Source organism: Mesorhizobium sp. WSM4819 (assembly GCF_055811215.1).
Genome location: NZ_JBVVQO010000021.1, coordinates 1 through 110485 on the forward strand (window position 1 = coordinate 1; position 110485 = coordinate 110485).

The 110485-nt window shown below is 63.0% G+C and carries 114 protein-coding genes, 1 tRNA gene, 1 pseudogene and 1 riboswitch (1 of these 117 cut by a window edge); of the genes and pseudogenes, 57 read left to right on the forward strand and 59 right to left on the reverse strand.

Translation table 11 applies throughout. From position 1 onward, the window contains the following. Positions 1-240: 240 nt before the first annotated feature. From AC0L18_RS19350 to AC0L18_RS19365, 4 genes are all read right to left on the reverse strand, one after another. Positions 241-423 carry a hypothetical protein gene (locus AC0L18_RS19350; protein WP_473493769.1) on the reverse strand — a complete coding sequence of 61 codons (183 nt, stop codon included), beginning with the start codon at positions 421-423 and terminating at the stop codon, positions 241-243. A 159-nt stretch (positions 424-582) separates the two neighbouring features. After that, entirely contained in the window at positions 583-1647 is a 1065-nt protein-coding gene (locus AC0L18_RS19355; protein ID WP_473493770.1) for a sensor histidine kinase, read from the reverse strand. A gap of 150 nt (positions 1648-1797) precedes the next feature. Further along, a complete protein-coding gene (locus tag AC0L18_RS19360) occupies positions 1798-1965 on the reverse strand; it encodes a DUF1328 domain-containing protein (protein WP_023797107.1) in 168 nt (55 codons plus the stop codon). 230 nt (positions 1966-2195) lie between these two features. Continuing rightward, on the reverse strand, positions 2196-2990 hold the full coding sequence (locus AC0L18_RS19365) for a response regulator (protein ID WP_287290208.1): 795 nt from the start codon (positions 2988-2990) through the stop codon (positions 2196-2198). Between the two features lie 236 nt (positions 2991-3226). On the opposite strand from AC0L18_RS19365, the gene AC0L18_RS19370 reads away from it, so the two are divergent. Continuing rightward, complete coding sequence (locus AC0L18_RS19370; RefSeq protein WP_287066581.1) at positions 3227-3430, forward strand: NepR family anti-sigma factor; 204 nt, start codon at positions 3227-3229, stop codon at positions 3428-3430. A gap of 3 nt (positions 3431-3433) precedes the next feature. Beyond that, complete coding sequence (locus AC0L18_RS19375; RefSeq protein ID WP_473493771.1) at positions 3434-3985, forward strand: RNA polymerase sigma factor; 552 nt, start codon at positions 3434-3436, stop codon at positions 3983-3985. Positions 3986-4057: 72 nt separating this feature from the next. Here AC0L18_RS19375 and AC0L18_RS19380 read toward each other — a convergent pair whose 3' ends face one another. Further along, a complete protein-coding gene (locus AC0L18_RS19380; RefSeq protein ID WP_473493772.1) occupies positions 4058-4438 on the reverse strand; it encodes a response regulator in 381 nt (126 codons plus the stop codon). Between the two features lie 440 nt (positions 4439-4878). Between AC0L18_RS19380 and AC0L18_RS19385 the strand changes: the two genes are divergently transcribed. Both AC0L18_RS19385 and AC0L18_RS19390 read left to right on the forward strand, forming a co-directional pair. Beyond that, positions 4879-5205: an ElaB/YgaM/YqjD family protein gene (locus AC0L18_RS19385; protein ID WP_128181824.1), complete on the forward strand. Its 327-nt coding sequence runs from the start codon at positions 4879-4881 to the stop codon at positions 5203-5205. Positions 5206-5216: 11 nt separating this feature from the next. Further along, complete coding sequence (locus AC0L18_RS19390) at positions 5217-5681, forward strand: hypothetical protein (protein WP_473493773.1); 465 nt, start codon at positions 5217-5219, stop codon at positions 5679-5681. 108 nt (positions 5682-5789) lie between these two features. On the opposite strand, the gene AC0L18_RS19395 is transcribed toward AC0L18_RS19390, so the two are convergent. Continuing rightward, the gene (locus AC0L18_RS19395; protein ID WP_473493774.1) at positions 5790-7307 is read right to left on the reverse strand and encodes an HWE histidine kinase domain-containing protein; all 1518 of its coding nucleotides are present in this window, start codon (positions 7305-7307) and stop codon (positions 5790-5792) included. Between the two features lie 196 nt (positions 7308-7503). Between AC0L18_RS19395 and AC0L18_RS19400 the strand changes: the two genes are divergently transcribed. Continuing rightward, positions 7504-7704, forward strand: a complete 201-nt coding sequence (locus tag AC0L18_RS19400) for a hypothetical protein (RefSeq protein ID WP_023797117.1) — start codon at positions 7504-7506, stop codon at positions 7702-7704. A gap of 29 nt (positions 7705-7733) precedes the next feature. Here AC0L18_RS19400 and AC0L18_RS19405 read toward each other — a convergent pair whose 3' ends face one another. Beyond that, positions 7734-8654: a diacylglycerol/lipid kinase family protein gene (locus AC0L18_RS19405; protein WP_473493775.1), complete on the reverse strand. Its 921-nt coding sequence runs from the start codon at positions 8652-8654 to the stop codon at positions 7734-7736. A 292-nt stretch (positions 8655-8946) separates the two neighbouring features. Here AC0L18_RS19405 and AC0L18_RS19410 point away from each other — a divergent pair, with 292 nt between their 5' ends. Then, on the forward strand, positions 8947-10410 hold the full coding sequence (locus AC0L18_RS19410; RefSeq protein WP_473493776.1) for a PRC-barrel domain-containing protein: 1464 nt from the start codon (positions 8947-8949) through the stop codon (positions 10408-10410). Positions 10411-10459: 49 nt separating this feature from the next. Here AC0L18_RS19410 and AC0L18_RS19415 read toward each other — a convergent pair whose 3' ends face one another. Next, the gene (locus AC0L18_RS19415) at positions 10460-12040 is read right to left on the reverse strand and encodes an alkaline phosphatase family protein (RefSeq protein WP_473493777.1); all 1581 of its coding nucleotides are present in this window, start codon (positions 12038-12040) and stop codon (positions 10460-10462) included. A gap of 232 nt (positions 12041-12272) precedes the next feature. Here AC0L18_RS19415 and AC0L18_RS19420 point away from each other — a divergent pair, with 232 nt between their 5' ends. The 6 genes from AC0L18_RS19420 to AC0L18_RS19445 all read left to right on the forward strand — a co-directional run bounded on the left by AC0L18_RS19420 (position 12273) and on the right by AC0L18_RS19445 (position 17701). Next, a complete protein-coding gene (locus AC0L18_RS19420; protein ID WP_473493778.1) occupies positions 12273-13205 on the forward strand; it encodes a VOC family protein in 933 nt (310 codons plus the stop codon). 112 nt (positions 13206-13317) lie between these two features. Then, positions 13318-13941, forward strand: coding sequence for an alpha/beta hydrolase (locus AC0L18_RS19425; RefSeq protein ID WP_473493779.1), 624 nt, complete (start codon positions 13318-13320; stop codon positions 13939-13941). 3 nt (positions 13942-13944) lie between these two features. Further along, positions 13945-14244, forward strand: a complete 300-nt coding sequence (locus tag AC0L18_RS19430) for a GNAT family N-acetyltransferase (protein ID WP_473493780.1) — start codon at positions 13945-13947, stop codon at positions 14242-14244. A 307-nt stretch (positions 14245-14551) separates the two neighbouring features. Then, positions 14552-15610, forward strand: a complete 1059-nt coding sequence (locus tag AC0L18_RS19435; RefSeq protein WP_473493781.1) for a dipeptidase — start codon at positions 14552-14554, stop codon at positions 15608-15610. Between the two features lie 132 nt (positions 15611-15742). After that, on the forward strand, positions 15743-17029 hold the full coding sequence (locus AC0L18_RS19440; RefSeq protein ID WP_473493782.1) for a flavin monoamine oxidase family protein: 1287 nt from the start codon (positions 15743-15745) through the stop codon (positions 17027-17029). Between the two features lie 261 nt (positions 17030-17290). After that, positions 17291-17701 carry a hypothetical protein gene (locus tag AC0L18_RS19445; protein WP_287218458.1) on the forward strand — a complete coding sequence of 137 codons (411 nt, stop codon included), beginning with the start codon at positions 17291-17293 and terminating at the stop codon, positions 17699-17701. 132 nt (positions 17702-17833) lie between these two features. On the opposite strand, the gene AC0L18_RS19450 is transcribed toward AC0L18_RS19445, so the two are convergent. Then, on the reverse strand, positions 17834-19918 hold the full coding sequence (locus tag AC0L18_RS19450) for a GAF domain-containing sensor histidine kinase (RefSeq protein ID WP_473493783.1): 2085 nt from the start codon (positions 19916-19918) through the stop codon (positions 17834-17836). A gap of 66 nt (positions 19919-19984) precedes the next feature. Further along, entirely contained in the window at positions 19985-20764 is a 780-nt protein-coding gene (locus tag AC0L18_RS19455; RefSeq protein ID WP_063830524.1) for a response regulator, read from the reverse strand. 47 nt (positions 20765-20811) lie between these two features. Between AC0L18_RS19455 and AC0L18_RS19460 the strand changes: the two genes are divergently transcribed. Beyond that, on the forward strand, positions 20812-21498 hold the full coding sequence (locus AC0L18_RS19460; RefSeq protein ID WP_473493784.1) for a winged helix-turn-helix domain-containing protein: 687 nt from the start codon (positions 20812-20814) through the stop codon (positions 21496-21498). 54 nt (positions 21499-21552) lie between these two features. Here AC0L18_RS19460 and AC0L18_RS19465 read toward each other — a convergent pair whose 3' ends face one another. Next, positions 21553-21720, reverse strand: coding sequence for a hypothetical protein (locus tag AC0L18_RS19465; protein WP_023797130.1), 168 nt, complete (start codon positions 21718-21720; stop codon positions 21553-21555). Between AC0L18_RS19465 and AC0L18_RS19470 the strand changes: the two genes are divergently transcribed. Together AC0L18_RS19470 and AC0L18_RS19475 are read left to right on the forward strand one after the other, a co-directional pair. Then, positions 21713-22126, forward strand: coding sequence for a hypothetical protein (locus AC0L18_RS19470; RefSeq protein ID WP_167366407.1), 414 nt, complete (start codon positions 21713-21715; stop codon positions 22124-22126). The genes AC0L18_RS19465 and AC0L18_RS19470 overlap by 8 nt on opposite strands. Before the next feature lie 240 nt (positions 22127-22366). Then, the gene (locus AC0L18_RS19475) at positions 22367-22840 is read left to right on the forward strand and encodes a L,D-transpeptidase (protein WP_473493851.1); all 474 of its coding nucleotides are present in this window, start codon (positions 22367-22369) and stop codon (positions 22838-22840) included. Between the two features lie 87 nt (positions 22841-22927). Here AC0L18_RS19475 and AC0L18_RS19480 read toward each other — a convergent pair whose 3' ends face one another. Together AC0L18_RS19480 and AC0L18_RS19485 are read right to left on the reverse strand one after the other, a co-directional pair. Continuing rightward, entirely contained in the window at positions 22928-26011 is a 3084-nt protein-coding gene (locus AC0L18_RS19480) for an efflux RND transporter permease subunit (RefSeq protein ID WP_473493785.1), read from the reverse strand. Next, positions 26008-27273: an efflux RND transporter periplasmic adaptor subunit gene (locus AC0L18_RS19485; RefSeq protein ID WP_473493786.1), complete on the reverse strand. Its 1266-nt coding sequence runs from the start codon at positions 27271-27273 to the stop codon at positions 26008-26010. The genes AC0L18_RS19480 and AC0L18_RS19485 overlap by 4 nt, the downstream gene beginning before the upstream one ends. Before the next feature lie 151 nt (positions 27274-27424). Between AC0L18_RS19485 and AC0L18_RS19490 the strand changes: the two genes are divergently transcribed. Then, positions 27425-27961, forward strand: coding sequence for a TetR/AcrR family transcriptional regulator (locus AC0L18_RS19490; RefSeq protein WP_473493787.1), 537 nt, complete (start codon positions 27425-27427; stop codon positions 27959-27961). 193 nt (positions 27962-28154) lie between these two features. Next, a complete protein-coding gene (locus AC0L18_RS19495) occupies positions 28155-28370 on the forward strand; it encodes a hypothetical protein (protein ID WP_329608797.1) in 216 nt (71 codons plus the stop codon). On the opposite strand, the gene AC0L18_RS19500 is transcribed toward AC0L18_RS19495, so the two are convergent. The 4 genes from AC0L18_RS19500 to AC0L18_RS19515 all read right to left on the reverse strand — a co-directional run bounded on the left by AC0L18_RS19500 (position 28345) and on the right by AC0L18_RS19515 (position 32293). Next, positions 28345-29466 carry a Gfo/Idh/MocA family protein gene (locus AC0L18_RS19500; RefSeq protein WP_473493788.1) on the reverse strand — a complete coding sequence of 374 codons (1122 nt, stop codon included), beginning with the start codon at positions 29464-29466 and terminating at the stop codon, positions 28345-28347. The genes AC0L18_RS19495 and AC0L18_RS19500 overlap by 26 nt on opposite strands. A 78-nt stretch (positions 29467-29544) precedes the next feature. Next, on the reverse strand, positions 29545-30309 hold the full coding sequence (locus AC0L18_RS19505) for an ATP-binding cassette domain-containing protein (protein WP_473493789.1): 765 nt from the start codon (positions 30307-30309) through the stop codon (positions 29545-29547). Beyond that, positions 30306-31307: an ABC transporter permease gene (locus AC0L18_RS19510; RefSeq protein WP_473493790.1), complete on the reverse strand. Its 1002-nt coding sequence runs from the start codon at positions 31305-31307 to the stop codon at positions 30306-30308. Before AC0L18_RS19510 ends, AC0L18_RS19505 begins: the two co-directional genes overlap by 4 nt. Next, entirely contained in the window at positions 31304-32293 is a 990-nt protein-coding gene (locus AC0L18_RS19515) for a sugar ABC transporter substrate-binding protein (RefSeq protein WP_473493791.1), read from the reverse strand. Before AC0L18_RS19515 ends, AC0L18_RS19510 begins: the two co-directional genes overlap by 4 nt. Before the next feature lie 96 nt (positions 32294-32389). Here AC0L18_RS19515 and AC0L18_RS19520 point away from each other — a divergent pair, with 96 nt between their 5' ends. Beyond that, positions 32390-32596 (forward strand): hypothetical protein, encoded by a 207-nt coding sequence (locus AC0L18_RS19520; RefSeq protein WP_473493792.1) that lies wholly within the window; start codon positions 32390-32392, stop codon positions 32594-32596. A 130-nt stretch (positions 32597-32726) separates the two neighbouring features. Here the strand turns inward: AC0L18_RS19520 and AC0L18_RS19525 are convergent, their stop codons facing one another. The 12 genes from AC0L18_RS19525 to AC0L18_RS19580 form a co-directional block, all read right to left on the reverse strand. Further along, on the reverse strand, positions 32727-33764 hold the full coding sequence (locus tag AC0L18_RS19525) for an ROK family protein (RefSeq protein WP_473493793.1): 1038 nt from the start codon (positions 33762-33764) through the stop codon (positions 32727-32729). Beyond that, positions 33764-34486, reverse strand: a complete 723-nt coding sequence (locus AC0L18_RS19530) for a ribulose-phosphate 3-epimerase (protein WP_473493794.1) — start codon at positions 34484-34486, stop codon at positions 33764-33766. Before AC0L18_RS19530 ends, AC0L18_RS19525 begins: the two co-directional genes overlap by 1 nt. Beyond that, positions 34483-35316: an alpha/beta hydrolase gene (locus AC0L18_RS19535; protein ID WP_473493795.1), complete on the reverse strand. Its 834-nt coding sequence runs from the start codon at positions 35314-35316 to the stop codon at positions 34483-34485. The genes AC0L18_RS19530 and AC0L18_RS19535 overlap by 4 nt, the downstream gene beginning before the upstream one ends. Continuing rightward, positions 35316-36134 (reverse strand): sugar phosphate isomerase/epimerase family protein, encoded by an 819-nt coding sequence (locus AC0L18_RS19540; protein WP_473493796.1) that lies wholly within the window; start codon positions 36132-36134, stop codon positions 35316-35318. Before AC0L18_RS19540 ends, AC0L18_RS19535 begins: the two co-directional genes overlap by 1 nt. Continuing rightward, a complete protein-coding gene (locus AC0L18_RS19545) occupies positions 36134-37210 on the reverse strand; it encodes a Gfo/Idh/MocA family protein (RefSeq protein ID WP_473493797.1) in 1077 nt (358 codons plus the stop codon). The genes AC0L18_RS19540 and AC0L18_RS19545 overlap by 1 nt, the downstream gene beginning before the upstream one ends. 10 nt (positions 37211-37220) lie before the next feature. Continuing rightward, positions 37221-38036: a sugar phosphate isomerase/epimerase family protein gene (locus AC0L18_RS19550; RefSeq protein WP_473493798.1), complete on the reverse strand. Its 816-nt coding sequence runs from the start codon at positions 38034-38036 to the stop codon at positions 37221-37223. Between the two features lie 192 nt (positions 38037-38228). Continuing rightward, positions 38229-39071: a carbohydrate ABC transporter permease gene (locus tag AC0L18_RS19555; RefSeq protein ID WP_023797144.1), complete on the reverse strand. Its 843-nt coding sequence runs from the start codon at positions 39069-39071 to the stop codon at positions 38229-38231. Positions 39072-39076: 5 nt separating this feature from the next. Next, positions 39077-39973: a carbohydrate ABC transporter permease gene (locus tag AC0L18_RS19560; RefSeq protein ID WP_473493799.1), complete on the reverse strand. Its 897-nt coding sequence runs from the start codon at positions 39971-39973 to the stop codon at positions 39077-39079. A gap of 142 nt (positions 39974-40115) precedes the next feature. Beyond that, positions 40116-41363 (reverse strand): ABC transporter substrate-binding protein, encoded by a 1248-nt coding sequence (locus tag AC0L18_RS19565; RefSeq protein WP_123150270.1) that lies wholly within the window; start codon positions 41361-41363, stop codon positions 40116-40118. Between the two features lie 114 nt (positions 41364-41477). Continuing rightward, positions 41478-42623 (reverse strand): ABC transporter ATP-binding protein, encoded by a 1146-nt coding sequence (locus AC0L18_RS19570; RefSeq protein WP_473493800.1) that lies wholly within the window; start codon positions 42621-42623, stop codon positions 41478-41480. A gap of 90 nt (positions 42624-42713) precedes the next feature. Next, positions 42714-43664 (reverse strand): PfkB family carbohydrate kinase, encoded by a 951-nt coding sequence (locus AC0L18_RS19575; protein WP_473493801.1) that lies wholly within the window; start codon positions 43662-43664, stop codon positions 42714-42716. 3 nt (positions 43665-43667) lie between these two features. Further along, positions 43668-44468 carry an aldolase gene (locus AC0L18_RS19580; RefSeq protein WP_473493802.1) on the reverse strand — a complete coding sequence of 267 codons (801 nt, stop codon included), beginning with the start codon at positions 44466-44468 and terminating at the stop codon, positions 43668-43670. 162 nt (positions 44469-44630) lie between these two features. On the opposite strand from AC0L18_RS19580, the gene AC0L18_RS19585 reads away from it, so the two are divergent. The 3 genes from AC0L18_RS19585 to AC0L18_RS19595 all read left to right on the forward strand — a co-directional run bounded on the left by AC0L18_RS19585 (position 44631) and on the right by AC0L18_RS19595 (position 47798). Next, the gene (locus AC0L18_RS19585) at positions 44631-45392 is read left to right on the forward strand and encodes a DeoR/GlpR family DNA-binding transcription regulator (protein WP_473493803.1); all 762 of its coding nucleotides are present in this window, start codon (positions 44631-44633) and stop codon (positions 45390-45392) included. Positions 45393-45655: 263 nt separating this feature from the next. Continuing rightward, positions 45656-46804, forward strand: a complete 1149-nt coding sequence (locus AC0L18_RS19590) for a Gfo/Idh/MocA family protein (RefSeq protein WP_473493804.1) — start codon at positions 45656-45658, stop codon at positions 46802-46804. A gap of 16 nt (positions 46805-46820) precedes the next feature. Continuing rightward, positions 46821-47798, forward strand: coding sequence for an alpha/beta hydrolase (locus AC0L18_RS19595; protein ID WP_473493805.1), 978 nt, complete (start codon positions 46821-46823; stop codon positions 47796-47798). On the opposite strand, the gene AC0L18_RS19600 is transcribed toward AC0L18_RS19595, so the two are convergent. After that, a complete protein-coding gene (locus tag AC0L18_RS19600) occupies positions 47786-48808 on the reverse strand; it encodes a LacI family DNA-binding transcriptional regulator (RefSeq protein ID WP_473493806.1) in 1023 nt (340 codons plus the stop codon). The two genes, AC0L18_RS19595 and AC0L18_RS19600, sit on opposite strands and share 13 nt — an antisense overlap. 129 nt (positions 48809-48937) lie before the next feature. Between AC0L18_RS19600 and AC0L18_RS19605 the strand changes: the two genes are divergently transcribed. From AC0L18_RS19605 to AC0L18_RS19640, 8 genes are all read left to right on the forward strand, one after another. Then, the gene (locus AC0L18_RS19605; RefSeq protein ID WP_473493807.1) at positions 48938-49882 is read left to right on the forward strand and encodes a sugar kinase; all 945 of its coding nucleotides are present in this window, start codon (positions 48938-48940) and stop codon (positions 49880-49882) included. Further along, complete coding sequence (locus AC0L18_RS19610; protein WP_473493808.1) at positions 49879-51165, forward strand: D-tagatose-bisphosphate aldolase, class II, non-catalytic subunit; 1287 nt, start codon at positions 49879-49881, stop codon at positions 51163-51165. Before AC0L18_RS19605 ends, AC0L18_RS19610 begins: the two co-directional genes overlap by 4 nt. Before the next feature lie 149 nt (positions 51166-51314). Then, the gene (locus AC0L18_RS19615) at positions 51315-52199 is read left to right on the forward strand and encodes a dihydrodipicolinate synthase family protein (protein WP_128168759.1); all 885 of its coding nucleotides are present in this window, start codon (positions 51315-51317) and stop codon (positions 52197-52199) included. A gap of 23 nt (positions 52200-52222) precedes the next feature. After that, positions 52223-52882, forward strand: a complete 660-nt coding sequence (locus AC0L18_RS19620) for a GntR family transcriptional regulator (RefSeq protein WP_091593158.1) — start codon at positions 52223-52225, stop codon at positions 52880-52882. Positions 52883-52945: 63 nt separating this feature from the next. Further along, positions 52946-54283: an ABC transporter substrate-binding protein gene (locus AC0L18_RS19625; protein WP_473493809.1), complete on the forward strand. Its 1338-nt coding sequence runs from the start codon at positions 52946-52948 to the stop codon at positions 54281-54283. After that, the gene (locus AC0L18_RS19630; protein WP_473493810.1) at positions 54283-55221 is read left to right on the forward strand and encodes a carbohydrate ABC transporter permease; all 939 of its coding nucleotides are present in this window, start codon (positions 54283-54285) and stop codon (positions 55219-55221) included. The genes AC0L18_RS19625 and AC0L18_RS19630 overlap by 1 nt, the downstream gene beginning before the upstream one ends. Continuing rightward, positions 55222-56043, forward strand: a complete 822-nt coding sequence (locus AC0L18_RS19635) for a carbohydrate ABC transporter permease (protein WP_473493811.1) — start codon at positions 55222-55224, stop codon at positions 56041-56043. Between the two features lie 44 nt (positions 56044-56087). Further along, positions 56088-57146 (forward strand): ABC transporter ATP-binding protein, encoded by a 1059-nt coding sequence (locus AC0L18_RS19640; protein ID WP_287235656.1) that lies wholly within the window; start codon positions 56088-56090, stop codon positions 57144-57146. A 148-nt stretch (positions 57147-57294) separates the two neighbouring features. On the opposite strand, the gene AC0L18_RS19645 is transcribed toward AC0L18_RS19640, so the two are convergent. The 5 genes from AC0L18_RS19645 to AC0L18_RS19665 all read right to left on the reverse strand — a co-directional run bounded on the left by AC0L18_RS19645 (position 57295) and on the right by AC0L18_RS19665 (position 62124). After that, entirely contained in the window at positions 57295-58389 is a 1095-nt protein-coding gene (locus AC0L18_RS19645; protein ID WP_473493812.1) for a helix-turn-helix transcriptional regulator, read from the reverse strand. A gap of 115 nt (positions 58390-58504) precedes the next feature. Then, positions 58505-60250 carry an alpha/beta hydrolase gene (locus AC0L18_RS19650; RefSeq protein ID WP_473493813.1) on the reverse strand — a complete coding sequence of 582 codons (1746 nt, stop codon included), beginning with the start codon at positions 60248-60250 and terminating at the stop codon, positions 58505-58507. 319 nt (positions 60251-60569) lie between these two features. Next, complete coding sequence (locus AC0L18_RS19655; RefSeq protein ID WP_236368751.1) at positions 60570-61301, reverse strand: hypothetical protein; 732 nt, start codon at positions 61299-61301, stop codon at positions 60570-60572. A 2-nt stretch (positions 61302-61303) separates the two neighbouring features. After that, positions 61304-61879, reverse strand: a complete 576-nt coding sequence (locus AC0L18_RS19660) for a hypothetical protein (RefSeq protein ID WP_236368749.1) — start codon at positions 61877-61879, stop codon at positions 61304-61306. Between the two features lie 168 nt (positions 61880-62047). Next, positions 62048-62124, reverse strand: a tRNA-Arg gene (locus tag AC0L18_RS19665). A gap of 160 nt (positions 62125-62284) precedes the next feature. On the opposite strand from AC0L18_RS19665, the gene AC0L18_RS19670 reads away from it, so the two are divergent. Next, on the forward strand, positions 62285-62584 hold the full coding sequence (locus tag AC0L18_RS19670; protein WP_287071797.1) for a hypothetical protein: 300 nt from the start codon (positions 62285-62287) through the stop codon (positions 62582-62584). Between the two features lie 72 nt (positions 62585-62656). Continuing rightward, entirely contained in the window at positions 62657-62803 is a 147-nt protein-coding gene (locus tag AC0L18_RS19675) for a glycine zipper domain-containing protein (protein ID WP_473493814.1), read from the forward strand. A gap of 102 nt (positions 62804-62905) precedes the next feature. Here the strand turns inward: AC0L18_RS19675 and AC0L18_RS19680 are convergent, their stop codons facing one another. Further along, complete coding sequence (locus AC0L18_RS19680; RefSeq protein WP_128176127.1) at positions 62906-64069, reverse strand: M20 aminoacylase family protein; 1164 nt, start codon at positions 64067-64069, stop codon at positions 62906-62908. A gap of 311 nt (positions 64070-64380) precedes the next feature. Between AC0L18_RS19680 and AC0L18_RS19685 the strand changes: the two genes are divergently transcribed. Both AC0L18_RS19685 and AC0L18_RS19690 read left to right on the forward strand, forming a co-directional pair. Beyond that, complete coding sequence (locus AC0L18_RS19685) at positions 64381-65568, forward strand: D-alanyl-D-alanine carboxypeptidase family protein (RefSeq protein ID WP_287218403.1); 1188 nt, start codon at positions 64381-64383, stop codon at positions 65566-65568. A 4-nt stretch (positions 65569-65572) separates the two neighbouring features. After that, positions 65573-66685, forward strand: a complete 1113-nt coding sequence (locus tag AC0L18_RS19690) for a CobW family GTP-binding protein (protein WP_473493815.1) — start codon at positions 65573-65575, stop codon at positions 66683-66685. 218 nt (positions 66686-66903) lie between these two features. Here the strand turns inward: AC0L18_RS19690 and AC0L18_RS19695 are convergent, their stop codons facing one another. From AC0L18_RS19695 to AC0L18_RS19715, 5 genes are all read right to left on the reverse strand, one after another. Continuing rightward, on the reverse strand, positions 66904-67185 hold the full coding sequence (locus tag AC0L18_RS19695) for a sulfurtransferase TusA family protein (protein WP_473493816.1): 282 nt from the start codon (positions 67183-67185) through the stop codon (positions 66904-66906). A gap of 5 nt (positions 67186-67190) precedes the next feature. Next, positions 67191-68519: a L,D-transpeptidase family protein gene (locus AC0L18_RS19700; RefSeq protein WP_473493817.1), complete on the reverse strand. Its 1329-nt coding sequence runs from the start codon at positions 68517-68519 to the stop codon at positions 67191-67193. Between the two features lie 279 nt (positions 68520-68798). Beyond that, complete coding sequence (locus AC0L18_RS19705; RefSeq protein WP_473493818.1) at positions 68799-69749, reverse strand: acetyl-CoA carboxylase carboxyltransferase subunit alpha; 951 nt, start codon at positions 69747-69749, stop codon at positions 68799-68801. 99 nt (positions 69750-69848) lie between these two features. Then, positions 69849-70766: a site-specific tyrosine recombinase XerD gene (locus AC0L18_RS19710; RefSeq protein ID WP_287121986.1), complete on the reverse strand. Its 918-nt coding sequence runs from the start codon at positions 70764-70766 to the stop codon at positions 69849-69851. A gap of 5 nt (positions 70767-70771) precedes the next feature. Further along, entirely contained in the window at positions 70772-70924 is a 153-nt protein-coding gene (locus tag AC0L18_RS19715; protein WP_091593135.1) for a histidine kinase, read from the reverse strand. Positions 70925-71198: 274 nt separating this feature from the next. Between AC0L18_RS19715 and AC0L18_RS19720 the strand changes: the two genes are divergently transcribed. From AC0L18_RS19720 to AC0L18_RS19735, 4 genes are all read left to right on the forward strand, one after another. After that, on the forward strand, positions 71199-71804 hold the full coding sequence (locus AC0L18_RS19720) for a shikimate kinase (protein WP_287071812.1): 606 nt from the start codon (positions 71199-71201) through the stop codon (positions 71802-71804). Further along, a complete protein-coding gene (gene aroB, locus AC0L18_RS19725) occupies positions 71801-72985 on the forward strand; it encodes a 3-dehydroquinate synthase (RefSeq protein ID WP_473493819.1) in 1185 nt (394 codons plus the stop codon). The genes AC0L18_RS19720 and aroB overlap by 4 nt, the downstream gene beginning before the upstream one ends. Continuing rightward, positions 72982-73875, forward strand: coding sequence for an HlyC/CorC family transporter (locus tag AC0L18_RS19730; RefSeq protein ID WP_473493820.1), 894 nt, complete (start codon positions 72982-72984; stop codon positions 73873-73875). The genes aroB and AC0L18_RS19730 overlap by 4 nt, the downstream gene beginning before the upstream one ends. 85 nt (positions 73876-73960) lie before the next feature. Continuing rightward, complete coding sequence (locus AC0L18_RS19735; RefSeq protein ID WP_473493821.1) at positions 73961-74764, forward strand: alpha/beta hydrolase; 804 nt, start codon at positions 73961-73963, stop codon at positions 74762-74764. Positions 74765-74893: 129 nt separating this feature from the next. Here AC0L18_RS19735 and AC0L18_RS19740 read toward each other — a convergent pair whose 3' ends face one another. After that, positions 74894-75196, reverse strand: coding sequence for a BolA family protein (locus AC0L18_RS19740; RefSeq protein ID WP_091593128.1), 303 nt, complete (start codon positions 75194-75196; stop codon positions 74894-74896). A 193-nt stretch (positions 75197-75389) separates the two neighbouring features. Between AC0L18_RS19740 and AC0L18_RS19745 the strand changes: the two genes are divergently transcribed. The 4 genes from AC0L18_RS19745 (at position 75390) to AC0L18_RS19760 (ending at position 80097) form a co-directional block, all read left to right on the forward strand. Next, complete coding sequence (locus tag AC0L18_RS19745; RefSeq protein ID WP_036262308.1) at positions 75390-76019, forward strand: J domain-containing protein; 630 nt, start codon at positions 75390-75392, stop codon at positions 76017-76019. 117 nt (positions 76020-76136) lie between these two features. Then, entirely contained in the window at positions 76137-77123 is a 987-nt protein-coding gene (gene cobS, locus AC0L18_RS19750) for a cobaltochelatase subunit CobS (protein WP_473493822.1), read from the forward strand. A gap of 47 nt (positions 77124-77170) precedes the next feature. Continuing rightward, positions 77171-79069, forward strand: coding sequence for a cobaltochelatase subunit CobT (cobT, locus tag AC0L18_RS19755; RefSeq protein ID WP_473493823.1), 1899 nt, complete (start codon positions 77171-77173; stop codon positions 79067-79069). Then, positions 79066-80097 (forward strand): esterase-like activity of phytase family protein, encoded by a 1032-nt coding sequence (locus AC0L18_RS19760; protein WP_473493824.1) that lies wholly within the window; start codon positions 79066-79068, stop codon positions 80095-80097. The genes cobT and AC0L18_RS19760 overlap by 4 nt, the downstream gene beginning before the upstream one ends. A 32-nt stretch (positions 80098-80129) precedes the next feature. On the opposite strand, the pseudogene AC0L18_RS19765 reads toward AC0L18_RS19760, so the two are convergent. The 3 genes and pseudogenes from AC0L18_RS19765 to rpmB form a co-directional block, all read right to left on the reverse strand. After that, a pseudogene (locus tag AC0L18_RS19765) lies at positions 80130-80808 on the reverse strand (polyamine aminopropyltransferase). A 62-nt stretch (positions 80809-80870) separates the two neighbouring features. Further along, positions 80871-81551, reverse strand: coding sequence for a queuosine precursor transporter (locus tag AC0L18_RS19770; protein ID WP_473493825.1), 681 nt, complete (start codon positions 81549-81551; stop codon positions 80871-80873). A gap of 137 nt (positions 81552-81688) precedes the next feature. Next, positions 81689-81985 carry a 50S ribosomal protein L28 gene (gene rpmB, locus AC0L18_RS19775; protein ID WP_473493826.1) on the reverse strand — a complete coding sequence of 99 codons (297 nt, stop codon included), beginning with the start codon at positions 81983-81985 and terminating at the stop codon, positions 81689-81691. A 254-nt stretch (positions 81986-82239) separates the two neighbouring features. On the opposite strand from rpmB, the gene AC0L18_RS19780 reads away from it, so the two are divergent. Genes AC0L18_RS19780 through AC0L18_RS19790 form a run of 3 tightly spaced genes read left to right on the forward strand, consistent with a single transcriptional unit; the run spans position 82240 to position 84612 of the window. Further along, complete coding sequence (locus AC0L18_RS19780; RefSeq protein ID WP_473493827.1) at positions 82240-83028, forward strand: DUF3108 domain-containing protein; 789 nt, start codon at positions 82240-82242, stop codon at positions 83026-83028. Positions 83029-83056: 28 nt separating this feature from the next. Next, a complete protein-coding gene (gene yddG / locus AC0L18_RS19785; RefSeq protein WP_091593118.1) occupies positions 83057-83944 on the forward strand; it encodes an aromatic amino acid exporter YddG in 888 nt (295 codons plus the stop codon). Further along, positions 83944-84612 (forward strand): lysoplasmalogenase family protein, encoded by a 669-nt coding sequence (locus AC0L18_RS19790; protein ID WP_473493828.1) that lies wholly within the window; start codon positions 83944-83946, stop codon positions 84610-84612. The genes yddG and AC0L18_RS19790 overlap by 1 nt, the downstream gene beginning before the upstream one ends. Here the strand turns inward: AC0L18_RS19790 and AC0L18_RS19795 are convergent. From AC0L18_RS19795 to AC0L18_RS19805, 3 genes are read right to left on the reverse strand one after another with little or no spacing between them, the layout of a single operon-like run. Beyond that, entirely contained in the window at positions 84587-85027 is a 441-nt protein-coding gene (locus AC0L18_RS19795) for a cupin domain-containing protein (protein ID WP_091593114.1), read from the reverse strand. The two genes, AC0L18_RS19790 and AC0L18_RS19795, sit on opposite strands and share 26 nt — an antisense overlap. Before the next feature lie 40 nt (positions 85028-85067). After that, positions 85068-85835, reverse strand: a complete 768-nt coding sequence (gene gloB / locus AC0L18_RS19800) for a hydroxyacylglutathione hydrolase (RefSeq protein WP_473493829.1) — start codon at positions 85833-85835, stop codon at positions 85068-85070. Positions 85836-85857: 22 nt separating this feature from the next. Continuing rightward, on the reverse strand, positions 85858-86157 hold the full coding sequence (locus tag AC0L18_RS19805) for a hypothetical protein (protein WP_473493830.1): 300 nt from the start codon (positions 86155-86157) through the stop codon (positions 85858-85860). Here AC0L18_RS19805 and AC0L18_RS19810 point away from each other — a divergent pair. From AC0L18_RS19810 to AC0L18_RS19820, 3 genes are all read left to right on the forward strand, one after another. After that, positions 86156-86932, forward strand: coding sequence for a class I SAM-dependent methyltransferase (locus AC0L18_RS19810; RefSeq protein ID WP_091593108.1), 777 nt, complete (start codon positions 86156-86158; stop codon positions 86930-86932). The genes AC0L18_RS19805 and AC0L18_RS19810 overlap by 2 nt on opposite strands. A 115-nt stretch (positions 86933-87047) precedes the next feature. Further along, a complete protein-coding gene (locus AC0L18_RS19815; protein WP_473493831.1) occupies positions 87048-88874 on the forward strand; it encodes an ABC transporter ATP-binding protein/permease in 1827 nt (608 codons plus the stop codon). A gap of 194 nt (positions 88875-89068) precedes the next feature. Continuing rightward, a complete protein-coding gene (locus AC0L18_RS19820) occupies positions 89069-89839 on the forward strand; it encodes a DUF1194 domain-containing protein (protein ID WP_245277581.1) in 771 nt (256 codons plus the stop codon). 71 nt (positions 89840-89910) lie between these two features. On the opposite strand, the gene metW is transcribed toward AC0L18_RS19820, so the two are convergent. Both metW and metX read right to left on the reverse strand, forming a co-directional pair. Further along, a complete protein-coding gene (gene metW / locus AC0L18_RS19825; protein ID WP_023797197.1) occupies positions 89911-90525 on the reverse strand; it encodes a methionine biosynthesis protein MetW in 615 nt (204 codons plus the stop codon). Positions 90526-90754: 229 nt separating this feature from the next. Next, on the reverse strand, positions 90755-91924 hold the full coding sequence (gene metX, locus AC0L18_RS19830; protein WP_473493832.1) for a homoserine O-acetyltransferase MetX: 1170 nt from the start codon (positions 91922-91924) through the stop codon (positions 90755-90757). Between the two features lie 120 nt (positions 91925-92044). Further along, a riboswitch (SAM riboswitch) is annotated at positions 92045-92122 on the reverse strand. A 225-nt stretch (positions 92123-92347) separates the two neighbouring features. Between metX and hisC the strand changes: the two genes are divergently transcribed. Together hisC and AC0L18_RS19840 are read left to right on the forward strand one after the other, a co-directional pair. After that, positions 92348-93457, forward strand: coding sequence for a histidinol-phosphate transaminase (hisC, locus tag AC0L18_RS19835; RefSeq protein WP_473493833.1), 1110 nt, complete (start codon positions 92348-92350; stop codon positions 93455-93457). A 6-nt stretch (positions 93458-93463) separates the two neighbouring features. Continuing rightward, the gene (locus AC0L18_RS19840) at positions 93464-94399 is read left to right on the forward strand and encodes a prephenate/arogenate dehydrogenase family protein (protein WP_419694883.1); all 936 of its coding nucleotides are present in this window, start codon (positions 93464-93466) and stop codon (positions 94397-94399) included. Between the two features lie 91 nt (positions 94400-94490). On the opposite strand, the gene AC0L18_RS19845 is transcribed toward AC0L18_RS19840, so the two are convergent. Together AC0L18_RS19845 and AC0L18_RS19850 are read right to left on the reverse strand one after the other, a co-directional pair. Beyond that, on the reverse strand, positions 94491-95414 hold the full coding sequence (locus tag AC0L18_RS19845) for a PfkB family carbohydrate kinase (protein WP_473493834.1): 924 nt from the start codon (positions 95412-95414) through the stop codon (positions 94491-94493). Positions 95415-95467: 53 nt separating this feature from the next. Then, positions 95468-96466 (reverse strand): DUF2125 domain-containing protein, encoded by a 999-nt coding sequence (locus AC0L18_RS19850; protein WP_473493835.1) that lies wholly within the window; start codon positions 96464-96466, stop codon positions 95468-95470. 120 nt (positions 96467-96586) lie between these two features. Between AC0L18_RS19850 and AC0L18_RS19855 the strand changes: the two genes are divergently transcribed. The 3 genes from AC0L18_RS19855 to AC0L18_RS19865 all read left to right on the forward strand — a co-directional run bounded on the left by AC0L18_RS19855 (position 96587) and on the right by AC0L18_RS19865 (position 98980). Next, complete coding sequence (locus AC0L18_RS19855; RefSeq protein ID WP_473493852.1) at positions 96587-97153, forward strand: gamma-glutamylcyclotransferase; 567 nt, start codon at positions 96587-96589, stop codon at positions 97151-97153. A 115-nt stretch (positions 97154-97268) separates the two neighbouring features. Then, entirely contained in the window at positions 97269-98216 is a 948-nt protein-coding gene (locus tag AC0L18_RS19860) for an aldo/keto reductase (RefSeq protein ID WP_473493836.1), read from the forward strand. A gap of 146 nt (positions 98217-98362) precedes the next feature. Next, positions 98363-98980 (forward strand): LysE family translocator, encoded by a 618-nt coding sequence (locus AC0L18_RS19865; RefSeq protein WP_473493837.1) that lies wholly within the window; start codon positions 98363-98365, stop codon positions 98978-98980. Between the two features lie 26 nt (positions 98981-99006). On the opposite strand, the gene AC0L18_RS19870 is transcribed toward AC0L18_RS19865, so the two are convergent. Both AC0L18_RS19870 and AC0L18_RS19875 read right to left on the reverse strand, forming a co-directional pair. Continuing rightward, entirely contained in the window at positions 99007-99801 is a 795-nt protein-coding gene (locus AC0L18_RS19870) for a lysophospholipid acyltransferase family protein (RefSeq protein ID WP_473493838.1), read from the reverse strand. A 79-nt stretch (positions 99802-99880) separates the two neighbouring features. Next, positions 99881-100792 carry a LysR family transcriptional regulator gene (locus AC0L18_RS19875; RefSeq protein WP_473493839.1) on the reverse strand — a complete coding sequence of 304 codons (912 nt, stop codon included), beginning with the start codon at positions 100790-100792 and terminating at the stop codon, positions 99881-99883. A 116-nt stretch (positions 100793-100908) separates the two neighbouring features. On the opposite strand from AC0L18_RS19875, the gene AC0L18_RS19880 reads away from it, so the two are divergent. After that, a complete protein-coding gene (locus AC0L18_RS19880) occupies positions 100909-101541 on the forward strand; it encodes a pyridoxamine 5'-phosphate oxidase family protein (RefSeq protein WP_473493840.1) in 633 nt (210 codons plus the stop codon). 24 nt (positions 101542-101565) lie between these two features. Here the strand turns inward: AC0L18_RS19880 and AC0L18_RS19885 are convergent, their stop codons facing one another. The 3 genes from AC0L18_RS19885 to ftsE form a co-directional block, all read right to left on the reverse strand. Further along, complete coding sequence (locus tag AC0L18_RS19885) at positions 101566-102285, reverse strand: YdcF family protein (RefSeq protein ID WP_473493841.1); 720 nt, start codon at positions 102283-102285, stop codon at positions 101566-101568. A gap of 81 nt (positions 102286-102366) precedes the next feature. Next, positions 102367-103353, reverse strand: a complete 987-nt coding sequence (locus tag AC0L18_RS19890) for a cell division protein FtsX (RefSeq protein WP_473493842.1) — start codon at positions 103351-103353, stop codon at positions 102367-102369. After that, a complete protein-coding gene (gene ftsE, locus AC0L18_RS19895) occupies positions 103346-104005 on the reverse strand; it encodes a cell division ATP-binding protein FtsE (RefSeq protein ID WP_023797212.1) in 660 nt (219 codons plus the stop codon). Before ftsE ends, AC0L18_RS19890 begins: the two co-directional genes overlap by 8 nt. Before the next feature lie 194 nt (positions 104006-104199). Between ftsE and AC0L18_RS19900 the strand changes: the two genes are divergently transcribed. From AC0L18_RS19900 to AC0L18_RS19910, 3 genes are all read left to right on the forward strand, one after another. Further along, positions 104200-104847, forward strand: a complete 648-nt coding sequence (locus AC0L18_RS19900; protein WP_473493843.1) for a hypothetical protein — start codon at positions 104200-104202, stop codon at positions 104845-104847. A gap of 27 nt (positions 104848-104874) precedes the next feature. Beyond that, positions 104875-105417: a hypoxanthine phosphoribosyltransferase gene (hpt, locus tag AC0L18_RS19905; protein ID WP_023797214.1), complete on the forward strand. Its 543-nt coding sequence runs from the start codon at positions 104875-104877 to the stop codon at positions 105415-105417. Positions 105418-105478: 61 nt separating this feature from the next. Then, entirely contained in the window at positions 105479-105850 is a 372-nt protein-coding gene (locus tag AC0L18_RS19910; protein WP_027153386.1) for a response regulator, read from the forward strand. A 12-nt stretch (positions 105851-105862) separates the two neighbouring features. Here AC0L18_RS19910 and AC0L18_RS19915 read toward each other — a convergent pair whose 3' ends face one another. Continuing rightward, a complete protein-coding gene (locus AC0L18_RS19915; protein WP_473493844.1) occupies positions 105863-106813 on the reverse strand; it encodes a DMT family transporter in 951 nt (316 codons plus the stop codon). Positions 106814-107125: 312 nt separating this feature from the next. Here AC0L18_RS19915 and AC0L18_RS19920 point away from each other — a divergent pair, with 312 nt between their 5' ends. After that, complete coding sequence (locus AC0L18_RS19920) at positions 107126-107983, forward strand: LysR substrate-binding domain-containing protein (RefSeq protein ID WP_473493845.1); 858 nt, start codon at positions 107126-107128, stop codon at positions 107981-107983. Positions 107984-107995: 12 nt separating this feature from the next. Here the strand turns inward: AC0L18_RS19920 and AC0L18_RS19925 are convergent, their stop codons facing one another. After that, positions 107996-110485, reverse strand: partial view of a TIGR02302 family protein gene (locus AC0L18_RS19925; protein ID WP_473493846.1) — the 3' portion only. 159 nt of this gene lie beyond the right edge of the window; 2490 of the gene's 2649 nt are visible here — the last part of the coding sequence; its start codon lies beyond the right edge, outside the window — the gene reads right to left on this strand; its stop codon occupies positions 107996-107998.

Sequence of the window (110485 nt, forward strand, 5' to 3'; positions counted from 1 at the left end):
GCTCTACGATGGACCCCCACCCCTAACCCCTCCCCACAAGGGGGAGGGAGACTTCCGTTGGCGCTGACCTCGGCAAAATTGGCTGCCTCTCGGTGCCAAGGGGAAGGCGCGGCGGCGTTCCCTCCCCCTTGTGGGGAGGGTTAGGGTGGGGGTACTCTTCGCAAGAATCCGGTGGGGGTCCATCTTCGCAAGAATCCAAATGCGATTGCCCTGGTTCAAGCCCGCGGGCATGCGAATGCATCAGACCAACTGGAACGCGGCGGCCAGGACGGCCACTGCAGCCAGCCCGATTGCGGCGAGGCCGGGGATCGGCAGGGAAGCACGGGGCGTCCGCATTGCGGATGCTTCGGGATCCTGAAACCCGCTCATCGAAACGCGTGCGGCCTGTTCCAGCCTGTTGATGTCGGCAACCGTCAAAGCCATTTCTCCCGTACTGCGCAGCAAACTGCGATCGAAAACGTCATGCGGAGTGGTGCCTGAGAAAAACAGCATCGAACCTTATGGTGAACAGATGGTTAAAGCCGGCGCGGCCTGTTGACCCCAACCCCTCGGCCAGTTCTCTTGGGCTCGGCTGTTGTCCGTTCAATCCGTCTCGAAATTGCTGCGAGGAACGACGAGATGGTATTCGAGACGATCCCCGCTGATCTCAAGTTTCGCCGTGCCGTTCAACGACGCAGGCACGACGCGCTCGAGCGCGACGCTGCCAAAGCGCTTCTCGCTGGGCTGATTGTCATTGGCTCCGATGGCCTCGGCCCATGTCAGCGACAGCGCGGTCTCGCCAGCGGAAGCGGCCGTCAGATCGGCCGTCACCTCGACGAAGCCGTCGGCTCGCGACAGAGCGCCGTAGCTGACAGAATTGACGGCAAGCTCGTGCATGGCCAAGCCGATATGCAGGGCGGCATTGGGATTGAGGTATGGGTTTGCACCGCGAAAACGCAGGCTGCGCACAGGGTCGGCGCCATAGCGACCGACCTGGCCGGACACCAGTTCGCGCAGTGCCGCTCCCCGCCAGTTGGACGAGGTCACCAGGTCCTGGGATGAGGCAAGCGACTGCAGCCGGCCGCGAAAGCGCGTCAGGAAATCACTGAGCGTGTCCGAATAACGGCTGGTCTGGGTGGCGATGCTCTGGATGATGGCCAAAAGGTTCTTCGACCGGTGGCTGACCTCGCGCAGCAGCGTCTTCAGGGTTTGCTCGCGACGTTTCTGCTCGGTCGTTTCGACCATTGTGGTGACGACGCCCTGCACGGCGCCGCCGTCGTCATGATCCGCGTCTATCCATATTTGGAACCAGCGGACGCCATCGTCGGCGGGAATGCCGAGCTCAAGATGTTCCGGATTGCCGGATGCGACGACCTTGCGTTTGGCTGCGCCGATGCGCTCCGCCTGCGCAAGCGGCAGGATGCCGTTGCCGTCGCCAGTGTCGGAAACCTCCGTGTCGGAAACAACTGGGTCGGAAATCCAGGGCGGGCGCATGTTGCGGGCCCAGACGGTTTTCATCTCGCGATCCTGATAGAGGACCGAAATGCCGGCATTGTGCAGCGCATGGAGAAGGGCCCGGCCAAGCTGCATTCCACTCTCAGCGGACTGCAGGGCGATGATCTCATCGCTCCGTCCGCTGTCTCTCATGTCTCCGGCTCTGGATTGCATCGTTCACTTCACCCGCCCAATGCAGGCTGAACGGCTGACGGAAAATTGGGTTCCAAAAAGAAGTCCGCCGAGCGACGTCCGGCTAAGGACACCGCCCGGCGGTAGCTGGACACCGCTTGAGGGGTGCGGCGCCCAGTGTTCGATCGCAGTTCACGACGCGCGTTTGAACAAGCCCGCAATAAGCGAAATGATGAGGAAAGCGAGAAAGATGAAAAACAATATCTGCGCGATACCAGCCGAGGTGCCGGCGATTCCGCCGAAGCCAAGAGCGCCTGCAATGATCGCAACGACGAGAAATACGAGGGCCCAGTAAAGCATGGTCCATCTCCTTCAAATAGTATGCCAAAAACGTCTTTCGCTGCCGTTTGTTCCAGCATTTCCCGAAAAAGACGAGCCCCGGAAAGCTTTCCCGCTCGAATTGGATCGTCATGCGCAGGTGAGTTGCAAGTGGCGTGTGCCGGCCGCAAGCGGCCAGCGTCATTCATCTGTGGAAAACGGGCGATCAGTGAAACTGTGGAAAGGGCCGCTCAGGGCCGGGCTGCCCGGCCCTATGCAGCGGCTTTCGCCTGCCGGTCGAAGAAGAGCGCCTGGCTGATCAGGGCCTTGACCATCTCCGGATTGAACGGCTTGGTGACGAGGAAGGCCGGCTCCGGCCGCTCGCCGGTCAGGAGGCGTTCGGGAAAAGCGGTGATGAAGATCACCGGCACCGGGGTGGTCGACAGGATCTCGTTGACCGCTTCGATGCCCGAGCTGCCGTCGGCAAGCTGGATGTCGGCCAGCACCATCTTCGGCCGCGTCTTGGCGAACATCGCCACCGCCTCGGCATGGGTACGAGCCGTTCCGACAACGCGATGCCCCAGGCTCTCGACCATTTGCTCGATGTCCATGGCGATCAGCGGCTCGTCCTCGATGATCAGCACGTCGGTTGCCACCTGGCGGGAAATCTCGTTGCTGGCCTCGGCAAGAAGCTCGGAGAACTCCTGATCGTCAACGTCGAGGATCTCCGCCGCCTCGTCTTCGCTGAAACCTTCGACGGCAACCAGCAGGAAGGCCTGGCGGGGGCGGGGTGAGATCGCGTTCAGATTGGCGGCGGCGCGCTGTTCCCACGCCGACTGCGGGTGTTCCTGCGGAACGCGGATGGCGACCGAGGTGAACAGCCTGGCGAAGACCTTATAGAGCGCGATGCGGTCATTCGACGCGTTCGGAAAGATGTCGACGTCAGCGATGATGGCCTCGAGCATCGCGGCGACCAGCGCGTCGCCACTCTCCTGCGATCCGGAGACGGCCCGCGAAAAGCGGCGCAGGAACGGCAGGTGTGGAGCGATGGTTGCGGACAGGCTCATGATGGACGTCTCCCTCTGACGTAATTGGATAGATTGCAGGCCACGGTGATGACAAGCCCCGAGAATAAACCCTGAAAACATAAACGCCGGCTTGCCGAAAAAGTTCCGAGGGCTTGGAACTAATGTAAGCCGAAGGCGTTTGAGATCGGGACGGGCAACCAGACGAGGGGGCCGCCTGCTTTGCGTCGTGTATTGAAGGGCGGCAGGGTACTGGGAACAAAGGGCGAAATGACGACATGAGGAAAGACAACACGGCTGGCGCTGCAACGAACAGGCGCCGGGCTGCTTCCGGCGACCCGCTCGGGCCAAACTCGGAAATCGGCCGCAAACTCAAACAATACTACGACGAGCTGGTCTCCGACAACGTGCCGGATCGCTTCGCCCAATTGCTCAGACAGTTGGAACAGGCCCAACCTGCACCTGCACGGAAAAAGGATTGAGGCATGGTGGCCGTGTCCCAGAGCTTCAAGACGGATCTGCTCGCCTCGATTCCGAGCCTGCGGGCCTTTGCCGTGTCGTTGACGCAAAACGCCGACAAGGCCGACGATCTGGTGCAGGAAACGCTGGTGAAGGCGTGGGACAAACATGAGAGCTTCGAGCCGGGCACCAATCTCAAGGCATGGCTGTTCACCATCCTGCGCAACGAATTCTATTCGCAGATGCGCAAGCGCGGCCGCGAGGTGCAGGACAGCGACGGCATCATGACCGCCAGGCTAGCCGTCCATCCGGCCCAGCACGGCCAACTCGACCTCAAGGACTTTCGGAGCGCGCTCGAGCAATTGCCTGAGGACCAGCGCGAAGCCATCATCCTCATCGGCGCGTCGGGCTTTTCCTACGAGGAAGCCGCCGAAATTTGCGGCTGTGCGGTCGGAACGATCAAGAGCCGCGTCAGCCGCGCCCGCACGCGGCTGCAGGAAATCCTGAAGATTTCCGGCGATGACGAGTTTGGTCCGGATGCGATTTCGGCTCAGGTGACGGGGTCGAACGCCGCCTGAATACGCACCACCGGTAATGTGGGACCCTGTAATTAATGTCGGGCCCGGTAATCGGGCTCCAGTTGGCGGACATCAAACAACAGGGCCGCGCCCGCACGCCGCCGCCACTGCCTGCACGAGATCGTCTCCCGAATAGGGCTTGGTGACCAATCTGACATCCGGAAAGGACACCCTGATTTCGTCCATGTCGGAATAGCCCGAGGCGAAGACGAAAGGCACGCCCGATTCGCGCAGCCGCGAAGCGAAATCGAGTGTCGAAGCGCCGCCCAGCATGAGATCGACGATGGCAGCGTCGAATTGCGAGGCAACGCCCTGCCGATCGATCTCAGCCAGATCGCGGGCGATGACCACATCGCCGGCGCCAAAGTCGCGGCAAAGCTGCTCGACATCCATGGCGATCAGGAATTCATCCTCCAGAACAAGAATCCGCAATCCGTCCAGCAATGGGGGCACGTGGCAATGTCTCCGTGGGGCGCAGGGAACAGGGAGCGCAAGGGATAGAGAGTCATGATCTCTATTTGGGTTCCTGTCATTTAAAGTTATTTCGCATCCTGTCATTTAAAAAAGACATGCCGCCGCAGATGGCGGAACCTCGACGCCTGCAAGGCGTTCGCTATCGCCTTCCGGAAGCGGGCCCGCTTCGAAGAGGGAATGAAATGTCTGGCCAGAACGGCCGTTCCTTGTCCGCCCGCCGGTATTCGGGTGAGAACTGCCCAGAACTCGCCCGCTGGGAAGGGTTGAGCGAAGGTCGCCGACCGCTGATCTGAGCGGCTGCCGGAGACGTGCCGGGCTGGACTCGGCTGCGCAAAAACCCTTTCATGGCAGTTGTTCCGATTTCGGAACCTTGGGGTGGGTCGGACGTTTCGACCCGAGCAAACGCAAGGAGTCAAGCAATGGCGACTGCCGCAGGAAAGTCCCCGAACGAAAGCCGGCCGAATTCGGACCTTGAAGACGACATCAGGCAGCTGAAAGTCGACATTCAGAAACTCACCGAACAGCTGGCCGAGACCGGCCAACATGGTTACGGGACTGCCCGTCGCGTTGCTGCGGAAGGCGTCGAGCAATTGCGCGCCCAAGGTGAAGCAGCCTTTGAAAATATGCGCAGCAACGCCAAGGATATCGAAGCGCAAGTGGTGGCGAGCGTGCGCGAAAAGCCGGTGACGTCGCTGGCAATCGCGGCAGGCGTCGGCTTTCTGTTTGCACTTCTCGCGCGCCGCTAGTCTCAGCCCAGATGCGAATGCTGGCATCGTTACTCTCGGGCCTCGCCTCGGGTGAAGCCGTTGCCGCCGTGCGCCGCGCGCGCACGGCGGCGATCGTCTATGCGCTCGCAGCACTTGCAGCGCTGTGCGGCATCGGTTTCCTCGTCGGAGCGGCCTATGTCTGGGTGGCGGGTCGCCATGGGCCGATGGCAGCCTGCCTTGGTTTCGGGGTCGGCTTCCTGGTGATCGCAGGGCTCCTCCTGCTCATCCATCAGCTGTCGGCCGGCGCGCGCGCCCGACGCCGGGCGCGGAGGCGCAATGCCGATATGAAGGCGGTCGGCATCACGGCCGCGCTCGCCGTGCTGCCGGCGCTACTCAAGGGGAAAGGCGGCTTGGGCACGATACTCGCCCCGGCGATTGCACTCGCCGCCTACGCAATTTACCGCGAGAACACAAAGCCCGATGCCGACGATCCGGATGCCGGCGAAGCGAAATAGCTCGAAGTGATTCTTCTTCGGGTTGGCATCGTGTTGGCAATGATCCGAAAAACCAGGTTCCACTTTTCCCTGACATGGACCTTTGGTTCGAGATCCATGGTCGAGCCGTCACTTCGGCAGATCCTCCAGCGGCATCGATATTTCGGCGAACACGCCTTCCGGCCGAAATTCGTGGGTCACTTCACTGGAGATGACCTTGGCCAGGCTGCGGCGGATCAGGATCGAGCCAAAGCCGTGGCGTTCGGGGGAGGCAACTTCAGGCCCGCCGCTTTCGCGCCAGGTCAGCACCAGGCGCCGGGCGCCTTTCCGAACCTGTGCCTTCCAGTCGAGATCGACCTTGCCCGACGCCGCCGACAGCGCTCCGTGCTGCAGCGCGTTGCTGGCCAGTTCATGCAGGATCAGGCCAAGCCCGACTGCCTGGTCGGGCGAAAGCAGCAGATCGGCGCCTGAGATCGTCATGCGCGGCTGATCGGCGGTGTCGAACGGCTTGACCTCGATCTGCACGAGTTCGCGGATGCCAATGCCGCGCCACTCGCGGTCGGACAGCAGGCTGTGGGCGGCGCCCAGCGCCTGAAGCCTGGCGCTGAAGGCGTCGAGGAAATGCCTCGGCTGGCGGGCATGGCGAACTGTCTGCGTCGCCAGCGCCTGGACGGTGGCCAGCGTGTTCTTGACGCGATGGTTCAGCTCGCGCAGCAACAGCCGCTGCCGCTCATCGCCGAGCTTGCGTTCGGTGATGTCGTAGTTGACGCCGAAGATCAGCGTCGGCTTGCCGTCGCCGTCACGCTCGATGACCCGGCCGCGCGTAGCGAGCCAGCGCGGCGGGCTGAAGCCCTTGACGCGGTATTCGCCAAAATAATCGTCGCCGCCGCTCAGCACGTCGCGAAAGCGCGTCTCGGTCTGGTAGGCGTCACGCGGGTCGATGGCGGCGAGGATATCGCGTGCTCTCAGCCGGGTCGAGCGCGGCAGGTCGAACAGCTCGGACAATCGGGCATCGCATTCGATCATATCGCTATGGATATCCCATGCCCAGCTCGCGAGCGATGCGGCATCGAGCGCAATGCCGCGCCGCTTTTCCTCGCGCGCCAGTGCCGCAGCGGCGCCGGCGGCGTTGCGGGTGGCGTCCTTCAATGCGAACAGGCTGGCAGCGAGGCTGGCGAGCGCCGTCAATTGTTCGAGCTGGGCGGCAGACGGCGACCCGCGGGGCCTCCGGTCGAGCACGCAGAGCGTGCCGATCCGGGCACCGGCCACCACAATCGCCGCACCCGCATAGAAACGGAAATGATGCTCGCCAGTGACCAGCGGGCTGGCGTTGAAGCGTGAATCCATGGTCGCATCCATCACCACCATCGGCTGGTCGCCGGCAGCAATGGTGTGGGCGCAGAAGGATGTATCGGTCGCGGCCTCGGTCTCGTCCAGGCCGACACAGGACTTGAACCACTGCCGCTCGACATAGACGACCGTCACCAGCGCGACAGGTGTTTGCATCACGGCGGCGGCGAGCCCACTGATAGTGTCGAAGTCAGGATCGGCCGCCGTGTCGATTGCATCGAGATCATGGAGCACGGCAAGCCGATCCTGCGCCGTTACCACGCTAAGGACATCGACCGGCAGATTCGGCTTTGTCACTACCCTGCTATCCACAAGTCCCCCAGATGCATCGGCTTGCAACCATCCGCGCTGGGCCCAGTTGCCGGGCCCTGAGACCGGAACCTTCGCCCTGAGGAACCGTTACCCAACCACATTTTGCCAGCCGCGCCGCCAGCGCCAACCGACATGCCAGCGCCAAACGAAATGCCAGCGCCAACCGAAATGGAGGCCGATCATGCCCAAGATCGTTCCTGAAGACAAAGCCCGGCAGGGACGCTGGGGGTGGCACACCTTCCGTATCTTGATCGCTGCGCTGCTTTTGGCGTTTATCGCCTGGGGCATCGCCGAGATCTACGGCAACATGATAGACCGGACGCCGACAACCGAACAGGGCGAGCTTCCCAGGAACGAGCAGGGCGAGATTCCCAGAGGCTGAAGCCTTCCGATCGACTGTGGCGGGATGCATCACGCTGCCCTCGCCTCGACGGCGCGCGCCGGGACGAGAACGTTCAGCGCACCAGGATGAATTTCGATCGTCGTTTCGCGGTCAAGCCTGACCAGTTCGCCATCCATGACCGCGCGAAATTTCTTCGCAGCCGAGTGGAGTTTCAAAACGGCCCGGTCAGCCTGGTGGATCTCCACATGCTCGCTGTCGCGCCATTTGCCGCGCGCCATGTCGAAGAGGACCCTGACCAGTTCGCCACGCCGCCGCGCCACCGTGACATAGATGCCAAGCACGCCGCCGGCGGGATTGTCAGCATAGGGCAGATGACCCTCACCGAACAGATTGTTGGTGATGCCGATGCCGGTGGTGCGCGTCACGATCTCGGCCTCGCCGATGGTCAGCGTCACCTTCATCGCCGAAGGGTTGTTGATCGCCGCCCAGGCAGCCTTTGCCGAGGCCCGCATCTTTCCCAACCGCGAGCCATACTCCATGGCCTGGCGAAGCTGGACCATCCTGGCGTGCATGCCGATCGAGAATTGATGCACGAATGGCTTGCCGTTGGCGGTTGCCATATCGACTGCAATCACCTCACCGTCGGCAAAGGATTTCACGGCCGCGTCAAGGATTTGTGGAATGCCGAGCCCGCGCGCGAACAGGTTCATCGTGCCAGCCGGTAAAATGGCAAGCGCTTTCTTGCTGCCCATCAACCGAGCCGCCGCGGCCGAAATGGTGCCGTCGCCGCCACCGGCCAGCACAATGTCGACACTATGCCTGGAAGCGATGCGGTCCAGCGTTGCGACAATGTCCCTGCCGGCAACAATTTCGATATCGATGCGGTGGCCTGCTGCCTCCAATGTCTGGCGCATCCGGTCGGTGAAGGCGGAGAGATCAATCGTTCGCAGGGTGCCGCCCTCCTGGTTCAGCACCGCCGCAAATCGCATTCCCCCGCTCCGATTTTTCTTGGCTACCATTGGATAATCATCGGCCGTAACAGACCGAGCCATGGGCGGAAACGGGGCGGTTGAAAAAAAGTTCCGCAGCTCTAACGAAAATACAGGAGCCAATCTCACCCGGCCAAACGCATAATTGAGCCCGATTCGGGTGGTTTTTTCACAACGCTCGCCCTGGTGTCGGAACAACGGCGCGGTCACGACGTTGTGAATGTGTAACGCCGCGACCAATCTCCACCGGCGGCTTGTGGCGTGAAGAAATAACGCACGAGGAGAGATTACGATGATCCGCACCCTTTTATCCACCACCGCACTGGCAGCGTTGATTGCGACCGGTGCGTATGCGCAGGAAGCCACCACACCGGCGCCCACGCAGGACCCGGCGGTCCAGGAGACCGCTCCGGCGGCTCCCGTTGCGCGCGCCGAGGGCAGCCTGATGACCAACATCATTGGTGAATCCGTCTATAACGGCACCGGCGACGATGCCGAGAATATCGGTGAGGTCAGTGATGTCGTCTTCGATGAAAACGGTCAGGCGAAATCGGTCGTCATCGGCGTCGGCGGCTTTCTTGGCGTCGGTGCCAAGAATGTCGCTTTCGACTACAACAAGCTGCAATGGGCCGAACGGAATGGCGACCGCTGGCTGATCGCCGAAACCACAAAAGATGATTTGACGGCTCAGCCGGACTTCGATCGCAAGCCCTATGATCCGGCTCCTGCGGCCACCGATACCACGGCTACGGCTCCCGCTCCATCGACCTCGACGGATACAACGGCGCAGAATGCTCCGGCGGCTCCAGCCGATAGCGCCGCAGCTCCGGCCGAACCTGTGAAGAGTGCCGACGGCAACCTTGCCACCAACATCATCGGCGAAACCGTCTATAACGGCACTGGCGACGACGCTCAAAACATCGGCGACGTGAACGACATCGTTCTGGCCAAGGATGGCAAGGCCGAGTCGCTGATCATTGGCGTCGGCGGCTTCCTCGAGGTTGGCGAAAAGAATGTCGCCTATCAGTTCGACAAGGCCAAGTGGGCGGAGAGGGACGGCGACCGCTGGCTGGTCGCTGAGACCACGAAGGAAGACCTGGAGGCGCTGCCGGAGTTCGACCGCGAGCCCTATGATCCCGCCGCGGCGACAACCGCATCGACTGACGCGGCGACGCCGGCGCCAGTGACCACCACCCCTGCTGTCACTGCGGCTCCAGCCCCGGCGGAGAAGACTGCGGAAGCTCCGGCGGCAACGCCTGAACCCGCTGCTCCGGCTCCAATGGACAAGACAGCCGAGGCTCCGGCGACGACGCCGGACCCGGCTGCTCCGGCACCGGCGGACAAGACAGCCGAGGCTCCGGCTGCAGCAACGCCTGACGCAACCCCGGACCAGACGAAGACCGCGGCGATCGACAAGTCGGCGCTGACCGAAATGCCGATCAACGAAATCCGCTCCGAGGATTTGGTTGGAACCACCGTCTATGGCGCCAATGATGTCAACGTCGGTGAGATTGGTGACGTCGTGCTGACCGGCGATAAGAAGGTCGACGCCGTCATCATCGACGTCGGCGGTTTCCTCGGGGTTGGCGAGAAGGAAGTGGCGATCGGCATGGACAACCTTAAATTCATGACCGACAAGGATGGCAATCGCTATCTCTACACGAACTTCACCAAGGAGCAGCTTGAGGCGCAGGCCCCCTATGACAAGGCCACATATGCGCAAAACCGCGACACCCAGCGCATGATGATGCGCTAGCTTGCGCCAACGATGAAAGAGGCCCGCGGCGGCAACGGCGCGGGCCTTTTCATGATGGGAAAGGTGGCAGGCCTGCGACGTGGCCGACCACGCCATCCTCGGTCAGTTCGGCAAGCGCCAGCGACTGATCGAGATGTTCGGCCCGCCAGGCAAGCAGCCTTTCGGCGAGCTCCAGGCGGACCGGCAGATAGGTCGGGTCGGCAGCGACATTGGTCAGTTCGTTCCGATCCTTCTCCAGGTCGAACAGCAGCGGCGGCAGGCCGCCGCCGAAATGTACATATTTGAATTGTTTCGTGCGGATGACCGCCAGATTGCATTGGCGCGGAGCGATGCCGAAATGGCGCTCGGCATCACCGTCGGCAACCGAGCGGAAGTCGAACTCCCAATGCGCGGCCCCGCGCCAATTGGCCGGCTCCCGGGCATCCAGGAACGGCTTCAGCGATTGTCCGTCGAGATGCGGCGGGGGTTCCTCGGCAAGCAGATCGAGCAATGTCGGCGCTATGTCGACCGCCTCGGTGAAGCGGTCGACGCCGGCGCCGGCTGCCTTGCGGCGACGCGGGTCGCGGATGATCAGCGGAATATGAAAACTGCCGTCGAAGAAGCCGCCCTTGCCCAGCATGAAATGGTCGCCCATCATCTCGGCATGGTCAGAGGTCAGCACGACGATGGTGTCGTCCCAGGCAGCCGCCGCCTTGACCGCCTCCCAGATGCGGCCAAGCTGCGCGTCGACTTCCGAGATCATGCCGTAATATAGCGCGCGGATGCGGCCAAAATTGTCGTCGCCCCAGTCGCGCACCTTGCCCTTGGCGCCGGGGCGGAAATTTGCCCGCTGCTGCTGGTCAAGTTCATAGGCGAGGTAGGGGTGGCTCTGCGCCTCGGCCTGCCAGCACGCAGCGTGGTGGAAGGCTGTTCCGTCGGCTGGGTTATACATGCTGTTGTAAGGCTCCGGCACGATGAAGGGCGGATGCGGGCTGAGGAAGGAAAGATGCGCGAACCACGGTGTACCGCGCTCCTGTTCGCCGAGCCAGCGGACGAATTCGCCGGTCAGGAAGGCGGCTGGGGTCTCGTCCTTCGAGTAGACGGGCGGTGAGGTGGTCACTGCGCCGTCCGTCGTGGCACCAACGATTTCGTCCGCTGGGCGATGGATATCGGGAAAACCGGCGCTGCTATCGATGCCGCGCGCCTTGAGCCATGACAGCCACGGTTTCTGGTGCTCCGGCAGGAGTTGGCGCACGGTGAAGCCGGGCAGCACGCCTTCATAGCTTTTCAGCCGCGGGTCGCCTGGCGTCAGCGTGCGCGGATCGGGCGACACGTCGGTATAGCCGAACAGCGTCGGATCATAGCCGAGACTGCGTGCCGAGAGCGCGATGTTGCCATGGCGGGCGTCGAGCGGCGTGCCGTTGCGGCAGACGCGGTTGTTCATCTGGTAAAGGCCGGTGTAGAGGCAGGCGCGTGCCGGCGAGCAGGGCGCCGCCCCGCCAAAGTGCTGTCGAAACAGCACACCCTCGGCGGCGAGCGCATCGGCATTCGGCGTTCGCACCACCTTGTGGCCTGCCGCCGACAGGCAGTCGCCGCGCCACTGGTCGCAGGTGATCAGGAGAACATTCGGGCGTCTGTCTTTTCTGACCAATTCTGGTGTCCTTCATTGAAAACCTGTCGCGAATACCTGCCGGTCACGGGAGCCGAATTTTTGTGGCGACACAAGCCTCAGATGTTCGCAAAATGGTGAACAAAAGTCGCTTTATTGTTCACTTATAGAGCACAGTCTATTCTGTGTTTGCGGCCTTTGCCGCCGGCTGGCGGCTCCTCATATTGGCGTGGACCGCGGCATGGGCCGCACAGGACAAGGAAGGAGCAGGAAAATGCTCGACCAGATCAAGGGTCTGCATCACGTCACCTCGATGGCCAGGGATGCGCGCCAGAACAACGAGTTCTTCACAAAAAAGCTCGGCCTGCGCCGGGTCAAGAAAACCGTCAATTTCGACGCGCCGGATGTCTACCATCTCTACTATGCCGACGAGCTCGGCACGCCCGGTTCGGTGATGACCTATTTTCCGTTCCCCAATATCGGCAAGGGCCGCCACGGCGTCGGCGAGGTCGGCACTACGGTCTATTCGGTGCCCGAAGGCACGCTTGACTATTGGGAAAAGCGTTTTGCCGATGAGGGCGTCGCCGGGCTGTCGCGCGAAGAGAGCTTCGGCGACAAGCGCCTTGGCTTCGCCGGTCCCGATGGCGACGGGTTTGCGCTGGTCGAGAACAAGGCCGATACCCGTGCGCCATGGGCGAAGGGCGATGTTCCGTCCGACGAGGCGATCCGCGGCTTTCACTCGGTGTCGCTCAGGCTGAAGGATGGCGGCGCCACGGAAGAGCTGCTGAATTTCATGGGCTATGAGGAAGTCGACACGTCCGGCACTGTAAAAAGGCTGGCGCTGAAGGACGGCAACGGCGCCAACATCGTCGATATCGAATCGCTGCCGGGCACCGCTTTTGCCGATCTCGGCGCCGGCTCGGTCCACCACGTCGCCTTCGCTGTCGAAAACCGCGCCAAGCAGCTCGAAGTGCGCAAGGCGCTGATGGACACCGGCTACCAGGTGACGCCGGTGATCGACCGCGACTATTTCTGGGCGATCTATTTCCGCACACCGGGCGGCGTGCTGTTCGAAGTCGCCACCAACGAGCCGGGCTTCGACCGCGACGAGGACGTCGCCCATCTCGGCGAGGCGCTGAAGCTGCCGTCGCAGCACCAGCATCTGAGGCCCTATCTCGAGCAACATCTGCAAAAGCTGGAAGACTAAAAGCGCATCGCGTTTGACCAGGTTGGGCGACGCGCTTTTAGTTTGGTTTTGTGCATGTCGTCATCGCAAAACCGCTGCGCACTTTCGCGCGACATGCATTAAGGACAAGGCCATGAGCAAGGACGCTTACACCTACAAGACACTGCCGGGTTCGCCTGATGGATCGCTGCTCTTCGTCTTCCACGGCACCGGGGCCGACGAGAACCAGCTTCTGTCGCTCGGGCGTGATCTCGCGCCGCAGGCGACTATCGTTTCGCCGCGCGGCGATGTCTCGGAAGACGGTGCTGCGCGCTTCTTTCGCCGCACCGGCGAGGGCGTCTACGACATGGACGACCTGGCGCGGGCGACGGACAAGATGATTGGCTTCGTCAAGGCGCATATCGAGGCGGCAAAGCCCGCGTCGGTGCTTGGCCTCGGCTATTCCAACGGCGCCAACATCCTGGCCTCGGTGATGTTCGCGGCGCCCTCTCTGTTCGATGCGGCGGTGCTGATGCATCCCCTGATTCCATTCGAACCGGAGGTGAAGGGCAGCCTGGCCGGCCGCCGCATCCTGGTCACAGCAGGCAGGCGCGATCCGATCTGTCCGCCCAACCTGACGTCGCGGCTAGAAGCCCATTTGCGCGCCGATGGCGCCGATGTCACAGTGGAGTGGCACGACGGCGGCCATGAGGTGCAGTCGAACGAGATCGAGGCGGCGCGGCGGTTCCTGTCCGCTACGCCGGCAGAAGGAGCGTAAGCAATGCCTAACCAATTGCCGGAGGTCGAACTGGAGGATCGCGGTTCCAAGGGCCGTTATCTCCTGCGCGGGCCTGACGGCGCCGAGGCGGAGATGACTTTTACCAAGGTCGGCGAGCACCAGATAATCATCGACCACACCGAAGTGCCGGATGCGTTTCGCGGCCAGGGCGCGGGACTCAGGCTCGTTACCCGCGCCGTCGAGGACGCGCGCGCGGCGGGCAAGAAGATCATTCCGCTCTGCCCGTTCGCCAACGCCCAGTTCCGACGTTACCAGGAATGGGCCGACGTGCTGAAGCAATAGCGCCGGTCCTGGCGCCAGTGGCTCCCCCTTCTCCCCTTGTGGGAGAAGGTGGCCGAGCGAAGCTCGGTCGGATGAGGGGTGCTCCAGCTTGGCACCGACAGCACTCCGTACAACACCCCTCAACCGTCTCGGCGCTGCGCGCCGATCCACCTTCTCCCACAAGGGGAGAAGGCAAGAACGCGCCCAAAGCCCTTCGCCTTCAATTCGGCGTCTCCTACCCGATCGTTCGAGCGCTCGTCTTGCCTAGTGGGTATTGCCCTGCCTAAGTATTGCCCGCCCGACCAATCGAACCGAAATGATCCCCCTGATGACCGAAACCGATCTTGTTCCCGTCTTCGACGGCCACAACGACACGCTGCTCAGGCTCTACCAGTCGAAAGACGCGGATGTCGAAAGGCTGTTCATCGAGGGAACATCGGGTGGCCACATCGACCTGCCGCGTGCGAAACAGGGCGGCTTTGCCGGCGGCATGTTCGCAATCTTTCCGCCGCCGGTCGAGAAATCCAAGCGCAGTGCGGTTCCTCCCGCGCCAAGCGATATCGAGCCCTTGCCGCCCGAAATTCCGCGCGCCGACGCGCTTGCTTCCACCATCGCCATGGCCTCGATCCTGTTCAGGCTGGAACGAGCGTCGGCGCTCACCATCTGCCGCAGCGCCGGCGATGTGCGAAACGCGATGGCGCAAGGGTCGATCGCAGCGGTGTTCCATATCGAAGGCGTCGAGGCGATCGACCCCGAACTGACCATGCTCGATGTGCTGCATGCGGCCGGCTTGCGCTCGCTAGGCATCGTCTGGAGCCGCCCGAACGCTTTCGGCCACGGCGTGCCGTTCCGTTTCCCGTCGACGCCCGACACCGGACCTGGCCTGACCGATGCCGGCAAGGCGCTGGTCAAGGCCTGCAACCAACTAGGCATCATGGTGGATCTTTCGCACCTCAACGAGAAGGGGTTTCGCGACGTCGCCGAGATCAGCGACGCACCACTGGTCGCGACCCATTCCAATGTCCATGCGATCTGCGGCCATTCGCGTAACCTCACCGAATGGCAGCTCGGCGCGATCCGCGACTCGGGCGGCATGGTCGGGCTGAATTTCGCGACCGGGTTTTTGCGCGAAGACGGCAGGATGAATGCCGATACCAGTCTCGACGTCATGGTGCGCCATGTCGATTCACTGCTGCAGGCTTTGGGCGAAGACGGCGTCGGGCTCGGGTCCGACTTCGACGGCGCCATGATCCCGGCTGTGATCGGCGACGTCACCGGCCTGCCGAAGCTGCTCGACGCGTTCGCCGCGCGCGGCTTCGGTCGCGCGCTGATCGAGAAGATCGCCTACCGCAACTGGATAAGCATGCTGGAAAAGACCATTGGCTAAAGCGGGTCGCCCGGCGGAGCAGCCAGCGACCTGCGATTCGATCGAGCGGGGTTTGATGATTTCGACAGGACCGTTGTCTGCGAAGCTCAAGCCGCGGATGATTGCGGACTTCGAGACCTTCAGGGCCGGCTCTTGAAGCGCCAGACCGTACGAACCGATGTCGCCATCGTCGGCGCCGGCTTTACCGGCCTGTCAGCCGCGCATGAATTGAGCAAGGCCGGCATCGATCTTGCGCTGCTCGAGGCGCGCGGCCGCGTCGGCGGGCGGGTCGAGTCCCAGTGGAACGGGCTTGGCGAGCGGATCGACAGCGGCGGTCAGTTCCTGTGCGAGGACATGCCGGAACTGATGGCCTTGGTGCGAACGCGCGGCAAGACGTTGGTCGAGACCTATGCCAAGGGCGAGTTCGTTGTCCAGCCGCTGACCGGCGCAAAGCAAATCGAGCGAATCTACCACGCCTCGATGTCGATCCGCGACCGCATGAACGCGATCGCACCGGGCGATCCGGCCATCGCCGGCTTGACCGTCGCCGCATGGCTCGATCGCCAGAACGATCCCGGCGAGGCCAAGGCGGCTTTCCGCTCGATGATCGAGGGCCTGTGGTGCCAAGCGCTCGAAAAACTGCCGCTTTGGCACCTCATCGACAATGACCGCCGTATCACCAATGAGGTGTCGGAGCTGCAGTATTTCGTGCACGAAACCATGCAGTCCCTGGCGGATGATCTGGCTGGCGACCTCGGCGACCGCCTGCGATTGAACACGCCGGTCAGAACGATCGAGCGCAGACCGGGAGGCGTTCGTCTCGCGTCGACGACGGGCTCGATCACGGCTCGAATAGCGCTGATCGCCATGCCGCCGATGATGGCTTCGAAGCTGGACTTCGCACCGCCGCTGCCGGCTGCCTTGCAAAAGGCTCTCGGCGTCTGGCAAGGCGGCGCGGTGATCAAAATACAAATGCGCTATGCCACCGCGTTTTGGCGCGCCAAGGGCCTGAGCGGCATGGTGATGTGGCGCGATCCGCCGGCACTTTTTGCCTGTGACGCCAGCAAGGACGACGGCCACCCTGCATTGGTCGTCTTCGTCGGCGGGCCGCTTGCCCTCCGCTGGCGGGAACTGGGAGATGCCGCGTTGCGCACCGAGGTTATGGCGCGGCTGAGGCAGGCGCTCGGCACGGACGCGGACGGCTTCATCGACTTCAGCTGTCGCGACTGGACCGATGATCGCTGGAGCGGCGGCGGCTACGCCGATCTTATCATCGATACAAGTGCCACCGAGGCCGAACGAACTATCCTGGCCGGCGCGACGCCGGTGTATTTTGCATCTTCGGAATTGTCGCCGTCGTTTCCGGGCTATGTCGAAGGCGCAATCGTGGCTGGGCGCATTGCGGCACAGAAAATCCTCAGGGAATTTAATCTGCAGTAATCACCAGCGCCTCATGGTCGCAGGCGAGGGCGTCTCAAGGTGGCGACCGGACGTCGCCGGGCCAGAGCGGCGCGATTTGATCCCGTGAACATTCGACTGCACGAAAACAGTTCGGCAACGACGCCCTCGCCCCTGCATGGCCGCCCGCCGAATTCCCGTTTCAAAGCTGTTACACGGTCAGTTTGCGTGCGTCGTTCGTCCGTTACAAGGTGCGACTAAGTTCGTTTCAACAAAGAAAGAAGATCGACGAAGGGAAGCGCGATGTATACGAAAATCCGGACTGCCTGCAATGACCGCCGTCTGCAAGCGCTGAAGGGCAAGGAACGGCGGCCGAAGCTGGCGCTGCGCCAGCGCGCCAACGACCATCCGATGGCGCTGTTCGTGGTGCTGGGCGCCGCCGCGTTCGCCGGCATGGCCTTCGCGCCAACGGTCGGTCCCGCCTTTGCTTCACTGAACCCGCCGGCAAACATCGTCAAGGGCGCGCCGACCACGACCAAGACCGCGCGGCTGCCGATGCCGGAGATCGATTTTGTCTGCAAGGGGCAGGCCTGGGGCGCCGAGAGTGCGGACTGCCTGCGCGTCATTGCCGAGCAATCCGGCATTCACAAGGCCCGCGCGGTTCGCGTGATCGCCAATGCCGCGCCGCTGACCGATACCCCGAACGTTTTTTGATGCCCGAGCGACCCTCCAGCGCTCCAGGCAGGCTCCCGCCGCATCCTCGGCCGGGAGTCTTTTTTCCGTGGAACTTAGCCCTTTGTTGAGCATCGGAATTTTTCAAAAGCCGATTTCCACCGGTCCGAAGTTCTAGCTGCCCAATGCGGCCTGCTCGGCGATGGCCGACAGCACGCCGCGCACGTCCAGCGTGCTGAACGGCTTTTCCAGGATCTGCGGCCGCTGCGGCGCCGGCAATGCCTCGATTTCGGCTTTCGCGCCGATCAGGTCGCCGGTGACCAGAACGAAGCGCCGCGCCAGATCAGGCTTTTCGGCGAGCAGTTCGCGATAGATCGATATGCCGCTGGTGCCGGGCATGCGCAGATCGGAAAAGACGATGTCCGGTGGCATATGGCCCGACAAGGTCGCGGCGGCCGACACCCAGGCCGGCACGATCCGCGACTTGATGCCCATCAACTCCAGAATGTCGGACAGCGAGGCGGCGACATCCGGCTCGTCGTCGATGATCAGGGCATGGCGCAATCCGCTCGAGCGCGACGGGCTTTCGCCGGCGGCGGCCGCGCCGCCGGCGAGCGCCGGCAACTGGACGACGAAACGGGCGCCTCTCGGCAGAACTTCCTCGAACCAGACATTGCCATTGTGCCGTTCGATGATCGATTTCGAGATCGACAGGCCGATGCCGGTGCCGACGCCGACCGGCTTGGTGGTGAAATACGATTCGAAGATGCGAGAGCGTATCGCTTCCGGCACGCCCGGCCCGTTGTCCTCGACCGAGAAACAGGGATTGCCACGATCGCTGCGAAACGTGCGAACCTTGATCAGCCGGTCGCCGCCGATGCCGGCCAGAGCGTGCTGGCTGTTGATGAGGAAGTTGGCGGCCACTTGCGTCACATGGTCGGCGTCGGCCATGGCCAGCAGCGGGCCGCTGGCGAAATCGGTATCGATAATGATGCCGGTCGACCTGGCACCGTAGGCGGTCACTTCGAGTGCCGCGCGGACCACCTGGTTGAGGTCGGTCTCGGCCTGCGACGCCGGATGCAGGCGGACCATCGAGAGGAAGCTCTTGACGATGCGGCCGCAGCGCTCTGCGGCGGCGCGCACCTTTTCGGCGCGCACCTTGGTCTGCGGGTCTGAAGCGAACTCGTGCAACAAAGTCGATTGGGCGACGACCACGGCAAGCGGGTTGTTGAGCTCGTGTGACACGCCGGCAAGCAGCGAGCCCATCGCCGCCATCTTCTCGTTCTGGTGCAGCTTTTCGCGCTGGCGGCCGATCTCCTCCTCGGCACGCAATTTGTCGCGAAGGTCGCGGATCGAGCCGAAGATCAGGCGGCGGTCGGCGACCCGCATCTCGGTTGCCGTCAATTCGATCGGAAAGACCTCGCCGGCAGCATTCTGGGTGACGGTCTCGATCCGCTGCCCGACCATCGGCGCGCCGCGGCCCGACATGTATTCGGCGCCCGACACATAGCCCTTGCGATAATATTCCGGAACGACGGTGTCGAGCAGGTCCTTGCCGAGGATGTCGCTGCGCTGGTAGCCGAACATCTTTTCGGCGGCCGGATTGAACTCGATGATCGAACCGGTCTCGTCGATGACGATGATCGCGTCGAGCGAGGCCTGCAGCATGGTGCGGCGGATGACTTCGCTGGCGTGGGCATCGGAAAGCGATCGTTCGATGGCGTTGCCGATGGCCAGCGCCACGATGTGCAGCGTTGCCTCTTCCTCGTTGGTCCATTCGCGCTCGTTCACGCAGTCGTTGACCGCCAGCGTGCCCCACAGATGGCCATGCGCAAAGACCGACACCGACAGGAACGACTTGATGTGCTGCTTTTCGAAGTCGGTTCTCAGAAAGCCTTCGAGGTCGCGCGTGTGTCCCGCGAAGATCTTGCCTTGCCGCTCGTCCTCCGCCAACCGTTCCAGCAGTGGGTCCGAATTGACAACCGACTGCATGATCACCGTCGGCGATGCCAGCTCGCCACCATATCGGGGGTCGATCCAGTAGGCCGCCACCGATTGGGCAAAGCCTTGGCCGGGCAGTTCGCGCAGCCGAAACAGGATGCCGCGCTGGCAATCCATGGCCCCGCACAGCGTTTCAAGGATGCTGCCCATCTCGCGCTGCCAGTCGCCAGCTTCGTGAAGCCGGCGAACGATGTGAACAGCGGCCATCGCCGCGCCCTGCCTGACGCCGTGCCTATCGCCGCGTGCTTCAGCCGTCATGGTCAGCCGTCATGGGGTCAGCCGTCATTTCACAGTCGTGCCACCGAGAGTGGTTGGTCGCGCCGCTCAGTTGCCTTCGCCGGTCGGCAGCGAGAAGATATAGCCTTCGCCGCGGACTGTGCGCAGGAATTTCGGATTGGCCGGGTCCGCCTCGATCTTCTTCCTCAGCCGCATGATGCGGATGTCGACTGCACGTGAGGATTCAGGATCTTCCGCGAAGCCGATAGCCTCGGAGATCGCCGCACGCGTCAGCAAGCGGTTGGCACGCGTCAGGAAGACCTCCAGCACGTCGAACTCGCTCTTGGCCAGGTCGATGACCGTCCCATTGGTGCCGGTGACGAACCGACCGTCGAGATCGGCATGGAAAGGTCCGAAGCTCATGGAACGGCGGTTGGCAGTTGTTTCGGCCTTGGCGGCCTGCGGCTCGGCCGGCTGCGGCACGCGGCGCAGCACGCTGCGGACCCGAGCCAGCACCTCGCGCAATTCGTAAGGCTTGACGATATAGTCGTCGGCGCCGAGTTCCAGCCCGACGATGCGGTCGAGCGCGGTGCCGGCGGCAGTGGCATAGATGATGCCGATCGGCGTTTTCGAGCGCATCCAGCGGCCAAGCGACAGGCCGTCCTCGCCCGGCATGGCGATGTCGAGGATGGCCAGGTGAAACGACTGCGTTTCCAGCAAGGTTCGCGCAGCGCTGGCACTCTCGGCCGTAGCGACATCGTAGCCGCTGGCGTCGAGATACTCGGCGACCGCGTCCCTCAGATCCGGCTCGTCCTCGACGACGACAATTCGTGCCCGCACGATGCTCTCGCTCCCACTTTCAGCGGAAAGTAGATTGGGTATAAACATCATGTCCAGCACTCATCTTGGGTTGCCGGGTTGCAGGGTGGAAAAAAATGGCTGCACGATCCATCATCGCGCTTGTTTCCGTCGCCGAAGTGGTCGCAACCGATCTGGCCGACCATCTCGAACGGCGCGGTCATGACGTGCGCGCAGTGCGGCAGCCGTGGGAGGCCGAATCCTTGCTTTCCGGAAACGGCATCGATGTCGTTGTCGTCGGCGACAGCCTCACCCAGGCGGAAGGGCGTGATCTGCTCAAGCGCCATGGCGGCGAGGGCGGGCCGGATTTCATCCTGATCTGCCGGCCGGCCGATCTGGTCGACAAGGTTCTGGCGCTCGAGCTCGGCGCCGCTGACGTCGTCGAGAGCCCGCTCAACGTCAGGGAACTCGCCGCCCGTATCGGCGGCTTGCTGGCACGGCGCGGCCGGAACGCCGGGGAATTGGTCGTGCTGGAGAACGCGACGGTCGACCTCCGGTCGGCCATGGTCATGCATCGCTCCGGCACGGAAGAACAGTTGTCGCCGGGTCAGGTGGCGCTGCTCAGATTGTTCCTGGCCAGTCCGCGCAAGGTCTTGACGCGCGACGATATCATTGCCGCCGCGCCCGCCGAAAATGCCGATGCCTTCGATCGCTCGATCGATTCGCGCATTGTGCGACTGCGCCGCAAGCTCGACACCGAAACCATCACCACCATACGGGGTGCGGGCTACCGGTTCGATCCGCCGACGCAGTTCGCCGACTGAGGCCCAGCCCCTCACCAGCGAGCCCCTCACCGTACTGTCCACAGGCCCAGGCGCTCAGCGCACCACGAGAAGCGACGGACCTGACGGCATTTCGCTGGCCGCGACGAATTCGCTGGCATGGGCACGATCCCTGAGAAGCACGGTGGCGAGGCCGGCAAAGCCGAGCAGGCCCTGTGCGTAGAGCAGTGCGGAAAGCACCGAAGCTGCAAATTTCGTGTTCATCGTTTTCGTCCCCCAAATTTGGTTTCACGTTCGCTTCAGGGAAAACCCCGAAGTGCCCGCGCCGCCATCGGAGCCCCCCGTTGCGGCGCGGGCCTTCGGGCCTCTCGGCTGCAAGTTGCCGGAGGTGCCGCGCATCTTCTTCAGCCCAAAACCGACCCGCCAGAGGGCCTTGAGCCGGTTATGCGCAGGCTGGACACGATCCAGACCGTGGCGAAAACAGTGCGGCATGCAAATCAACGCTGCTTCTATGCTTATCCTGAACCAGGAGATCACGTTCGATTGCATGTTCATCTTGGTTTGTGCCGGCTGTTTTCGTTGGGTCAACTTTGCCGGTGGCCTGTATCAACATCATGCCGCTCGAGTCCGCGCTTTGTTGCCGATTGGTTTCGAGCTTTCTTTCATGTGAGGGAAGACCGCGCTTCTGCCAGGAGATGGCAGTAGCTTTTCCGGTCCGAGCTCGACCAGGCAAACCGTCCTGTCCTTGCTTTCACCCCTGCAAATGCCTCGGATGGGCCTCCGGGCGTTAACCAGAGGAAACAGTTTCGAAACAGAAACGTCGGCCGTGCGAAATCAATTCGAAACGTGACCCAACGACAAGCCAGTCATCGAATTGGAGCCGGCCATGCCCGGCAGACAGGGGGATATCATGTACACTGCCATTTCCGCCAAGCTCATCAACATCGCCGCCATAGTCACCGCGGGCACGGTTCTTCTGTTCGGCGCCGGCAACGGCGTTGCCGATGCTGCCAATCGGGCCGCCAATCAGATCGTGGCGCGGATTTCGCTTTCGCAGCAGACGATGGAAGTCCTCGTAGACGGCCGGCCGACCTTCGCGTGGAAAGTCTCGACCGGCGGTAGGGGGCATCTCACCCCGACCGGGTCGTTCAAGCCGACCCGCATGCACCAGATGTGGTATTCGAGGAAATATGACAACGCGCCGATGCCGCATTCGGTCTTCTTCAAAGGTGGCTACGCCGTGCATGCGACCAATTTCGTCAGGCGCCTCGGCCAGCCGGCCTCGCATGGCTGCGTGCGGCTGCATCCGGACAACGCCGCCGACTTCTACCAGCTTGTCGAGATGTTCGGTCCGACCAACACCAGGATCGTCATCGTCAAATGACAAGCAAGACGATCCGCCTTTATAAATACGTTGCGGTCGGACATCACTGCCCAAGAAAAAGGCCGGAATTTCCGGCCTTTTTCTCAATCAATCGACAGGCACCGGCATCAGCCTCGGGTCCGGCTTCTCGGCGTGATGCGGCAGGTCCTTGCTGGCGATGAAGGTGTAGAACATCGGCACCACGAACAGGGTGAACATGGTTCCCACCAGAATGCCGGTGAAGATCACCAGGCCCATCGAATAGCGCGCTGCGGCGCCTGCGCCGCTGGAGACGATCAGCGGCACCACGCCGAGCGCCATCGCCGCCGTCGTCATCAGGATCGGTCTTAGCCGCACCCTGGCCGAGGCGACGATCGCATCGCGCCGCCGCATCCCGTGGAGCTCGCGCTGCTGGTTGGCGAATTCGACCAGAAGAATGCCGTGCTTGGTGATCAGGCCGATCAGCGTGATCAGCCCGACCTGCGTGTAGATGTTGAGCGTACCCAGCCCCAGATTGAGCGGCACGATTGCGCCGAAGATCGACAGCGGCACCGACATCATGATGATCAACGGATCGCGGAAGCTTTCGAACTGCGCCGCCAGCACCAGATAGATCACAAGAACAGCTGCCGCGAAGGCGATGATGATCGTGTAGCCCTGTTCCTTCTCCTGCCGCGACTGGCCGGTATAGTCGATGAAGAACGTGTCGGGCAGGCTTTCCCTGGCGATGTCCTCGATGGTCTTCAGCCCGTCGCCGGTGGTGATGGTGGGCAATGGCAGAGCGGAAATCGTGGCGGAGTTCAATTGGTTGAACTGCTCGATCACGGCCGGCGAGGCGTTGGTCGAGATCTTCACCACCGCCGAGAGCGGCACCATCTCGCCCGACGCGCTGCGGACGAAATACTCGGCCAGCTTTTCAGGGTTGTCGCGGAAGTTCTGCGGCACCTGAGGGATGATGTCGTAGCTGTTGGATTCGCGGTCGAACTGCGCCACTTCGGCGCCACCGACCAAAAGGGTCAGCGTCCGGCCGATGTCGGCGATCGGCAGGTTGAGGGCCGCGGCGCGGTCGCGGTCGATCGTCACCGTCACTTGCGGCGCATCGAAGGACATCGAATTCTGCACGGCGAGGAAGCGACCGGAGGCCTGCGCCTTGTTCTTGATGTCCTCGGCCGCCTCGAACACCTGGGAGGCATCGCCGGTCGAGCGCACCACCATGGTGACCGGCAGGCCGCCGCCGGAGCCGGGCAGCGTCGGCGGTGCGAAGACGAAAGCCTCGACGCCCGCCACCTTGGCGAGGCGGGCGGTGATGTCTTCCTGAAGTTCCTTCGAGCTGCGCGCGCGCTCGGCCCAGTCCTTGAAAGCGAAACCGACGAAGGCGCTGTTCGTCGGGCCCCCGAAGGCGACGGCGGAGAACCGCGCCCTGGTTTCGGGGATGTCATTCACCAGCCCGAGAATCTGGTTCACATAGGTTTCGGTGTAGTCCGACGTGGCGTAGCGCGGCGCGTTCACAAGAGACAGCAGGAAGCCCTGGTCTTCTTCGGGCGCCAGTTCGCTCGCGGTCTTGGTGAACATGAAGCCGGTCGTGGCGACCAGTGCGATGACGACCATCAGCGTCACTGGGCGGTATTTCAACGAGCCGCTGACCAGCCGCTCATAGACGTTTTCGACGCGCCTGAACGTGTTGTCGACAATGCGCTGGAAGCGGCTGTGCGAGCCGGCCCTCAGGATGCGTGCCGACATCATTGGGGTGACGGTGAGGGCGACGACACCCGAAAGCACCACCGAGCCGGCAAGCGTCACCGCGAATTCGCGAAACAGGGCGCCGGTCAGGCCGCCGGTGAAGGCCAGCGGCGCGAACACGGCGGCCAGCGTTATCGTCATGGCGATGACGGCGGACGAGATCTCCCGCATGCCGTTGAAGGCCGCCTGCATCGGCGACAAACCGTCTTCCTCCATGTGGCGGTGAATGTTTTCCACCACCACGATGGCATCGTCGACGACGAGGCCGATCGCCAGCACCATGGCCAGCAACGACAAAAGATTGATCGAATAGCCGAGCGTAAACAGCAGGAAACAGACGCCGATCAGCGACAGGGGAATAGTCACGATCGGCATCAGCACCGAGCGGAACGAGCCAAGAAAAAGCAGGATGACGACGATGACGATGACGACCGCCTCGCCGATGGTCTTGAACACCTCCTCGATCGATGCGCTGATCTGCTCGGTCGAATCGTAGACGATCTCGATCGTCATGCCTTGCGGCAGCGTCTCCTGGATCGTCGGCACGATGTCGTGGATCGCCCCCGCCGTCGTCAGCGGATTGGCGGCCGGCGTCGGGAAAATGGCGAGAAAGATGCCGGGCTTGCCGTTGAAAGTGACCCTGGTGTCGGTATTCGCCGCGGCGAGCTCGACGCGCGCCACGTCGCGCAATCGCACCACATTGCCGCCTGTCGAACGAAGCGGAAGAGCGGCGAAAGCCTCCGGCGTCTGCAGCGTCGAGCGGACGGTGATCGAGGAGGCGACATATTCGTTTTCGGTATTGCCGGGTGCGGAGAGGAAATTCGATGCGTTGATCGCGGTCAGCACTTCCGACGCCGTCACGCCGCGCGCCGCCAGTTTGATCGGGTCTATCCAGACGCGCATCGAATATTCGGCGGCCCCGAAGATCTGCACGTCGGCGACGCCCTCGACCGTCGACATGCGCGGTCGCACGACGCGCTCGATATATTCGGTGAGCTGTTCCGGCGTCATGTTCGGATTCTGCATCGAGATATACATCATCGCGAACTGCTCGCCGGTGCCCTTGACGATCACCGGGTCTTCGGACTCGTCCGGCAGGTCGCCGCGCACGCTTTGTACCTTCGACAAGACTTCGTTCAGCGCGACGTCGGGGTTGGACCCGAGTTTCATCTGCACCGTCACGGTGCTTGAGGACGGCCGGCTCGCCGACGTGACGTAATCGATGTTTTCGGTCGAGGCGACGGCACGGGCGATCGGCGCGGAAATGAACCCCTGGATCAGGTCGGCGCTGGCGCCGGGATAGGCTGTGGTGATCGTGATGGCCGTTTCTTCGACCTCCGGATACTGCCGGATCGAGAGGCTGAAGATGCCCTGGAAACCCAGAAGCAGGATCATCAAGGCGAGCACGGTCGAAAGGACCGGACGGCGAATGAAGATGTCGGAGAAGCTCATTTCTGGGCTGCCTGCTGGTTTACCGGCTTGGTCGGATCGATGGTGTTGTCGACGGCAACGGACATGCCGTTGGAAAGGCGGTTCTGGCCGGCGGTAACGACTTCGTCGCCGGGGGCGATGCCTTCCAGAATCTCAACCAGGCCGGCATTACGGCGGCCTGGCTTGACGAACACCTGGGCAAGCACGAGCTGCGGCTTCTGTTCTTCCGCCGTCGGTTCGGCCGGCGCAGCAGCCGATTGTTCCTCGGGTTTTGCCGCGGGCGCTTCAGTCGCGGGCTTCGCACTATCCGTGGTCGGCTTTTCTTCCGCGTTGGCCGCGGCGGCAGGGGCGGCGCCATTGGCTGCGGCTGGCTTCACTGGACGCACCACAAAGACGAAGTCACCGTAGAGGCTGGAGGTCAGCGCGGTCTGCGGCACCGTCAGCACGTTGTTTTCCTCGGGCAGTTCGACGCGCACCTGCACGAACTGGCCAGGGGTCAGCTTGCCTTCGGGGTTGGCGACCTCGGCCCTGACCGTCACCAGCCGGCTGGTCGGATCGATCTTCGGGTCGATACCGCGGATGGTGCCGGCGAACGGCAGCTCGCCGTCACCGATGCCCAGCCGCACCGTCTGGCCGATCTTCAGCAGCGGAAGCTGCTGTTCGGGAACCGAGAAATCGGCCCGCATCGTCTCCAGATCCTGCAGGGTCGCTACGGAAGTGCCGGGTGAGAGATACTGGCCGAGGTCGATCCTGGGGATACCGACGGTGCCGCCGAAGGGCGCTGTCAGCAGCTTCTGCTTGAGCACCGCCTGCAGCCTGTTGACCCGCGAAGCGGAAGCCAATGCGGCTGCCCGCGCCGTATCGAGCGTCGATTCCGAGCCGACATCGCGTTTCTGCAATTCAAGGGCGCGTGTCAACGCCGTCTGGTCGAGCGCTGCTTGCGCCTTCGTCGCATCGAGATCGGCGCGTTCGGCGGCATCGTCGAGCTGAAGGAGACTCGCGTTGGCTTCAACTTTCTGATTGGCGTGAAACAGGATGTCCTTGACGATGCCGGCGGTTTCGACGGTCAGGTCGACGCCGCGCACCGCGCTGACAGTGCCGATCGCCTCGACGCCCGGCGTCCACCCCGTCGGCTTGACGATCATCGTCGACACGGTCGCCGCCGGCGGCTTCATCGTGGCGAAGAATTCCTGCATTGCATTGTCGCGGAACAGGTTGAAGCCGACGATGCCACCGCAGACCACCACGAGCAGAATGAAGGCGATGATAAAACGCTTGATCACGAACAGTCCCCTTGGCCATGGCCCGGCACAACAGTCGGATGACCCAAACACATAGCTGTGACTGGTCCCGATATCAAATGACGGCGACCTTACTGTACCGTCTGGACGGTCTTGTCAATTCCGCGTAGGCTAATGTATGGGGGAGCGATTGATGAAAGCCCGCAGAGCAAATTCGCGTGATAAAATTCTCGCTGCCGCCGCCGATGTGGCACGCGAGACAGGGCCCGGCAGCCTGTCGCTGGACGCCGTCGCCAGCCGGGCCGGGGTGTCGAAAGGCGGCTTGCTGTACAATTTCCCGACCAAGGCGAAGCTGATGCAGGCGCTGGTTGAGGATTATCTTCGCGCCTTCGAGCAGGCGCTTGACGCCGCCCGCACTGCCGGCGTCGCGGGCGAGAGCCCGCTTGCGACCTACATCAAGCTTTCGGCCGAACATGCCGCGGAATCGAAACCGTCGGCGTCCTGGATATTTTCGGCGATCGCCGAGGATCCCGATTTCCTGACGCCGATAAAAGCGTTCAGGCGGCAGGTTTTCGAACGGCTCAAGGGAGAATCGCCGGACCTCAAGGCGCTGCTGGTCTGCTACCTCGCCATCGAAGGACTTCGCAGCATGAATCTCTTCGATTCGGATGTTCTTTCGGTCGACGAACGCCGGTTGCTGATATCGTCCTTGCTGGAGATTGCGGGATAGATTGCCGCGCAACGCCGCAGGATAAAGCTATTGTGACAGGTCATATGGTTGGGCTGGTCTGCCAGGGTGAGGGAACTTTTGTCCGGCTGGCGATTTTGGATGTATGGTGAGAAGCCGAACGGCCGGAAGGGGATTGGTGATGACAACAAAACGCTTTGCGATCCGCGCTCTCGTTTTCGCAATGGGCTGCAGCATGTCCGCCGCGGCCTTGGCTGGAGATCGCGATGATCGGCCTCACCCTGAGCGCTACGTTCCCGCCGAAGGCAACATCATCGACATTCTGTTCGGCGGCCCGCGCTACTATGATCGGCAGTTGTTCACGACAGCCGCAGGGCCCTGCTCCTATCATCGGGTCGGGCCCGACGCGAATGCCTTGAACAAGATCAACGATCACCATTGCGGGAAGTAGGCGGCAGGCTGCGGCGGTCGCCAGTCTTCTTCATCTGTTCGATAATCTCGGCCATCAGCGCCAGGTCGCGGCGGGAGTCCGCTAGGTCGGTCAGCGGCTTCGTCCTGGCGGTGATGTGGCGGTGGAAGGTTTCCAGTTCGTTGGAGAAGGCGTCGCCATACAGCGGCCCGAATGTCCGCGTCACCGGGCCGGCTGCCCCGGCTTCCGTCACTTCGAGTCGCGTCGGCAGGCTGCGGATGTAGGGGGTGTCGTAAATGATGCGGACCCGTTTGGTGTTCGAGCGCACCTCGATCATCGCGTCGAACAGGCCGAGATCGTCGACCACTGCGTCGTAGCAGCAGGCGAAATGGCCGTAGTCGAAGGTCACGCTGGTGTTGGCCCCGCCATTGGTGCGGTGCGCCGCCAGCACACGGGCCGGTTCGCCGAGGAGCCCGCGCATCGCCGAAATATGGTGCGAGCTCAGCGCCGTCAGGCCGCGATAGGCGCGTACGAGATCGGCGGGCGCATCGCTGCCCACCACTTCGCGAATCAGCGCCTCGCGCTCCCCGGCGCCGCGTGCCAAAAGGGCCGGATCTATGTCGGTGGGATAGAGGACGTTCTGGCTCTTCTTCAGGAAATGCCGGCCCTCGGAGATCAGGTCGAAGATGCGGACATGGGTTATGTCGGCGAAGTCAGGCAGTTCCTCCATCGCTGCAAGATAGGCCGGAGCGTAGCGGCGCATGTAGCCGACGAAGATCGTCTTGGCGTAGTTTGGCGTCAGTGCCAGAAGCTCGTCGATCTCGCGCACCGTCAGGCAGGCGGGCTTTTCCAAGAGGACATGCTTGTTCGCCTGGACGGCGGCTCGGACGAAACGGCTGTGGGTCTCGTCTGACGAGAGGATGAAAACCGCGTCGATATCCGGCGAGTCGATTAGCGCCTCTGCCGTTTCGAAGGCTTTGGCGGTCGGGTATTCGGATGTGCACAGCGCCATCAGGCTCGGCGACACATCATAGATGCCTGATACCAGCCAGCTGTCGCGCTGATCGCTCAGCACCGGCAGATGGATTGATTGCGCGACCTCTCCAAGTCCCACTAGCCCGACACGGATCACCGCCACGGCACACTCCCTTCGCAAACCAATTGTTTCAGCCAACAGCTCGTTATGGCTACAGGTGCGGCTCGACCCGGCCGTCCGTCATGCAGCGCCGGTGACGAGCGCGACGAGTTCGTTGCCGGTGGTCTCGGATGAACGGACGGTCGCCACCATCCGTCCCGCTCGCATCACCCAGATCTGGTCGGACAGGCGCCGCACCTGATCGAAATTGTGGCTGACCAGGATGACGCTGACGGCCTGTTCGCGCAGCCGCCGGATCAGGGCTTCGACATTGGCCGTCTCCTGCACGCCGAGCGCTGCGGTTGGTTCGTCCATCACCACCAGCTTGGCGCCGGAACCTGCGGCGCGGCAGATCGAGATCGCCTGTCGCTGTCCGCCCGACAGGCGCCGCACGCGCTGGCTGACCGAAGGCATGTTGATCGACAGGCGTGACAGCATGGCGCGCGCCTGCTGCTTCATCGCCTTGCGGTCGAGCAGCGCGAAGGGGCCGATCCGGCGCACGATCTCACGGTTGAGGAACAGGTTCTGGGCGACGGTCAATTCATCGATCAGCGCGAGGTTCTGGTGCACCGTCTCGATGCCGGCCTTGCGCGCCTCGTCGGGATTGGCGAAGGGGTGCAGCCGGCCGTCGAAGAAAATGTCTCCAGCGTCCGGCACATGCACGCCGACCAGGCAGCGTATCAGCGTCGACTTGCCGGCGCCATTGTCGCCGATCACCGCGGTGACCTCGCCACGGCGGGCCTGGAAGGCGACATCGGTGAAGGCGCGGATGCCGCCGAAATGCTTGCTCAGTCCTTCGCAGGCGAGGATCGCGTCGGCCGACGGGGAGTGATTGACGGCGCTCATTTCTGATACCGCATGATCAGTGCCGCCAGCACCACGATGGCGCCAACGGCCAAGGGCTGGTAGAAGGCCGAAACGCTGAGCAGCGTCAGCCCGTTGACGAGAGCGGTTAGCATCAGCGCTCCGATCGCCGGGCCGAGAATGCTGGCGCGTCCACCAAACAGGCTGACACCTCCCAAGACGACTGCCGCCACCGAATTGAGCAGAAGGCTGGTATTGATCTGCGGTTCGGCCGAGCCGATGCGCGCCACCAGAAGCAGTGCGGCGATGCCGGCGCAGAAGCCTGAAATCGTATAAGCGACGATCTTGACCCGGTTGGTGTGGATGCCGAGCGCGCTGGCGCTTTCGACCTGGCCGCCGGTCGCCAGCAGATGCACGCCGAAGCGGGTGTGGAAGAGCGCGATATGCGCCACCAGAACGGCTGATATCGCCACCCAGACGGGATAGCCGAACGGTCCAAGGGAGCCCGAGGCCAGCCGCAGCAGGAAGGTCGAGCCGACCATTATCGGCTCGCCGCCCGACAGGATCAGGCCGAGCCCGGTGACGCCCGAAAGCGTGCCGAGCGTTACCACGAAGTCGGGTATTCGACCGGCTGTGATGAGCGCGCCGTTCAGGAAACCGACCGCGCTGGTGGCGGCTACGGCGAGCACGCAGGCGAGAAAGATGCCATAGCCCGCGGCATCGACGAGCCCGAGGATGATGGCGCCCAGCATGACGGCTGCCGCCAAGGAGAGATCGATGCCGGCGGTCGCGACGACGAAGGTCTGGCCGATCGACAGCACGACCAGGATCGCCGCGGCCAGCAGCAGGGCCTGCAAGTTGGCGATGCTGAGGAAGACCGGCTGACTAATGCCGAAGACGATGACGAGGCCGACAAGACCGACGACCGATGCCCAGTCGGCCCAGAAGGAAGGATCCAGGAGGAGAGCCGACAGGGAGGGGCGGCTCTCCTCCGCCGCGCCCGCAGTATGCACGGGCGCGTTTTGTTCAGGAATGCTCACTTCAACATCTCGCGGAAGGGATCGGGATAGTCGTCGCCTGGACGCGGGAAGTTCTTCAGCGAGGCTTCGGCATTGTCCTTGTTGATCAATAGAACCGGCGCCGGCACGTTGGCGGGCAGTTCCTTGCCCATGGCCGCTGCCTTGCAGGCTTCCACGCCCATGGCACCGACGACATAGGGATATTGCGCGACGGTCGCGGCGAGTTCGCCGGCCGCCACCGATTTCAACGCGTCGACGATGCCGTCGAGGCCGATCACCTTGACGTCCTTGCCCGAGGTCTGGACGGCGCGCTGAACGCCGAGCGCCATGATGTCGTTGGCGGCGAAGAAGCCGGCGAGATCGGGATGCGCGGCCAGGATGTCGGTGGCCGCGGTAAGCGCCTTCTCGCGATCCCAGTCGGCGCTGACCATCACCACGACTTCGAGCTTGCCTTCGACAGCCTGCTTGAAGCCCTTGATGCGGGCGTTGCTGCCGACATCGCCGACAATGCCGGCCACCAGCGCGACCTTGGAGCCTGCAGGAACCAGCTTCAGCATCTCCTCGCCCGCCAGAACGCCGGCGGCAACGTTGTCTGTGCCGATGTAGGTTGAGATGGTGAAGCCGGCGGCCTTGGCCTGCTCGGCGTCGATGGTGCTGTCGATGTTGACGATCGGCTTGTTCTTCTGGGCGACAGGGACAAGTGCCTGGACGAGGTTGCTGACGCTGATCGGATTGACCAGATAGCAGTCGAAATCCTGCATGGCCATGGCGGTCAATCGATCGGCCTGCCCGGTAGCGTCGCCCATATTTGCGGCTGCCTGGATAGTGACGGCCACGCCGTCGGCCTTGGCCTGCTCTTCGATGCCTTGGTGCATGTACTGGAAGAAGGGATTGTCGAGACCCTTGACGATCGCCGCGACGCGGGCCGCGTCCTCGGCATGGACCGGCACTGAAATCACGATTGCAAACAGGCCTGCGCCAAGCGTCAGGCAATTGAACATACGCATGCTCTTCCTCCTCCTAATTTGTTGGTGGTGTCGCAATCGACCCGTTGCCCGGCGAACGGAACGGCTGTGCCGGCTAAGGCCAGCCCGGCGCTTGCGATGACGGGCGACCGACCGACCGGCGATCGCCGCACGGCGGTTTCCGAGCGCCCGGTCATGGCCATTTTCGTGTCTGGCATTTCTCCTCCCGGAGCGCTGACCGATGCCTTGTCAGCATTTCCGCATGTTTTAGAAAAAATTAACATGCGTCAACATTTAAAATGGTATGCAGAGGTTTTTGATGTGCTGCGGTGCAGCAGAAATTGACGCTGCGGGGGCGAAGCAGCTTGATGCCGGCGTCGTCAGTTGTGTGGCTTCAGCCTATGAATCCACCGCGAACGCCGAATGCAGCGGCACCAGCGCCGGGCCACAGGTGACCGGCGCCAGCAGCTTGAGCTCAGCGATGCATTGCCTCCCTGCCGGCGACACGTTCGGTCCGGCCGCCTTTGCTGTCCTTGTCCTGCGCCATCGCCAACGGCGCGCCCGGTTCGCCTTCCCACAGGATCAGGCTGGCCGCGCCGATCAGTCCTGCGCGGTCGCCAAGCTGCGCCGGCACGATCGGCACATCCCTGTAGGCCGGCATCGCCCGCTGCTCGACGGTTGCCCTGATGGTCGGAGCCAACAGGTCGAAACCGTTGGCGAGGCCGCCGCCCATGACGATCAGATCCGGCGAATAGAGGTGAAGCAGATTGGTGAAGCCGATGCCGAGCCACTTCGCCTCAGCCTCGATCAATTCGAGCGCGCTGATATCGCCGGCACGTGCGGCTTCGACGACGTGCCTGGCCGAAACGTCGCCGTCAGCCGAAAGGCGCCTAAGCAGGGAGCCGTCGCCCGGCGCGGTCAGCGCCGTGGCACGCCGCCCGAGCGCGGTACCGGAGGCGACCGCCTCGAAACAGCCGACGGCGCCGCAGAAGCAGCGGTCGCCCTCGCCGGTGATGGTCATGTGGCCGATCTCGGCCGCAAGCCCGCGCCGGCCGTGATAGATGTGGCCGTCGGCGACGACGCCGCCACCAATGCCGGTCGATACGGTGACGAACACGAGGGATCCGGTACCTTGGCCGGCGCCGAAGCGCCATTCGCCCAGCGCTGCCGCGTTGGCGTCGTTTTCCAGACGCACCGGCAGGCCGAAATGCTTGCCGAGAATGTCGATCAACGGCACATCGTGCCAGCCGGCCAGCGTCGGCGGCGCGATCACGATACCGGCCTTGGGATCGAGCGGTCCCGGCGCGCCGATGCCGATCCCGGCGACATCCGCCTGTGGGCGCTGTGTCAGAAGAGCCCCTGCCAGTGCGATGATCTGGCCGATCACCGCATCCGATCCCGCAATCGCCATCGTCGGCGCCGAGACCTGCGCGACAACGCCGCCGTCGCTCTCGACCAGCGCGCCGCGCAGCTCCGTTCCGCCGAGATCGAAGGCGAGGGCCAGTCTTGTCATCAGGCGGCGACCTCCAGCCCATGCAGCCAGCGAATGCGCTGCGCAAGGTCGGGGTCGCCGAACGCCAGCGATCCGAGCACCACCGTCTCGGCGCCAGAGGCGCGCAGGCGGGGCACCGTCTCGTGGCGGATGCCGCCGTCGGCAGCCAGGATGATGTCAGTTTCGCGACCGGTTTTTCTCATCAGTGCGCGCGCTTCGATCAAACGTGGGCAGGCCTGCTCGGAAAGGCTCTGGCCCTTGACGCCGATGGATGTGCCGAGAAGCGTCACAAACGCGACTTGCGACAGGAATGGCGTGACCGCGGCCACCGGCGTTTCCAGCCTGAGCACCACGCCGGCCTCGGCGCCGAGCGCATGCGCCAGCCGCACGGCGCGCAGGCCGGCTTCGCCGTTTTCGGCGTGGACACTGACCAGATCGGCACCGGCCTCGATGAACTGGCGCGTCTGCTCCTCGACGATCTCCGCTTCGACCATCAGGTGAACATGGATCGGTTTTGCCGTCAGCCCGGCGATCCGCGCTACCAGATCCGGGAAGAACAGGAAACCGGGGGTGAAGCGGGCGTCTGCGACGTCGATGTGGTGAAGGTCGACATGAGGTTCTATGCGCTTCAGGTCGCGCTCCATATTGGCAAGATCGGCCGACCACAGCGAAAATTCGCCGAGCAGCCGGCTGCGCGGCAGGGCGGCGATGGCGGCGGGACCGGACAGGGTTTTGGTCGTCATGACGGAATGAGGCTCCGAAAATTCGAGTGGGTGTGAAGGAAGGTCGTGATCTCGGCCTGCAACTCGGCGAAATGCCTGACGCTGTCGAGCGCCTTGGGATGGGCTTCTGCAAAGGTCGCGCCGGGAATGGCTGCGGCGAGCGTTAGGGCCGCCGAGAGCGGATGCACCGCATCCATAGCATTGCCGATGACCAGCGTGGCAATGCCAAGCACCGCGGCGGCGCGCGCCGAGACGCCCGGGCCGTCGGCGGCAATGTCGGCGAGGACCTGCGCGAATGGCGCGGCGTCCGGCCGGTCGAAATAGCCGATCAGCGAGGCAAAATTGTCGGGTGCTTCACGCCGCAGGCGCGCGGCGGTTTCCGATTGCGCGAAGATCGCCCTCGCCTTGTCGGGCCCGTGGTCCAGGATGAGCCTGGCAACCTCGGCGATCGGCCGCAGGTTCACCGGCGCGCTGTCGAAAATCCAGGCCGGCCGCACCAGGAGAAGACCAGCGACGCGGTCCGGATGACGGCAGGCCAGGCGCATGGCGATCGCCGCGCCCATGGAAATGCCGCCGGCGACGAAACGATCGAGACCGGCCTGATCGGCGGCGGCAACAACATCGTCCGCGAACATCTCCAGGGAAAACGGCCGGCGGCTGCCCAGTCCGGAGGCGCCGTGCCCGCGGCATTCCAGCGTGATGCGCCGCAAGCCCGGCCCGGAAGGGAAGGCCTGGGCGACCTGCGCGTCGCCACCGCCCAGCCCATGCTGAAAGATGACCGCAATGCCGTCGCCACTATCGGAAATCCGAAGCGTGGCGTTATCGCGAAGCAGCGTGGCCAGGCGCGCCATCACACCAGCCCTTTGAGGAAGCGGGCAACGCTGGGGGCCTCTTCGGCCGAGAGGCCATGCGTGACCAGCGGCCCGTCAAAACCCGATGCTTTCAGCCTGGCGACGAAATCCGCAAAGTCGACGACACCCCGGCCGGCGGTCGTGAAGCGGCCGTCAGCGAAACGGTCCTTTGCATGGGCCATGGCGACGTGGCCCGCAGTGCGTTCGACGGCGGCGGCGACGATGGCGCGCGCTTCCTCGGGGCTCGCCTGCTCGAACAGGTTGGCCGGATCGAGCACGATGCGCAGCCGTGTCGACCCCATCTCGGCGATGAGGCGCATCGCGTCCGACGCCGAGGTGACGATGTTGGCCTGTTCGGGTTCGATGCCGAGATCGACGCCGTGACGCTCCGCGAGCTGCAACGCCTTTTCCATCTCGCCCGCCATGTCGTCCCATGCCGAGGGCTCGCTATTGTCGGGATGATATGCCCACTGGTCGTCCGCGTTGCGCGTTCCCGTGCACAAGGTGACCAGCGGAACGGAAAGGTCTGCCGCGGTCTCGATGACCACGCCAAGCCGACGCAGGCCGTCGTCGCGCACAGCTTTGGCGGGATGGGCCATGTTGTAGGTTCCCGAGAGCGCTGCAAGGACGACACCGCAAGCATTCGATGCGGCCGCGATGGCATCAATGGCGTCCTTTTGCACCGCATCCGGCATCGACGGCAGCCCGGCGCAGGCAAGGTTGAACTGGGTGACGGCAAATCCCGCGTCGCGGACCGCTGCCAGCACGCCAGCCGGCTCGCTGCCGGGGAAGGTCTTGGCGAACACCCCGATCTGCATCAGACCGCTCCCGTTACGGAAGCGATCTCGACGCGATCACCGGTTTCGACCGAACGGGCGATCGCCACCATGGCGCGGATCGAGGCAAGGCCGTCCTCGACGTTGGCGCCGCGCATCGGCTTGCCGTCAAGGATTGTCTCGGCGAGGCCTTCGAGCTGGCGCCTGAAGAAATGCCCGTCGGCGCCGAGCGGCTTTCGCGACGTTGCATCCTTCTCGTGAAAGATATCGACCTCACTCGCCCGGAAATACCAGGGATTGAAGGTCTTCGCGATCACCGAGCCGTGTTCGCCATAGAGCTGAAAACCCTCGTGCCAGTCCATGCGGACAGCCACGGTGAGGTCAAGGTGGCCGAGCGCGCCATTGGCGAATTCGGTTTCGACGAACCAGCAATAGGCGCCGAAACGCTCGTTGAGCCGGGCGCGCACGGCAACGATCTCGTCGCACAGGAAGCGCGCGGTGTCGACAAGGTGCGAGCCGTGCGCGAGCATGAAATACTGCCTGAGATCGGACTTCGGATTGCCACCCGGCTTGCGTGCCAGCTTGCTGGTGACGGGCAGCGGCTGGACCGCGTCGGTGTTGGTGTAGCGGTGCGTGGAATCGCAATACCAGGCTTTTAGCGCCAGGATCTCGCCGATCTCATCGCGGACGAAATCGCGCGCCGCTTCCAGTGCCGGGTCGAAGCGCTTCATATGGCCGACCTGCAGCACCGTGCCGGAGCGCCGGACCGCATCGGCGAGCATCTCGCCTTCCTCGACCGAGACGCCGATTGGCTTTTCACACAGCACGTGCTTGCCGGCCTTGAGCGCCTTGATCGACATCGGCACGTGATAGGCGTCGGAGGTCGCCACGATCACCGCTTCCAGTTGCGGGTCGGCCAGCATCTCATCGTAATCGCCATAGACTTTTTCGGGTTCATAGGTCGCGGCCATGCGCGCCAGAAGATCGGGGGCGGCATCGCAGATCGCATAGAGATCGGCGTTGCCGGCCTTCACGCAGGATTCGAGATGCGCGAATTGCGCGATCGGCCCGCAGCCGAGCACGCCGACACGAAGGCGACGGTCTTGCTTCCGGATCATGGTCTCTTCCTCACGCGCCGTAGCCGCACATCGTCTGGCGGTTGGTCTTGACCGCGGCGGCCGGATCGGCGGCGGCGGTCTCGGATTCCTCTTCCAGCACCAGCCAGCCGTTGAAACGAGGTGCGGCGCTGGCGATATCGATCACAGCTTGGGTGTCACAGACGCCCTTGCCGAGCATAGCCCAGGTGCCGCTGGCGTCGACGTCTTTCAGATGCACGTAGCGGATACGGTCGCGGTAGGTGGTGAGCGTATCGATCATGTCTTGATGGCCGCGCAAGATGTGTCCGGTGTCGGGCACCCAACCGACGAGCGACGGATCGACCAGTTCGAAAATCCGATCGTAGTCGGCACGGTCGAACAGCAGCGTGTTGTGGTGGGAACTGGGATGGACAGCGATTTCGACGCCCGCCTTGCGTCCAAATTCGCCGGCCTTGTTGTAGAACTCGGAAGCAATAGGGAACTTGTCGTCGCGCGGGCCGTCGGACACGACGGTGGCCGAGCCCATCGAGACCAGCGCGCCTGGAAAGGCAGCGGCAAAATCGATCCAGCGTTTCGCTGTCTCGAGGTCGGCGCCGATGCTCTCCTTCAGCGTAAAGCCGCTCTTCGAGCCGAAGGCGAAAGAAACAAGGGTGAGGCCGGCCGATCTCAGCGCCGTGGCGAATTCCGCCGGCCTGTCGGCATAGCGGCCGATCATCGTGTCGGTGATCTCGATGCCGGCATAACCGCCATCGGCGATCGCCTTGAGCAGATCGTCGGGACCACCGGCAAACCGGTCTCCGAGCATTTCCCAGGTGAAGGTCTGGCAACCGACTTTCAGGTCTTTCATGCTTTCATTCCTTGATGCCGCCCTGCGTCAGCCCTTTGTTGATGTGGCGCTGGATGAACAGCACGAGCACGATTCAGCGGCGCTATGAAGACGCCCGAGGCCGCGCGGCGATATCGCCTGCCAGCAGAGAAGGTCCAATCCATCGATTTCGACGCGCGGCCTTCCCCATCGGTTCTCCGTGGGAGGGACATCCTACTTGACCGAGCCCGCGGTCATGCCGGCGAGGAAGAACCTCTGGGCAACGAGGTAGATGAGCAAGAGCGGTAGCGAGCCCAGCACGCTCATCGCCATCATCTGGTTCCATTCGAAGGCGTGCTGCCCCATCAAAAGTTGGATGCCGATCGGGACGGTGCGCATGGACGTTGACTTCGTCAGCGTCAGCGCAAAGAGAAATTCGTTCCAGCACAACAGGAAGGTGTAGACCGACGTCGCTACGATACCAGGCAGTGAAATCGGGACGATCACCCGCCAGAGTGCGGTCCAGCTGGTGCCGCCGTCGACAGCCACCGCTTCATCGAGATCGCGGGGCAAGGTGTTCAGATATCCCGTCATCAGCAGGATCGCGTAGGGCAGCGTAAACACCAGGTAAGTCAGGATCAGTGCGACGTAGGTGTCGAAGATGCCATACGAGACGACAAGCCCGAAGAAGGGGATCAAAAGCGTGATCGGCGGAATCGTCTGCGTGCTGATGATGAGTGTGTTGAGGCTGCCCTTTCCGCGGAAATTGAAACGGCTGAACCCATAAGCCGCCAGCAAGGCGATCAGGACCGTCAGCACGGTCACCGCTCCGGCCACGAAGTAGCTGTTGAAGAAGAAGCGCAGCTTTACCGGGTCGCCAAGGATGGCCGCATACGCTTCCAGCGTGAAGGCCTTCGGCAGGACGGTTGGTGGCAGGGCAAAGATTTCGGTATTCGACTTGAACGAGCTGCTCAGCATCCAGTAGATCGGGAAGGCCGCGAAAAAGAGCCCTGCGGCAAGCGCGACATGGAGCGCGACGGTGATCAGTCTGTCTTTCGGTGTGTGCCTTTTCCTCATGGTGACTACCGAGCCTTTTGATAGCGGATGTAGAACAGCGTCAGGCCGAGAGAGATCAGCAGGATGACCACGGCGCTCGCCGACGCCTGCGACAGGTTGTAGCTCGAAAACGCCAGCTTGTACGTGTAGGTGCTGAGGACCTCGGTCGAGTAGATCGGACCGCCGCCCGTCGTTATCCAGATCAATGGAAAGACCTGCATGGTCCAGATGAAGTCGAGCAGCGAGATGCTGATAATGATCGGCATCAGCTGCGGGATGGTGATGAAGATCAGCTTCTGGTAGGCCTTCGCCCCGTCGATATCGGCGGCCTCGTAGAAATCCTTGGGAATGCCCTGCAAGCCTGCGAGCAAGCTGACCATGAAAAGCGGGTAGCCCGCCCAGATATTGGCGAAGGTGACGGCGTGCAGCGCGGTCGCCGTCGAGGAAAACCACTCGACCTTGGAACCGATGATGCCCATCTGCATGAGAACGCTGTTCACGACACCGTTCGGCTCGAGCAGGAGGCGCCAGATCACGGCGATAATCACCGCGGTGAACAGCCAAGGCAGTATGTAGAGCACGCGCAGAATGTTGCGCAGCGTCGGATTGATGCGGTCGCTGTTCAGCATGAGTGCGAAGACCATGCCGATGGTCATATGGAAGATGACACTCATGCAGGTGAAGTAGAGCGTGTGCCACAGCGAGGCCCAGAACACCGGATCGGCAAAGATCGCATGGTAGTGTTTCAGTCCGGCAAAGGATGGGTCGCGACGCAGCACCGCGCTGTTCTGGAACGAATAGCCAATCACCGTCACCATCGGCAGTAGCATCAGAAGGCCGATGATGAGGAGCGAGGGTGACAGATAGAGATAGGGTGCGATCGCTCGTTTCAGTCGATGGTGGGAGCGCTTCTGCCGAGTCATGTGCCACCGTTGGGATGTGCCTTCAAGAGGAAGGTGCGCTTCGGAAAGAGGTCCATCTTTCAAATTGCCGATCCGTTGTTGACGGGTGGCCTGCCCTAAGTCAGGCTACCCGGTGGAAAGATAGCAACGGGGAACAGGTCGCTCAGAATTTCGCCATCCAGCCCTTTTGAGCGTTGGCTGCGGCTTCTTCCGGAGACTGCTCGCCGGCGAGCATCTTCTGGGCTTCCACGTCGAACTGGGTCATCAGGTCTTCAGCCACCGGCAGACCCGTGAACTCGTTGGCGAGATAGCCGGTCTTGAAGATTTCGAAAGCCTTGGCGAAAGCCTTGTCCGAGGTCACGAAATCGGGCTTGGCATTGACGTTGCCCGGGAAGGCGTTTGCAAGCGTCACGAGCTTGGCGTTCACCTTTTCACTCATCAGATATTGGACGAGCTTCCAGGCTTCCTCCTGATGTTTTGAGGCCGCAGAGATGCCGATGCCCCAGGAGGCGTAGGGAAGGCCGCGCTTGCCGTTGTAATTCTCCACGACCGGGACGGGGATGAGGTCGAAGTTCAGCTTGGGATTGCGTTTGCGAATGAGGTTCACATGCGCGAGCGAGTCGATCATCATTCCGACCCGATCGTTCACGAATTCCTCGACCTTTTCCTGCTCGGTCTTGGTGGCAATGCCGGGCGAAATGACGCCGGCGTCGTTCAGCGATTTGACGAAGGTGAGCATATCGACGACCGGCTTGCCCTCGAGAGCCGGCTTGCCGTCAGCCATCATCGATTGACCCGAGGCCCAGACCCACGACATCAGGTCGTTCTGGACACCGGACGGCGTTTGCAGCGACAAGGGCAGCACCCAGCCATACTGGTTCTTGTCGGCATGGGTCATCTTCTTGGCGGCTTCGAGAAACTCCGCGCGGGTCGACGGCAGCTTGGTCACGCCTGCCTGGGCGGCGAGATCCATGTTCACGAAGACCGGATAGACGAACGAAGCCACGGGAAACATCACCGCCTTGCCGTCCACCTTGATGATATCCGCGACCTGGGTCTTGTCGAACTCGCTCGCATCCATCATCGGGTTCATGTCGGCCAGCGCATTCTGCGCGTTCAGATTGTTCACCCAGGCGCCGTCGAGACCGACGACGTCGCTAAGCGTTCCAGTTGCAGCACCAACCGAGATCTGGTCTCGCGTGGTCGCATAGGGGCCGCTGACGAGCGTCACCTTAATTCCGGGGTTTGCAGCCTCGAAGTCATTCATGATTGCCCTGAGCGAGCCGGCCGGCAATTCGGGCTCCCACCATTGGGTGAATTCCAGCGTCGTGTCCGCCATGGCGCCGGTTGCGCCAAGCAGCCATGCGGCCGCGGCTATTTTCAGCATCGCGGGTTGTATCCGAAACATCATTTTCTCCTCCTTCTTTAAGATCGACCGCACAATGCGGACGATCGTCTGCTCTACTCAGAAGCTTTCTTGCGTTTCGCAGGCGCCTCGCTCTCGCCTGCGGTCTGCCGCAGATCTTCAGATCGCCAGATGCGTCTCGGGATCGAAGAAATGGAACTTGGCATCATCCAGGGCCAACCGGATTTCCGAGCCGGAGTGGACGGCGCTGATCGGCTCGAATCTCGCCACCGCGTTCGATGCCAGGCCAAAATCGTCCACCGCGTCCGGATCGCCGGAGTCCACCCGGACCGCGTCGATGTTCAGATGGCCAATATGTTCGGATCCGAGTTCTTCGATCGAGGTCACCTTGGCCGGTATCGTCTGATACTTGCGACCGGATTCGAGGCTGCTGTCATAAAGATCCTCCGGTCGTATGCCGAACACGACCTTGCGCCCCGCAAACGACCTCAAGCCCGGCCTGCGCACGAAGGCTGCCTCCTGCAACCGGATGGCAAAGGTGCCGGACATCAGTTCGTCGCCCGTCAGGGTCGCCTCGAAAAGGTTCATCGAAGGAGAGCCGATGAAGCCGGCAACGAAGGCGTTCACCGGCGATTCATAGAGCCTCTTGGGTGTATCGACCTGCTGCAGCACGCCGCCTTTCAACACCGCGACCCTGTCTCCCATCGTCATCGCTTCGATTTGATCGTGGGTCACGTATATGGTCGTTACGCCGAGCTGCTTTTGCAGACTGGTGATTTCGGCGCGCATTTGCACGCGCAGTTTCGCGTCCAGATTGGAAAGGGGTTCGTCCATGAGAAAGGCGGCCGGCTCGCGCACCATGGCGCGGCCCATGGCAACCCGTTGACGCTGTCCGCCTGAAAGGTTCGCGGGTTTGCTGTCCAGCAAAGACGTCAGCTGAAGGGTTTTGGCGATCTCGTCCACGCGCTTCTTGCGCTCGGCCTTCGGCTTGCCTGCCAGCCGCATCGAAAAGGCGATGTTTTCGAACACCGTCATATGCGGGTAGAGCGCGTAGCTTTGGAAAACCATCGCGATGTCGCGGTCCTTGGGCGGCATGTCGACGACGTCGACGCCGCCGATCCGAAGGCTGCCGCTGGTGATGTCCTCCAATCCCGCGATCATTCGCAACGCGGTGGATTTGCCGCAGCCGGACGGCCCCACGAGAATCAAGAACTCGCCGTCCTCGACCGATAGGTTCAATTGGTCGATTGCGCGAAAATTGTTGCCGTAGGTTTTGCAGATATTCTCAAGAATGACTTCTGCCATATTCCTCCCTCCGCAAGTATAAGCTGCTGATTTTTATAACTCTCCTCGGAGCATGTTCACCTGCGAAATATTTCATCGTATAATTTCTAGCTATGTTCCAGTATTGACATGCGTTTTTTTCAGTTCGACTGCTGACGGCGCGTTCGTCGATGCCAGGAGTTCCGTAACCTGGTCGTCGGTCGGAAGCGCCTCGCGCCCACCACGGCCCGTTATCGAAAGGGCTGCCGCCGCGGCCGCGAATGCCACCCGGCCTGCGGTGCCGGCTCCGCGCGTCAACGCATGGGCATAGGCGCCATGAAAGCAGTCACCCGCACCGGTCGAGTCGACGACCACAATCCTGTGCGGGGGCAGGTGCCAGAGACCTGTCTCTTCACGCCCGCGATAGTACACGCCCCTGCCACCGTCGGTCAGAACCACTGCGGACCGCGACGGCAACCACAATGCATCGAGCATCTCGGCGGGCGATCGGCACCCCGTGGCAGTCCGCGCAAAGCCGAGTGGAAGAATGAGATGATCGCAGAGCGCGATCAGCCGTTCCGTGGCTGGGCCGCTGCTCCATTCGATATCGCCGAGGATCGCAAGGCCGAGATCGCGAGCCCGAGCCACGACATCCAGGGACCGGATCGCGTAGCTATCGACGATCAGGACGGTCGCGCGGCTGAGGATGTCGTCCGGAAAATCCGGAGCGGTGCCCAGCATCGCTTCGTCGTCATACGCGATGAACCGCTCCCCATCCGAACCGACGGTGATCCGCGAGTGCACCGGGCGCGCATGCGGGTGGCGCGGCGCGAACGCGGTTTCAACGCCGCTCGCAACGAGATCGCACAACACGGCGTCGTCGGCGGCACTGCCCAGCCATCCGACGAAGCCGGCGGTTCCGCCGAGCCGCGCGACGGCGGCAAGTGCCGTCGCGACATTTCCCCCGAAAGCTCGGGCACTTTGCAGAACCTTTCCCTTGCCCGCCGACAACGGCTGATCGACATAGACGATGTCGTCGATCGCAATAGCTCCGAAGCCGAGGATTGAAGGGACGGTGGGCATCGTTCAGGCACCCGCCTTCGCCAAGGCGTGTTGCGCCGAAAGGCCGTCATGGATGACGCCCCGAAAGGCAATCGCTGCCTTTTCCGGATCGCCATGCCCCCAGAGATTGCGGCCCACCACGGCACCGCGCGCGCCGGCACGGATGGCGTCCGCCGTCTGCTGAAGGGCGCCGAGCAGCGTATCGGTCTTCGGACCACCCGCGATCACAACCGGCACCGGGCAGGTCCGGACGGTCTCTCGGAACGACTCGAAATCGCCCGTGTAGCCGATCTTGATCACGTCGACGCCGGACTCGTAGCCGATGCGCGCCGCATAGGCGATCTCGTCGGGGGTGAAGACGATTTTTGCTCCGTCGGTGAAATCGCGAGGGTAGATATGCGCCACCACAGGCATGCCGTAGCGGGCCGCTGCATTCACCGAATCGGTCAGCCAGCGTATGTATTTGCCCTCGGTCGCGCCGCGCACCGGAATGGCCACGGCCAACGCATCGGCCCCCGCGCGCACCGCATCCTCGGGCGTTGCGATCAACTCGCTGATGCGATCGTCCGGAGTGAAGCAGCCCGCCTGAATCACCAGGGAAGCTTTGCCCGCATATTGCGGCCACAGATGGCGTGCGGTGCCAGGCTGGATGCTGACGTAGTCGGGTTTGCCTACCATGACGCGTGCGAGCGCACCCGGCAGGTCGGCAAGGCCGCCTTTGCGCACGTCGCCATAGCCGACGAAGTGGTCGACCGCGCCGCCAAAAAGGTTCCCCGATGGATGCGAGAAGAGGCGCGCAAGACGCACCTTGGTTCCGAGGCTCATGAGTGCAAAATTCCCCAATCGTTTGATTTCAAAATCCTGGACCCAGTGTTTACGAAAGAAATGAGAAATACAATCTTTCGAAAGCTTTCGAATTTGCGTATTTTTGGTAAGCTGAGCCGAGGCCAGAGCGGTTGCTTGGCGCAGGGAGGCAAGGACAGGGCAATGTTGTCAGAGCAGAGACGCCAATCGATCCTGGGTGAAGTGCAACGCAACGGACAGGTTCGCATCAAGGACCTGTCAGAAGATTTTGGCGTGTCGGAAGTCACGGTGCGCTCCGACCTCGAGATACTGGACCGCAAGGGATTGCTGACCAAGACCCGTGGAGGGGCGGTGACCCGGACCACAGATTCGACCACGGCCGCGTTCGCCCGGCGGATGCAAACGAACCTCGACGCAAAGAAGCGCATCGCCCGGGCGGCGCTAGACCTGTTCGAGGACAACCAATCGGTCATCTTCGACGGCGGCTCGACATTGATGCAGGTTGCCATGCAGTTACCGCCGCTCAGCAATGTCGTGGTCGCGTCCACGGCCATGAATATCGTGCAGCATCTTATGCATCGTCCCGGGCTCGACGTTCATATGATCGGCGGCCGGGTCTATCCCGACACGGTGAGCACGCTGATCACCGATGCCGATACGGCTCTCGGCGGCTTGGTAGCGCATCAGGTCTTTGTTGGAGCGCATGCGATAGACTCGTCACTGGATGTGGTCGACGTGAACGAAGACATGGCGCGAACGAAGCGAAACCTCGTTCGCATGGCCCGGCGCGTTGTCCTCCTCGCCGATTCGAGCAAATGGGGCGTCAGCGGGACCTCCAAGGCATTTTCGCTGTCGGCCGTCGATGTGGTGATCACCGACGATGGCCTGCCCGGTCCAATACGCAGCCAGCTTGAGATGACCGGGGCCAAGGTGATCTATGCCTGACCCCATCTCGGTCCCTGACCGCGACGGAAAGATCCAACGCGCGCATGTCCCACGGGATTCGCATCGGCTGTTGGCCGTTTTTTCATGTCAGTCATGTTCCTCAAGGCTGGCGGCCTCCAATGTTGCGCCATCATTTTCGCATGTTCTATAATAATTTTACGCGCGTCAAGATTTAAAATGTTGTATAGTGGCTTTCGACTGTGATCCGTTGCTGGTGCAATGATTCAACCAGAGCGTTGCGCCGTCGGGAGGTAGAGTGGAAAATGCCAGGAAAATCAGGAGCTAAGCTCGGCGTCGGCGTTATCGGGTGCGGCAATATCTCGATGACCTATTTGCGCAATGCGGCCCTGTTCGGCGAGGTCGAGCTACGCGCCTGCGCCGACATATCGCCCGATTTGGCGGCCCTGCGCGCCAAGGAATATGGCATCCGGGCGGTCAGCGTCGATGCGCTTCTGGCCGACCCGGAGATCGACCTCGTCCTCAATCTGACCATCCCGGTGGCGCATTTCGACGTTTCGCTTTCAGCGCTTACGGCGGGCAAGCACGTCTGCACCGAAAAGCCGCTGGCGACCTCGGCCAAGGACGGCAGGCGGCTTGTCGCCGAGGCGGCGGAGCGCGGGCTGCTGCTGGGCTCGGCCCCGGACACCTTCCTTGGCGCCGCCGGACGGCGGGCACGCCGCCTCATGGACGAGGGTGCGATCGGCCGGCCGGTGACCGGCACCGCTTTCATGATGGGGCGCGGCATGGAGCACTGGCATCCCAATCCGCAATTCTATTATCAGCCCGGCGGCGGACCGGTCTTCGACATGGGTCCCTACTACCTGACGATGCTGGTCAATTTGCTCGGGCCGGTGGCCCGCGTGATGGCGATGGCGACGCGGGGCCAGGAGGAGCGGCTGATCACCGCCGAAGGTCCCTACCGGAACACCAGCTTCAAGGTCGGGACACCGACCAACATCCTGTCGCTGCTGGAGTTTCGCTCAGGCGCCACCGTCACCTTCGGCGCCTCGTGGGATGTCTTCAGGCACTCCAACCACCCCATCGAGCTGCATGGGACGGAAGGCTCGCTCAGGCTGCCCGATCCGGATACGTTCGGCGGCACCGTCTCGCTGTCGGAACGAGGGGCCGACTGGGCCGACTTCCACAGTGAGAGCGAACTCTATGGCGCGCGCAATTGGCCCTTCGCCGCGCCCGACCGCGCGAATTATCGCATGCTCGGCGTTGCCGATCTTTCGCGCGCGCTGACAACAGGAAGAAAGCCGCGGGCGTCCGGCGACCTTGCGCTTCATGTGCTGGAAATCATGGAGGCGATCCTCGCTTCGGGTGAGAGCCGCGAGTCCGTCGCGGTCAACGCAACGGTCGATCAGCCGCCGCTCTTCCAGGACGCCGAAGCGGCGAGCCTGCTCGCCTGATATCGGAGGGCTTACGATGACGACATTGCTTTCACCCTTGCTCGATCCGGAGGCCCGGCATGTGCTCGACCTTGACCGGCAGGCGGCCGCCCCGCCATTCGAAGCCGGCACGCCTGAAGAGGCGCGCCGCGCCTATGAGGAGGGCTTTCCGGCACTCCAGGGCGAGCGCGAGCCGGTCGGCTCATTGACCGAGCGCACCATCACCGGACCCGGCGGCCCGTTGACGCTCAGAATCTATCGCGGACAGGGCGCGGTCGGAGCCGCTGCCCCGGCGCTGCTTTATCTGCATGGCGGCGGCTGGGTGATCGGCAATCTCGAGTCGCATGACGAGATCTGCCGCTGGCTTGCGAATATGGCGGCCTGCGTCGTCGTCTCTCCCGACTACCGGCTGGCGCCGGAACACAAATTTCCGGCGGCCATCGAAGATTGCCGCGCCGTACTTTCCTTCATGCAGGACGGCGCGGGCGATCTCGGCATCGACGCCGAACGGATCGCTGTCGCCGGCGACAGCGCCGGCGGCAATCTCGCTACCGTGCTTTGCCTGCTTGCGCGCGGCGACAAGAAGCCGCCGGCGGCGCAGCTGCTGTTCTATCCGAACACGGACGCCTCGCAGGCGGCGGACAGCTATCGCCGCTTTGCCGACGGTTATGGCCTGACTTCGGCGACCATGGCCTGGTTCCGCGACCACTATATCAACCATGCTGGCGATATTGATGACTGGCGCGTGTCGCCGCTCAAGGCCGCAAGCCTTGCCGGCGCAGCGCCGGCTTTTGTCGCAATCGCCGGCCATGATATCCTCGCCGACGAAGCCGAGGCCTACGCGAAGCGTCTGGAAGATGACGAGGTGCCGGTCGTCCTGCGGCGCTGGCCCGGCCAGATCCACGGCTTCGTTTCGATGGGCCGCCATGGTCCGGCGGCGCGGCAAGCGGTCGGCGCGGCAGTTGCCGCATGGCGCGGCTTCGATCCTGTGTTTGCAAACGCTCAGGCCGACTGACGCATGACCAGCGTTGCGTCGAGACTGACCCTGGGGGCAACTGCCGCGTCGTCCTCGTCAAGCAAGGCCAGCAGCGTCTCGACGCTGCGTCCGGCCATGGAAGCGAAGTCCTGCGCCATGGTGGTGAGGGCAGGACAGGTGTAGCGGCTGAGCGGATGGTCGTCATGGGCTGCGATCCGCAGGTCGCAATCGCCCTTGCGGCCGACCTTGCGGCCTTGCGAGTAGGCGGCAGCCATCACGCCGAAGGCGAGACGGTCGTTGGCGCACAGAATGGTCTTGCCCGGCAGACCGCCACGGGCGAGCATCGCTTCCATCTGCTCATAGCCGATCCGTTCGAAATCCCAGCTGTAGTCATAAGGGGTGCCGATGAGCACCGGCTCATGCCCGAGCCGCTGCATGGCGCCGACATAGCTGTTCAGGCGCTCGCGCGAATTGTGGTTGACGTGCGGGATATCGAAATAGACCGGAGCATCGCCGGAGCGGCAGAGATAATCGACGATGGTCGAGACGCTCTGGCTGTTGTTGTTGCCGACGAATGGCGTGTCGCCCTCGAGATAAGTGTCGAAATAGACGATCGGTATGGTCTGTGTCAACTTCTCCAGCGTGCGCTCTTCGGAGCGTAGGCCGAGCGGCGCGATCAGCGCGCCGGAAACTTTTAGCGAAAGAATGGTTCGCGTCGCTTCCACTTCGAGCTCGCGCGAGCCGTGCGAGGAGATCACGATCGGCCAGTAGCCTTCGTCGCGCAGCCTGAGTTCGATGCGGCTGACCATTTCCGAATAGAAGGGATCGGCGAGCGTCGGCACGACAATGCCGATGCTGCGGGTCCGCTTGCGGTTGAGGTTGCGTGCAAACAGATTGGGCTGGTAGTCGGACGAGCGCAGCGCCACTTCGATCCGCTGACGTGTCGCCGGCTTGACGCTGCTCGGATCGTCGAAATATTTCGACAGTGTCGGCCTGGAGACGCCGCAAGAGCGAGCAAAATCCTCCATCGTCTTGTGCGTCATCGACATCAAGCCCTCGAATGCAAGGCGAAACTTTACAGATAAACGGGGTAGTTTCCATGCGTAAATTTATTAATTGACGCGAAAAAGCACAAGCCGTATTCACTTGAAGTAGGCGAATTCGAGGGATTCCGCGAGATGAAGAAGCTGGTCAGTGCCGGCGAGATTCTGGTCGAGATCATGGCCGAGCGGATCGGCCAGAGCTTTCTCGAGCCTGGTCCGCTGCTCGGGCCCTACCCGTCAGGCGCGCCCGCGATCTTCATCGGCCAGGCGGCGGCGCTCGGCCAGCCGGCCGGCCTCATCGGCGCCGTCGGCGACGACGATTTCGGCAGGCTGAACATCGATCGGCTGCGGGCACTGGGCGCCGACGTGTCGGCGATCGCGGTTCACACGGGCCATGCGACGGGCACGGCCTTCGTCACCTACCTGGCCGACGCCAGCCGGCATTTCGTCTTCAACATCCGCAACAGCGCCGCCGGCCTGATCGAGACAAACGCGGCGGCGACAAAGCTGCTCGCCGGTGCCGATCATGTCCATGTCATGGGCTCGTCGCTGTTTTCCGACCGCGCCATCGCGGTGGCGCTATCGGCGATCGAGACGGTCAAGGCCAGAGGTGGAACCGTGTCCTTCGATCCGAACATCCGCCGCGAGATCATGCAGGTATCCGGCATGCGCGAAGCACTCGACCAAGTGCTGGCGCGAACCGACATCTTCCTGCCGAGCGGCGAGGAGCTCTTCCTGTTTTCATCCGCCAGGGACGAGAAGGGTGCAGTCGACGAACTGCTGGCCCGTGGCCTGTCCTGCATCGTCCTGAAGAAAGGGGCCGCCGGCGCCGTTTATCATGATCATCACGGTACGGTCGCCTCGTCCGGCTTTGCCGTCGACGAGATCGATCCGACCGGCGCCGGCGACTGCTTCGGTGCTGCTTTCGTCTCGTTCTGGCTGCGCGGGGCGGCTCCTGCCGACGCGCTGCGGATCGCCAATGCCTGCGGTGCGCTTGCCGTCACCCGCAAGGGCCCGATGGAAGGCATTTTCCCGCTTGAAGCGGTCGAGGCCTTCATCGCCATGGGGAACATGCAGTGAGTGACGCGACGCGAAGGCTTGCGAACATTGCGGCGAGGCGCGCCGCAGGCGAGAAAAGCGGCATCACCTCGGTCTGCTCGGCGCATCCGCTGGTCATCGAGGCTGCCCTGCGCCATGGTGCGGCGCTGCGCGCGGATGTGCTGATCGAGGCCACCTGCAACCAGGTCAACCACGACGGCGGCTACACCGGGATGACACCTGCGGCGTTCCGCAGCTTCGTCGAGGCGCAAGCGCACAAAGTCGGCTTCCCCGTCGATCGTCTGATCCTCGGCGGCGATCATCTCGGGCCCAATCCGTGGAAGCACATGGTTGCCGCCGCCGCGATGAAGAAGGCTGCGGCGATGATCGATGCCTATGCGAGCGCCGGCTTCACCAAGATGCATCTGGATACGAGCATGGCCTGCGCCGACGATCCAGCCGTGCTTGCCGATGAAACGATCGCCGAGCGCGCGGCCGAACTTGCAGCAATCGCTGAGGCGGCGGTCGAGCGGGCAGGCGGCGAAAAACCGGTCTACGTCATCGGCACCGAAGTGCCGGTGCCGGGCGGGGCGCTGGAGGCGCTCGACCACCTGCATGTGACGGCGCCCGGCGATGCCTTGCGCACCGTAGAAATCCACGCGCGAGCGTTTTCCCGCGTCGGCCTCGAAGCCGCTTTTGCCCGTGCGGTCGGTGTCGTCGTCCAGCCCGGCGTCGAGTTCGGCAACACCGAGATCGTGCCCTATGCACCGGCCAAGGCGACTGAACTGGTGGCTGTGCTCGACCGTATGCCGCAATTGGTTTTTGAGGCGCATTCGACCGACTACCAGCCGGCCGAAGCGCTCAATGCCCTCGTTCGCGACGGTTTTGCCATCCTCAAGGTCGGCCCCTGGCTGACCTTCGCGCTTCGCCAAGCGCTGTATGGGCTCAGCCATGTCGCTGATATCCTCGCGCCGGACTTTTCGCGCGAAAGCCTGCCTGCCGCGATGGAACGCATCATGCTGGCGTCGCCGGACAATTGGCAGCAATACTATCCGGGCACGCCGGACGAGCAGCGCATGCAGCGGCATTTCTCGTTCAGCGACCGCATCCGCTATTATTGGCCGACGCCGGAGGCGCAGCGCGCAACACGGACGCTGCTGGACGTATTGGGCGAGAAGGATATACCCCGGCCGCTGATCAGCCAGTATCTGGGGCAACTCGACGTCGAGGTTGCCGCACGCCGGGTCAAGCCCCTCGCTCACGAGCTTCTGATCGGCAGCATCACCCGTGTCCTCGATATCTACGCGGACGCGACGGGACAGTAGGGATCGCGCTGCCGGAAAGACGGCAGCCGCCCAAATCCGCATCATATATTCGTCCGATGTCGACGCCGTGTTCGAAAAGCCCCCTCCGCAATTTACAACTAACATGTTAGTGTGCTAGAAGTGCTGCACATCGACATCTGGAGAAAATAGTGGTCTCGCGCTTTGGTCTTTCGGTTGCTCTCGCCACGCCTTTCGATGCGTCCGGGCAAATCGCCATCCTTCCCATGGTCACGCAGGCCCGGGCTTGCCTTGGCGCCGGCTGCAGCAGCGCCACGCTGTTCGGCACCACCGGGGAAGGCGCTTCCGTGGGCACGGCAGAGCGGCGGATTGTTACCGAGGCCATGCTGGCCGCCGGCATTCCGGCGCATCGGCTCGTTGCCGGCGTGCTGGTCGATGCAGCCGAAGACGCCGCCGAACAGGCGCGGCATGCCTTGCAGTGCGGCGTCCGCAACATCCTGCTGGCTCCGCCGAGCTACTTCAAGAATGTCGGCGAGGACGGACTGTTCGGATGGTTTTCTGCCGTCTTCGCTGCGCTCGGCCCGCTGGCTCGCGGCATCCTCCTCTACAACATCCCCTCTGTCACCATGGTGCCGCTCCCGCTTACCCTGATCGGTCGGCTGTGTGCGGCTTTCCCCGGCGTGATCGCCGGTGTCAAGGATTCGGGTGGCGACTGGAGTTACAGCGAGGCGCTGCTAAGAGCCCATGGCGACATGGTGATCCTGATCGGCGACGAGCGGCACCTGGCCAGAAGCGTGCGCCAGGGCGGGCAGGGCGCCATTTCCGGCATGGCCAATTTCGTCACCGGCGAAATCCGCGCCATGGCCGAGGATGGGCGCGACGATGCCCGTGTCGAGAGCTTCGTGCTCGAATTGCTTAGATATTCGGTCATCCCGGCGGTGAAGGTCATGGTGGCGCGCAAAACCGGCGACGAGCGCTGGCTGGCGGTCCGTCCGCCGCTGGAGCCGATCGGTTCGCAGGGGCGGCAACAGCTTGCTGCCGCCTATGACAGGCTGTTTGCGACAGAGCCGGCCTGACCGGCAAAGGGAAGCGCGCTGAAATGGACGACAGCAGCGAACCGGCAACCCTCAGGGAAAGAGCTTATGCCAGCTTCACGCGGCATTTGCTGGCCCGCGATCTGCGGCCGGGACAGTTCGTGTCGCAGCGCGAACTGGTTGCCTTTACCGGGCTGCCGCTAGGCGCCATCCGCGAGATCGTGCCGCGTCTCGAGGCCGAGGGGCTTTTGACGACCATCCCGCAGCGCGGCATGCAGATCGCCCATATCGACATCAACCTGATCCGCGAGGCCTTCCAGTTTCGCCTGTTCATGGAGCGTGAGGCGGTGGCGCTGTTCACCGTCAACGCCTCCGACGCCGTGCTCGCCGGCCTGCGGCGCGAACATGAGGATATGCTGGCTCAAGCCTTGTCGCAGACGCCGACGCCGGAAATGGAAGCCAAGGCCCAGAACATCGATTGGGCCATGCACGACACCTTCATCGATGCGCTGGGCAACGAGATCATCGCCAAGGCGTATCTGGTCAATTCGGTAAAGATCAGATTGATCCACCAGGAGCGTTTCCGCATCGATGGGCGCGTCGTGCCGGTGATGCAGGAGCACCTGACGGTGATCGAAGCGCTCGAGAGCCGCGATCCGCAAAAGGCGGTTGAGGCGATCAGTCGGCATATCGACAATGCGCGCCGGTTGGCGCTCCAGATCTGAGGACGTATGGTTCGCGGCTGCCGCGACACTATCGACAACGACAGCAACCCAAGGGAGGAAGAAATGTCGTCCAATCCGTTCAAGCCAACGAGAAGGCAAGTCCTTGCAGGAACCACGGCGCTCGCCGCCGCGGGCATGGCCGGCCTTCGCCCGAGCTTTTCCGCCAGCGTCGACTGGAAGCGCTTTGCCGGCACCACGCTCGACGTCAATCTGGTGAAAAGCCCGCGCAGCGACACCATCCTGAAATACATCGCCGAATTCGAGGAACTGACCGGCATCAAGGTCAATGCCGAGGCGACGCCGGAACAGCAGCAGCGGCAGAAGACGGTGATCGAGCTGAGCTCCGGCAGACCGAGCTTCGATGTCGTGCATTTGAGCTATCACGTGCAGAAGCGCCAGTTCGAAAAGGGTGGCTGGCTGGCCGACATCGCCGGCTATCTCGCCGATCCGACGCTGACCGATCCCGGCCTGGTCGAAAGCGATTTCGCCGAGGCCGGCATGCTTTTCGCCAAGGACAACCAGGGCGTGCTGCGTTCGCTGCCGTTCTCGGTGGACTACTGGATCGTCTACTGGAACAAGGAGCTGTTCGAGGCCAAGGGCCTCAAATACCCTGAATCGTTCGAGCAGCTGGTGGCCGCCGCCGAAGCGCTGACCGATCCATCGACCAACACGTTCGGCTTCGTCGCCCGCGGCCTGAAAAATGCCAACACGCCGGTGTGGACGTCGCTGATGCTCGGCTACGACATGACGCCGCTCGACGATAAGGGAAAGCTGCGCACCGAAACGCCCGAGGCGATCGAGGCCGCTGCCCTCTACCAGAGGTTGATGACCAAGTCCGCCCCTCCGGGCGTCACCGGCTTCAATTGGGCTGAAGCGCAGTCCGCCTTCCTGCAGGGCAAGATCGGCATGTGGTTCGATGGCGTCGGTTTTGCCCCGCCGATGGAAAATCCCGAAAAGTCGCGCGTGGTCGGCAAGGTCGGCTACGGCGTCATGCCCAAGGGGCCCAAGGCGCATGCCTCCGGGACGTTTGGCGACGGCCTCGGGGTGACCGCCTCCAGCGAAAAGAAGGAAGCCGCCTATCTGTTCTGTCAGTGGGCGGTTTCCCCGGCGATGGGCGCGCGCCTGCTCCAGGCCGGCGCCGGCGTGCCTTTCCGCAAGTCGGTGCTGGAAGACCCAAAGGTGCGCGAAGGCGTCACCATGCCGGCAAGCTGGCTCGATGCAGTGGTTCAGTCCGGCAATATCAGCAGGCTGGCGCTGCCGGTGATCATCCCGGTCACCGAGTTCCGCGACATCTACGGCGTGGCGTTGACCAACATGATTGCCGGTGCCGATCCTGCCGAAGAACTGAAGAAGGCCACCGCGCAGTTCCAGCCGGTTCTCGACAGGAGCGAGCAGGGCTGATGTCCGCCATCGCCCCTGAACGCACCGGGGTGACGACGCAAGCCATCGAAGGGAGCCAGACGATCCGGCTGGCTCCCAACTACTGGCCCTTCGTCGTTCCGGCGCTCGTCGTCGTTAGCGCCGTGATCGTCTTTCCCTGGGCGTTCACGCTCTGGATGAGCGTCAACCGCTGGACGCTCGGCCAGTCGCGGAGCTTTGCCGGGGTGGAAAACTATCTCCGTCTGGCCAGAGACCCGCGATTCTGGGAATCGCTTGTTCATACATTGACCTACACCTCGCTGTCGGTGGCAGCGCCGATGTTGTTGGGCACTGTCGCCGCCCTGATCTTCGACGCCAGGTTTCCGCTGCGCGGCCTGCTGCGCGGCGTCTTCGTCATGCCGATGATGGCAACGCCGGTTGCCGTGGCGCTGGTCTGGACGATGATGTTCCATCCCCAGCTCGGTGTGCTCAACTACCTTCTGTCGCTGGTCGGCATCCCGGCGCAGGAATGGATATTCAACGCCAACACGGTCATCCCTTCGCTGGTCGCGGTCGAGACCTGGCAGTGGACGCCGCTGGTGATGCTGATCGTGCTGGGCGGGCTGGCCTCGGTGCCGCGCGAGCCGTTCGAGAGCGCCGAGATCGACGGCGCCAATGCCTGGCAGCAATTCCGCTACCTCACCTTGCCGATGATCGCGCCGTTCCTGATGATTGCGTTGATCATCCGCACCATCGATGCGCTGAAGAGCTTCGACATCATCTATGCGATGACCCAGGGCGGGCCGGGCACGGCGTCCGAAACCATCAACATCTATCTCTACAACACCGCCTTCTCCTATTACGACATCGGCTATGGCTCGGCCATGGCCGTGGTGTTCTTCATCGTCATCGTGGCGCTGTCCTTCATCCTCCTGATGCTGCGCCAGCGCTCGCAGTGGAACGATGCGGAGGGCAAGTAGATGAGTTCTCGGTTGCTCAACCAGATCGGCCTGTTTTTCGCAGCCCTGGTCATCGTCTCGCCGGCGATTCTTTTCTTTCTCTGGATGATCTCGCTGTCGCTGAAATTCGAGATCGACAACGGCGCCTATCCGCCGATCCTGATCCCCGAACGTTTCGCCTGGTCGAACTATGTAAAAGTGTTCGAGGAGAACGATTTCTTGCTCTATCTCTGGAATTCGGTTCTGGTGACCGGCACGGCGACACTGCTGGCGCTGCTGATCGGCGCACCGGCCGGCTATGGCATAGCGCGGCTCAAGGCCGAAAAATCGGCGGTCGTCATCATGATCGCCCGCATGACGCCGGGGCTGTCCTATCTCATCCCGCTGTTTCTGCTGTTCCAATGGATCGGGATACTCGGCACGCTCTGGCCGCAGATCATCATCCACCTGGTGGTGACGGTGCCGATCGTGGTCTGGGTGATGATCGGCTATTTCGAAACCACGCCGATGGAACTGGAAGAGGCGGCCAACATCGACGGGGCCAGCTCCTGGCAGGTGTTCCGGCTGGTCGCCCTGCCCATCGCCAAGCCGGGCATCGTTGTCGCCTTCATCCTGTCGGTTATCTTTTCGTGGAACAATTTCGTCTTTGGCGTGGTGCTCGCCAGCCGTGAGACGCGCACGCTGCCGGTCGCCGTCTACAACATGCTTTCCTATGAGCAGGTGAGCTGGGGGCCGCTCGCCGCCGCCGCACTGGTGGTGACGCTGCCGGTGCTGGTGCTGACCATGTTCGCGCAGAAGCAGATCGTCGCAGGACTGACCGCCGGCGCGGTCAAGGGCGGCTGAAGACGCATTCCAGCTCGACATCACTCTTCTCCCGGAGAAATCCAATGGCATCGGTAACCATCAACAACGTGCAGAAGGCGTTCGGAGCCACCAAGATCATTCACGACGTCAGTGTCGATATCGCCGACGGCGAATTCGTCATCCTGGTCGGCCCGTCGGGATGCGGAAAGTCGACGCTGCTGCGCATGATCGCCGGACTTGAAACGATCTCGGGCGGGAAAATCACCATTGGCGAACGCATGGTCAACAATCTGCGGGCGCGGGACCGCAACATCGCCATGGTGTTCCAGAATTACGCGCTCTATCCGCATATGACCGTGGCCGACAACATGGGCTTTGCGCTCAAGATCAAGAAAGCCGATCCTGCCGATACCGCTGGCCGCGTCAGGAATGCCGCCAGCATCCTTGGCCTGGAAAAGCTGCTAGAGCGCTATCCGCGTCAGCTCTCCGGCGGCCAGCGCCAGCGCGTCGCCATGGGCCGCGCCATCGTACGCGACCCGCAGGTCTTCCTGTTCGACGAGCCGCTCTCCAATCTCGACGCAAAGCTGCGCGTCCAGATGCGCGGCGAGATCAAGGCGCTGCACCAGCGGCTCGGCACCACCACGATCTACGTCACGCATGACCAGATCGAAGCCATGACGATGGCCGACAAGATCGTCGTGCTGCATGACGGCCTGGTCGAGCAGATCGGCGCGCCGCTCGACCTCTACGACCAGCCGGCCAATCTCTTCGTTGCCGGCTTTATCGGCTCGCCCGCCATGAACTTTATTGCCGGCCGCATCGAGGAAGGCGTGTTCCGCAGCGCCGGCGGGCTGATCCTGCCGCTGCCGGAAGGCGCCCGTCCGACCGACGCTGCAGGACGCGAACTTGTCTACGGCATCCGTCCCGAGCACATCCGCGCAACTGCCCAGGGCATGCCGGGCACGGTCACGCTTCTGGAAGCCACGGGTTCGGAAATCTTCGCCAAGGTCGACTGCGCCGGCGAGGAAATTGCCTGCCTGTTCCGCGAGCGGCTGCCGCTCAAGCAGGGCGCGGCGATAGGGATCGAAGTCGATCGCGCCTGCGCCCACCTGTTCGACGCGAAAACAGGTCGGCGTATGTGATGGTCTGGCCTGCGCGGCGGGTGCGCTGACGCGAAGACGATATTCACGGCAAAAGCGCCGTAGTACCAATTGCGGCGCCTGTCGCCAAACGCGTTTCCACCGACAATAACGTGCCCGATGGCACTGGACAGAATCGGTCACGCCCGAACTATCGGCCGCTCGAGAGCCTTGTGAGAAGCGCGACCAGCTCCGACTGCCGATGCGTCTGCGTCTTCGCGAAGACCGATTTCAGCTGGTTGCGCCCGGTCTCATAGGAAACGCCAAGTTCGTCGGCTGCCGCTTCAACGCCGTGTCCCGAGCAAATCTTTCTCGCCAGCCTCGCTTCGGACGCTGTCAGCCTGAAGCAGGACTGCAGCACGGCTTCAGGAGGAGGAGGTCTCGCGTCAGGATCAATGAGGATGACGATTGCCTGGCACGGCGCCAGCGCGTTGTAGGAGACTTTCGGCAGTCGCAACGGATAGGCAAGGAGCGGCCGCCCTTGCAGTCTGGGCAGTGGCACGGGTGGCATCGATGCGGCCGTGTCCGGCGAACACAGCAGCGCTTTCAGCGATCGGTCGAGAGCATCGGTCGCGGTTCGGTCAAAGGAGACCAAACGCCGGCGCGTAATCTGCAGACCCCGCACCAGAAGCCTTTCCGCCGGAGCGTTGGACCGGAGGACATTGCCGCTCCTGTCCAACATGACCGCAGGCGTTTCGGTGGCGCCAAACGCATCGAGTGCCGCGTCGGCCCTCCCGAAACCTATTGCCCGCGCAACTGCGGCCACAGAGCCCAGCTGTTTCGAAAGGTCCGCCAGCTGTCTCATCTCGTCTGGCGTGAACGGACCCTGCTGGATCGACCGTTGCAGCGACAGCGCCCAGAAGTCGTCTCCGGCGGCGATCTTGACGGCCGCGCACCATCGCAGGCCGAAAGGCGCGAGGAATTCCTGGTAGTATGGATGCTTGGCGATATCGTCTGACGTCAGGAGGTCGAACTCCGAGGTGACCCCTTTCCGATCGAGGAAGTTGATGAGGCGATACCGCTCGTCCCGGTTTATCCAGCCGTCGCGGACGTAGGATTCGAGAGCAGGGGCCATGGTGCGGCTGCAAGGCACGAGTGGCAGATGCCCCTTTATGTCGAAGAGCAGCGCTCCGGCGCTCCCGGTGGCCTTTTCTGCCACCTCCATCGCGGAATCCCAGCGTGATGGATCGAGGGCTGCCTCGACAAAGGCAACACCGATCGCGTCAAAATCGAAAGCAGCGCCCACCGCCAGCCCCTTGGTAGGCACCTATCTAAACATACCGAATCTTGGATAGCGAGTCGGACCGTCTCGGGGCCGCCCGCGATCGTGATGCAGCTTGGCGGCGCTTGCCGCCAGGGAATTAGTGTTTTTTGGGCGATGTTGAAGAGCGATGCCTGAACCGGAACGGCGACCTCATCTGCTTTGGCGACCTTATCGCCGCAGCCCGCTGCATTTCTGGCCCTCGCCACTGCTCCTCCGCCGCCGCGGTGAACTGCGGGGCCTGCATCCGTCCAATGCACGCAGTCTTCAGCTTGCGTCTGGGGTTGGCCAGGAAATCGGCGACAACCTCCGATCCGCAAGGGTCGGAATCGATCACATCGTGCCCAATCCCGCGAAGCACGACGACCTGCCCAAAAGGAAGGCTTTTGGCCGCACGATATGCCCAGTGAGTCGGTGTTGCCGGATCATACTCTCCCGACAACAGCAGGGTCGGGATATCCAGGCGGCGGGGATGCTTTTGCGAAACCGTCATTCCTTGGGGAAACCAAAGCGGGCAAACCCAGGTATAGTCGGCCTCTCCGATCCACTTCGTCCAGTATTCGAGGCGCTTGTCAGGCAGCTCGGATCTGTTGGTCTCGGAGCAAGTGACTGAAAAATCCATGCCCTGGGCAATCTCGGTATCGTCATGTTCAAAGATCAAATCCGCGAGCGGTCTGAAATCGTTTTCGTATGTTTTCTCAACTAGCTTTGGAATGTCTTCGATAGCGTAACGATCGTATAGCAACCCGAATATAAGCTCAAGAAAATCTGCGCCGGAGACATATCTGTACTGAGCGGGATCGTTTTCCCTGTCGTCGCTCCGCAAAAGCGCCGGCTGTTTGTCCAGCTGCTTTACGATCGCTCGCACCGCGTCTCCTAGTCCGCGCATGCAATTTTTTGATTTTTGGCAATCTCGTTCCAGCAGTCGCAAAGAACGATCCAGATTTCGCCCATCTTCCTTGAGGTAGTCGATATCAAGGGGCAGAACGGAATCCAGGATGCTCGCCGAGACGCCCTCTGGATGCTCGTTCATCACTTCCAAGGCAACTCTTGTGCCGTAAGAGACGCCGTACAGTACCCACTTCTTTATGCCAAGAGCCATGCGAACGTCGTTGACGTCTGCTGCATTTTCGGCGGTGTTGTAGGCGAAGAGGTCAATGCCCTTTGCTATCAGCGCGCTTCGGCACGCGACCACCTCATCTCTCATGAGCTTGTCAAAGCTGACCTCGGCATCGACGCTTAGTGAAATGGAGTTCCAATGATCGGCCTTGAAGTATCGCGAACAGCTCAGCCTGGGAATTGACTTTCCTATCCCTCGTTGGTCGACCACGACCACTCGGCGCCCGATCATCCAATTTTGATCACTTATGAACTGCCACCATGCCTCGATGTCTTCCCTGTCGCCAATATCGGTGGGCTGGCCCGGCCCGCCCGTGAGAAACACAATGGGCTCATGCCGCTCGCGGTCGGGTTCGAAGACCACCACCGATAGAGTGATTTCAGTCCCAGAAGCTTTTTTGCGGTTTTCAGGGACACTGAGAGTCCCGCACGTCATTCCACGGTCGCGCGGAACCTCGAACCAGCAATTCGTTTTCTTGAACTCTCCGGCATGGATATCCCCGCTCCACGCGCAAAAGAGAAGTACAGCTGACGCGAGCTTAAGGAGTACTCGATCCAGATTGATGAACATACGTCGAAAAGAGGCGCGCATGTTGCCCTCCAGCATGAAGCAAGGCCTGAGGCATTCGCGCGCCACCCACTGAGCTTTGACATCAGCGCGGTCGTAGGAATGATCGTAGTTTCCCCCTGCCCCACCAATTGCCAAGTGCGATTTTGCTCGCAGCAAGCTACCCCTCATCGATAATAGAGTGGTTCCATGGGCCGCGCATGACCCATTTGGGTATAGGATCATGGCGACCGTGGTGTCAGGCCAGTTGTCACCGTTGCCGTACCCCTGAGCCTGTGGAGCGCGCCGACTTACTCCGTCGGGCCGCGGCAGCAATCCAGGACTATCGTGACGAGATCGCCATCGCATTCGGGTTGGCGCATGCCGACGAGATCGTCGGCTCGGCAAGCACACGGACGGCTTCGATGCCGAACCTGCCGCCTCCGAACGGGAAGATCCTGACCTTTCAATCGCCCGCTGCCTCACGGTGGCGGGCTTTTTAAGCTGCGAGCTTGAATGCCTCTTGGGGAGAGTCGAGAGCGATGATCCGCGCAGTTCGTCCAAGCAACGAGAGGTGCGGCGTCTTTTCCGGCACTGTTGGCACCGCAACCCTAACGGTTTTCTCCGAGCCCAGATCTCGCACATCAAGGAATTTGGCAATGGCCGAATTGACGGCGGCCGGATAGGGGGTAACTAGCTCGAATAGGACGGGGCGGTCGTTCAAACGGACCACAGCATCGAACTCCCAAGCATCGGTGTGCCCGGTAAACTTTTCACCTCGATGGATAGGCTCGTTTGGAAACGCTCCCTTCAGGATATCCCAGAGCACGAGGCGCTGGTCGTTTGCGCGCTTTTCAGACAAACCCTCGGCAGTTGCATCTACCGCAGACTTGGATGCGTTGCCTACAGCGATCGCAGCCGCCACCAATGCTTCGCGAGGGACCTCCAGGTCGAAGATCATGTGGCTATCGTACCTGACAGCGAACCGCTCGGCGGCACGACGTGCGATCTGGTTGTAAATGTGGCCGCCGCCCATCAGTTCTGCTTCGCGTCTACCGGACCCGAAGTCCGAAACAATGTAGCCATCAGGAGTCTGCTCCATGCGCAAAACGACGCGCCCGCCACCCGGGTATAGAAGTGGAGTCACCACTGTCGGAACACCGTTCGTGTCCCGCGCGTAGGAGAGTGCTTGAGCGACTTCCTTCGCGACTGAGTTGGCTGTATGATCCATGGCTATATGAGCCTCTCTTGCCACTGCGGAGGCGGCAGATCGCATGCCCCGTCGATATTGAAGTAGAGCTCAACCAGCCGAAGCATATCACGAAACGACTCAGGCTCGCCATCGACAGCGACGGCAGATGGTAAATTTTCGGATGCGGTAAAGGCTTTGCGCCCTAACCGTACGTTGTCTTGAGTACGATGGATATGCGAGCCCTCGACTATTGGTGCCTGGTGCAGCCTCTTCCAATATCGGTTTGTATGAGGTGAATAGGGCCAGCAATCTAGACGAGAAATCGGCATCCAGCCATCGTTCTCGATTTGCAAGAGAGCGGTAGCATCCTCAATCGGGCGGTCGCGCCAAACCACGATTCGAAGCTCCACCCCTTCGAGCGAAACGCCTGAACCGTCAATCAGCAATGACGCCAGCACAAGCTGGTCGGACTCGCCGGCCGCCTCACCGATCTTTCGCTGGCGTGGACTTGTGGTCTGCCAATCTGGCCACCCAAAAATGGCCTTCGGCATTTCTGCAATCGCAAGCCAATTCTCCACTAGCGCTCGATCGCGCGGAGAATCTTCCGAGGCGTCCATTCATTCTCCCCTCCAACCAAGTCGCGACCCGATCGCGTGTCGCATCCATGTCGCATGGACTAGCCGATAGTCGCAGGAAACTCTTGAAAATCAACGGAAATGGTTTGCAACATGGCGCGACATGGACACCATGGACACCACGAAAGATTAATATAAGCCTTTGAAATCTGGTGATCCCGACAGGAATCGAACCTGTGACCTACAGATTAGGAATCTGCCGCTCTATCCTACTGAGCTACGGGACCACGCGGCCGACACATAACCGCTTCGGATCGTTTCGCCAAGAGGCAAGGTTGCAGCAAGCTTGACGCAATCGGCCGGTCGCGAGTGGACCGCAAAGATGAGCCAGAAATAGCGGAACTTCGGACCACCGCCGCGCTTTAGTGTGCCGAAGGAGAGACCCGCATGAGTGCTACGAAAGAGTTCTTTGAAACCTGGCTGCAGGAGAACGTCGGTAACCTGCCCGCGGAAAGCGAAGTGAGCGTGGCCGTCCTGGTTCAGCAATTCGAGCAGGATGCCGACGCGGCCGGCTATGGTCACGAGGTGCGCGAAGACGAGATCGGCGACATCGAAGAGGCCATTGAGAAAGCTCTGAACAGGGCCCGGACAGGCGAACAGCCGCAGGCTGACGATCCGGCCGAAGAGAGTGATCTGGCGCCCGTCATGGAGGCGCTGGAGGTCGACGACCCGAAGAGCGGGCCGTAGCGATCCCAGGCAACATCGGATGGCAGCCGACCAGCGGTTGCAGCTCTCCCCTTCCACCCTAAATGACCCGGCATGATGGATGCCAAACACATCACACTCGGCGTTGTGATCGGCGTGGCTATCGGCGTCGCATTGGACAATATTATTGCGGGTATCGGAATCGGTATCGCCCTGGGCATTGCCTTGGGTCTTGCGCAAAGGCGGTCCGGTCGGAAGTGACGATCGGAGCATCGCCACGTCCCGGGCTCGACCGCCTTGTAGCCATCCCAATCGCAGCGCACCCCTCGGATCAAGCCGCAGGGCGGTTTTATGGCCGATGCATCAAGCGGCCAGCGCCGTCTCCGCGAGCTTCACCCAATAGCTCATGCCGTGCGGGATGACCTCGTCGTTGAAGTCGTAGGCAGGGTTGTGGAGACCGGCGGTGTCGCCATTGCCGATGAAGATGAAGGCGCCCGGCCGCGCTTCCAGCATGTAGGAGAAATCCTCGCCGCCCATCACCGGCTGGATGGCGCGTTGCACCTGTGCCTCGCCGGCGATTTCAGCGGCGACATCGCTTGCAAAGACCGTCTCCTCCGGATGGTTGAAGGTGACGGGATAATTGGCTTTGTAATCGACCTCGATCGTTGCGCCGAAGGCCGCGCCCACGCCCTCGCAGATGGCGCGCACACGCTGCTCAGCCTTCCTGGCGACCTCCTTCTTCAGCGTGCGCACGGTGCCTGCGATCTCGGCGCTCTCGGGAATGACATTGTAGGCGTCGCCGGCGTGGAATTTCGTAACCGACACCACGACAGCCTCGACCGGATCGGTGCTGCGCGAGGCGATCGTCTGCAGAGCGCCGACGAGCTGGCTGGTGATGACGATCGGGTCGATCGTGCCGTGCGGCATCGCCGCATGCCCGCCCTTGCCCTTGACCGTGATGGTGAATTCGGCTGTCGCCGCCATGATCGGGCCCGGCTTAATGGCGAATTGTCCGACCGGCAGGCCCGGCATGTTGTGCATGCCGAACACCTTGGAGATGCCGAAGCGCTCCATCATGCCGTCCTTGACCATCTCGTTGCCGCCGCCGCCGCCTTCTTCGGCCGGCTGGAAGATCACTGCGACGGAGCCGGCGAAATTGCGCGTCTCGGCAAGATATTTGGCGGCACCGAGCAGCATCGCGGTGTGGCCGTCATGGCCGCAGGCGTGCATCTTGCCCGGAATGGTCGAGGCGTAGGGTTTCCCGGTGATCTCGTTGAGCGGCAGCGCATCCATGTCGGCGCGCAGGCCGATGCTCGTGCCTTCGCCCAGGCGGCCGCGGATGATGCCGACGACACCGGTCTTGCCGAGGCCGGTCACCACGTCGTCGCAACCGAAGGCCTGCAGCTTCTCGGTGACGAAGGCGGCGGTCTCGAAGACGTCGAAATTCAGCTCTGGCGTCTGGTGCAGATGGCGGCGCCAGCCGGCGACCTCGTCTTGCATTTCGGCGGCGCGGTTCAGGATCGGCATGATGTTCCATCTCGCTGTTGGAGCAGACGGGCTCTGCCTGCTGCTTTGCAATTGTGCCTGCTGTTTTAGAATTGTCATTCAGGCACTTTGCCATCTTGACGTCACATAGGCTAAATAGCACCGCAAGATAGTGATCCGGATAGAGGGACCGGATCACCATGCTGGCGATCGCGTAACAAATCTTACGGAGCCAGAGGCGACTGCGGCAAGAGGCGATTTCGGATTCCATTATGCGGTACAGGCATTTCCTCAAACTAAAGCGCGTCGCGTTTGACCGGCCTCATGCGACGCGCTTTAGCGTTGTTGTTTTTATGCATGTCGTTATCGCAAAACCGCTGCGCACTTTTGCGCGACATGCATTGCTGGCGGGCGCTGTGGCGCTGCCGGCGCTGGCCGGTCCGGCTCTCGCCAATCCGACGATCGTGTTCGACCTGGAGAATGGCAAGATCCTCCAGCACCAGGAGGCTTTCAAGCGCTGGTATCCTGCCTCGCTGACCAAGCTGATGACCGCCTATGTGGCATTTCGTGCGATTGCCGCGGGCGAGGTCCGGCTCGATTCGCCGATCAAGGTCACCAAGCGTTCCGCCAGCGAGCCGCCGAGCAAGATGGGCTTCAAGCCGGGCTCGGTCATGCGGCTCGATAACGCGCTGAAGATGATACTGGTCAAATCGGCCAACGACGTCGCCATGGCCGTCGGCGAGAACATCGGCGGTTCGCAGATCGCTTTCGCCGAACGCATGAACGCCGAGGCGCGCCGGCTCGGGATGACCGGAACGCATTTCGTCAACCCGAACGGGCTGTTTTCGCCGGACCAGTATACGACGGCGCGCGATCTCGGCTTGCTGGTGATGGCGATCCGCACGGAATTTCCACAATATGCCCCATGGTTCTCGATCGAGGGCCTGGCCGTCGGCAAGAAGAAGATCTCGAATTACAATCTTCTGATCGGCCGCTATCCCGGCGCCGACGGCATGAAGACCGGCTTCGTCTGTCCGTCGGGCTTCAACATGATCGGCTCGGCAACACGCGACGGGCGCACGCTGGTGGCGGTGGTGCTTGGCGAGAAGTCGGCCATCACCCGCGCCGAGACCGTCGCCAGGCTGCTCGACCAAGGCTTTGCCACGCCGACACCGGGCTGGCTGACGGTGGCGGCGCTGCCTTCCTATGGCGACACCACATCGGTCAACGACATGAACGACGAGATTTGCAGGAAGAAGCCGGCTAAGGAGCAGTCGGAAGCTGCCGCCCCCGTCGGCGATAAGAATGCGCCAAAATCTCCCTATCGAAAAAAACTCGATCACGCGCCGGCATTGGTCGCAGTCGGCCTTGGCGGCGCCACCGGGCCGATACCGAAAGCCATGCTCGATGCATCGGGCCAGGAATATGCCGACGTGCCGCTGCCGAGCTGGCGGCCCGACCTGCCGCCGCCGCCCGGCGCGGAGCCGGCAGTGATCGGTTCCGCTACTGCGGCCCAGGAGCCCGCCAAGGCAGTGAACTAGGCTGATGAGCAGCGGCTTTCCCATCGCCGTTTCGGTGCTGACCGGTTTTCTCGGCGCCGGCAAAACGACGCTGCTCAACCGGCTGCTCAGGGATCCCGCGCTCGCCGACACCGCGGTCATCATCAACGAGTTCGGCGAGGTGGCGATCGACCATCTCCTGGTCGAACAGGCCTCCGACGGCATCATCCAGCTTTCCGACGGCTGTCTCTGCTGCACGGTGCGCGGCGAACTGGTCGACACGCTGGCCGATCTCGTCGACCGGCTGCAGACCGGCCGCATCGCCCGGCTTGCCCGCGTCGTCATCGAAACCACCGGCCTCGCCGATCCGGCGCCGGTGCTGCAGTCGATCATGGCCCATCCGGCGCTGGTCGAGGCCTTCCGGCTCGACGGCGTCATCACGCTGGTCGACGCGGTCAACGGAGATGCGACGCTCGACGCCCATGTCGAGGCAGTGAAGCAGGCGGCGGTCGCCGACCGCATCGTGCTGACGAAAGCCGATCTGGCCACCGATCCGCGCGACGTCGAGGCCTTGCGGGCGCGGCTGCGGCAGATCAATCCGGGTGCCGAGCTGCTCGATGCGGGTGACAGAAGGACCGATGCAGCGGCGCTGTTCGATTGCGGCCTCTATAACCCAGCCACCAAGTCCGCCGACGTGCGGCGCTGGCTGGGCGAGGAAGCCGCCCATGATCACCACCACCATGACGACCATGACTACGGCGACCACGACCACGATCATGACCATCGGCACGATTCCCGCGTGCGCTCCTACTCGCTCGTTCATGACGGGCCGGTGCCGTTTTCGGCGATCGAGATGTTCCTCGACCTGTTGCGATCAGCACATGGCGAGCGCCTGTTGCGCATGAAGGGCGTCATCGAATTGCTGGAAGACCCGTCGCGGCCACTGGTCGTCCACGGCGTCCAGAAGATCCTGCATCCGCCGGCGCGGCTGCCGTCCTGGCCGGACGGCCAACGCGGCACAAGGCTGGTGCTGATCACGCTCGACATGCCGGAAGATTACGTCCGCCGGCTGTTTGCCGCCTTCACCAACCGGCCGTCGATCGACTCACCGGACCGCGCAGCGCTGGAAAACAACCCGCTGGCCATCGCCGGGCGGTAGGCTTCTCGTCTTGCAGACGTAGCGCTGCCCCTCACCTGCCTGCCGGCACCCTCTCCCCGTATAGTGATGGGGAGAGGGGGCGCTCTCACCGACGCTTTCGCCAATCAGCAACATTGCAGAAAGAGCGCCAAGGTTGCGGCCAGCTTCTTTCTCCCCGTTTACGGGGAGAAATATCCGGCAGGACAATGAGGGGCAGCGCAGACAGAGCGAAATTGCTCTCAGCCGCCGCCGCGCTCGACCAGAAAGCGATGGCCGCCGGAAACCGCTGCCGTTTCGATCAACCGATGGCCGCTCTCGGTGCAGAAGGCGGGAATGTCGATGACGGCGAGGGGGTCAGTGGTTTCGAGCCACAGGCGGCTGCCCGGCTGCATTGTGGCCAACCGCTTTTTTGCCTTGAGCACGGGCAACGGGCAGTTCAGGCCTTTGAGGTCGTAGACGGGGGCGGGGGCGGGGCTGGTTGAGGGCCTGTCTTCCTGGCCCCCATCTCCGTGTTCAGGCATGAAGCTCAGCCGCCGAACATGCCGAGCAGCTTCTTCTTCAGCCTTGTCGTCCTGCTTTCACCGGCATTCGCCGCCTGCGTTGCGGCCGGGGCGGCATCGGGGGACGACGCGATTGTCGCGGTAGCGAGAGGCGCTTCGGCAGCGGCCCTGGCATCCTCCTCTTCGGCCAGCGAATTGATCCTGGCCGTTTGCTTTTCGGCCAGAGCCTGAGCCCTGGCCGCCTCTTTCGCGGCCTTGGCCGCTTCTATCGCGGCAAGCCTTTGCTCCTCGGCCTTCTGCTTGGCGGCCTTCTCGGCGTCGAGCGCGGCCATCTTGCGGCCCGCCGGCGAATCGATGCGGCCCATGCGCGCCGTCGCCGTCACCGAGCCGTCGGCGTTGAACGACGGCGGATCGATCGGCACGCGTTCGCCACGGGCGCGTTTCTTCGACCACTCGGAAACGATGCTGGCTTCCTTGATCCCGCCGATGGTCGGCTTGGGAGCCGGCACGCTGGCCTTGACCGCGCCATTGAAAGCCGCCTCGTAGGTGCTCTGGTAGGCATTGAAGGCGCTCTTCAGCGAATCCGGCTGCGTCGTCGCGGGGCAGGCGCCGGTCGGATCGAAGGTCTCGCCGTCAGGCGCGACCTGGTTGAAGACATAGCGCTTCTCGCAGACATCGACCTTCGGCGGCACTTTCGTGATCTCGAAATTGTCGTAGCCGACCTTCAGCATCTTCCAGAATTCGTAGTTCGGATCTTTGCGATAGCGCGCCATGTTGGCGGCGGTCATGCGGAACGGAAAGGCCTGGATCTGGAACTCGGTCTGCCCGCCCTGGAAAGCGTCGCGGCCGAAGGCGTAGATCTGCTCGATCTGCGCGTCGGTCATCGAATAACAGCCCGACGACGAGCAGGCGCCATGGACCATCAGATGGGAACCGGTGCGGCCATTGGCGCGGTCGTAGACGTTGGGATAGCCGATGTTGAAGGCAAGGTGGTAGCTCGACCGCGGATTCATCTGCGCCGGACGGACCGTATAGAAGCCCTCCGGCGCCTGGCGGTCGCCTTCGGTGTATTTGGGGCCCAGCTTGCCCGACCATTTGCAGATGTCGTAGCTGGCGACCAAGTCATAGCGACCGTTGGTCTTGGCCTTCCAGATTTCGAGCTTGCCCTCTTCCTTGAAGATGCGGGCCATCACCGGCGAGGTGCGGGTCATGCCCTTGGCCTTCATGCTGGCCAGGATTTTTTCGGGCAACGGCTTGTTGGCGTGGGGGGCAAAATCCTTCATCGAAGAATCGTTGCAGCCAGCGACGCCTATCGCGGCGATCACAAGTGCGGTGCGGGCAAGCTTGGCAAACATGGCTATGTCTTTTCTTTCGGACCGCAGGCATCAGGCCGACAGGCCCAACCCTAAGCCCGTTAACCTTGAAAATTCCTTACCGCAGCGCCGGGCCTTACGGCAATCCGATTGAAACGAGCGCAGCGGCATTTTTGTGGCGAAGGTGCTTAATCTCGCCACATGCGGCGTCGAAACCGTCCGACTGAAATCGGCCGGCCTGAATTCTCTTGTTCGACCACGCCTTTTGCGAAAACCGGTACCCACTTTTTGCTGCGCTGAGCCTCGGTTCGGGATCATAGTCTAGAGGTTTCGCCCCATAGTCAGATATTTCTCGCGGCGCTGCTCACGAAAATCGGTGTTGGCGCCGGAGAATTCCTTCATCGTTTTGGCGATGAGATCGCCGGTGGCGGCAATCACCGTATCCGGGCCACGATGGGCGCCGCCGAGCGGTTCGGGAACGATGGCGTCGATGATCTTGAGCTCCAGCAGATCCTGAGCGGTGATCTTCATGTTGGTCGCCGCATCCTTCGAGCGGGTGGTGTCGCGCCACAGGATCGAGGCGGCGCCCTCCGGCGAGATCACCGAATAGATGGCGTGCTCGAGCATGTAGACGCGGTTGGCGGTGGCGATCGCGATGGCACCGCCCGAGCCGCCTTCGCCGATGACCACCGAGATCGACGGCACCTTCAGGCGAAGACAGGCCGAGGTCGAGCGGGCGATGGCTTCGGCCTGGCCGCGCTCCTCGGCATTGACGCCCGGATAGGCGCCGGCCGTGTCGACCAGCGTCAGCAACGGGATATTGAAGCGGTCGGCGAGTTCCATCAGCCGCACCGCCTTGCGATAGCCCTCCGGCCGCACCGAGCCGAAATTATGCCTCAGCCGGCTGGCCGTGTCCGAGCCCTTTTCCTGGCCGATGATTGCCACCGGCTCGCCGCGGAAGCGGGCGAAGCCGCCGACGATCGCCTGGTCCTCGCCGAAATTGCGGTCGCCGGCAAGCGGCGTGAAATCGTTGAACAGCCCCTTGATGTAGTCGGCGCAATGCGGCCTGTCCGGATGGCGCGCCACCTGCACCTTCTGCCACGGGGTCAGCGCCTTATAAGTGTCGCGCAATGCGTCGCGCACGCGTTTCTCGAGCCGGCTGATCTCATCGCCGACATCGACCGCCTCGCCATTCTCGGCGAGCTTCTTCAGCTCGAGGATCTTGCCTTCAAGATCGGCGACCGGCTTTTCGAAATCGAGGTAATTGTACATTCTTGAGCGGACCGATAAGCCGGGAGGCAATGACTGGCGGAACCTGGGAAATAGAGGCTCCGGGCGGTGGAACGTCGTCCTCACATAGCGATATGACGCTTAGTCGGCAAGCGGATGATGATCGTTGACCAGCCGCACCAGCCGCTCCTCCAGAACATGCGTGTAAATCTGCGTCGTTGAAATATCGGCATGGCCAAGCAACTGCTGCACCGCCCTGAGATCGGCGCCGTTCTGCAGGAGATGGCTGGCAAAAGCATGGCGCAGCACATGCGGCGATATTTTCGCCGAGGCGATGCCGGCCCGTGCGGCAAGGCCCTTCAGGTCGCGGGCGAAGACCTGCCTGGAGAGATAGCCGCTGTCGCTTGCCGCCGGAAACAGGAACGGGCTATCCGCCAAAGCCGGCACCGTTGCCCGGGCAGCGAGCCAGGCCCGCATGGCGATGCGCGCCTTTGCCGATAGCGGCACCATGCGTTCCTTGTCACCCTTGCCGCGCACCATGAAGAAACGATCGTCGCGCAACGCCACCGTCACCGGCAGGCCGACCAGTTCGGAAACCCGCAGGCCGGTGGCGTAGAGCACCTCGACCAGCGCATGCAGGCGCAGCGCCGCCAGGCCGTCGCCATCGTTCAGCGAGGCGTCAGCTGCCTCCTGCGCCGCTCGGTCGATCAGCCGGCCGGTGTCGGCCTCGCTCATCGTCTTCGGCAGCGGCCGGCCCTTCTTCGGACTGTCCAGGGTGCCGGTCGGGTCGTCGCCGCGCAGACCTTCGGCGTAGAGGAACTTGAAGAACTGGCGCATCGCCGACAGCTTGCGTGCCTGCGAGGTGGCGGCAAAACCGCGTGCGGCTATATCGTCGAGATAGTTGCGGATATCGGTGGCGGCGGCACCAGCGAGCCCGCCGTCGATCTCGGCTGACGCATCTTCGAGGTCGCGGCGATAGCTGGAAAGCGTGTTTTCGGCAGCGCCGCGCTCGGCGCTCATCATTTCCAGAAAGGCTTCGATGCGGGCCGCGCTGTTCATGTCTCTCAGTTTTTCTTGGGAATGAGCTTTTCGGGAGGGATGCGCACGCTCATTTCGGCCTTTCTCGGCTCGACGAACATCGCCAGAGCGAACATCGCGCCATAGACAATGCCGGCCAGAATCGTGAGCGTCACGACAAAGCGGAACAGTGTCGGCATCAATTTTCGCCCGTCTTGTTGTTCTGCGGTTCCAAACCCAGTGCCCTTATGAGACGCCAATCCGGCCAATTCAAGGGCGAAGCGCGGACGACGTGCGGCGGCGCCACGCTTGACGCAATCAGGCTTTTGATGTCGATACGCCGGCAAAGAGGGATCTAAGCAGGCATTCGTGGGCTAGCCCGAAAATGCCTGCCTGGATTCTTTGGCTTGTCGCAGGTTCTGTCGCAAAACCTGGGATAGCTTTGCGGAACCTGCTTAGAAACATCATGGTGTCATGAACGCGTTGCCAGCCAATCCTCCCGATGAGAGCCATGCCGCGCTGCTCGGCCGGCTGGGCAGCCGTTCCATTGTCTTTGTCGGCCTTATGGGCGCCGGCAAGACGGCAATCGGCCGCAAGGTGGCGGGGATGCTGGGACTGCCTTTCATGGACAGTGATCAGGAGATCGAAAGCGTGTCGCGGATGAGCGTCCCGGAACTGTTCGAACGCTATGGCGAGCCCGAGTTCCGGGCGCTGGAGCAGCGCGTCATCCTGCGCATATTGGAACACGGCCCGCAGGTGCTGTCGACGGGCGGCGGCGCCTTCATGAGCGCGCAGACGCGGGAGGCCATTGCCGGCCATGGCGTGTCGGTATGGCTGAAGGCCGAGATCGACCTGTTGATGGACCGCGTTTCCAAGAAGCAGAACCGGCCGCTCCTGAAAAGCGCCGATCCCCGTGCCGTGATCGAGCGGCTGATGGCCGAGCGCTATCCGGTCTACGCAACCGCCGATGTTACCGTGCCGACCCGCGACGATCGCAAGGAGGTCATCGCCGCCGAGGTGGTGAACGCGCTTTGCGGGTATTTCGGCGTGGCAGCCGCGACAGGCGAGGTGGGCTCGTGAAAAGCAACGCGACAGTCACCGTCGAAGTCGGGCTCGGCGATCGCGCCTATGACATATTGATCGGCTCCGGCCTGCTGTTGCGTGCCGGCACCGAGATTTCGCGCCGCCTGCCCGGCACGCGCGCCGCGGTGGTCACCGACGTCAATGTCGCCGCCGCCCACCTCGAGACGTTGAGGGCCGGCCTTGAAAAGGTAGGCATCCGGCCCGCCGTCATCACGCTGCCGGCGGGGGAAAAGACCAAGAGTTTCGCGCATCTCGAAGAGGTGGTGGACGGCGTGCTCGCCGCAAGACTGGAACGCGGCGATGTCGTCGTCGCGCTCGGTGGCGGTGTCATCGGCGATCTGGCCGGATTTGCCGCCGGCATCGTGCGCCGCGGCATGAATTTCGTGCAGATCCCGACCTCGCTGCTGGCGCAGGTCGACTCTTCCGTCGGCGGCAAGACCGGCATCAACAGTGCGCGTGGCAAGAACCTCGTCGGCGTCTTCCATCAGCCGAAACTGGTGCTGGCCGACACCGAAGTGCTCGACACGCTGCCGATACGGGAATTCCGGGCGGGTTATGCCGAACTCGCCAAATACGGGCTCATCGATCGCCCCGACTTCTTCGCCTGGCTGGAGGAAAACTGGGGCAAGGTGCTCGCCGGCGGCCCGCAGCGGGCCGAGGCCATCGCCGAGGCCTGCCGCGCCAAGGCCGATGTCGTCGGCCGCGACGAATTCGAGACCGGCGACCGCGCGCTGCTCAATCTCGGCCACACGTTCGGCCACGCGCTCGAGGGCGCCACCCAATATGACAGCGCCCGTCTCGTCCACGGCGAGGGCGTCGCCATCGGCATGGCGCTGGCTTATCGCTTTTCATCACGCCTCAACCTGGCAAGTCCCGACGATGCGGCGCGCGTCGAGGCGCATCTTCGCGCCGTTGGCCTGCCCTGGCGCATGGCCGATATTCCGGGTGAATTGCCTGACGCCGAAGCGCTGCTTGCCTTCATCACCCAGGACAAGAAGGTGTCGCGCGGCGCGCTGACCTTCATCCTGACGCGCGGCATCGGCCAGGCCTTCATCGCCAACGACGTGCCGGGGTCGGAAGTGCTGTCGTTTCTGAGGGAGAACCATCCGGGTCAGCAGAAGAGCCGACCGGGTCAGCCGAGAGGCCGACCGGGTCAGCAGAACAGCCGACCGGGATGAGCGAGGCCGGCTGGATTGTCGCTGCTGTCCTTGCCGGGCTCGGCCTGCTCGCCTGTGTCTTTCGCGCGCGCCTGCTCGCTGCATTCGGCGCTGAACTGCAGCGCATCGAGCCTCAGCATTCGAACCATGACGAATCGCGCAGCGCCGTCGACGATTTTCGACGTGACGGCCAGGTGGTGCGCGAGGGTCGCGCCCGCATCGGCCGCCTGTCCGATCTCGACGAGCTCGAAGTGTCCGATGTCATGGTCCACCGCACCAACATGCGCTCGGTCAATGCCGACAATGGGCCGGAGGCAGTGGTGCGCGAGATCCTGCAGAGCCCGCATACCCGCATGCCTTTGTGGAAGGGCTCGCTCGACAACATCGTCGGCGTGCTGCACGCCAAAGACCTGCTGCGTGCGCTGAACGATGTCGGCAACGACTTTTCCAAGATCGACGTGATGAAGATCGCTTCAAAACCGTGGTTCGTGCCCGATACCACGACGCTGCAGGAACAGCTCAACGCCTTCCTGCGGCGCAAGGCGCATTTCGCTATCGTCGTCGACGAGTATGGCGAGGTCGAGGGGCTGGTGACGCTGGAGGACATCATCGAGGAGATCGTCGGCGAGATAGCCGACGAGCACGATATCGACATGCAGGGCGTCAAGCAGGAAGCCGACGGCTCCGTCGTCGTCGATGGCACTGTGTCGATCCGCGACCTGAACCGGGCGCTCGACTGGGACCTGCCGGACGAAGAAGCCACCACCATTGCCGGTCTCGTCATTCACGAGACGCAATTGATCCCGGACGAGAAGCAGGCTTTCACCTTTCACGGCAAGCGCTTCGTCGTCATGAAGCGCGACAAGAACCGGATTGCAAGGCTGAGGATCAGGCCGGCCGGCGAGATTTAGTTCTGATAGGTTCTTTCGCGGCTAATCAATCCTGGACGCTCGCCGCGCCGGCGTGCACTTTCGACCGGGCTGTCTGGAGGTGACGGTGATCGATCGGCGAACCCTGCTTTTGATGTCGATGGCTTTGTTGACGGCCAGCGCTTCGGCGGCGTCGCGCCGGCTTTCGCCATCTCCGCAAACTATCGACTACGGTCCGGCCAGGCTCGATATCTACGCGCGCGCCGGCGCCAGCTCCCTGCCTGTGATCGTTTTCATCCATGGCGGTGCCTGGCGAGCCGGCAATCGCACCAACGTCGACGTCAAGCCGGACTTCCTGCTCGACAATGGCTTCTGCTTCGTCTCGATCGACTACCGGATGCTGCCTGAGGCTGATGTCGCCACCCAGGCCAACGATGTCGAGCAGGCCTATCGCTACGTGCGCGCCAACATCGCCGGATACGGCGGCGATCCGAACCGGATTGCGGTGATGGGCCATTCGGCCGGCAGCCATCTCGCCGCACTGACCGGGCTGCGCGGCGGTCTGCCCGGCGTCGCGGCGCTGGTTCTGAACGATACCAGGGCTTATGACCTGGAGGCGCTTGCGAGGAGCGGCGGCATGACACGGGCCTATGCAAAGGCCTTTCCCGACCCGGCGCAGTGGCGAACGCTGTCGCCGGCCACCCATGTCGGGAGCCGCAAACATCCGGCGACCTTCATCGCCTATTCGCGCGCAGCGGGTCGTGCGGCAGCCTCATGGGCCTTCGCCGAGCGCCTGCGGGCGACTGGAACGGAGGTGACACTGTTCGATGGCAGCGCCTATTCGCACATGTCGATCAATCGCGATTTCGGCGACGAAGGCGACGCCTTGACCCGTGCGGTGATGATTTTCCTGAAGGCAGCGCTCGGCTAGAGCGGTTCATCGTTTCACGGAAACGCCGAACCGCTCTATCTCTTTGTTTTTGCGCAATTCCCTAGGGAAAGCGCTATGCGCTTTTCCCGGGAAAACCGTTTCACACTTTTCCTGGAATTGCTCTGAGGCCTACCACCTGGTCTTTTCGTCCGGCGCGGCCGGCTCGATCGCCAGCGCATGGACACCAGCCTTCAATTCGTCGGCCAGCAATGCGTTGACCGCGCGGTGGCGCTCGATGCGGCTCATGCCGGCAAAGGCTGAGGAGACGATGCGGACGCGGAAATGCGTCTCACCGGTGCCGTCATAGGTGCCGTGATGATCGGAGTCCTGATGGTGATGGCCGGCATGGAGATGGCTTTCGTTGATAATGACCAGCCGCTCCGGCAAAAACGCCTTCTTCAACTTGCCTTCCATCGTCGACTGTATGGACATTCGTACTTCCCTTCACCACATATGGCTTGCGCATGACCCCCGAAAATCGGTGCCGTTTGCGCGTCCGGAAGGACGCGCGGCGCCGCCGTCGCGACAAAATTCGCCGATCGCCCGCTTTATGCCGCGATTCAGCGGTTAGGGCGATCATCGCGAAAATGTCAATTCTTGTTTCGCACCGGCGAACAGCCCATAAATGGGTGAGATGAAACCGTACCCCAAATATTTCGAGAAAATCCGCATCCGCCCGGAGAAGGATGCGGAGCTGAAGTCTCGTTCGCCGATCTGCCAGTGGGACGGTTGCAAGGAGGCCGGCACCCATCGCGCGCCGGTCGGGCGCATGAAGGAGGGCGAGTATTTTCAGTTCTGCTTCGATCATGTGCGCGAGTACAACAAGGGCTTCAATTATTTCTCCGGTGTCCCCGATACCGAGATCGCCCGCTTCCAGAAGGAAGCGATGACCGGCCACCGGCCGACATGGAAGATGGGCGTCAACGGCGCCTCGACGCGCTCCTCGCCCGATTTCGCGCAGCAGCGTTCCGGCCGCGCCGGCTACTACAACCGCATGCGCGATCCGTTTGATTTGTTCAAAGGTCCAAAAGATCCGCGCGAGGCGCGTGAGCGCAAGGCCAAGCCGCTTGAGGCCAAGGCGCTGGAAACGCTTGGCCTTGATACAAAGGCGACTGGCAAGGACATCAAGGCGCGTTATAAGGAACTGGTGAAACGCCACCATCCGGATGCGAATGGCGGCGACAGAGGTTCGGAAGACCGGTTCCGCGATGTGCTCCAGGCCTATCGCGTGCTCAAGCAGGCAGGATTGTGCTGAGCGACCTCCGTGTCGTTTTCCAACTTTCATAAGGTTGGAAAAGGCTCTAAGACCGCCCCCGGACAAAATCGATTGCCGGCGAAATCAGGCGCTTCGCCCGTGGAGACGTTGATAAAGATGAACAAGGTCGATCGCGACATCGCCAACCTGCCCGACACCACCGTGCCGGTGAAGGAGAAATTCGGCTTCGAGTCCAAAATGGTGGTGCCGGCCTATTCCGTGACGAGCGAGCATGTGCCCGACATCGATCCCGACTATCTGTTCGACAAGAACACGACGATGGCGATCCTCGCCGGCTTTGCCTACAACCGCCGCGTCATGGTGTCGGGCTATCACGGCACCGGCAAGTCGACGCATATCGAGCAGGTCGCCGCCCGCCTCAACTGGCCTATGGTGCGTGTCAATCTCGACAGTCATGTCAGCCGCATCGATCTCGTCGGCAAGGACGCCATCGTCGCCAAGGAAGGGCTGCAGATCACCGAATTCCGCGACGGCATCCTGCCCTGGGCCTACCAGCACAATGTCGCGCTGTGCTTCGACGAGTACGATGCCGGCCGTCCGGACGTGATGTTCGTCATCCAGCGCGTGCTGGAATCGTCCGGTCGGCTGACGCTGCTCGACCAGAGCCGGGTCATCCGCCCGCATCCGGCGTTCCGGCTGTTCTCGACCGCCAACACCGTCGGTCTCGGCGATACCACCGGCCTCTATCACGGCACCCAGCAGATCAATCAGGCGCAGATGGACCGCTGGTCGATCGTCACCACGCTGAACTATCTGCCGCACGACAATGAGGTGAACATCGTGCTGGCCAAGGCCAAGCACTATCGCGATGCCAAGGGCAAGGAGATCGTTAACAAGATGGTGCGTGTCGCCGACATGACGCGTTCGGCCTTTATCAATGGCGACCTTTCGACCGTCATGAGCCCGCGCACGGTCATCACCTGGGCCGAGAATGCCGAGATCTTCGGCGATATCGGCATGGCGTTCAGGCTGACCTTCCTCAACAAGTGCGACGAGCTGGAACGCTCGCTCGTGGCCGAGTTCTACCAGCGCGCCTTCGGCCAGGATTTGCCGGAGAGCGCCGCCAACGTGGTTCTGGGGTAAGCATGGCTCGATTCCGATTTTCGGGGTCATGCTCCAAGGAATGATCGATGGCGGGTCCAGGCGACAACACGCGCAACAAGTCGAAGACGGGGTCTGAAGCCGACAGCTTCAAGCGCGCCGTCACCGTCTGCATGCGCGCGATTGCCGGCGACAAGGACCTCGAAGTCGGTTTCGCCAAGGATCGGCCGGCGCTCGCCGGCAGCCGCGCCCGGCTGCCTGAACTGCCGAAAAAAGCCTCGAAGGCCGACATCGCCATCACCCGCGGGCTCGGCGATTCCATGGCGCTGAAGCGCGCCTGCCACGACACGCGCATCCACACCAGGCTGGCGCCGGAGGGCAAACAGGCCCGCGCCATCTACGATGCGGTCGAGCAGGCCCGCGTCGAGGCTATCGGCTCCCGCGCCATGCAGGGTGTGGCCGACAATATCGGCTCGATGCTCGAGGACAAATACGCCAGGGCCAACCTCATCGACGTCAAGGACAAGGCCGACGCGCCGATCGAAGAGGCGCTGGCCCTGATGGTGCGCGAAAAGCTGACCGGCCGCACCGTGCCGAAGAGCGGCGAGCGGCTGGTCGACCTCTGGCGCCCTTGGGTCGAGGAGAAGGCAAGTGCCGATCTCGACGGACTGTCGGCAAAGCTCGACGACCAGCAGGCCTTCGCCCGTGTCGTGCGCGAGATGCTGGCTTCCATGGAAATGGCCGAGGAACTCGGTGACGACCAGGAGACCGAAGACTCCGAAGACAATGACGAAAACCAGCCGCAAGGCGAGGACCAGAGCGAGGAGGGCGGCGAGGACGATTCCGGCTCCGAGCAGTCGCAGTCGGACGATACCGAGGCGTCGTCCGACGACGAGCAATCGGCCGAGACGGAGGCATCCGATGCCACCGCCGACGACCTGTCCGACGATGACGACGCCGATGCCGAGACGCCCGGCGAGGCGCGCCGCAACGACAATCCCTTCACCAATCTGTCGAAGGAGATCGACTATAAGGTCTTCACCACCGCCTTCGACGAGACAGTGGGTGCGGAGGACCTGTGCGAAGAGGAAGAGCTGGATCGGCTGCGCGCCTTCCTCGACAAGCAGCTTGCCAACCTGTCCGGCGTCGTCGGCCGGCTGGCCAACCGGCTGCAGCGCCGCCTCATGGCGCAGCAGAACCGGTCCTGGGATTTCGATCTCGAAGAGGGTTATCTCGACCCGGCGCGGCTGGTGCGCGTCGTCATCGACCCGATGCAGCCGCTGTCCTTCAAGCAGGAGCGCGACACCAAATTCCGCGACACGGTGGTGACGCTGGTGCTCGACAATTCGGGCTCGATGCGCGGCCGGCCGATCACCGTCGCCGCCACCTGCGCCGACATTCTGGCGCGCACGCTGGAACGCTGCGGCGTCTCGGTCGAGATCCTCGGCTTCACCACCCGCGCCTGGAAGGGCGGGCAGGCACGCGAGAAATGGCTGAAGGAAGGCAAGCCGCCCAATCCTGGGCGGCTCAACGATCTGCGCCACATCATCTACAAATCCGCCGACCATCCGTGGCGGCGGGCGCGGCGCAATCTCGGCCTGATGATGCGCGAGGGCCTGCTCAAGGAAAACATCGACGGCGAGGCGCTGCTGTGGGCCCACAACCGCCTGATCGCCCGGCCGGAGCAGCGCAAGATCCTGATGATGATCTCGGACGGCGCGCCGGTCGACGATTCGACGCTGTCGGTCAATCCGGGCAACTATCTCGAACGGCATCTGCGCGCCGTGATCGAATTGATCGAGACGCGCTCGCCGGTCGAGCTCCTGGCCATCGGCATCGGCCACGACGTTACCCGTTACTATCGCCGCGCCGTCACCATCGTCGATGCCGAGGAACTGGCCGGCGCCATGACCGAGCAACTGGCCTCGCTGTTTGGCGAGGAAAGCATGCGCGACACGCGGCGCGGCGGCATGCGGCGCGCCGGATGATTTTTTCGCGGGGCGGCTTTCGGCAGACGCTTTTCGCCGCCACAGCCCTGTTCGTTGCCGGCATCGCCTTGTCGCCTCCCATCGCTGCCGGCACCGTTGCGGTCGAGCCGATCGAAATCTCGGCACGGCTGATAGACCGGTTTCATATCGGCGGTGACGAAAAGCGGTTCGGCCCGCTCGAATTCGTCGGCGGGCTGGAAATGACCTCGCCGTCACGCGATTTCGGCGCGCTGTCGGCGTTTCGTTTCCGCAAGCCCGGCAGTGATTTCATCGGCGTCGCCGACACCGGATTCTGGTTCTTCGGCACCGTCACCCATGATGCCGACAAGCGCCCATCCGGCATCCGGAATTTCCGTATGCAGCAGATGGCCGACGAGGCGGGCCAGCTGATCGCCGAGAAATGGGAGGTCGACGCCGAAGGCCTTGCGCTCAAGGACGGCATTGCCACAGTCGGCTTCGAGCGCGGTCACCGCATTGCACAGTTCAAGATCGAACCGGGCGACATGAAGCCGTCGTTCAGGCAACTCGACTTCCTGATTCCAGCCTGGGAGCTTCGCCGCAATCGCGGCTTTGAGACCATCACCCACGCCAATCCTGACGGCCAGCACCAAGGCGGGCTGGTCGTGGTCTCGGAAAAGAGCCTCGACAAGGCAGGCAACATCTATGCGGCCGTTATCGAAGGGCCGCACAAGGGCGTCTTCACCGTCAAGCGCAACGGCAATTTCGACATTGCCGACGGCGCCTTCCTGCCGGACGGCGACCTCTTGCTTCTGGAGCGCAGCTTTTCGATGGCCGGCGGCGTCAAGATGCGGCTGCGGCGCATCTATGGCGAAAGCGTCGAGAAGGGCGCGGTTGCCGACGGGCCGATGCTGATGGAAGCCGACATGGGCTACCAGATCGACAATATGGAAGGGCTCGACGTCTGGACCCGCGACGACGGCGCGCTGATGGTGTCGCTGGTCTCGGACGACAACCACTCGATGCTACAGCGTAATCTGTATCTGGAATTTGTGCTGCACGAGGATTGAGAGGCGGTCGGCAACGGACGGCCGATAACAAGCTACAGCTTGGCGCCGGTTGCGGCAGGCCGGGGTCCGTTGGTCGCTATCCAGATGATTTGGCGTGCGCCGCGCTTGCCATTGGCTCGCACCTTGGCCTCCTCGACCGCGAAGCCCGCCTGCTTGAGCCGGCGGGTAAAACCGCTGTCGGGTCCCTGCGACCAGACCGCCAGCACGCCGCCGGGCTTGAGCGCTGCTCTCGCGCCGATCAGCCCGGCTATACTGTAAAGAGCATCGTTGGCCCTGCGGACGATCCCTTCCGGCCCATTGTCGACGTCGAGCAGGATGGCATCCCAGGCCGAGGCTTCCGATCGTATGATCTGCCCGACATCCGCCTCGCGAATGGTCACGCGCGGATCGTCGAGACAGCCGCCGAACAGCGAGGCCATCGGGCCGCGCGCCCACGCCGACAACGATGCCGGCATCGGCGCCAAGCTCGGCAATCGCGGCGCGCAGCGTGAAACCCATGCCCAGCCCGCCGATCAGTATTTTCGGCTGCCTGCGGCCGGCAATCCTTTGGCAGGACAGCCTCGCCAGCGCTTCCTCAGAACCGCTGAGGCGGCTGTTCATCAGCTCGTTCGAGCCGAGCATGATCGAGAATTCGGCGCCGCGTTGTTTCAGGCGCAGCGCGTGGTCGCCGTCAGGCGTTTTCGCGGTATCGAGTTGGACCCATGGGATCATGCTTGAGAACCTGTGAGCATGATCTTTTCCGAAAACCGGTTCCCACTTTTAGGGATCATGCTCTATGCCGCCAGTGCCGGATGGCTCCAGCGGGCGGCAAGCAGCCGGTAGGGGATCAGCGCCACCACGGCGATGATCAGCTTCACGCCGAGGTCGCCGAGCGCCCATGACACCCAGCGCGTGGCCTCGACCGGCAGCACGCCCATCAGCGGCGCGGTTTCGAGCGCAAAGCCATCGTTCGGGCCAGCGAAGGCGAAAGCCGCCGAAAAGGCGATCGTGAAGAACACCGCGGTGTCGAACACCGAGCCGACCAGCGTGCCGACGATCGGCGCCCGCCACCAGCTCTGCCGGCGCAACCGGTTGAACACGGTCACGTCGAGCAGCTGCGCGATCAGGAACGCGGTGCCGGAAGCCGCTGCAATGCGCACCAGCCGGTCGGCAGCCGTTTCGAATTCGATCAGGCCGCAGCGGAACAGCAAGGGCGGGATGACGACCGAGCAGATCACTGCCGCCGCGAAGCCGACAAACACGATCCGGCGCGCCACAGCCGGGCCGTAGCGGCGATTGGCAAGGTCGGTGACCAGGAAGGAGAACGGGTAGGTGAAGGCGCCCCAGGTCAGAATGTCGGCCAGCGACAGGCCGCCGATTGCACCCTGCAGCGGGAACTGCACGAGGACGTTCGACGCCACCACGACAAGCGCCATGGCCGCAACGAAGGGCAGGTATCGGGAGAAAAAGCTCATTTTTTTATCCTGGGTAATGGAACCAGCGGGGTGTCATGCCGAGTTCGGACGACACTCCATTGCTGTTTGGCCATCGGATTTCTCCGAAAACCGCTTCGCACTTTTCGGTCCGATGCCGAAGGCGGTTGCCTGAAAAATTAAGCGGCCGGCTGTTCGGTGAGCTTCTTGGCGATCTGCTTCTTCAGCAGCCGCGCGCGCTGCGACAGCTCCTTGGCGTCGGCCTTGGCCAGGAACGCATCAAGGCCGCCGCGATGCTCGACTGAACGCAGCGCGTTGGCCGAAATGCGCAGGCGCACATTCTGGTTCAACGCTTCCGAGATCAGCGTCACATTGACGAGATTGGGCAGGAAGCGACGCTTGCTCTTGTTGTTGGCGTGGCTCACATTGTTGCCGGACATGACTGCCTTGGCAGTGAGTTCGCAGGTGCGGGACATGGTTCTAAACCTTCAGTTCTCGGTCTGGCCAAACATTCGACCCGCGCCGGGTGGCGCGCGGTTTCGGTCAGGCGGCCTTATGGAAAAAGTTGGCGTTCCATAGTTGCATTTCGGCGATGCGTCAAGCTCCGGCTTGCGCCCGGGTATGACGACGTCTTTCACATAAAGGCCGAAATTCAGTCTATAAGCGGTCGCACAAGGAGATGCCAGGCTGGAGTTGCACGCTTCTGCTGAAATCGAGGATCGATCCCGCCATGCTTCGTTCGTCTCATGCTCTCCTTGCATCGCTCGCCGTGGCGCTGCCGACGGCAATTTCTGCCGCCACGCAACAATCCTTCAAGGGCGAGTATACGGTTTCGGTCCACGGCTTCTCGGTGGCCAAGGCAAGCTTTTTCAGCAGTTACGAAGGCGATACCTATTCAATCGAAGGCAGCGTCTCCAGCGCCGGCCTCGCCACAATATTCGACGACACGCGTGGCACGGTCTCGTCGAAGGGCAAGATTTTGGGCAAGCAATTGCAGCCGCAGGCGTTCCGCGCCGACTACAAATCGGGCGACAAGGCATCGATGATCGATATCCAGTTCGCCAACGGCACTGTTACCGCGACCAAGGTCGTGCCTGCGCCGAAGAAGCGCAATTCCAAGAAATGGATACCGCTGGCCGCCAGCCATCTCGCCTCGGTGCTCGATCCGATGGCCGCCACCGTCATCCATGCCGATAGTCTCGACAAGGTCTGCGGGCGCACGGTGAAGCTCTATGACGGCGAGATGCGCGCCGATCTGACGCTGACCTACGAGTCGAAAGGCTCGACCTCGGTGCGCGGCTACGAGGGCGATACCGTCACTTGCCGGCTGGATTTTGAGCCGGTGGCGGGTTATCGCAAGAACCGCAAATCCCTGGATTACCTGAGAAAGCGCAGCCGCATCATGGTGACGTTTGCACCGGTCGGCCAAACCGGCGTATATGCGCCGATCCACGCCACGGTCGGCACGAAAATCGGCACCCTTACCGTCAGCGCGGAGCGGTTCGAAGCGACAGATTAGGCGCGATCGCGCGCCGCCGGAGACGGACATGGGGCGCGCAACACTGATCGGCTTCTCGGCGGTCGCCATGTGGGCGCTGCTGGCACTGCTTACGGACGCTTCCGGCAAGGTGCCGCCATTCCTGCTCTCGGCGATCACCTTCACGATCGGCACTGGCGTCGGGCTCGTCGCGCGGCTGTTCATGCCGGCCACCGCCGGGAGCGAGAAGATACCGCCGCAAGTGTGGCTGATCGGCATTGCCGGCCTGTTCGGCTATCACTTCTTCTATTTCACTGCGCTGCGCAACGCGCCGGCGGTGGAGGCGAGCCTCATCGCCTATCTGTGGCCGCTGCTGATCGTGCTCGGATCGGCGCTGATGCCGGGCGAGCGGCTGGCCTGGAACCATGTCGTCGGCGCACTGCTCGGCCTTGCCGGCACTTTCCTGATCGTCACCAAGGGCGGCGGGATTGCCTTCGACGCGCGCTATGCCTTCGGCTATGCGATGGCCGGCGTCTGCGCCGTGCTGTGGTCGTCCTATTCGCTGTTGTCGCGCCGCTTTCCGTCGGTGCCGACCAGCATCGTCACCTGGTTCTGTGCGGCCACGGCAGCGCTTTCGCTTGTCTGCCATCTGATGCTGGAAGAGACGGTGCTGCCTGTCGGCGCCGGCCAGTGGCTGGCCGTGCTCGGCCTCGGCCTGATGCCGGTGGGCGCGGCCTTCTACGCCTGGGATATCGGCGTCAAGCGCGGCAACATCCAGGTGCTGGGCGCGGCAAGCTATGCCGCGCCGCTGCTGTCGACACTGGTGCTGATATCAGCCGGCTTCGCCGAACCGTCCCTGCGCATCCTCGCCGCCTGCGTGCTGATCACCGGCGGCGCAGCGCTTGCGGCGAAATCGCTGTTCTTGCGCAAGAGGGCTGCGAGCGAGGCAGGGGCGTGATGCCGTTTCCCGGCGGCATCGACGCCGACGCCAATTCGACGCTGCTGTTTTCGCTGGCCGCCGCGGTGATCTACGCCTTCACCATCGACATGCCACAGACGCTTGCGCGTTCCGCGGTCAAGACGCTGGCCGTGGCAATGCTCACCGTGCTGGCATCGCTGCAGGGCGGTCCGTGGCTGCTGATCGCTGCGCTGGCGCTCAGTGCTATCGGCGATGCGTTGCTGTCGCGCGACGGTGAAAAGGCTTTTGTCGGCGGGCTGGCCAGTTTTCTCGTGGCGCATGGGCTTTACATCGCGCTGTTCCTGCGCTCCGGCGAGGGGGCCGGGCTGCTCTCGGCCGAGCCGTGGCGCGCGGCGATTGCCGTGGCAATGGCCGTGTTGGCGCTCGCCATGCTTTTTGCGCTCTGGCGCCGTGTCGGCCCCGCCTTGCGCCTTCCCATCAGCGTCTATATCGCGACAATTTTTGCCATGGGCATTTCGGCGCTGACCCTGAGCAATTTCTGGGTCGTCGGCGGCGCCGTGCTGTTCATGGCGTCCGACGGGCTGCTCGCCTCGGAAAAGTTCCTGCTGAGCGCCATCTCGCCGCACCGCGACTGGACGCGCCGCGCGGTCTGGGCGCTGTATTATGCCGCCCAGCTGGCGATCACGATGGGTTTCCTGCTGGGCTAGGACTCCAGCCCGGTTCGGCCAGCTCGAAGGCGGCGAAATCGAAGCCCGGCGCCACGGTGCAGCCGGCCAGCGTCCACTCGCCCAGGCTGCGCGCCGACTGCCACCAGCCTGCCGGCACAACGATCTGCGGCCGCTCGCCCGCCGCCAATGCCGTGCCGAGCACCTGCTCGATCACCGGCCCGTTTTCCCGATGCATCGACAGTGCCAGCGGGGCGCCGGCATAGAAATGCCAGACCTCGGCGGCGTCCTTGACGCGGTGCCAGGCCGACACTTGCTCCTGCTCCAAAAGGAAATAGATCGCGGTCGAATGGCCGCGAGCGCCTTCCGCGCCATCGCGAAAGGTCTCGGCATACCAGCCGCCTTCCGGATGCGGTTTCAGGCCGAGCGCCGCGATGATTTCGGCGGAACTGGTCATTTTCCTCAGACCTTCATGGATGCCAGACCATCAACGGTGCTCAGAAATTATCCTTGCGCTTGCGTATTTCGGCGAACACTTCGGCGTCGGAGGCGTTCTCCATGCCGAGATGCTTGCGGATTGCCGGATCGTGCCAGCGCAGGAACGGATTGGTCGACAGTTCCTCACCGATCGTAGTCGGCAGCGTCGGCTTGCCGTCGGCGCGCAGCGCTTCGATTTTCGCGGTGCGCTCCTTCAATGCCGAATTGGTCGGGTCGACGGTCAGCGCGAAGCGGGCGTTGGAAAGCGTGTATTCATGGCCGCAATAGACGACCGTCTCGGCCGGAAGCGCCGCGAGCTTCTTCAACGAATCGTACATCACCGGCGGCTTGCATTCGAACAGCCGGCCGCAGCCGAGCGCGAACAGCGTGTCGGCGGTGAACGCCACTTTCGACGCCGGCAGATGATAGGAGACATGGCCCGCCGTGTGGCCGGGCGTGGCGATCACGTCGATCCTCTCCTCGCCGAGGTGGATGACCGAACCCTGCTCGACGGTTTCGTCGATGCCGGGAATCTTGGCCTGTTCCGCCTCCGGTCCGACGATGCGCAGCTTGTACCGTTGCTTCAACGCCAGATTGGCCTCGACATGGTCGACATGGTGATGGGTGGTCAGGATCATCGTCGGCGTCCAGCCGGTACGCTCGATCGCGGCCAGAATCGACGCCTCCTCGGGCGCGTCGATGATCGCGGTCTGGCCGCTTTTCGGGTCATGCACCAGCACGCCGAAATTGTCGCTGCGGCACATGAATTGTTCGATTTCAACCGGCATCGCATCTCTCCACGAGAGCGGTTCATCGTTTCACGGAAACGCCGAACGGCTCTCTCTCCTTTTTTTTGCGCAATTCCGGACGGAAAACCGTTTCACACTTTTCCTGGAATTGCTCTAGTGCGCCGCGCGTCCAGTTGGACGCACAAAGGACGCTTCTGACACTTTTTACCTGCTGCATCGTGTCTTCCGAAATCGAAACCGATTTCTGGCCGATGCAGCAGTCGCCGCAGAGATAGGGCGCTTGCCCGCGGATGTCATCGTCTTTGTAGAACTTGGCGCCTTTGTTGAACTTGGACAGCATCGAAGATAGCGTGCCGCGCATGCATTCCGATATCGTCGACCTTCGCTCCTTTTATTCGACCACGCTCGGGCGATTGGCCGAACGCTCGATCACCATGGCGTTGTCCTCGATATGGGCTGTCGTGCCCAATGAGCGGCTGGTCGGCCTCGGCTACACCTTGCCGTGGCTGGAGCGGTTCGGCACCGATGCCGAACGTGTCTTTGCCTTCATGCCGGCGACGCAAGGCGCGGTGGTCTGGCCGGCCACCGGGCCGACCGCGACCGCGCTGGTCTTCGATGAGGAATTGCCGTTGGTCGATGCCTCTATCGACCGCATGCTGCTCGTCCATTCACTCGAACATGCCGAGAACCCGCGCGAGACGCTGAACGAAATCTGGCGGGTGCTGTCGCCCGCGGGCCGCGTCGTCATCGTCGTGCCCAACCGGCGCGGTGTCTGGGCCCGTTTCGAGCATACGCCGTTCGGCAGCGGCCGGCCTTTCTCGCGCGGCCAGCTCACCGAATTGCTGCGCGAAGCGAATTTCACGCCCGCGGCTTGGTCCGACGCCCTGTTCTTCCCGCCATCGCGGCGACGCTTCATGATGCGGTTCCACAATGTGCTGGAGCGCGCCGGCCGCAGGTTCTGGCCGATCTTTTCCGGCGTCATCGTCGTCGAGGCGCAGAAGCGGCTCTATCAGGGTGTCCCGGTCGTCCAGCGCGCCTCTCGCCGCGTCTTCGTGCCGGTTTTCTCGCCGCATGGCGCCACAAGGCTCGGCCGGATATCGCCGAGCGGGAAGGCGCCGTCGCCGGGCCGCCGATGACGTTTTCGTGATCGGAATCACGCTTTTTCCCACCTATCTGTCGTGGGCGGGTTTGCTACCCGATTGAGTCGACTTGTTCACCGGTTTCAGCACTGCTTGCGAAGGGTCTTCATCAATGGCTGATCATCCGGATTTCGAGGCCAGCGCCAAGCCGATTGCCGCGTCGGTCGAAGCCAGCAGCCTGCGCGACCAGCTGGCGACAATCAGGCTGGCGCTGGCGAAGTCGCCGATCCGCAAACAACTGCTCTGGGCCTGCCTCGGCATAGTCGCCGTTATTGTGGCAACCTCGATCGGGCAGGTTCTGCTCAATCGCTGGAACGAGCCCTTTTACGACGCGCTGGCTCGGCGCGACATGCAGGGTTTCCTGCACCAGCTTCTGGTGTTTTCCGCCATCGCCGGCGGGCTTGTGGTGCTCAATGTCGGCCAGACCTGGCTCGACCAGACGATCCGGCTGAAGCTGCGTGAGGCGTTGACCGTCGATCTGATCGGTGAATGGATGCGGCCGGCGCGGGCTTTCCGGCTCGCCAACGCCGGCGCCATCGGCGTCAACCCCGACCAGCGCCTGCAGCAGGATGCCGGGCATCTCTCCGATCTTTCGACAGGTCTCGGCATAGGGCTATTGCAGTCGTTCATTCTGCTTGTTTCGTTCGTCGGCGTCCTTTGGTCGCTGTCTTCCGGCTTCGTCTTCCATGTCGGCGGCTATTCGCTGGCGATTCCGGGCTACATGGTGTGGGCCGCAATCCTCTATGCCGGCACCGCCTCCTGGCTGAGCTGGTTGGTCGGACGGCCGCTCATCCGCTTCAACAGCGACCGCTATACGCGCGAGGCGGAGCTGCGCTCCTCGGTGGTCCGCGTCAACGAGAATGTCGATGCCATCGCGCTTGCGCACGGCGAGGCCGACGCGCGACGGCGGCTTGAGCTCGACCTCGGCATGGTGCTGGGCGCGATGCGGCGCATCTACAGCGCCCAGATCAATCTTTCCTGGGTGACCGACACCTATGGCTGGATCACTGTCGTCGCGCCGATCCTCGTCGCCGCGCCGGTCTATTTCGCCGGTGACATCAGCTTCGGCGGGCTGATGATGGCTGTCGGCGCCTTCAACCAGGTGCATTCCTCGTTGCGCTGGTTCATCAACAATATCGGCGGCATCGCCGATTGGCGCGCCACGCTGATGCGCGTCGCCGATTTCCGCATCGCGCTTGCTGAAACGGATGTGCTCCACCACAGCGAGAGGCGCATAGAGTTCGGCGAAAATCCGGACGGCAGGCTGACATTCGACAAGCTCGAAATTGCGTCGCGGGATGGATGCGCCAAGCTCGCCGAGCCCCATGTCGAGATCCGCGCCGGCGAGCGCGTCATGATCACCGGAGATCCGCGCGCCGGCAAGACGCTGTTCTTCCGCGCCATTGCCGGTCTGTGGCCGTGGGGAAGCGGGCGGATCGGCATGCCGGCCGGAGAGGTGCCGGCCTTCGTTCCCAGAAAACCCTATTTCCCGCTCGGCACGCTGCGCGAGGTGCTCGACCACGCCGATGCCGCGGTCAGCGACGCCGAGATCTCGGCGGTGCTTGCCGAGGTCGGTCTCGGGCGGCTGTCATCCTCGCTCGACCGGTCGGCGCGCTGGGAGCGCGAATTGAGCGATGACGAGCAGCGCCTGCTTGCCTTTGCCCGGCTGGTCTTGCGGCAGCCGAAATGGGTGATCATCGATGAGGCTTTGGACACGTTCGACGGCGCGACGCTGCGGCGGGTGCTGTCGATGCTGGAGGCGCGTCTTGCCGACGCCGCGATCCTCAATATCGGCCGTGGCCAGCAGAATATTGAATTCTTCCCGAGCTCATTGGCGATCGTGAAAGATTTCGAGCGACCGGCTCTCAAGCCAGTCCGCGTCAGGGCCGGCGCGATCGAACCACCCCCGGCCGTCGCCAAAGCCCACCAACAGGCATAGCCGGCCGTAAGCTTTATTTTGCCGTGATCGCGGCGAAAGATTGCCGGCATCGTTCGGAAGCCTGCGGCGTTGGATTCATGCGACACGCTTTGAGTCTTTGCTTCGATGCTTGTCGTTACCCCAAAACCGCTGCGCGCTTTTGGGCGACCTGCGTCAGCCTGCTTGCCTGCCTTGCCCGTGCCCAGGCAGCACCTTTGGCCGCGCCTGCCGACACCATTGCCGTGGACGTCGAACTGGTGCTGGCGGTCGACATCTCGCACTCGATGGACGAAAAGGAATTCGCCCTGCAGCGCGCCGGCTATGTCAAGGCGCTGCGCCACCCCGACTTCATCAATGCGGTGCGTTCGGGCGTGAACGGCCGCATTGCGCTGGCCTATTTCGAATGGGCAGGCACCGTCCGCGACGACGCCGTCATTGCCTGGCAGGTCATCGACGATGCCGAGAGCGCCGAGGTATTCGCCGGCAAGATCGAGGCGCGCCCGTTCAGGAGCTTTCGCGGCACCTCGATTTCCAGTGCGCTCGCCTTCGGCGCCAAGCTTTTGGATGGAGCCGCCTTCGACGCGACGCGCAGCGTCATCGATATCTCAGGCGATGGCCCCAACAATATCGGGATGCCCGTCGCCACGACACGCGACGCCGCGATAGCAAAGGGCATCGTCATCAATGGCCTGCCGATCCTGATCAGCCCGTCGCCCAGCTTCAGCCATCTCGACCAATACTATGCCGAGTGCGTCACAGGCGGGCCAGGCTCCTTCGTGCTGCCGGTCTATGCCGCTTCGGAATTCGTGACCGCCATACGCCGCAAGCTGGTCCTCGAGGTCAGCGGTGTTACCGATCCTAATGCCGGTCCCGGGGCCGATCCCGGGTCCGTCCCGGTCGACGCGGCAGCACCGGTCGACTGTTTGCAAGGGGAGCGCGGTCGGCGGTTTTTCTCCGATCCGTATTTTCCGGAACTTGATCGTTAGACCTCGACGAATGGCGATCAGTCCCAGATGTCTCCGGACTCGGGCCGGCTGGCCGAAGCGACGGGTCGCCGTTATCGCTTCAGCAGGAACACCGCCTGCTGGCCAAAGAAATTCCAGAACCACCATGGCATCGACAGGCCGATTTTCTGGCCATTGGCGTCGAGCGCGGTTGCCTTTTCCACCGTTGCGCCGAGCTCTTCGCAGAGATTGACGAAGTCGCGGATGGTGCAGAAATGGATGTTGGGCGTGTCGTACCAGGAATAGGGCAGGTCCTTGGTCACCGGCATCCGCCCTTCGACGAACAGCGAAAGGCGTACCCGCCAGTGGCCGAAATTGGGGAAGGAGACGATGGCGTGCTTGCCGATCCTGAGCAACTCGTCGAGCACCAGCTTCGGGTTGCGGGTCGCCTGCAAGGTCTGCGACAGGACGACGAAATCAAAACCCTTGTCGGGATAGAATTTGAGGTCCTTGTCGGCGTCGCCCTGGATGACGGACAGGCCGCGTGCCACGCATTCGTTGACGCCGCGCTGCGACAGTTCCATCCCACGGCCGTCGACCTGCTTCGTTGCCTGCAGCAATTCGAGCAGCAGGCCATCACCGGAGCCGACGTCCAGCACCCGCGACTGCGGCGGGATGAGATCGGCGACGACTTCGAGGTCGACGCGCTGGGCGTGGTTGACACTCATGATCGTGGCCTTTGACTGGCGCATGACCTTGATCCGAAAAGTCTGCAACTTTTCGGGGTCATGCGCTGCTGCCTGGCGCATGACCTTGATCCGAAAAGTCTGCAACTTTTCGGGGCCATGCGCTGATGCCTGGCGCATGACCTTGATCCGAAAAGCCTGCAAACTTCAGGCGTCATGCGCTGCTGCCTGGCGCAAGATGCCGGTTCGAAAAGGCTGTAATCTTTGGGGGTCATGCGCTGAGCCCCCTGGCGCGGGCCGCCGAGGCGATGAAGCCGTTGATGGCGGCGAACAGCTCCGGCTCGTCGAGCAGGAAGGCGTCGTGGCCGCGATCGGTCTCGATCTCGACGAAGGACACCGAGGCGCCGGCCGCGTTCAGCGCGTGAACGACCGAGCGGCTCTCCTCGGTCGGGAACAGCCAGTCGCTGGTGAACGAGACCAGGCAGAAACGGGTCCTGGTGCCGGCAAAGGCGTCGGCCAGCCGGCCGCCATGATCGGCGGCGAGGTCGAAATAGTCCATCGCCCGGGTCATGTAGAGATAGGAGTTGGCGTCGAAGCGGTCTACGAAGGTCATGCCCTGATGGCGCAGATAGCTCTCAATCTGGAAGTCGGCGTCGAAACCGAAGGTGAGCGCTTCACGGTCCTGCAGGTTGCGGCCAAACTTCCGGTGCAGGGCCGCCTCCGACAGATAGGTGATGTGAGCGGCCATCCGCGCCACAGCCAGTCCCTTTTCCGGGCGCTTGCCCTGCTCGAAATACTTGCCGCCATGCCAGTCGGGATCGGCCATCACCGCTTGCCGGCCGACCTCATGGAAGGCGATGTTCTGCGAGGAATGGCGCGCGCCGGTGGCGATCGGCAGCGCCGAGAAAACGCGCTCCGGATAGCTCGACGCCCATTGCAGCACCTGCATGCCGCCCATCGAGCCGCCGAGCACCGAAAATAGTTTTTCGATGCCGAAATGGTCGACCAGCATCAACTGCGCCCGCACCATGTCGCGGATGGTGATGATCGGCAGGTCGAGCCCGTAGGGCTTGCCGGTGACTGGATTGGTCGAGGCGGGGCCGGTCGAGCCGAGGCAGCCGCCGATGACGTTCGAGCAGATGACGAAGAAGCGGCTGGTGTCGATGATCTTGCCGGGGCCGATCAGCACTTCCCACCAGCCCGGCTTGCCGGTCACTGGATTGGTGCTGGCGACATGCTGGTCGCCGGTCAGTGCATGGCAGACGAGGATGGCGTTGGAGCGGGCGTCGTTGAGCGTGCCGTAAGTCTTGTAGGCGATCTGGAACGGTGACAGCAGCGTGCCGGCATCGAGCTTGAGCGGCTTGTCGGCACCGAAACGCAACACTGGGCTCGACGGCTCGTCGGCCTCGTTGTTGGTTCTTTTCGTGCGCAGCGCGACCATCGCATCCTCTTACATTAACCCATCGTGTTTTCCGAAAGTCGATTGCGATTTTCGGGTCGATGCGACTGTCCGGCCGGCTGCGGACAACAAAAAAACCGGCATTGCCTTCGCAAAGCCGGTTACAAGATGCAAACGGCCCTTTAGCGAGTTGTTTAACGTGGCTGCAAGCCGACCGGCCAAATCACCACGGGATTTCGCCTTTCTTCTAGGACCGGAGCGTCTCGGCGTCAACGGCCAGTCGTTTACCCATGCCAGTCGCTCACCCATGATCGCCGCCTCTCGACATTCCAGGCCACGACTTGTATTTCCGCTGCGGCTTCTAGTGTGCTGGATTTGAAGTTCCTGAGCGCCGTTGCCACCAAAATGGCAGGAACTTCAAATCCACCACACTAGGTGGAAGCGTTCTCGACGGATTTTTGCAATATGAACCAGGCATCGGATCAGGCACGTCCAACGCCCCGCCCGGGGATCATGGATATCGAAGCCTATGTGCCGGGCAAAAGCACGGCGCCGGCCGGCGTTGCCAAGGTCCACAAATTGTCGTCGAACGAGAACCCGCTCGGCCCGTCGCAGAAGGCGATAGAAGCCGCGCGCGACGTCGCGGCCAAGCTCGACATATATCCCGACGGCACCGCCAGGCGCCTGCGGGAGGCGATCGCCGAGGTGCATGGTCTCAACCCGGCGAACATCGTCTGTTCCAACGGTTCCGACGAGATTCTGGGCCTGCTTGCGCAGACCTATCTCGCACCCGGCGATGAAGCTGTGATCACCGAACACGGCTTCATGGTCTACAAGATCTACATCCAGTCGGCAGGTGCTGTCCCGGTGTCGGTCAAGGAAACCAATGAGCGTGCCGACGTCGATGCGATCCTTGCCACCGTAACGCCGCGTACGCGGATCATCTTCCTTGCCAATCCCAACAACCCGACCGGCACCTATTTGCCGTTCCAGGAGGTGCGCCGCTTGCATGCCGGCCTGCCTCGAAACGTGCTTCTGGTGCTGGATGCAGCCTATGCCGAATATGTCCGCCGCAACGACTATGAAGCTGGCGTCGAACTGGTGGCTGGCGCGGAAAACGTGGTCATGACCCGCACCTTCTCCAAGCTCGGCCTCGGCGGCGCGCGGATCGGCTGGATGTACGCGCCGATGCATGTCATCGACGCGATCAACCGGGTGCGAGGTCCCTTCAACGTCAACGCGACGGCGATCGAGGCCGGCATTGCCGCGATCCGCGACCGCGTCCATGTCGAGCGCAGCGTGGCGCATAACGAGACCTGGCTGACCTGGGTGAGCGAGGAATTGACCAGGCTCGGACTGCGGGTGACGCCGAGCGTCGGCAATTTCGTCCTCATCCACTTTCCCGAAGACAAAAAACATTCGGCGGCAGCTGCGGACGATTACCTCTGTGCGCGCGGCTACATATTGCGGCGCGTTTCCGGCTACGGCTTCCCGAATGCGCTGCGCATGAGCATCGGCACCGAAGAGGCCAATCGCGGCGTTGTCGCCGCCCTCGCGACATTTCTGAAAAGCTAGAACACCATGACATCACCGATGTTCGAAAAGATCGCGCTGGTCGGCATCGGCCTGATCGGCTCGTCGCTGGCCCGCGTAATCCATCGCGAAGGCCTTGCCGGTCATGTCGCCATCTCGACGCGCAGCGAAACGACGCTGGCGCGGGCGAAACAACTCGGCCTCGGCTCCTTCTACACGTCGGATGCGAAAGAGGCGGTCGGCGATGCCGACCTGGTCATCGTTTCGGTGCCGGTCGGTTCTTCGGGCGAGGTCGCCGAGGAAATCGCACCGGCGCTGAAGCAGGGCGCCATCCTCACCGATGTCGGCTCGACCAAGGCCTCGGTCATTGCGCAGATGCAGCCGCATGTGCCTGCCGGCGTGCATTTCATTCCCGGCCACCCGCTGGCCGGCACTGAAAAATCGGGTCCGGACGCCGGCTTTGCCGAACTGTTCGAAAACCGCTGGTGCATCTTCACGCCGCTACCCGGCACCGATCCCGAGGCGCTGGAAAGGCTCTCGGAATTCTGGCGCCGCTGCGGCTCCAACATCGACACGATGGATCCCCAGCATCACGACATGACATTGGCCATCGTCTCGCACCTGCCGCACATCATCGCCTATAACATCGTCGGCACCGCCGACGATCTGGAGTCGGTGACCAAGTCCGAGGTCATAAAATATTCGGCCTCCGGCTTTCGCGACTTCACGCGCCTTGCCGCGTCCGACCCGACGATGTGGCGGGACGTCTGCCTGCACAACAAGGATGCCATCCTCGAAATGCTGGCGCGGTTCTCGGAGGATCTGGCCTCGCTGCAGCGGGCGATCCGCTGGGGCGACGGCGAAAAGCTGTTCGACCTGTTCACCCGCACCCGCGCCGTGCGCCGCTCGATCATCGAGGCCGGCCAGGACATCGACGTGCCGGACTTTGGCCGGCAGGCAGTCGAGCATCCGGCCAAGGGATAGAGCATCGGACCCGTACCGGTTTTAGGTGAAATCCGATGCTCAAGCAAAAGATAGAGCGGCGGTACCATCCGATTTGACGGCCGCCTCGCGCTCAATCCGGCCAGTGAGCCGCCATCATCGCCAGTGTCTCGGCCCTGTCGGGCGCTCCCAGCCTGCCGCCGAAGCGCAGGCATTTGAGCGCGGCGGCGGCGCTGGCAAAGCGCAATGTCCGTTCGATCGGCACGGCCTCGGCCAGCCCGACGGCAAAGGCGCCGTGAAACACGTCGCCGGCGGCAAGCGTATCCACTGCCTTGATCCTTGGCGCCGCGACATGGCGCACCGACGCCACCGAGCGGTCGAACCACCAGCTTCCCGCTGCGCCGCCGGTCACCGCTACGAATGCATCGGTTCGTCTGGCCAGCGCTTCACAGGCCGCCTGCGGGCCTTGCTCCTCGCCGCAGAGGATGAACGCCGCCGGCTCCGACGCGACGATGTGCGAGGCGAGCGGAAACAGCCGTTCCAGCACGGCCCGTGGCGCGGTGTCGGCGTCGAGTATGGCTGGACGGTCGATTGCGCGCGCCGCCGTCAGGGCCAGAGCTGCCGCGCCCGGCCAGCGCACGTCGACCAGGACGGCGTCGAATGCGGTGAGATCCTCAGTGGGGGGCGCTTCGGGGTCGGCCTGGGCGAGCTTGTCATAGAATGGAACAATAACGCGCTCGCCATGCGTGTCGACCAAGATGGCCGACAGTGCCGACCGCGCCCCGGCGACGCGCCGGACAAAGCTGCAATCGACGCCTTCGGCCTCAATGCCTGCGACTAGCTGATCGCCGACGAGGTCGTCTCCCGCGCTCGCCCACAGCGATACCTCCGCGCCGAGACGGCGTGCGGCGCAGGCCGCGCTCGAAGCCATGCCCGAGGCGATCTGCACGCTGTCGGACGCGATGAACTTGCCCTGACGCGCCGGAAGCGTGTCGACGCGAAGGATCGTATCGAGCGTCAGCGCGCCAACACTCAGGAGCTTAACCGGGCGGTTCATCTATCTTCCTGTTTGGCCATGGTCTTTCCGAACTGGAGGTTCGCAATCATCGCCTAATCGACCGGCTCGATGCTGCCCAGAGGGATAAAACCGAGCGAGGCCTTGCCCTTGACGATCTTGAGCGGCATCGACGGTTCGTTGCCAAGCAGCGCCAGCCCGGCAAAGCCGGTTTTGATCTGGCTCTTCTGCTCGGGAATGGCTTTGCCGAGGATTTCCGCCACCGCCTTCGGATCGCTGAGCCGGATCATCAAATCGGCGTCGATCAGCCCGTCGGCATCGACCGAGACCGGCCCGGAAACGGTGACGCGCGCGCTTCCCGACGACAGATCGAGCTTGCCGATATCCACCGCCTGGCCGCGCAGGCTCTCTGTTTGTGTCTTGATCAGCGCCACGCCGTTCTTCAGCGTCACGTCGCCGCTGCCGTCGAGCGGCGGCAGCACGCGGCCATCGATCGCGCCCGGATCGATTTCGAGATCGGTAAAACTCCCGGCATAGTCGATGTCCTGGCCGTTCGGACGCAATTCTCCGACCGCTGTCCCAGCGCTGAACAGCTCGACCGGGTCTGTGCCATCGGCGGGATCGGTCTGGGCTGACAGAGCCTCTGCCTCCAGTGAAACGCCCCGGGGCAGGGGCCAGGACAGTTTGACGTTCGCTCGCAGATTATCCCAGTCGATCCACAGCGGTGCCATCCCCGGCACGGAGGTCCTGAGCGGCCCCTGCAGGTCGGCGCCAGGGGACAGGATCTGGGTGACGTGCGTGACTGCTTTGAGGCTGCCGAGCGAGGCGGCGACGTTCCTGCTGTCGTCCTGATAAGCCAGGCTGTCGCAGGTAACGGCGAAGCTTAAGGGGTAGCCGCTGACCGTGAGATTGACGCAGTCCGCCTCGATGCCATTGCCGTTGAACTCGGCCACCGCTTTGCCGGCTTCGCTCTTGACCTTGTCTGCCAGGTAGAACCAGCCGGCGCTGTAGAGGCCAAACAGCACGACGATGAAAACGCCGAGCCAGAACAGCCGGCGGAGAAAATTCGGCGGGCGTTCGTCATTTGACGTCATGCTGCGGCTCTCGTTGGCGCGTGTTGCAGAGGAGACTGTCGTTTCCGGCAAGATCGGGTAGACGGAGACGGATTGAAAAAACACCGATTCCAGTGCGGTGCTGCAACCAGGCTTGGCGATATGGGCGATTTTTGGGTTTTTGGCTACGGCTCGCTGATCTGGCGGCCGGGATTTGCGCATGTCGAGACGCGGCGGGCCCGCCTCCATGGCTACCGCCGCTCGCTGTGCGTCTACTCCTTCGTGCATCGCGGCACGCGCGAACGGCCCGGCCTGGTGCTCGGCCTCGACCGTGGCGGCTCCTGCATAGGGCTGGCTTTCCGCGTCCCCGGCGATCTGCGCAACGAGGTCATCACCTATCTGCGCGAACGCGAGCTGGTCACCAATGTCTATCTCGAGCGCATGCTTAGCATTCGCCTCGACAAGGGGGACACGCGTGAGGCCGGCAAGGGTGGGGGCGACACAGACGGAGGCGAGACGGTCGAGGCTGTCGCCTATGTCGTCGACCGTAGCCACGAGCAATATGCCGGTGCGCTCGATGCGGCCGATGCGGCGAGCGTCGTTCGCGGCGCCGTCGGCCAGTCGGGAAAGAATGAGGACTACGTGTCCAGCACGCTGGAGCACCTCGAGGCGCTGGGGATCCGCGACCATTGGCTGGAAGAGGTGGCGAAACGGATCGCGCCTTTGTGAAGCGCTGGTCGCTGGAAAAGTCGGCCGGCCCTTTGACGTTGGTGCGGCCCGCCATAGGTTAAGCCGGTCACGGGGCTTTTCGCCCGCTTCTTTCCATTCCCCACGGAGATCAGTCTTGCAGAAACGTCGTCTCGGTCAAACCGACCTGTCCATCGCGCCGCTGGTTCTGGGTGGCAACGTCTTCGGCTGGACCGCCGACGAGAAAACCTCTTTCGACCTGCTCGACCGGTTCGTCGGCGCCGGCCTCAACGCCATCGACACCGCCGATGCCTATTCGCGCTGGGTTCCCGGCAACAAGGGCGGCGAATCCGAAACGATCATCGGCAAATGGATGAAAAGCCGCGGCAATCGCGACAAGGTTGTGGTGATCACCAAGGTCGGGTCTGACATGGGGCAGGGCAGGAAAGACCTCTCCGCGGCCTATATCGAAAAGGCCATCGATGCGTCGCTGAAGCGGCTGCAGACCGATGTCGTCGATCTCTATCTGTCGCACTGGCCGGACCCGACCACCCCCTACGAGGAAACGCTCGGCGCCTACCAGAAGCTGCTCGACAAGGGCAAGATCCGCCACGTCGGCGCCTCCAATCTCGATGCCGGCCAGTTGCGCGCCGCGCTGGACGTGGCAAGCTTGCGGGGCCTGCCGCGCTATTCGGTGCTGCAGCCGGAATACAATCTCTACGATCGCGCCTCCTTCGATGGGCCGCTGCGCGATCTGTGCATGGCCGAGGATATCGGCGTCATCACCTATTTCAGCCTCGCCAAGGGGTTTTTGAGCGGCAAGTACCGCAGCCAGGCCGATCTCGGCAAAAGCGCGCGTGGCGACGACGTGGAGAACTATCTCAACACGCGCGGCATGCGCATCCTGGCGGCACTCGACGCCGTGTCGGCACGTCACGCGGCCAAGCCGGCGGAAGTGGCGCTCGCCTGGGTGATTGCGCGGCCCGGCGTCACCGCGCCGATCGCCAGCGCCACGACATTGGAACAGGTCGACAGCCTCGTCCGCGCCGCATCATTGGAGTTCGGTCCGGACGATATCGTCGAGCTCGACAGCACGAGTGCTTAGGCGCCAGCGCGAAGCGGTGGCTTGATCAACAGCAGCCAAGAACCGGGCGCGGCCTGAGTCGGAACGCTCCCTGCACGATCGTTCAAGACACCCTGCTGTGCCCTGCCATACCATTGCCGGCATCGCGCCTGGATACTGGTATACAGATGGCCGAACAGGTCTTTTCCCATCCGGAACTATGGCAGCAATTGCTCGCGCTTGTGCTGGCATCGGCGGTCGTGATGGGCAGTCCGGGGCCGGCGACGATAAGCGTCACCGCCGTCGGCGCCGCCTTCGGCCTGCGCGATTCGCTCCGCTACGCCTCGGGCATCATTCTTGGTACGGTCGCCGTGCTTTTGCTCGTGGCGACGGGCATTACGGCAATGCTCGCCTCTGTGCCGACGCTCACACCGCTCCTGGCGGTGGCATCCGCAGCCTACATCCTCTACCTCGCCTTCAAGATAGCAACGGCCCCGCCTCTGGCCGCGCGTAGCGGCGGGGCGGCGCGTCCCACATTCCTCGGCGGGTTTCTTCTGGCCGTCGCCAACCCGAAAGCCTATGTGGCGATTGCCGCCGTATTTGCTGGCACGCCGTCCGCCGGTGAGCTCGATGCAGGGCTCAGGCTGGCGGTCCTCGCTTCGATCATCGTCGCCATCCATGTCCTGTGGCTTCTCGCCGGGGCAGCGTTTGCGCGCTTCCTGCGCAAGCCGCTGGCCTCGCGGATCATCAATCTGACGTTCGCGGCAACACTGGTTTTGACCACGGCGCTGGCTGTGATTCCCTAGGGGACAGTGCCGCAAGCTTAGATGGTTCAGGTCGGGGTATCGGAGCCAAGTTCCCCCAGCCGCTTTACCGCCGTCGGCGGCATTGGCGGCGGGTTTGGCGCCTGGGACGCCTCGATGAGCAGCTGGTCGCAGGCGGCTTCCGTCTCGCCGATCAGCCGTTCCATGAATTCTTCCTTGCCCAAACCCGCCGGGATCGGCGGCAGGAAGCGGGCCTTGATCATGCCGGGATAGCGCAGGAATTTCCGCCGCGGCCAATAGAGGCCGGCGACATGGGCGACCGGCACCACCGGAATGCCAAGCTGGGTATAGAGCTCGACGATGCCGTATTTATAGGCCGGCTCGTCGCCCGGCGCCCGGCGCGTGCCCTCGGGATAGATGATCAGCTGGCGGGGATTGCGCGCCAGCTCCTGCCTGGTCGCGGCGACCACCGCTTTCAGCGCCTTCGAGCGGCTGCCGCGGTCGACCGGGATCATCCGCATTTTCAGGATGTACCAGCCGAAGAACGGGATCCAGGTCAGTTCCCGCTTGAGGATGTAGATCGGATCCTGCAGGAACGGGAAAAAGGCGATCGCGTCCCAGAAGGACTGATGCTTCGGCGCCAGGATGAAGGAACCCTCGGGCAGGTTTTCCTGGCCGGTGATCTCGCTTTTGGTGCCGGCGATCTTGTCATAGAGCCACATGCTGGTGTGTGACCAGAATTTCGGCACGAACCAGGCGCGGTGGCGCGGCGACAGGAAATAGTAGGGGGTCCAGAGGATCATCTGGACGATCAGATTGACGTAGAAGACGAAGTTGAACGCCAGCGAGCGGACATAAAGCATGCAGGAAGAGCCCGGTGAGGAGGTGTGCGTTGGTTACACCAAGCGCGGGCAAAAAGGAAACGGTGCGATGGCCTGTTCGTCAGGCCTGCCACGTCGCTTGCACCAGCCGTTTCTTCAGGCGTGGGGCGGCGAAATCGAGGAACGCACGCAGTTTCACCGGCAGCAGACCCTGGCCGGCATGCACGAGGCTGACCGGCCATGGCTGCGGCTCGAATGCCTCCAGCACGGTGCGGAGGGTGTCCGACCGCACTGCAGCTGTGATCTGGTAGGAAAGCACCCTCGTCAATCCGATGCCGGCAATCGCGGCATCGATCGCCGCTTCCGCGGTGTTGACCCTAAGCCGGGAGCGGATCGGAACGGTGAGGTCGGTCTTGCCCGTAGCAAAAGTCCATGCGGCGGGAGCGGTGAGTCCCTCGAAGGTGACGCAGTCGTGTGCCGCGAGGTCTTTCGGCGTCTCCGGCGTGCCGTGCTCGGCCAGATAGGCAGGGCTCGCGCAAACAACGCGCCGAATCGAGCCGATGCGGGTGGCCACCAGGCTGGAGTCGGGAAGCTCGCCGATGCGGACGGCGAGATCGATGTGCTCCTCGGTCAATTGGGTTATCCGGTCCGCAAGCATCAGCCGAATAGCCACGTCGGGGTAGGCAGCGAGAAAGCCGGTGACGACCGGCAGCACATGCAGGCGGCCAAAGACGATCGGTGCGGTGATGATCAGTTCGCCCGTCGGCACGCTGTATTCGCCGGCGGCGCTCCGCTCGGCCTCGCCGACCTCGTCGAGAATGCGATGGCAGGCAGCGAGGTAGGCATGACCTGCGTCGGTCAGCGTCAGCTGCCGCGTCGAGCGGTTCAGAAGACGCGTCTTCAGATGCCGCTCCAGGTCGGAGACCTTGCGGCTGACCGTTGCAAGCGGGATGCCGAAACGGCGCCCGGCGGCCGAAAGGCTGCCGGCCTCCACCGCGGCGACGAAAAGTGACATGGCCTCGAGGCGATCCATATTTCTCCCGGAAATTGGAAGGCTTTCTTGCATTAATGCCATCTGCATCCGGAACATGGAAGGCGTTATCTCTTCGCTGGCTCTGGCTCGCAGCTCTGCTTCAAAGGAGGCCTTCCATGAATGCTCACGTCTTCACCAGCGATGTCGCCTTTACGCCAACCGTCAAGGCGATCCAGGCCCGCAAAGGCTCACGCGAGGCCTATGCCCGCGTCGAACAGCGCGGCAGCTGGCAAGCTGATATCACGCCCGATCTCGCCGCCTTCATCGAGGCGCAGACCAGCGTCTTCCTGTCGACGGCCAATGGTGAGGGCCAGCCCTACATCCAGCATCGCGGCGGGCCGGCCGGCTTCCTCAAGGTGCTCGACGAGCGGACGATCGGCTTCGCCGATTTCTCCGGCAACAGGCAATTCATCACCCAGGGCAATCTGGACGACAACCCGCGCGCCTTCCTGTTTCTGATCGACTATGCGCATCGGCAGCGCATCAAGATCTGGGGCAGCGCGCGGGTCGTTGAGCAGGACGCCGAACTGATGGCGAAGCTGATGCCGGAAGGCTACAAGGCGCGCCCGGAGCAGATCATCCTGTTCACGGTTTCGGCCTGGGATTCCAATTGCCCGCAGCACATCCCACAGCGTTTCGAAGCGGCCGATGTGGCGGCGGCGCTGGCCGAGCGGGACAAGCGTATCGAACGTCTCGAACACGAGATCGCGCGGCTGCGCAGCATCTCAAGCGCCACGCTCAAGGAATGATAGCGCTGCCGGTTCCAGATCGGCTCAGTTCGGCGCAACAGCCTCGGCCAGCGCGATGCCGGTTGGCGTTGGCTTGACCGGCACGATGCCGCGCGCCAGCGCCAGCAGATATTTGTTGTATTCGGTGAACAGCACGCGCAAGGCTCTCGGCTTGGTCAGCCAGCCGCCATTGCCAAGATTGCTGTTGACCACCGGATAGGGCTCGAGCCTGGCCTTGTGCAGCAGCCGGCCCATTTCCAGCAGGCTGCGCGGCATGTGATAGTTGTTGGTGACGAGGATCACGGTGCCATAGGCGTGGTCTTCCACCCACTTGGCACTTTCCTCGGCATTGCCGATCGTGTCGAGCGCGGCACGGTCGATGTCGACGCAGCAGGAAAACAATTCCTTGTCGCCGCGGGTCGCGACCTGAAGCTGGCGGCGGCTGGCGGAAGGATGCACGCCACTGATCAGCAGCCGCTCGCCCTTGCCGGACGCCAGCAGGCCCATGGCCGCGTCGAGACGCGAATGGCCGCCGGTCAGCACGATGATGGCATCGGCCCTTGCCGGATTGGCGGGCGTCGCGAGACGGCTGACGGTGCTGGCGAACCAGCCAAAGCCGCCGGCAAACAACGTTGCCAGCACGAGCAGAAAGAAAGCTGAGATGCGTAGCGTGCTCGCCAATCGACCGGGCTTGACGCGCTCGCTTGAACGCGTGATCACCAAGGGCAACTGTCCAGCCATTCCGGTCGAGTCGCGCGCGTCCATCGTCCTTATCGTTAACTCCGAAATACGGCGTTTAGTAGGTCGGAAAGCACAAATTTCGTTACGCTAATTCTCTATCCGTGATCACCCTGCGTCCGGCTGGCGGACATCGATGTCGCTGAGATAGGTGACGACGGTTACATGGGAGGTTGCCGCCGTCAGCGCACCGATGACCAGCACCATGAGAACAACGCCGAGATAGCCCGCCGAACCGATGGCGAAATTGCCGAACAGGGCGGTCGCCTGATCGGCCTGCGGCGTCGCCATGTTTCGCGACGACCACCATGAGAAGACGATGAAGACGAACACCGCCGCCGCACCCCCGGCGGCGGCGCCCTTCATGCCGGTGACGAGAAAGTGGTGGCGGAATTCGCGCGCGATAAAGCGCGCTTCGGCGCCGACGAAATGCAGCACCTCGATGATGTGGCCGTTGCCGGCCATGGCGCCGCGCGTCGCGAACACCACGGTCAGCACGGTTGCCGCCAGCATCAGCGCCAACACGGCGATGCCGATGGTCACCGTGGTGCGGGCCATGGCGACCAGCCGGTCGACCCAGGTGCGATGGTCGTCAAGCGAGGCACTGGGCAGTTTCGGCGTGATCGCGGCGCGCATTGCGGCGAAATCGGGAGGGTTGGTCTCGTCTATGGTGACGATGATCAGACGCGGCACCGGCAGCTCGTCGATGTTGAGACCCGAACCCAGCCAGGGTTCCAAAAGCCGCGCCGTGGCTTCGCGGTCGACGATCCTGGCGCTCTTCACGCCAGGAAATTCGCCGGCGATCTGCGAGGCCTGGGCAAGGGCTGCCTCGATGTCGAGGCCGTCCATCGGCTTGATCTGGATCGTCGCCTCGCGTGAGATCTGGTTCTCCCAGACAGAGGCGGTGTCACGCACCAGCGTCACCGCGCCGAACGTCAGGCAGGAGAGGAAAGTCATGATGGCAATGACCAGGACCAGCGCCCGGCCGGCGATGTTCTGCGCCGGCACGATCGGCGCCATCTTGCGCTGAACGCGCTGCGTCCCGGCCCTCTCAGTGTGTTGGTCTTCGACATGACGAGCGGACAGGTCAGTCATAGATATCCAGCCTTCCGCCGGACAGGATCATGCGGCGTGCGTCGACCTGTTCCATCAGGCCGAGGTCGTGCGTTGCGATCACTACGGCGGTGCCCAGCCGGTTGAGTTCGATGAACAGCCGCAACAGGCGTCGCGCCAGCGGCGGGTCGACATTGCCGGTCGGCTCATCGGCAAGCAGGATTTCGGGCTGCTCGATCAGCGCCCTGGCGATTGCGGCGCGCTGCTTCTCGCCACCCGACAGCACCGGCGGCAGCACATGCATGCGCTCGCCAAGGCCGACCCATTTCAAGAGCTCGGTCACATCGGTGCGGTAGCTGGCCTCCTCGCGCCCGCGCACGCGCAGCGGCAAGGCCACATTCTCATAGGTCGTCATGTGGTCGAGCAGGCGAAAGTCCTGGAACACCACGCCGATGCGCCGCCGCAGATGCGGCAGCTCGGCGCGCGAGATGCGCGAGCGGTCTTTGCCGAAGATGGTGATTAGCCCACGCGTCGGCTTGAGCGACATGAACAAAAGCCGCAGCAGCGTCGTCTTGCCGGCGCCCGAAGGGCCGCTCAGGAACTGGAAGGAGCGCTCCGGTATGTGCAAGGAAATGTCGCGGAGGATTTCCGGACCCATGCCATAGCGGAGGCCGACATTTTCGAAGCGGATCACGTTCGACGACCTGAAACTTGCGGCGGCGACGAGGCAGCCTTCTCTGAGAAAAGACCATCGGCCGGCATGGTTAACCGGTGGTTAATTTTGGGGTTTTTTGGGCGCGTCACAAGGGGTTTCCGGGGGAAACGTTAACCATTTCCGTTTACGCATAAGAAACGAAGAGCGAACAAGTGCGAAGTGCTGGGGCCGCGATGGCTGACGATCGAACCGCGCGCCCGGTTTCCGGCGAAATCATGACCGATACGGCCGCAAATCCTGCGCCGGAACGCATCATGCGTGATCCGGCCGGTGACATCGTCGACGCCGACTACGAGGTGCTGCCGCGTTTAACCGCCAGCACGGGCGTTTCACCGCCGCTTTTGCGCGTGATCACCACGCCATCGATCAAAGGCATGGACATGCTGCGCAAGCCGGTAGCGGCGATGGAACGGCTGCGGGCGTCGCGCGGCGGGCCGATCTTCTGGATCGCCGGCCTCAGTGCCGCGTTTGCAGCCTTCTGGATCTCGGGCGGGCACGCGCTGGTGCGCCAGACGCCGCTTCTTCTGGTGGCGCGACAAGCGGGCGCTGCCCTGACCATTTCAGGCGTTACGTCGCGTATCGATGCGTCCGGGCCGCAACCTGTCCTGTTCGTCGGTGGCGAGGCCGCGAATGACGGCGCCAGCCCGTCGCCATTGCCACCGCTGGAAGTTCGGGTCACCGGCAATGACAGGCGCACAACCCGTTATAGGCTGGCGACATTTAACCGTTCGCTGGCGCCCGGCGAAAGATTTGGCTTTTCCAGCCGGCTCGACATGCCTAGAAACGGGGTCAAGACCGTCTCGGTCACCTTCGCCAATTAGCGGCGATCATTTCTGGAAGGGCAGCCAATGCCAATCGTGCGCGGCAAGGATATCGAGGTCCTGTTTTCGGCGTCGGCGATCGCCCGCCGCAATCTGGAGCTCGCCAAGGAGATCGCCGGGCACGACTATCACGACCTTCTGGTGATTTCGGTGCTGAAGGGATCGTTCATCTTCGCCGCCGACCTCATCCGCGCCATGCACGATGTCGGCCTGTCGCCCGAGGTCGAGTTCATCTTCATCTCCAGCTACGGTGCCGGCACCACCAGCGGCGAGGTGAGGGTGCTGCGCGACATCGACAATGAGGTCGCCGGCCGAGACGTGCTGTTGATCGACGACATCCTCGAATCCGGCAAGACGCTGTCCTTCACCCGCGACCTGATGCTGTCGCGCGGCGCCAAAAGCTGCGCCATCGCCGTGCTGCTCGACAAGCGCATGCGCCGCCAGACCACGCTCAATGCCGACTATGTCGGCTTCGACTGCCCCGACTATTTCGTCGTCGGCTACGGCATGGATGTGGCCCACGCCTTTCGCGAACTGCCGTTTGTCGGCGTCGTAAAGGGCGACGCCTAGATTCATCTTCGATGCGGTTGCGGTTCAGGAAAAGTCAACTTTTCCACGCCAACATTCGGCTATGGCAAAGCTCCTGATCGTTGAGGACGATGAATCCGTCCGCACCCTCGCCGCTCGCGCGCTCGAACGCGCCGGGCATATGATCGACATCGCCGCCGACGGCGCGCAAGGGCTTGCCCTGATCCGCGCTGCACGTGGCGGCTACGACCTTGTCGTCTCGGATATCCGGATGCCGGAGATGGACGGCATCCAAATGGCCAAGGCGGCTGCATCGCTTTTCCCGGCGATGAAGATCTTGCTGATGACCGGCTATGCCGACCAGCGCGAGCGCGCCGAGGAATTGAACGGCGTCATTGTGGACGTCGTGCAGAAGCCGTTCACGCTGGCCGAAATCCGCGCGCGCGTCGAACAGGCGCTCGCCTGTTTCGCTTAAGTTCCAGCGCGGTCAGGTCGGATCGCAGGTCGCTGCGATTGCCGGCCCGCTGCTCCGGCGCCGGCTGGCGTTGAGCGCGAACAGACCGGCGCCGATGATGAGGGCGGCGCCGATGACGGTGGTCGATCGCGGCACTTCGGCAAAGAACAGGAACCCCCACAGCGGCGACCAGATGATGCCGGTGTATTCGAAGGTGGCGACGCCGTTGGCGGGCGCCAGCCGGTAGGCCTGCGACAACAGGATCATCCCGGCCGAAGCCACGACGCCGCAGGCGGCCATCGTCAGGAAGTCGATTGACGTCGGCCAGATCCATGGCCTGACCAGGAATTCGAGGCTCGGATGCGTGGCATGAGCTATTCCTGCCAGCCAGAACAGCCCGGCGACCGCTGCAGCGCCCAGGAGATAGACGCCGTTTTGATAGAACGCCATGACCGTGGATGATTCGGTGTCGCCGATCTTGCGGGCCATCAACTGCGAAAAACCGTACAGCACCGCCGAGGCCAGCGACAGCAGCGCCGCCCAGTCGAACAGCCCGGCGCCGGGTCGCAGCATCACCAGCACGCCGAGCATGCCGACCATGACGGTGACCAGCGTCTGCCCCGCTACCCGTTCGCCGAGATAGGGGCCGGCAAGCGCCATGATGAACAGCGGTGCCATGAAATAGAGCGCCACCGCGTCGGCGAGTGGCAGGGCGGCGATCGCCAGGTAGTAGAGCGTGTAGGAGGTGAACAGGATCAAGGCGCGCATCGTCAGCATGCGAAACCGCTTCGAAAAGATCGCCCTGAGCCCGACATCGGCATGAACCAGCACGAGAAGAATGGGCAGGGCGACGATCGAGCGGATCGCCATCACCTCGGTCACCGGATAGGTGCCCGATACGGCCTTGATCAGCGGATCCTGGAGCGAGAACACCAGAACGCCGAGGCAAAGGCTTGCCATGCCGAGGACGATCCGGTTCTGCATGGCGTTCGACGGCTCCTTGCGTGCGCGGCCCGAGAGCCGGGCCCGCGTAACTTTGTTTTATGCATATCGCCCAAAACCGCTTCGCACCCTCGGGTCAGGCCCAGGGTGGGGCCCGAGGACATGCTTTTGGGCGACCCGCATCAAAAAGAACCCGCCACCATTTCGGGCAGCGGGTACGAGTGAGGACTTTTTTGGTCCGCAGCCGATTTCGCAGCCGCATATCCAATGGGTGAAGCGACTATTATCCGCCGTTTGACATGTTGCAAACGAATTGGAATGATGCCAGCGATCAGATTTTCTTATGGCGGACAAATGAAGCCCACGCTCGACAGCGATCTGCTGCGCACCTTCGTCGCGGTCGCCGACGCCGGCAATTTCACCAAGGCTGCGGTGCAGGCCGGCCGTACCCAGTCGGCGGTTTCGATGCAGATGAAGAAGCTCGAAGATATGGTCGGCGACAGCCTGTTCGAGCGCGGCTCGCGGGGTGTGGCGCTGACGCGCCGCGGCGGCGAACTCATCGTCAACGCCCGCCGCATCGTGTCGCTGCTGGACGAGACGGCGGCATCGATGGTCGCGATGCCGCTTGGCGGACCGGTGCGCATCGGCATTCCGGAGGAATATGGCCACGCGATCCTGTCGCGCGCTCTCGGCGCCTTTGCCAAGCGCCATCCTCAGGTCGACATCACCGTCCGCTACGCGCATTCCGGTGCGCAGATCGCGGCGCTCGCCGCCGGCGAGCTCGATCTGGCGGTGGTGTTCGAATGGCAGGACCTCTCCGGCGGTGAGGTGCTGATGCATGATCCGACCGTGTGGGTGACGTCGGAGCTGCACCATATGCATGAGGAGCGGCCGGTGCCGATCGCGCTCTACAACCGCGCCGGCTGGTGCAAGGATTTTGCGATCAAGTCGCTGGAACAGCGTGGTCTCGCCTATCGTGTCGCCTATACAAGCGATACCAATGGCGGCCTGCGGCTTGCCGTCACCTCCGGGCTGGCGATTGCGCCGATCTCGCGCAGCAACATCCCGGCTGATTGCCGCGAGCTTACCGCCGCCGACGGATTCGGCGACATCGATTCCTCGAACGTGGTGCTGCGGCGCAATCCGAACGCTTCCGGCGAGGCCATCGTCAGCATGGAAGAGGCGATCCGCGAGGCGTTCACCAACCGTTAGAGCAGGCCGGCTTTACTTCAGCTCCAGCAGCCGCTCCAGATAGCTGCGCTCGATGTCGGGGCTGAGCGCGTTGCCGAGCCGCTTGCGGATCGCGTCGAGGATCTGGCGGGCGCGCTGCACGTCGATCTCGTCCGGCACCTTCACCGAATCGCCGAAATCTGGACCCTCGGTGGCGCGTGGCCGGCCGAGCGGATCGCGGTCGGCATTCTGCTGGCGGCCGCCGCGCTGGCCTTCGCCCTCGTCGCCCTGCATGGCCTGCAATTGCTTCATCATGTCCTTGGCGCCCTTGCGCAACGCTTCCAGCGCGCGGCCCTGGTGACCGACCGCCTGATCGCCATCGCTGTCGCCAAGCGCCTGTTCGGCATCGCCCATGGATTTGCCGGCCTCGCCAAATCCCTCATTGGGCTCGAGCCCCATGCCTTCCAGACCCTTTCTCAACTGGTCGAGCTCACTTTGCAGTTTGCCCTGGCCTTCCTGCAACTGCTTCAACGCGTCGGCGAATTCCTCCGGCGTCATCGGCTTCGGCCGGCCGAGCGGATCGCGGTCTTCGCCTGGGCCGGGCTGCTCGCCCTGTTCGCCCATTTGGCCCTGCTCGCCGTTCTCGCCGAGCTGCTCGTCTCGGTTCTGCCCACGCTGTTTTTGGCCGCGCTGCATCTGGTCCATGCGGAAGGTTTCGTTCATCATCTCCTGCTGGCGCCGCATGATCTCGCCGAGCTTGTCCATCTGCTGGCGCATTTCGCTGTTCTGCTGGCCGCCCTGCTGCTGACGTCCGGCCTGCAGGTTGTTCATCATGTCCTGCAGTTGCGAAAGCAATTGCTGCGCGCTGTCGCGATCGCCGGACTTCGCCAGATTCTCGATCTGGTCCATCATCCGTTCGATATCACTCTGGCGCAGTTCCTGGCCGTTCTGCTGCATCTGCGGCGCGTTCGGATTCTGCTGCGCACGCTGGGCGAATTCCTGCAGGAACTGGTTCATCGCCTCGCGCAGTTCCTTCATCGCCTTGTCGATTTCCTCGTCGCTGGCGCCGTTCTTGATCGCGTCCTGCAACGCCTGCTGCGCCTGGCGCAGCCGCCGCTCTGCGTCCGAAAGATTGCCTTCCTCGATGCCGAGCGCGATCTCCCAGAGATAGGCGACTCCGTCGCGCAATTTGTCGTCGTTGTCGGCCATCTTCAGCCGGGTGCGGGCGCTCATGATGGCGAGGTAGTGCGCCATATTGTCGAACGTGTCTTCGGGCCTGAGCGTGATCGCATCCATCAGGTCGAGCACGCGGCTCTTGGCGTTGGCGTCGAGCGCCAGCGCGCGGCGCTGCTCGATCACGGCCCTGGCCAGCGGATTGGAGAATGGCCGCTCCGGCATCACCAGGGTCCTGGTGTCGCTGGTTGCCGTATGGCCGGCATCGTCGGTGGCGACAAGCCTGAGCTTGATGTCGCTGCCGGCCCAGACATGCTCGGTCAGGTCCTTCGTGGTCTTGGCGGCATTCCCCTTGACGCCGCGGCGCGGCAGTGTCAGCGGCATTTCGGGCGGGCCATAGAGCGGATGCGCATTGGGCGCCGGTGGGTCGGCCAATACGAAATCCGCCTTGGCGGAGGCCGCGCCATAGTCGTCGTCGATCTGGTAGTTGAGTTCGAAGGAGCCGTTGACGGCGCGTTTAGGCTCGCCGACGAAACGGATTTGTGGCGGCTTGTCCGGGATCACCGCGAAGGCCCAGCTGCCGAGTTCGTCGCCGCCCGAGTTCAGCGTCAGCGTGCCGTTGGCCGTCAGCTTTCCGGTGAACTGGCGCACCGTGGAGGGCGTTGCCGTGGAGGGCGTTGCCGCCGCCGGCTTGGCCGCGTCGGCCTGCTGCCCGGCCGGCTGGATGGTGCGGGCGTTGCCGTCGGCGTCGGCATAGCTCAGCGTTTCCTCGCCCGAGCCGCCGGTGACGCGCAGCGACACATCGCTGCCCTCCGGAACGGTGAAGGTGGACGCAGCCTGATTGGCATTGCTGGCAAGGGCCGGGTTGGCGAGGGCTGGGGAAGTGAGGAAGACCGGTGCCCTGCCGGTGTAGGCCGGCGGTGTCACCCAGGCGTCGATGCGCGGCGGCACGGCGTCGCGCGCCGCGTGGGCACTGAACCCGTCCGCGATGCGGCCGCCCGACGGTCCGAACGAGAAGGCGAAAGCCGTGACCAACACAAGCGCCGCCACGGCGCGCAGCCCCCACGGGTCGCGCTCCGGCACCCGGGTGCGTGGCAGGTCGCCACCGAGGTTGCCGAGTTTTTCGGCCATGCGTTTCTGGTGCTCGCGCCACAGCGCTTGCGAAAAAATGCTCTCCCTGCCGCTCGGCCGGTCCGTCTGCACCAGCACCGGGCTGTGCAGCAATAAGTTGGCCGCCTCGATGCGTCGATCGATCTCGGCACTGGACGGCACCCGGAAGAAACGCAGGGGATAGAGCGCGACAAGGGCTGCGATGGCGAACACAGCCACAACACCGATGCGCGCCATGTCGGACAGCAAAAGGAAGAGGCC

Excerpts from the sequence above, each read along its gene's own strand:
- AC0L18_RS19350 (WP_473493769.1), bottom strand. The coding sequence starts at position 423 with ATGGCTTTGACGGTTGCCGACATCAACAGGCTGGAACAGGCCGCACGC.
- AC0L18_RS19355 (WP_473493770.1), bottom strand. The coding sequence starts at position 1,647 with ATGCAATCCAGAGCCGGAGACATGAGAGACAGCGGACGGAGCGATGAG.
- AC0L18_RS19360 (WP_023797107.1), bottom strand. The coding sequence starts at position 1,965 with ATGCTTTACTGGGCCCTCGTATTTCTCGTCGTTGCGATCATTGCAGGC.
- AC0L18_RS19365 (WP_287290208.1), bottom strand. The coding sequence starts at position 2,990 with ATGAGCCTGTCCGCAACCATCGCTCCACACCTGCCGTTCCTGCGCCGC.
- AC0L18_RS19370 (WP_287066581.1), top strand. The coding sequence starts at position 3,227 with ATGAGGAAAGACAACACGGCTGGCGCTGCAACGAACAGGCGCCGGGCT.
- AC0L18_RS19375 (WP_473493771.1), top strand. The coding sequence starts at position 3,434 with ATGGTGGCCGTGTCCCAGAGCTTCAAGACGGATCTGCTCGCCTCGATT.
- AC0L18_RS19385 (WP_128181824.1), top strand. The coding sequence starts at position 4,879 with ATGGCGACTGCCGCAGGAAAGTCCCCGAACGAAAGCCGGCCGAATTCG.
- AC0L18_RS19390 (WP_473493773.1), top strand. The coding sequence starts at position 5,217 with ATGCGAATGCTGGCATCGTTACTCTCGGGCCTCGCCTCGGGTGAAGCC.
- AC0L18_RS19400 (WP_023797117.1), top strand. The coding sequence starts at position 7,504 with ATGCCCAAGATCGTTCCTGAAGACAAAGCCCGGCAGGGACGCTGGGGG.
- AC0L18_RS19405 (WP_473493775.1), bottom strand. The coding sequence starts at position 8,654 with ATGCGATTTGCGGCGGTGCTGAACCAGGAGGGCGGCACCCTGCGAACG.
- AC0L18_RS19410 (WP_473493776.1), top strand. The coding sequence starts at position 8,947 with ATGATCCGCACCCTTTTATCCACCACCGCACTGGCAGCGTTGATTGCG.
- AC0L18_RS19420 (WP_473493778.1), top strand. The coding sequence starts at position 12,273 with ATGCTCGACCAGATCAAGGGTCTGCATCACGTCACCTCGATGGCCAGG.
- AC0L18_RS19425 (WP_473493779.1), top strand. The coding sequence starts at position 13,318 with ATGAGCAAGGACGCTTACACCTACAAGACACTGCCGGGTTCGCCTGAT.
- AC0L18_RS19430 (WP_473493780.1), top strand. The coding sequence starts at position 13,945 with ATGCCTAACCAATTGCCGGAGGTCGAACTGGAGGATCGCGGTTCCAAG.
- AC0L18_RS19435 (WP_473493781.1), top strand. The coding sequence starts at position 14,552 with ATGACCGAAACCGATCTTGTTCCCGTCTTCGACGGCCACAACGACACG.
- AC0L18_RS19445 (WP_287218458.1), top strand. The coding sequence starts at position 17,291 with ATGTATACGAAAATCCGGACTGCCTGCAATGACCGCCGTCTGCAAGCG.
- AC0L18_RS19450 (WP_473493783.1), bottom strand. The coding sequence starts at position 19,918 with ATGACGGCTGAAGCACGCGGCGATAGGCACGGCGTCAGGCAGGGCGCG.
- AC0L18_RS19455 (WP_063830524.1), bottom strand. The coding sequence starts at position 20,764 with ATGTTTATACCCAATCTACTTTCCGCTGAAAGTGGGAGCGAGAGCATC.
- AC0L18_RS19460 (WP_473493784.1), top strand. The coding sequence starts at position 20,812 with ATGGCTGCACGATCCATCATCGCGCTTGTTTCCGTCGCCGAAGTGGTC.
- AC0L18_RS19465 (WP_023797130.1), bottom strand. The coding sequence starts at position 21,720 with ATGAACACGAAATTTGCAGCTTCGGTGCTTTCCGCACTGCTCTACGCA.
- AC0L18_RS19475 (WP_473493851.1), top strand. The coding sequence starts at position 22,367 with ATGTACACTGCCATTTCCGCCAAGCTCATCAACATCGCCGCCATAGTC.
- AC0L18_RS19480 (WP_473493785.1), bottom strand. The coding sequence starts at position 26,011 with ATGAGCTTCTCCGACATCTTCATTCGCCGTCCGGTCCTTTCGACCGTG.
- AC0L18_RS19490 (WP_473493787.1), top strand. The coding sequence starts at position 27,425 with ATGAAAGCCCGCAGAGCAAATTCGCGTGATAAAATTCTCGCTGCCGCC.
- AC0L18_RS19495 (WP_329608797.1), top strand. The coding sequence starts at position 28,155 with ATGTCCGCCGCGGCCTTGGCTGGAGATCGCGATGATCGGCCTCACCCT.
- AC0L18_RS19505 (WP_473493789.1), bottom strand. The coding sequence starts at position 30,309 with ATGAGCGCCGTCAATCACTCCCCGTCGGCCGACGCGATCCTCGCCTGC.
- AC0L18_RS19515 (WP_473493791.1), bottom strand. The coding sequence starts at position 32,293 with ATGCGTATGTTCAATTGCCTGACGCTTGGCGCAGGCCTGTTTGCAATC.
- AC0L18_RS19520 (WP_473493792.1), top strand. The coding sequence starts at position 32,390 with ATGACGGGCGACCGACCGACCGGCGATCGCCGCACGGCGGTTTCCGAG.
- AC0L18_RS19525 (WP_473493793.1), bottom strand. The coding sequence starts at position 33,764 with ATGACAAGACTGGCCCTCGCCTTCGATCTCGGCGGAACGGAGCTGCGC.
- AC0L18_RS19530 (WP_473493794.1), bottom strand. The coding sequence starts at position 34,486 with ATGACGACCAAAACCCTGTCCGGTCCCGCCGCCATCGCCGCCCTGCCG.
- AC0L18_RS19535 (WP_473493795.1), bottom strand. The coding sequence starts at position 35,316 with ATGGCGCGCCTGGCCACGCTGCTTCGCGATAACGCCACGCTTCGGATT.
- AC0L18_RS19540 (WP_473493796.1), bottom strand. The coding sequence starts at position 36,134 with ATGCAGATCGGGGTGTTCGCCAAGACCTTCCCCGGCAGCGAGCCGGCT.
- AC0L18_RS19545 (WP_473493797.1), bottom strand. The coding sequence starts at position 37,210 with ATGATCCGGAAGCAAGACCGTCGCCTTCGTGTCGGCGTGCTCGGCTGC.
- AC0L18_RS19550 (WP_473493798.1), bottom strand. The coding sequence starts at position 38,036 with ATGAAAGACCTGAAAGTCGGTTGCCAGACCTTCACCTGGGAAATGCTC.
- AC0L18_RS19555 (WP_023797144.1), bottom strand. The coding sequence starts at position 39,071 with ATGAGGAAAAGGCACACACCGAAAGACAGACTGATCACCGTCGCGCTC.
- AC0L18_RS19560 (WP_473493799.1), bottom strand. The coding sequence starts at position 39,973 with ATGACTCGGCAGAAGCGCTCCCACCATCGACTGAAACGAGCGATCGCA.
- AC0L18_RS19565 (WP_123150270.1), bottom strand. The coding sequence starts at position 41,363 with ATGATGTTTCGGATACAACCCGCGATGCTGAAAATAGCCGCGGCCGCA.
- AC0L18_RS19570 (WP_473493800.1), bottom strand. The coding sequence starts at position 42,623 with ATGGCAGAAGTCATTCTTGAGAATATCTGCAAAACCTACGGCAACAAT.
- AC0L18_RS19575 (WP_473493801.1), bottom strand. The coding sequence starts at position 43,664 with ATGCCCACCGTCCCTTCAATCCTCGGCTTCGGAGCTATTGCGATCGAC.
- AC0L18_RS19580 (WP_473493802.1), bottom strand. The coding sequence starts at position 44,468 with ATGAGCCTCGGAACCAAGGTGCGTCTTGCGCGCCTCTTCTCGCATCCA.
- AC0L18_RS19585 (WP_473493803.1), top strand. The coding sequence starts at position 44,631 with ATGTTGTCAGAGCAGAGACGCCAATCGATCCTGGGTGAAGTGCAACGC.
- AC0L18_RS19590 (WP_473493804.1), top strand. The coding sequence starts at position 45,656 with ATGCCAGGAAAATCAGGAGCTAAGCTCGGCGTCGGCGTTATCGGGTGC.
- AC0L18_RS19595 (WP_473493805.1), top strand. The coding sequence starts at position 46,821 with ATGACGACATTGCTTTCACCCTTGCTCGATCCGGAGGCCCGGCATGTG.
- AC0L18_RS19600 (WP_473493806.1), bottom strand. The coding sequence starts at position 48,808 with ATGTCGATGACGCACAAGACGATGGAGGATTTTGCTCGCTCTTGCGGC.
- AC0L18_RS19605 (WP_473493807.1), top strand. The coding sequence starts at position 48,938 with ATGAAGAAGCTGGTCAGTGCCGGCGAGATTCTGGTCGAGATCATGGCC.
- AC0L18_RS19620 (WP_091593158.1), top strand. The coding sequence starts at position 52,223 with ATGGACGACAGCAGCGAACCGGCAACCCTCAGGGAAAGAGCTTATGCC.
- AC0L18_RS19625 (WP_473493809.1), top strand. The coding sequence starts at position 52,946 with ATGTCGTCCAATCCGTTCAAGCCAACGAGAAGGCAAGTCCTTGCAGGA.
- AC0L18_RS19630 (WP_473493810.1), top strand. The coding sequence starts at position 54,283 with ATGTCCGCCATCGCCCCTGAACGCACCGGGGTGACGACGCAAGCCATC.
- AC0L18_RS19635 (WP_473493811.1), top strand. The coding sequence starts at position 55,222 with ATGAGTTCTCGGTTGCTCAACCAGATCGGCCTGTTTTTCGCAGCCCTG.
- AC0L18_RS19640 (WP_287235656.1), top strand. The coding sequence starts at position 56,088 with ATGGCATCGGTAACCATCAACAACGTGCAGAAGGCGTTCGGAGCCACC.
- AC0L18_RS19655 (WP_236368751.1), bottom strand. The coding sequence starts at position 61,301 with ATGGATCATACAGCCAACTCAGTCGCGAAGGAAGTCGCTCAAGCACTC.
- AC0L18_RS19660 (WP_236368749.1), bottom strand. The coding sequence starts at position 61,879 with ATGGACGCCTCGGAAGATTCTCCGCGCGATCGAGCGCTAGTGGAGAAT.
- AC0L18_RS19670 (WP_287071797.1), top strand. The coding sequence starts at position 62,285 with ATGAGTGCTACGAAAGAGTTCTTTGAAACCTGGCTGCAGGAGAACGTC.
- AC0L18_RS19675 (WP_473493814.1), top strand. The coding sequence starts at position 62,657 with ATGATGGATGCCAAACACATCACACTCGGCGTTGTGATCGGCGTGGCT.
- AC0L18_RS19680 (WP_128176127.1), bottom strand. The coding sequence starts at position 64,069 with ATGCCGATCCTGAACCGCGCCGCCGAAATGCAAGACGAGGTCGCCGGC.
- AC0L18_RS19685 (WP_287218403.1), top strand. The coding sequence starts at position 64,381 with ATGCATGTCGTTATCGCAAAACCGCTGCGCACTTTTGCGCGACATGCA.
- AC0L18_RS19690 (WP_473493815.1), top strand. The coding sequence starts at position 65,573 with ATGAGCAGCGGCTTTCCCATCGCCGTTTCGGTGCTGACCGGTTTTCTC.
- AC0L18_RS19695 (WP_473493816.1), bottom strand. The coding sequence starts at position 67,185 with ATGCCTGAACACGGAGATGGGGGCCAGGAAGACAGGCCCTCAACCAGC.
- AC0L18_RS19700 (WP_473493817.1), bottom strand. The coding sequence starts at position 68,519 with ATGTTTGCCAAGCTTGCCCGCACCGCACTTGTGATCGCCGCGATAGGC.
- AC0L18_RS19705 (WP_473493818.1), bottom strand. The coding sequence starts at position 69,749 with ATGTACAATTACCTCGATTTCGAAAAGCCGGTCGCCGATCTTGAAGGC.
- AC0L18_RS19710 (WP_287121986.1), bottom strand. The coding sequence starts at position 70,766 with ATGAACAGCGCGGCCCGCATCGAAGCCTTTCTGGAAATGATGAGCGCC.
- AC0L18_RS19715 (WP_091593135.1), bottom strand. The coding sequence starts at position 70,924 with ATGCCGACACTGTTCCGCTTTGTCGTGACGCTCACGATTCTGGCCGGC.
- AC0L18_RS19720 (WP_287071812.1), top strand. The coding sequence starts at position 71,199 with ATGAACGCGTTGCCAGCCAATCCTCCCGATGAGAGCCATGCCGCGCTG.
- AC0L18_RS19730 (WP_473493820.1), top strand. The coding sequence starts at position 72,982 with ATGAGCGAGGCCGGCTGGATTGTCGCTGCTGTCCTTGCCGGGCTCGGC.
- AC0L18_RS19740 (WP_091593128.1), bottom strand. The coding sequence starts at position 75,196 with ATGTCCATACAGTCGACGATGGAAGGCAAGTTGAAGAAGGCGTTTTTG.
- AC0L18_RS19745 (WP_036262308.1), top strand. The coding sequence starts at position 75,390 with ATGGGTGAGATGAAACCGTACCCCAAATATTTCGAGAAAATCCGCATC.
- cobS (WP_473493822.1), top strand. The coding sequence starts at position 76,137 with ATGAACAAGGTCGATCGCGACATCGCCAACCTGCCCGACACCACCGTG.
- cobT (WP_473493823.1), top strand. The coding sequence starts at position 77,171 with ATGGCGGGTCCAGGCGACAACACGCGCAACAAGTCGAAGACGGGGTCT.
- AC0L18_RS19760 (WP_473493824.1), top strand. The coding sequence starts at position 79,066 with ATGATTTTTTCGCGGGGCGGCTTTCGGCAGACGCTTTTCGCCGCCACA.
- AC0L18_RS19770 (WP_473493825.1), bottom strand. The coding sequence starts at position 81,551 with ATGAGCTTTTTCTCCCGATACCTGCCCTTCGTTGCGGCCATGGCGCTT.
- rpmB (WP_473493826.1), bottom strand. The coding sequence starts at position 81,985 with ATGTCCCGCACCTGCGAACTCACTGCCAAGGCAGTCATGTCCGGCAAC.
- AC0L18_RS19780 (WP_473493827.1), top strand. The coding sequence starts at position 82,240 with ATGCTTCGTTCGTCTCATGCTCTCCTTGCATCGCTCGCCGTGGCGCTG.
- yddG (WP_091593118.1), top strand. The coding sequence starts at position 83,057 with ATGGGGCGCGCAACACTGATCGGCTTCTCGGCGGTCGCCATGTGGGCG.
- AC0L18_RS19790 (WP_473493828.1), top strand. The coding sequence starts at position 83,944 with ATGCCGTTTCCCGGCGGCATCGACGCCGACGCCAATTCGACGCTGCTG.
- AC0L18_RS19795 (WP_091593114.1), bottom strand. The coding sequence starts at position 85,027 with ATGACCAGTTCCGCCGAAATCATCGCGGCGCTCGGCCTGAAACCGCAT.
- gloB (WP_473493829.1), bottom strand. The coding sequence starts at position 85,835 with ATGCCGGTTGAAATCGAACAATTCATGTGCCGCAGCGACAATTTCGGC.
- AC0L18_RS19810 (WP_091593108.1), top strand. The coding sequence starts at position 86,156 with ATGCATTCCGATATCGTCGACCTTCGCTCCTTTTATTCGACCACGCTC.
- AC0L18_RS19805 (WP_473493830.1), bottom strand. The coding sequence starts at position 86,157 with ATGCGCGGCACGCTATCTTCGATGCTGTCCAAGTTCAACAAAGGCGCC.
- AC0L18_RS19815 (WP_473493831.1), top strand. The coding sequence starts at position 87,048 with ATGGCTGATCATCCGGATTTCGAGGCCAGCGCCAAGCCGATTGCCGCG.
- metW (WP_023797197.1), bottom strand. The coding sequence starts at position 90,525 with ATGAGTGTCAACCACGCCCAGCGCGTCGACCTCGAAGTCGTCGCCGAT.
- metX (WP_473493832.1), bottom strand. The coding sequence starts at position 91,924 with ATGGTCGCGCTGCGCACGAAAAGAACCAACAACGAGGCCGACGAGCCG.
- hisC (WP_473493833.1), top strand. The coding sequence starts at position 92,348 with ATGAACCAGGCATCGGATCAGGCACGTCCAACGCCCCGCCCGGGGATC.
- AC0L18_RS19840 (WP_419694883.1), top strand. The coding sequence starts at position 93,464 with ATGACATCACCGATGTTCGAAAAGATCGCGCTGGTCGGCATCGGCCTG.
- AC0L18_RS19845 (WP_473493834.1), bottom strand. The coding sequence starts at position 95,414 with ATGAACCGCCCGGTTAAGCTCCTGAGTGTTGGCGCGCTGACGCTCGAT.
- AC0L18_RS19850 (WP_473493835.1), bottom strand. The coding sequence starts at position 96,466 with ATGACGTCAAATGACGAACGCCCGCCGAATTTTCTCCGCCGGCTGTTC.
- AC0L18_RS19855 (WP_473493852.1), top strand. The coding sequence starts at position 96,587 with ATGGGCGATTTTTGGGTTTTTGGCTACGGCTCGCTGATCTGGCGGCCG.
- AC0L18_RS19865 (WP_473493837.1), top strand. The coding sequence starts at position 98,363 with ATGGCCGAACAGGTCTTTTCCCATCCGGAACTATGGCAGCAATTGCTC.
- AC0L18_RS19870 (WP_473493838.1), bottom strand. The coding sequence starts at position 99,801 with ATGCTTTATGTCCGCTCGCTGGCGTTCAACTTCGTCTTCTACGTCAAT.
- AC0L18_RS19875 (WP_473493839.1), bottom strand. The coding sequence starts at position 100,792 with ATGGATCGCCTCGAGGCCATGTCACTTTTCGTCGCCGCGGTGGAGGCC.
- AC0L18_RS19880 (WP_473493840.1), top strand. The coding sequence starts at position 100,909 with ATGAATGCTCACGTCTTCACCAGCGATGTCGCCTTTACGCCAACCGTC.
- AC0L18_RS19885 (WP_473493841.1), bottom strand. The coding sequence starts at position 102,285 with ATGGACGCGCGCGACTCGACCGGAATGGCTGGACAGTTGCCCTTGGTG.
- AC0L18_RS19890 (WP_473493842.1), bottom strand. The coding sequence starts at position 103,353 with ATGACTGACCTGTCCGCTCGTCATGTCGAAGACCAACACACTGAGAGG.
- AC0L18_RS19900 (WP_473493843.1), top strand. The coding sequence starts at position 104,200 with ATGGCTGACGATCGAACCGCGCGCCCGGTTTCCGGCGAAATCATGACC.
- hpt (WP_023797214.1), top strand. The coding sequence starts at position 104,875 with ATGCCAATCGTGCGCGGCAAGGATATCGAGGTCCTGTTTTCGGCGTCG.
- AC0L18_RS19910 (WP_027153386.1), top strand. The coding sequence starts at position 105,479 with ATGGCAAAGCTCCTGATCGTTGAGGACGATGAATCCGTCCGCACCCTC.
- AC0L18_RS19915 (WP_473493844.1), bottom strand. The coding sequence starts at position 106,813 with ATGCAGAACCGGATCGTCCTCGGCATGGCAAGCCTTTGCCTCGGCGTT.
- AC0L18_RS19920 (WP_473493845.1), top strand. The coding sequence starts at position 107,126 with ATGAAGCCCACGCTCGACAGCGATCTGCTGCGCACCTTCGTCGCGGTC.